We start from the raw sequence: 111,999 nt of genomic DNA on the forward strand, positions 1-111,999 counted from the left end.
CAATCTTCTTCCGCCAGTAGAAGGCAATGCTCTTGAGTGGTCTTCCGTTCACGAGAAAACTTTCTCCATTCTCGACATAGACGGCCATTAAATTGTTCACTCCTAAATCAATTCCAGCAGAGAGGTTGCCCAACGGTTGTCTTGGAACTTCAACCCACTTGTCCTCAATTAGTTTCTCTTCCACGATAAAGCTAACGTGAGCATACCATTTTCTCTTTATTGGGTCGTAGATTATTTCTAACCGTCCTTGTTTTGCCTTTGAGGTGCATTCTGCCCTTGAACGGGACTTCGAGACGTTTGAACTTTCCAAGCCCCTTGAGGAGTACCTTGTTGCCTTCAATCTTGTACTGGTCGTTCCTGAGGATGATTAAGGGTTTTCTCTTCCCGTCTTTTCTGAGATAGTTTGGTGGTTTCGGTTTGAGCCACTCGGGCAGTTCTCCGTTCCGCTTACTCCTTAAGAGTGAGAAGAAGCTCCGCCAGCTTTCGGCGTTCTTCCTACAAATTTGCTGGACTGTGGCAGAACCCATTTCTCCTTTGAATTCCTCGTAAACAATCTTTTCGGTTTTATTGAAGTCAACTGGTTTACCCTCAAAGAATTCCTGCCTGCGGAGGTAGTTTACTCGATTCTAGACTTTAACCCCAATGTCGGCTAACTCGAAGAGGACTTTTTCTTGTTCTTTGCTTGGTTGGAGTTTTACCGTTACTGCTCGCTTCATTCCAAAGTATGGTATTGTTCTTAGGCTTTAAAAGAGTGTTGCTTTCCCGCTTAAGGGTCAGTTGGGTGGTTGATTGTACCCCGCCCTAAAGGGCGAGGCCTTCGGGAAGAAAAAAGTAAGGACGGGGGCAGAAGCCCTCAGAGAAGCATCCTCGCGTCGACGGCTATGGCTGAGTCCTCGTAGGCGAAGATGGGGTTGATGTCGAGTTCTTTGATCTCAGGAAGCTCGAGGGCAAGATCGCCGATCTTAACAATTATGTCGGCAAGGGCCTCGATGTCAACGGGCTTCTCACCGCGCGCTCCAGCCAGGATCGGGTAGGCCTTGATCTCCTTTATCATATCAAGGGCCTCGTCCTTGCTTATCGGGGCGACGCGGAAGCTGACGTCCTTGAGTATCTCGACGAAGATGCCGCCTAGACCAAACATGATGGCTGGGCCGAACTGCGGGTCGCGGATCATGCCGACAATAACCTCCTTGCCTAGCGGGAGCATCTTGTAGATGATAACGCCCCAGAGGTCTGCATCGGGCTTGTAGTTCTTGGCGTTCTCCATGATGGTCCTAAAGGCCTGCTTGGCCTCTTCGTCGCTCTTGATGTTGACCTTGACACCGCCGGCGTCGCTCTTGTGGATGATCTGCGGGGAAACGATCTTCATGACAACAGGGTAGCCGATCTCCCTGGCGAACTGAACGGCCTCCTCCTCGTTGGTGGCGACCTTGAAGTCCGGAACCGGGACGCCGTAGAGCTTGAGTATCTCCTTTGCCTCCGGCTCGACGAGTGGCCTGTTCTCGGCCGTCGCCTTTTCGATGACTGCCTTAGCCTTTTCAATCCTGTCCATACCAATCACCTCATCAGCCTGACACTCTCCACTTCGCCGACACAGTTAAAAGGGTTTCCATTTGCCAACCCCTTCGCTTTGAATCCGGTTGAAGCGATGCCCGGGTTATAAATACTCCCTCGATCAAGTAGTTACGGGTGATATCCATAAAGAAGAAGCTTATTGCCGGGGCCGGTGTGGTTCTGCTGATTATCCTGTCGGTCTTTTTGTTTCAGGGTGAGAAGGCCACCGCGAGCGATACGACAGTTGTCCTCTATAACTCAGCCAAAATCGGCGTGATAGAGGAGACGAGGGAGTTCGAACTTAAGGCTGGCCTGAATGAGGTTCCCCTCAATGAGCTGGCCGGACTGAACATCGCTGAGGTCACGATAAGGCCCCTCAATGGCGGGGTTCAGGTTCTCGGCGTTTTCAGCAGGGGTTCTAACGGCGACGTTTACTCGGCGAACATTGGCAGTGAGGTGGAGATAAAGCTGAGGAGCGGTGACGTCATCAAGGGCAGGTTTCTCGGCTTCAAAAACAGGAAGATAGCGGTCGAGGGCGACGGCTACTACCTGATAAACCCTGCCGAGGTTTCATACTTCAAGGCCAAGAACCTCGACGGAAAGGCAAGGGTTTACGCGGTTCTCCAGGCGGACAAGGCCGGAAAGTACAACGTCAGCGTGACCTACAGGGTGGCGAACATGAGCTGGGAGAGCAGGTACAAGCTCTACATCGGGAAAGATGCCAAGCTCTACGGTTACGTCGTGCTCAACAACCCGACGGCTCAGGAGTTCAAGGACGCAAAGGTTCTCCTCATAGCCGGCGACGTCCACCTCAACCAGGCCCTTCCGCAGCCGCGCGTTCTCTACGCCAAAGCGGCCTCTTCAGGGACCTTCCAGATCGGCGAGCCGCAGAAGGTCGAGGCGTTCTACCTGTACAGGCTCGGAATCGCCGACCTCAATCCCTCGAGCACCATGATGTACCCCTACGTGACCATCGAAGCCCCATACCAGCGCGAGTACCTCTACGAGAGCTGGGCCGGGAACGGCGAGAGGCCGGTCTACGAGTCAATATCATTCAAGACCGACAGGGTTCTCCCCGCGGGAACCGTTGAGATCTACCGCGAAACCGATGATGGAAGCCTCCTGATTGGCGAGAACTCCATAGAGCACACACCCAAGGGCGACACTGTTAGGATAGGCATCGGCAGGGACTACGACCTTAAAGGAACCACCACGATACTCGAGCAGAGGAGTGGAGAGGGCTACTCCTACTACAAGGTGAGGATAACCCTTCAGAACTTCGGCAACGAGACGAAGACTGTCCTTGTCAGACACCACAAATGGGGAAAAGTAATGACCTCAAGCATTCAGCCGACGGACGAGACGGCGAACTACGTGGAGTTTAAGATAACGCTCGAGCCCGGGGAAAAGAAGGAAATAGTCTTCGACTATGGGGTGGGTATTAGCTCTTCCTGAGAGTTATCTCAAACCTCTTTTCTCCTTTTGTTATGTCCAAGACGAGGCTCTTGTCGTAGTCAATGAACTTCGTGCCTATGACTGTGTAGCCCTCTCCATTGAGGAACTCCGCCATTTTAAGACCAAGGTCGCCGAAGAACTCGGCCGCCATTGCTGCCATGCTCGGCTCCTTGATGTCAAGCTCATCGTGGTATCTCCTTGCGAGTTCAAACACGTCCATCGCCACCACCGTAGGTTTTACTCGTCGGTGGATAAAACGCTTTCGCAGAATCGAAAGGCTTAAAGAGGGTCTGAAAAAGCCACATCGATGGCCATGGATGGGAAGACCCTCAGAAAGGGTGAGCGCTACTACAAATCCGGCAGGGTTCTCTGGGTGATCAAGCACGGAGACAGGCTTTTCTCCAAGATTCTCGGCACTTACCCCTACTACGTCGAGCTTGACCTGAAAACCGGCGAGAACCGCTGCACCTGCCCCCTTGGTGGGGACTGCAAGCACGTTGCGGCAGTTATGAAGGCCTATGAGAACGGTTTCTACTTCGAGACCTTTGAGGAGCAAGCTGAACTCTTTCCAGAGGCAACCGCGATGGAGTTCCTGAGTGAGGTTCCAGACTTGGCCCTCGATGTTACGCTGAAGGAGCTCCGCTTCGCCTTAACCACCGACGAGAGCGGGAGCGAGGTCGCGAGGCTCTTCCGGAGGGCTTTGAAGCTCGTGGCGCTGACGGGAAGGAAAGAAGCGCTCCACGTCCTTGAGGAGGTCGCGGGGGAGTACGAACACATCTTTAAGGACTACAAGCTTTCCCTAAAGCTAGAAGATGAACTGAGGGAACTTGAGGCGTCCCTCTAAAAAGTCTTATAAAGTCTCTCCTCGCGAGAATAGGAATTAGAGGGTGAGAAGATGAAGGCGATATACAGGGAGATGTGCCCGAACTGTTCTAGGAGGATCTCCGACGAGAGGCTTGTGAGTAAGAACCCCTGCGATGAGTGCATTGATACTCCCGTTCACGCCGATTCCTATTTTGAACTCGTCACAGCTGTTAAAAACGCCCTGCAGGTTAGGGGCACGCTTAGGGAGTGGGAGAGAGTCTACTCCCTGGAGAAGAACCTCCGCGATGTCGAGGCCTTCTTCGAAAAGGCCACAGGCTTTACCTTCTGGAGCGCCCAGAAGACGTGGGTGAAGAGACTTCTCAAGGGGAGGAGCTTCTCCATCATAGCCCCGACTGGAATGGGCAAGAGCACCTTCGGGGCATTTATGGCCGTCTGGCACGCCACAAAAGGAAAGAAGAGCTACATAGTCGTTCCCACAACCCCCCTCGTTGTTCAAACTGTGAGGAAAATCCAGGCCATATCTGAGAGGGCCGGCGCTGAGATAAACCTCGCCTACTACCATGGCAACCTCCGGAAGAAGGAGAAGGAGGAGATGCTGGCCAAGATAACCGGTGAGGACTACGATATCCTCGTTACCAGCGCCCAGTGGATGGCGAGGAAGTTCGACGAGGTTCTCAAGGGTAGGCATTTCGACTTCATCTTTGTGGATGACGTTGACGCTTTCCTCAAGGCGAGCAAGAATATAGACCGCTCCCTCTACCTGCTCGGCTTCAACGATGAGGTCATCCAAAAGGCTTGGGGGATAATCAAGCTAAAGAGGCAGATGTCAAAGTATCTCAACGGCCGCGCCCAGGACAGGGAAGAGAGGCTGAAGGAGCTTAACGCGGAGATATCAAAGCTCCAGCGCGAGATTGAGGAATTCAAATCGAAGAACAACATAGGCATCATGATAATCGCCTCCGCAACCGGAAGCGCGAGGGGTGACAGGATAAAACTTTACCGCGAGTTGCTCGGTTTTGAGGTCGGTTCTGGAAGGAGCGCGCTCAGGAACGTCGTCGACAGCTACATTAAACCCACTAAGAAGGTAGAGGAGCACGTGGAAGAGCTTCTCACGATGCTCGGCAGGGGCGGGATAATCTTCACACCAACCGACCAAGGTCTCGGCTATGCGGAAGAGCTCGTCAACTACCTCCGCGAGCGCGGCTTTAGGGTCGAACTTGTCAGCTCAAAGAACAGGAAAGCCATCGAGAGGTTTGAGAACGGTGAAGCTGACTACCTCGTGGGTTCCGCCACCTACTACGGCTCCCTTGTTAGAGGTCTCGATTTACCCCACCTCATACGCTACGCGGTCTTCACCGGCGTACCAAAGTTCCGCTTTAGCATAGACCTTGAAAGGCCCACCATATACCGCTCCCTGGGGTTGTTAAGTGAGATAATGGACTTCCTGAGTGATGAGGATAGGAAAACCGCTGAAAAGCTCCACGCCCGCTTGAGGAGACTCATAAGAAACATCCCCCAGTTCGAACTGATGAAAATAGAGGAGGCTTTGGCTGAGGGCCTTCCCATAGAGGACGAGTTCCACAACCACGTCCTTGACATTTTCCGCGAGCTGGTGGGGTTCCTCAGGAAGGCCCTTTGCGATGAGGAAGTTCTGAGGAAGCTCGCTGAAGATCCCTTCGTGAGCCTAACTGAAGATGGTGGCAAGTGGTACATCGAGATTCCAGACGTTAGAACCTACATCCAGGCTACCGGAAGGACCAGCAGGCTTTTCGCGGGTGGAATAACAAAGAGTCTCAGCGTCCTCATAGTTGACAACGAGAAGGTTTTCAACGGCTTAGTGAGGCAGATGCGCTGGCGCTTCACAGAGTTTCAGATGGCCCCCTTTGAGGAGCTGGACCTCGATGATGTTCTTAGACAGATAGATGAGGACAGGGAAAAGGTTCGCCTGGTGATGGAAGGCAAGATAAGCGCCAAGGTGAAAGATCTAGTCAAGTCCGCCCTCATGATAGTCGAGAGTCCCAACAAGGCCAGAACCATAGCCAGCTTCTTCGGTCAGCCGAGCAAGACAAGGATAGGCGATCTGGTCGCCTACGAGGTCAGTATAGGCAATATGATGCTGACGATTTTAGCCAGCGGCGGGCATATGTTCGACCTTGTGACGAACGAGGGTTACCACGGCGTCCTGATCGACGAGAGGGACGGTATTATGAATTTCATCCCGGTCTACGACACCATAAAGCGTTGCCGTGACTGCGGATATCAGTTCATTGACTGGGAGAACAAGGGTGTCTGCCCGCGCTGTGGTTCAACCAATGTGCGCGATGCCCTCGAGAACGTTAAGGCGATGCGCGAGTTAGCGCAAGAGGTGGACGAGATACTCATTGCCACCGATCCTGATACCGAAGGGGAAAAGATAGCCTGGGACATTAGGAATGTCCTCAGTCCTTACACGCCCAACATCAAGCGCATAGAGTTCCACGAGGTAACTAGGCCAGCCATAATGCGCGCCATCCAGGAGGCACGGGACGTCAACGAAGGTAGGGTAAACGCCCAGATTGTGAGGAGGATAGAGGACAGATGGATAGGCTTCGAGCTGAGTCAGGAACTTCAGCGTGTCTTCGAGAACCGCAACCTCTCAGCCGGGAGGGTTCAGACCCCTGTCCTGGGTTGGATAATAGAGCGATACAAGGAGTTCAGCGAGAGCGAAACCTATTTCCTGGGGTTAACGCTGGAGAATGGCCTTCAGTTCGCCGTTGAGATAGGTAAGGATGGGAAGAACGTTGAGCCTCCCAAATACGTAACCGTTGAGGATGTCCATCTCGAAGAGAAGGAGTTCAATCCCTCCCCACCTTACACCACCGACACCATGCTGAAGGACGCCTCGACCTTCCTGAAGCTTTCTGCACCCGAAACCATGAGATTGGCGCAGGACCTATTTGAGGCAGGATTGACGAGCTACCACCGCACGGACTCAACCCACGTCAGCAACACCGGAATAGAGATAGCAAAGGAGTACATAACCCAGGAAGTTGGTGGAGAGTACTTCAAGCCGAGGTCTTGGGGTGAGGAGGGAACACATGAGGCCATAAGACCGACTAGGCCGATAGACACCGGCCGCTTAATGCAGCTCATCCGCGATGGTGTTATCCAGCTCCCCAAGAACCTCACTAGGAACCACTACAGGCTCTATGACATGATATTCAGGAAGTTTATGACGAGCCAGATGAAGGCTGCGAAGCTCCTCATGGAGAGGGCAGTCATAGACGCGGACGTTGGAAAGGCAGAGCTTGAGGGCTACGTCGAGATAATAGATGACGGCTGGACGAAGCTCCGCTCGCCACCCTTCAGGCAACTCCCGAAGCTCGAAAAAGGAGCAAAGCTCAAAGTGGTTGAGACCAAGAAATGGAAGGCTCCCCAGGTTTCTCTCTACAGTCAGGGCGACATAATCTCCCTCATGAAGGAGAGGAAGATAGGCAGACCCTCCACTTATGCAAAGATAGTCGAAACGCTGATGAGGCGCTACTATGTCTTTGAAACGCGCGGAAGAAAGAAACTCGTGCCGACCGATCAGGGTATCAAGGTCTACCACTATCTCATAAGTAAGTACAAAGAGCTTGTCAGTGAGGAGAAGACGAGGGAACTTGAGGAAACGATGGATCTAGTGGAGAAGGGAGGGATGGATCACCAGAGTGTTCTCAGTAATCTGTACAAGGAGATAGTTGAATATCTTAGGAGGGATAGGAGAACCCAACCTGAGGGTTAGTGAGGTTTACCTCCAACTCTTGAATTTAGAATTCTCAACATCTAATTTTGTTTCACATCCTATTGCTCTCACTACGTTACATGACCTCTGACCAAGGTCGGGTACTACTGGGCACTGCGTTCTAATCGAACCTTTGCAGTCATGTTAAACCAAAAATTTTTAAAGCTAATTGGTGGTAATAGGTTTGCATGGCAATGCAATGGCAATAACATCTAGGGGAGTCATTCAGCCAAATCGTGGTGACTAATGACAGGAACTAACCTTCCTAGGAAAAAACTTATATGTGTTTATATCGATTACACAGTATAAGAAACATGGTGGTGGTAAGAATGGTTAAGGACAAGATGGTTGAGCTCCTTCAGGAGCACTTCGAGTTGAACCTCTACGAGGCAAGGGCGTACGTAGCACTGGTCGGCTTCGGCGTTCTGACACCGGCGGAGCTTGCCAGCGTCTCGGAGGTTCCCGCCCCAAGGACCTATGATGTTCTCAGGAGCCTTGAGAAGAAAGGCTTCGCCATAAGCCAGCCAGGCAAGGTCAACAAGTACAGGCCGGTTCACCCAGAGAACATCCTCGAGAAGTTCATCGAGGAGTGGCAGGAGAGGATCGCGGAGGAGCTTGAGGCCAAGAAGAAGGCCAAGGATGAACTCCTCCAGCTTATGAAGCCCCTCATCGAGACCGAGATTCCAAAGTACGGCGTCGAGAAGGTCTGGGTTGTCCGCGGAATCAGGAACGCCACTCTCAAGACCAAGGAGATGTTCGAGGACGTCAAGGAGCAGATACTTCTGGCGGACGACGGCTACATCGCCATCAACCTGGAGAGCGATATCATCAAGGCCATAGACAAGGGCGTCAAGGCCAAGATACTCGTCGCCCCGAACGTCCTCCAGAGGCTCAACACCTCAAAGATAATGGACTATTACAAGAAGGGCAAACTCGAACTTAGGGTCCTCGACAAGTTCGAGCTTCCAATGCTCATCTGCGACGACGAGGTATTCTTTGCCCTTGAGGACATGGCGGCCCGCTACTTCAACTACGAGACCCAGATATGGATCAAGGACTTCCGCGTTAAGGCCCTGTTCGAGGGCAAGTTCAACGAGTACTGGGAGAAGGCCAAGAAGGCCTGATTTTTATCTTTCCATTTTGAAAAACAAGGAAGAACGGTCTAACGCCTTCTAACCTTCTGGGCAACAAGCACAGTTGTTGCCAGCAAGACTAAAAAAGCAGGTCCGCAGATGTCCTTTTTGCTAGAAGTTTGGGGCGATGCTGATGTTTTGTTCGTTCTTTCAACGGTGTTTCTGGGAGAACGCGTGATGCCCCTCTGGGCAGGCATTTGAGTCTTAGTTTTGTTTAAATTTAAAGGGGTATTCTCTCGAGGGGTAGCTGACGTGCAGGCCGTTACATTGACGATTTTAACGCTCTTGGGGAACCAAAAAATGGGAACGGTGGTGTTTGGTGGGAGTCTGTTGAAAAAGTCCTCTAGAGTGGTGTTCATGTTCAGATAGATCACAGTTACATTTCTTGCGTGATTCCCCCGTCTGAGAGTGAAATAAACTGGAAAGACACTTGAATTTGCTAAAATAACAGATGGACAACATTCATGGGCCCAGCACCATGCGTTCTTGCTCATCGTGACACAGATGTCATTCATCGGTGTTTCAATCTGCCAGCCGTTTATCACTGCGGTGGAAGTACCATTTTTTGAAAGTTGGGACCAGTTACGGCTGACTGGTTCAACGCAAAAACTCCTCTGGTTAAACTTATAGACCTTCTCGATACCCTCAGATGAATCCTGAGGGTAAGCCGTTATATTCAAATACCAGCTCCTGTTAACGAAAACTACCCCGTTATAGTCCACGAACGTTGAGTTCGTTGCTTTTGTAAAGTCCAAAGAGTATAGTCGAGAGCCGTTGAAATAGAGTAGAGATCCACCTATGGGCGTCATGTCAAAGTCATAGCAAAAGCCAGCCTTACAGTCGGGCGCATATTGGAAAAGTTGAAGATAAACGAAAGCATCGCTTCCGCTTGATATAATGGAGTATTCAACCCTGTAAACGTAATCCTCTAATGGGCCATGCTTCAAGTCCACGTTGTTGCAGGTTTCGTTTGAGGCTTGAGCTGGAACAACGCTGAGAAGGAAAATTAGGGATATGAAAACAGCCTCAAACGTACGGTTCATTGAGTTCCCTCCTGCATTGCTCTTGGAGGGTGTCTATTACTTTGAAATCTGTGCTGAAGTAGTATGCTAAGTTTGATGGTTTCCATCCGACATCGTTTAGCGCTCTAACGTAATCCAGGGCGTAATCAATCGCCTTCTGTGGCTGGTGTTCTCTGCAGTGCTCATAACACTTTTCAAGGTTGCAGTCGCACTTCATGCCCTCAGGGCAATTATACCCATTGCCACAGTTGCAGGGAATTCCCAGTATGGTCCTGTCGGCTTCCATTTCTATTGAAATTCTTGTGTTTGGGTTTTTAATGTTCCTCGGGAGTTCCTCATAAACCCAGCGGATCTTCTCGACTAACTTCTCGTATGAGTACGGAAACGTTTGTTTATGCCCGTTAATGTACTCGATACAGACGCCGTTCTGATAGTAGTTCGGCTGGACGAAAACGTAGTCAAAATAACCACCAATATTGAGAATTCCATCGAAAGAATCCTTACGCAAGTAGGTTACACCCCTATCCCCAGTCGCCGGAATCCAAATGAATTCCTGGCCATGATTATGAATGTAGTTACTCATGTACTGGATGAACTCCTTCGTAACGTGGGCCTCATCGTAAGAGGTAGTCTGAAGGCAACTCTCATAACTCCAGTAGAATCCAGTAATGTCAGTGTTATCAACGCTCAGAACACCATCAATCCAGCCCTTGTAGTATGAGTTCACGCCAGAGTACTCAAACGGTATCTGCACTTGATCCCGCGGAAATCCCTCGGGGCGGCTAAAGGGTATTGTTATATACACTGGCATCCCATATATGTAGTTGGACACCCATCTTGCAAATTCCCTCCCATCGTTGTATCCCGAATTATAGAATGGTCCACTGTACTTAATCCCCCTCCCTTCTCCGCTGAGAATGACAATCCTGTCAAAACCCCTCTCTTTAAAGTCTTCAACGGTGGCTTTTCTACTCCCCACAGTCATCCTCGACTCGTAGTCAGAACCATTCCACGTAACCCACCATAGTGCGAACTTTGCCACAGGTCATCACCATCGTGAGTACTGTCGAGTGTATAAAAACTATTTGAATTTCTACTTGTTAAAATTGCACGGACCAAAAATTGGAGATAAAAACCAGTTACGCAGTCTCCAAAAGAGTTCAGACGTATTTAAACTCCTCTTCCTCCTCGCTCTTCTCCTTGATCTTCCAGAAGAGCTTGCCGTTCTTCTGGTAGCTCTCGACCTTTCCCTGCTCTGCAAAGCGGAGCAGGTAGCGCCTTATTTCCATTGCTTTTATGCCCGTAGCCTCGGCTATTTCTTCTATGGTCTTCGGGCCTTCGTTGAGAATCTCAAGCACCTTCACGTTCTTCATCATCCTCCCTCCAATTTTTTATAGCGCTCCAACAGTTCCATTATCTTCTCCATTGCCCTTAAGTGTTTCTCCAGTTCGTCAATATCCTCAGGAAGGGAGTTGGCGAGCTCGTTCAGCTTTTCCCTCAATCTTTCTTCAACTCCCTTTATCTCGCCCTTCCTCTGCTTTTCCCTGTACTCGCATACCGGGCAGAAAACCCTACCGTCCTTCTCGAAGAGCGGCGAGCCGCACTTGGGGCAGTGTTTGTCAAGCATCTTCGCGCCGGAAAGCATCAAAGGCATTATGATGTTGCGCATCTCCCACTCCGTTGGCCCTTCCATTGAATCACCCCATCAAGAGCTGGAATACCTCAACGAAGGCCTTCTTTCCGAGGTGAGAGCGCCTTATTCTGTCTGAGACCTCTGCGATATCGAAGGCGGTTATCCTGAAGTTTTCCTTTATGCCCTCTAGGAGTTCGAGGAGTTCCTTAAGGGTAAGCTCCCCGTGCTGGAAGCGGGCTATCCTGTATTCCGGCCTGAGAACGTCGAGGTCGACGGTGAGATAGACTTCATCACCGAGGTACTTCTTCGTTTCGTCGAGTATCTCCAGCAAATCATTTGTTTGGAGGTTTTTGTAAGCCCTCCACTTCCCCCTAACTTTTCTGCTTCTCAATAGCGCCGGGAAGATTTTGACGCGCCTCGTCCAGAGCTGGGTTCTCTCGGTAGTTGGTATCATAAGCACTGGCGCCAGAACGACGGCCCGGTTTATCAAGTGCTCTTCAAGGGCGTAGGCCAGCCACGAGCCGTGGTCGAGGTAGTCGTGCATTAAATCGGTGTGAGCGTCAACGCTGATTAAAGCCGGGGGGCTAAGTTTTTGGACGATGCCGTAGGTGGCGAGGTGTTCGCCGATGATGTAAGCCCTGTCTAAGGGTACCCTCTCGGGGAGCAGTTCAACCCTGCTGGATTCAACTATAATATAGTCATCTATGAGCTTGTTTCTCTTGAGGAAGTTTAGGACGTAGATAACACCGTCCCTATTTGGCTTCTCCCCGAATGGGACGAACGTTACCATACTACTCCACCGTTCCGGTTTCCACGCTTATCTTTTAAACCTTGGTGAATTCTTTGAACATCTCTATGTTAATCCACCAAGCCAAAGTTTAAAAAGTGGCAACGAGAGATTAAACTGAAAACCCTTTGGAGGCGAGGAGATGATACTCCAAGTTGCCCTTGACCTTACTGACGTTGAACAGGCCATTTCTATCGCAGAGAAAGCTGCACATGGCGGCGCTCACTGGCTTGAGGTCGGGACTCCGCTCATCAAAAAGGAAGGTATGCGCGCGGTCGAGCTTCTCAAGAGGCGCTTCCCTGACAGGAAAATCGTTGCGGACCTCAAGACAATGGACACCGGTGCTTTGGAGGTTGAGATGGCGGCAAGACACGGTGCGGATGTTGTTTCTATCCTCGGCGTTGCAGATGATAAGACCATCCTCGATGCAGTTGATGTCGCAAGGAGGTATGGGATTAGGGTGATGGTCGATCTTATAGGCGTCAAGGATAAGGTGAAGCGCGCCAAGGAACTGGAGAGGATGGGTGTTCATTATATACTTGTCCATACTGGTATAGACGAGCAGGTTCAGGGAAAAACTCCATTGGAAGACCTCGAGAAGGTTGTTAAAGCCGTTAAGGTTCCCGTGGCAGTTGCAGGCGGTTTAAACCTTCAGACCATCCCCAAGGTTGTGGAACTCGGTGCGACAATAATAATCGTTGGCGGGGCCATTACAAAGGCAAAAGACCCCGGGGATATCACAAGAAAGATAATCGACATCTTCTGGGGAGAGTATATGATGACCATACGGAAGGCCATGAGGGACATAACGGAACACATAAACAGCGTTGCCGACACCATAAAGCTCGAGCAGGTTCGCGGCTTCGTCGATGCGATGATAGGGGCCAACAAGATATTCATCTACGGCGCTGGAAGGAGTGGCCTCGTTGGTAAGGCATTCGCGATGAGACTCATGCATCTCGACTTCAACGTCTACGTCGTCGGCGAAACGATAACACCAGCCTTCGAACCCGGCGACATCCTTATAGCGATAAGCGGTTCGGGAGAGACCAAGAGTATCGTCGACGCGGCACAGATAGCGAGGGCCGAGGGAGGAAGGGTCGTGTCCATAACCTCCTACGCCAACTCCACCCTAGGAAAGCTCGCCGATGTGGTCGTTGAGATACCCGGCAGAACTAAGGAGGACGTCCCTACGGACTATATAGCCAGGCAGATGCTTACGAAGTACAAATGGATTGCTCCTATGGGAACCCTTTTTGAGGATTCCACCATGATACTTCTCGACGGGGTTATAGCCCTCCTTATGGCCACCTTCCAGAAGACGGAGAAGGACATGCGCAAGAAGCACGCAACACTGGAGTGAACGAACCGAAAAGGATATGAACGCCCATCCTTATTTTCCTTTTAGGGGTGGCGATGGAATCATTTACTCACCTGTTCGTTGGAATAGGGAATGCCGGTGCTCGAATCGTCAACAACATAAGCGCGGACGGTACGGTTAGGGTTACCGTTAACCCCGCCTATCTCCTCATGCCCCGCGCCAAAACTTACGAAAAAAAGCTCCGCGACTTCTTCTCCCGCCTTCCGAAAAACACATTTCTCTGGCTTATCTTCGAGGATAAGGAAGCAAACCACCTCGTCCGCCAGATAATAATAGAGAGCGTTCCCTCCGACACGATAAAACTCGCCTACGTCCTCACACCCCGGAGGGAACTCGTACACGAGGGAAAGCCCCCCTGGGCAGATGATTTTGAGACCGTCTTCTACGACTCCCTATGGGACTTTTTCTCGGGGCCTGACGAACCCCTCGCCACGGCCTTCCATGCCGCCTCACGGCACATAGCGGAGATGTTCTCCCGCTTACACTACTACCTTGAGAGTCAGATGCTCGTAAACATAGATTACGCGGATCTCTTTAACATGATAAAGGGCGGAAACGTCGGAATCCTCCGCCTCCTCCACAGGGTTGACTTCAACTGGCACTGGGGAATCTGGGAGCGTGGCCTTGTAGGTATCCTCGTTGGGAGCGAGTTTCCCCTGATGAACGCACACAGAATACTTAAGAACTTCCAGGAGGTACTCTCCGAAAAGGACATAATCTGGGGGGTCATAATCGACGAGAACCTCGACAGGGAGGTTGAGATACTCTCCCTGCTGGTCAAGAAGTGGTGATAGTATGGAGGCGGTGTTCTTCGACATAGACGGGACCCTGCTAACGGAGATGCCCCTCATAGAGATGTTCCTACCGCAGGTCTACGAGAGGCTCTCGAAGAAGCTTGGGGTGGACAGGGAAAGAGCCAGGGAACGCTTCTTAAATGAGATATTTAACAGGCGGGAAACATACGACTGGCACGACTGGAACTTCTTCTTTAAGCTCTTCGACCTCGATATGGACTATGGGGAACTCATGAAGCGCTATCCTCACAAGCTCCACGTTTACCCGGACACGGTCCCGACCCTCGAGTGGCTTAAGGATGAGGGCTACAGACTCGGTGTCATAACCAGCGGGCCTGAATACCAAAGGCTCAAACTTGAACTGGCAGGCTTAAGTGGCTACTTTAAGGTAGTGGTCACGAGAGAGGATGTTAGGGCCATAAAGCCCGAGCCAGGCGTTTTCCTCTACGCCCTTGAGAGGCTGGGAGTTGATCCTGAAGAGGCCATTATGGTGGGTGATTCCCTCAGCCAGGACGTCTACGGTGCAAAGAACGTTGGGATGGCCACCGCCTGGATAAACAGAGGGAGAGAGCCCGGCTACCACATGGCGGACTATGAAATAAGAACCCTTCACGAGCTTAGAAAAATCCTGGGGGGAAGAGAATGAAAGAAATATTCAACGAGAGTGGGATTTTTGTGGAATACGAGGAGAAAAAGGTTAAGATGGAGAACGGCCACGAGCTGACCCATAGGAGCGAGGAACCGACTGAACTGTGGTGGAAGTTGAAGGAGGCAGTGAAGGGCAGGAAAGTACGAATCGTTGTTTACCTTTTTCTTCCAGAAGGCCTCGCCCTTCAGGGTAGGGATGCAGTAAACCACCCAACTACCCTTAAACCGTCGAAACCCTTTTAAGTTTTTGCAACTTAATAAGGCCTCGGAGAGGCCACTCAAGAACAACCCGATGAGATGAGGGGTTTCACGTTACCACTCTGCTTTAGAGTGGTTTGACGCTGTTAAGCGTCTTCAAAAGACTGCCCGCTGAGGCAGTCTGAAACTAACGAGTGGGCCTTTGGAACGATAACCCCAATCCGCTCTGTGGTAGGGGTAACGGGCCGAAGACCCGGCCTTCGGGCTGAGCTGAAACTGGTGACGGGAGTAGGTGGATGAGTGCCCGTAAACTTCCCCGTCTTTAGCGAGGGGTTAATTTGTCAGAACCCTCGCCATTCACGGCGAGGAGGAGGTCAGGAAGGGGAATGAGCAATGATAGCCCATCTGATAAACACAGACGTCGGGAACCGCGGTGTCCTGGGGGTTTACCTCTACTACCGGAGGAGGAACCCCAATTTTTTACATAATTCTGCAAAAATACTTTTAAATAATTATGAGCACGTTTTAATCGTCACAGGCTTTCCAATACCCCCAACCATGGTTCCGGAGACGGACGGACCACCGGGGGCACTGGCGCTCGCGAAGGCCATCCAGATCCTCGGAGGAAGGGTTGAAGTCCTAACGTACCCCGAGGTGGGAAGGGCCCTGAGACCCTTCAGGGTTGACTTCGTGGAAAACCCCGATGTAAGCAATTACTCCCTTGTTATAGCCATCGAAACACCGGGAAAGGCTGCTGACGGAGGGTATTACTCCATGAGCGGAGCGGAGATAACGCGGGAAACCTTTGACTGGGCGGTTACTGGGGCCAAAGAACTCGGCATCCCTACAATAGGAATCGGTGATGGTGGAAACGAAGTCGGCATGGGAAGGATACGGGACCTAATTGTTAGGCATGTCCCCCATGGGGATATGATAGCGAGCGTCGTTGAGACTGATGAGCTCCTCCTTTCGGCTGTCTCGAACTGGGGCGCCTACGGACTCCTTGCAGAGGTGTCAATCCAACTCGGGAAGAACCTATTGGAGGATTGGGACGAGGAAAAAGCTGTTAGGGCAATGATGGATGCAGGGCTGATAGACGGCGTTTCCAAGGGGCTAACCCCCACTGTGGACGGCATCTCCTTAAGTGTCCACAGGGAAATCGTTGGGCTTTTAAAGTTGCTCGTCGATGAGGTCCTTGGGTGATTCGATTGAAGCTCACTGATTTCATAAGCGATCCGAGGAGTATCAAGCTTATAGGGCGTACGAGGGAGTACGTGAGGCACTTCTTTGAACGTGATGGGACGCACGGTTTCTCCCACGTCGAGCGTGTTTTCAACCTCTGCCTCCACATAGGAAAGGAGGAGGGTGCTGACCTCGAGGTTCTTGCTTTGGCTTCACTCCTCCACGACGTCGCGAGGCCCCTTGAGAGCTCTGGAAAGGTTGAGGACCATGCGGTTGAGGGAGCTAGGATAGCAAGGCACTTCCTGAGGAGCCTTGGCTATCCGGAGGAGAAGGTTGAAGCCGTTGCTCATGCCATCGAGGCCCACCGCTTCTCCCGCGGTCCGGAGCCGGAAACGCTGGAGGCTAAAATCCTGAGCGACGCGGACAAGCTTGATGCAATAGGGGCCATCGGCGTCGCAAGGGTTTTTATGTACTCCGGCGAGCACGGTAGGAGCATTGAGGATTCGCTGAGGCATTTTGAGGAGAAGATACTGAAGCTGAAGGGTTTGATGTACACCAAAACGGCAAGAGGGATTGCCGATGGAAGACATCGCTTCACCGTCGAGTTCATCGAGCGTATAATGCGCGAGATAGAGGGCGAAATCTGAACTTTCCGCCGGTTTTCTCTTATAATAAGATTTTTAAATGCCTCCCGGAATTAAAGGTTAGCCCTTTAAGGTCATTCTTCAATCGAGGAGGTGAGCGGATGAAGGCGCCAATCTGTGAGGTGTGTTTGAAAACCGACGATATTCTATGCCCTGCTGATGAAAAAAAGCTTCAGGAAGGTGTGATTTCAGAGCTTGATGTGAGGGTGGCACGCTTACTCTATAAGCTTCTTGGCGACGTTGATATGGAGTTTAAAAAGGCCGTCGAGGCTGGGGACCTGATAGTTATAATGGTCGGTGAAGGGGACGTTCCCATAACCATAGGAAAGAGTGGAAAGAACATCAAAACCCTAATGAGGGAGCTTGGAAAGCGCATAAGGGTCATCGAGGCAGCTGAGATTAAAGACACCGAAGATCTCAAGAAGCTCGCCACTGACCTGCTCTACCCAGCGGGGGTCTTTGGAGTCAACATCGTCTACAAACCCGGTGGTGGGAACTACTACAAGGTTCTCGTTCTTAACAGGGATAGGAAGAAGCTCCCCGCACGGCCTGACGTACTGGAGGATATAATGTCCCAGATGGCTGGGATAGAGGTGAAGATAAGCTTCATCTGACTTTTCTAATTTAATAAGGGAGGTCGTTGGGATGTACAGGACGCACTACTCAAGCCAGATTACAGAGGAGCTGAACGGTCAGCGCGTTAGGGTGGCCGGATGGGTTTGGGAGGCCAAAGACCTCGGTGGAATCAAGTTCCTCTGGATAAGAGACAGGGAAGGGATAGTCCAGGTCACCGTACCGAAGAAGAAAGTTGACCCTGAGCTGTTCAAGCTCATTCCAAAGCTCAACGCTGAGGACGTCGTCGCAGTAGAGGGCACAGTTAACTTCACACCCAAGGCAAAACTTGGCTTTGAAATCCTTCCCGAGAAGCTCGAAATCCTTAACCGGGCTGAAACGCCCCTCCCGCTCGATCCTACCGGGAAAGTGAAGGCGGAACTCGATACTAGACTGGACAACCGCTTCATGGACCTCAGAAGACCGGAGGTAATGGCGATATTCAAAATACGTTCCAGCGTTTTTAAGGCGGTTAGGGACTTCTTCTATAACGAAGGCTTTATTGAGATACACACGCCGAAGATTATAGCAACGGCAACAGAGGGGGGGACGGAGTTATTCCCGATGAAGTACTTTGAGAGGGACGCTTTTCTGGCCCAAAGTCCTCAGCTCTACAAGCAGATAATGATGGCAAGCGGTCTGGACAGGGTCTACGAGATAGCGCCGATTTTTAGAGCTGAAGAGCACAACACCACAAGGCACCTCAACGAGGCCTGGAGCATCGATGCCGAGATGGCCTTCATCGAGAATGAGGAGGAGGTCATGAACCTCCTTGAGAGGCTGGTTTCTTATGCTATCACCTACGTCCGCGAGCACAACTTTAAGGAACTGGAAATCATCAACTTCGGGCTGGAGGAGCCTAAACTGCCCTTCCCGCGCGTGAGCTACGATAAAGCCCTTGAGATCTTGGCTGACCTTGGCAAGATCATAGAATGGGGCGAGGACATAGACACCGAGGGTGAGAAGCTCCTTGGGAAGTACATGCTCGAAAACGAGAACACCTCCCTCTACTTCCTCTACCAGTACCCGAGCGAGGCCAAGCCGTTCTACATCATGAAGTACGACGATCAGCCCGAGATCTGCCGCGCCTTCGACCTCGAGTACCGCGGTGTAGAGATAACCTCGGGCGGCCAGAGGGAACACCGTCTTGAAGTGCTTGAAGAGCAGATACGGGAGAAGGAACTCAACCCAGCTAACTTCGAATTCTACCTCAGAACCTTCCGCTACGGCATGCCCCCACACGGTGGCTTCGGTCTCGGTGCAGAAAGGCTGATAAAGCAAATGCTCGACCTCAACAACATCCGCGAGGTTATACTCTTCCCAAGGGATAGGAGAAGGCTCACACCATAAGGTCTTTATACTGTCCATCACATTTCCCTTTAGGTAACTTCCCGAACACCACTGGAGGCTGAAGGTATGAAAAAGGCCATTGCTTTAATCCTGCTGGGGATGTTCTTGCTGTCCACCGCTGCCGTTGGCAGGGTAATAGCGGCACAGTCCCCTAGTATTCCCTACGCGGAGATTAACTCCGTTGGACTCGGCCTGGGGGACAAAGTGACCCTTGGTCCATACACGATAACCTTCGTCGACACGAACCCATCTTTCAACAAGGCTGAGATAAGCCTGTTCGATGGAGCGAAGAGCAGTGAGTATATACTCAACGACGGAGAGACCCTCTACTATCCCAACCAAGATAATCCCACCTTAATCTTAACTGTCAACTTGTGGTCCCAGGACAACAAGCCAACCCTTTACCTTAACATCGAATCCCCCCACCAGCTCATAAACGACGTGAATCTTACGGAGGGACAGTACTATTCCCTGCCTTCAATATTTCCAAAGATTAAGATACAGCTCTACAAGTCTACTAACATAGCAGCGGAGTTCAAGGTTTACCTTCCCTACCAGACCAACCCGCTGACCCTTACCATTGACGATGGGAGCGGTCAGGGCATCGGCTACAAGCTCGGAGATGGTTACACCTACAACTACTACATGTACATAAAGGTCAAAGCATCGACCGACAAGAGCGCGGACTTTGAGGTTTATCTGCCCAAGGTCGCGTCCACGAACTTTAAGATAATAAGGAAAAACGGTGGCGGATCCAACCCGCCGCAGTCGGGACAGACCGTCTTAGTTTATACTGGACTTCTCTATGAGGGTGAAAAACTGCCAGTCAAGGTAGGAAACACCACGTACTACGTCAAGCTGGTGTCAGCAATACCAGACGTTGCGAGGGTTGATGTACTTGAGGGGAACCACAACCTTGGAAACCTGCTTCTCACCGTCGGCGATGTGCCCAAGCCGGTCCCCAACACCCCCCTCAAGTTATCAGTCCAGAATGTGGAGCCTAACTATGATAGGGCCACCATACGGGTCTACGCTCCCGAGAACACCACGGTGACTCCCATACTCAGGCCTGCAAACCTCGTCGCCACTATAGATGCCCTCCCGAAGTCGGTAATGCTCGGAGACAACATAGTTGTCATGATAAACGTGAAGAACCTTGGCAGGGGAGACGCCTACGACGTCAACGTAGCAGCCCCGATACCGAACGGGTTTGAACTCGTCAGCATGACCAAGACCTGGAACCTCCAGAACCTCCCGGCCTTTTCGAGCATGCCCGCCCTCATATACGTGCTCAAACCAACAAAGGTTGGGCAGTTTAGCATCGGGCGTGCGGTTGTGACTTTCTACGACGATCAGAGTCTCGAAACTGGAAAGAAGAAGACGATATACTCGGGCGTTCTGAGCGGTATACAGGTCTACGGTCTCCCGGACCTGAGTGCCACAGCTCTCGCGTACAATGGCACCTGGGCCAACTACGTGACCTCAGAGGTCAACAAGACCGTGAAGGTTAAGTTCACATTGAGCGCGGCCAATGGCAACCCCAACTTTGAGTTCATAAAGAACGCCACGCTCTACCTCGACCTTCCAGCGGGCCTCAGCGGCGAGTCTACTGTGAAGGTGGGAACCATAAAGGCCGGGGAGAGCAAATCTATCCAGCTTGACCTGAAGGTAACCAGAGAGGCCCTCTCAAACGTCAGGGCGAGCCTCGTTTACTTCGACCCGCTTGGCGGCAAGCATGTGATGAACCTCGGAAACGTTGTAACCGTCGACAGCGTACCCCCCAGGGTTGTTGTCAAGGCCGTCAAGGTCTGGCCATCGGAGGATGAAATCCCCACCTACCTCAAAGAACTCCTCAGCAACTCAACCAACCCCGAAGGATTCAGCAGAAACGTCCTCGGCGTAATCTCACCTTACGTAACCTTTGATGAGATAACCAAACTCGCCAACCAGAGCATTTCGAAGGACAACTCCACAGAGGACGCAAGGGCACTGTACAAGCTTGCAACGGAATACTACCAGCCGTCCAACGGATGGGAACCCCTTGCAATAATCCTGCTTCTACTGACGATAGTCCTGGCGGGAGTTGCTTACAAGTACTGGAGCGATGCAGAGGCCCTCAGGGAGAAACTTGAACGGAAGAAGCAGCGCAGGCCAGGAGGACTCCCGAAGAAGGAAGGGGAGCCTAAGGAATCTGAAGATGAAGTGGCACAGGATCTCTGAGCTTTTTCCTTTTCTTCCTCTAAGTTTATAAGCTTGCCCTTCCAGAGCCTTAGGGATGGGTCATGTTCAAGTACAAGCAGGTCATAGTCTCGCGGAGGGACTTAAAGCTCAGCAAAGGCAAGTTTGCTGTTCAGGTTGCCCACGGGGCTGTTATGGCGACACTTAAAGCCCAGAAGGAAAAACCGGAGTGGTTCGAGGCATGGTTCCATGAGGGTCAGAAGAAGGTTGTCGTAAAGGCCGAAAACCTCGAGGAGATTTTCAAGCTAAAGGTTGAGGCTGAGAAGCTCAACATTCCAACGGCCCTCATCAGGGACGCCGGCTTAACCGAGATCCCCCCCGGCACGATAACGGTTCTCGCGATTGGGCCGGCTCCGGAGGAGCTGGTAGATAAGGTTACCGGACACTTGAAGCTGGTGTGAGGCATGGACTACCGTGAGTTCTTTTCTCGGTTCCGCTACCTGAGCGAAACCCCAGGGATAGGCGGGAGAATAAAAGTTCAGCCTGAAGATTTTGTGGTTGTGGAAGATCCCCTTCCTTCAATCTTCGAGGGAAGAAAGCACGCGATTTTTCTCCTCAAAAAGCAGAACTGGGATACGATGAGTGTCATAAAGGAGATAGCAAAGCGCGCTGAGATGAGATACAGAGATATCGGCTTCGCGGGGACGAAAGACCGGCATGCCGTGACCTTCCAGTACATAAGCGTGCCTATTAAAACAAAGGAGAGGGTTGAGGGCGTTCAAATACGGGATGTTGAGCTCAGGTTCGTCTCGTATGGGAGGTTCATCAAGCTCGGCCACCTCCTCGGCAACCGCTTCAGGATAATCGTTAGGGACGTTGGTGAGGATGCATTTGAGCGAACCCGGACTATAATAAGGGAGCTCCGCCAGAAGGGTGGCTTTCCAAACTACTTTGGCCACCAGCGCTTTGGAGAAAAGCGCGTTACGAACCACCTCGTTGGAAAGTTACTCCTGTGGGGCGACTTTGAGGGTGCGGCAAGGCTCTTCCTCGGTGCTCATGAAGGTGGACTGGAAGGGGACGAGGCTAGAAGGCACTTCTGGGAGATCGGCGATGTGGACAAAGCTCTGGAGGAGTTTCCAAACTTCCTGAGGTATGAGAGAACCCTACTCCACCGCTACAAGGAAACCGGAAGCTGGAGGAGAGCCTTCCTGTCCCTACCGCTCCCGATAATGCGCATCTTCATCCACGCCTACCAGAGCTACCTCTTCAACCATTACCTCTCGCGGAGAATCGAGGAGGGGTTGTCCCTTAACAGGGCACTAGTTGGTGACATCGTGGTTCAGATGAAGGGGGGCATCCCCTACCGCGACAGAACCTACCGCGTCACTGAGACGAACATCAATTTTGTGAACGGAACGATACAGAAAGGCCAGGCCGTGGTTTCGGGCCCGCTCTTCGGTTTCTCAATGAGAAGGGCAAAAGGGATCCCGGGAAGGCTGGAAGGAGAAATTTTGGAAGAAGAGAACCTGAGCCTTGAAATCTTCAAAAAGCTCCCAAAGCCAATGGCCGAGCCAGGGGGTAGGAGGGAGCTTTTGATAAGACCCCTTGGGCTGACCTACGGCTACGTCCCCGAAATGGGCATGTGCTTCCGCTTCTTCCTTCCTAAGGGGATTTACGCGACAAGTGTTCTGCGTGAGATCATGAAGGACCATTAGTGGGTAGAAAGTCTTATATCCGCTTCTTCCTTCCCGCTTTCGGGTGAGAGAATGATAAAGGCAATATCCCTTGACGTGGACGGAACAATTACCTATAGAGACAGAACGCTCAGTATAGACGCATTAAAGGCCATTAGACTGGCAGAAAAGCTCGGCCTTCCTGTGATGCTCGTCACGGGGAACTCGGTTCCCTTCGCGGAAGCCGCGGCTGTCTTCATCGGCACTAGTGGACCGGTCATAGCGGAGGACGGTGGTGCGCTCTCGCTGAAGGGGGAGGGGACGATGAGGAAGCGCGTTTTTCTGACTGATATGAACGAGGAGTGGATACTCTGGAGCGAGCTCAAGAGGCGCTATCCTGAGGCCGAACTGAGCTACTCGACGATGGAGCGAAAGGCCGGCATAGTAGTGAGGAGAACCGTTCCAGTAGAAGCTGTGAGGGGGATCATAAAGGAGCTTGGACTTAACCTAGTTGCAGTGGATTCCGGCTTTGCAATCCACATAAAGAAGCCATGGATCAACAAGGGAACCGGGATAGAGAAAGCCTGTGAGCTCCTCGGGATAAATCCCAATGAGGTGGCCCACGTCGGTGACGGCGAGAATGACCTCGATGCCTTCCGTGTCGCCGGCTACCGCATTGCAATAGCACAGGCCCCGGAGAGCCTAAAGAAAAAGGCCGACTATGTAACGGAAAAGCCCTACGGGGACGGTGGTGCCGAGGCCGTGATGCACATTCTCAAGAAGTTTGGCTATCTCGGTGGGAAGGATGCTGACGGTCAGGAAGGCAACTCTGGATGATGTTAGGGATATAGTGAGCGTTCACACCGCCGACGAAGACCTCTCCAGCCTTTCCGTTGGGGAGCGCTACCTCCACGGCGGCCCCTGGATGAGCGTTGAGACCTGCTCGGCTCATATAAACGCCCTCCTCATTGAGAAGCAGCTCCCGGTTGTCGCGGAACTCGAGGGCAGAGTAGTAGGGGAGGCGGAGACGTTCTTCTCTACTGAGCCCATAAGTGGGAAAGTGCTGAAGATAGCTCACATCGACGTTATCGAGGTTCACCCGGATTTTAGGAGGGCGGGTATCGGACGGGCACTCGTTGGGTTCATTGAGAACGTCGCAATCGAAAGGGGGTTGAGTTTGTAACCACCCAGCCGGATGAGAGTGCGTTGGGCTTTTACAGAAAGCTGGGTTTTAGGTGGGTTCTCTACGATGGAGTTCTCGTGGAGATTCGAACGGAGGGGTTTGAATCCGTGGAAGTCAAGCCGCTCCCGTTCTTCCCATGGGAAGCCGTCAGATCCCTCGAACTCGTCGCGGGAAGGTTCCAGAGTTCTTATGATATGTGGTTCTCGAGCTTCAGAGATCTTTTTGCCGGCGTTCACGAGCTTAAAGAGGCTGGGAAAGTTGGTGACTCTTACTATGTTTTAAAGTCCCTCCCTGGAAGACCCGGGAAGGCGAGCCTGTTCCTCTGGGGGAGTTTAGAGGCTGTCCCTGCCGCTGTGGCCAGAGCAGGGGATCTTGGATTTGGGAGGGTTCTAACGGTTTTGGAAAGAGAAGTTGTGAAGTATATAGAGGCGGAAGAGAAAGTGGAAGTGCCAATAAAAGGAAAAAGACTCGTCTAGGATCTTGAGAACTCAAATGCCAGTGCAACCTCCATTGCGGTTCCTAGGTGAAGGACGTCCTCATCGATGTCAAAGCGCGGGTGGTGGTGTGGGTAGATTATACCCTTTTCCTCGTTTCTTATCCCTAGTGCGAGGAAGGCCCCTGGAACGCGCTGGAGGTAGTAGGCAAAGTCCTCAGCGCCCATTGACATCGCAACCTTCCCCCACCTCAGACCGTATCTCCTGGCTACTTTCCTCACGAAGTCTGCCATCTCCTTCGAGTTTATCGTCGGGGGGACGAGGTTGTTGATGTCAAACTCCGCCCGGGCGCCGTGGGTTTTGGCGATGCCTCCGATTACCTCTGCCGTTCTCCTCTTTATCATCTCTCCAATCTCCGGCTGGTAGTAGCGGAAGGTCCCCTTCAGGGTTACCTCTTCTGGGATGACGTTGAAGGCCGTGCCCCCGTTTATGGCCGTAACGCTCACAACGCCTGTCTCTATCGGGTTCACGTTCCTACTCACTATCGTCTGAAGGGCCAATACTATCTCGGAGGCTATTGGTATCGGATCTATTGCCTCGTGGGGAAAAGCACCGTGTCCGCCTTTTCCTATTATCCTCGCCCCAAAGAACCCTGCCCCAGCTAAAAACGGACCGTCCCTAATACCTATGACTCCGCTTGGAAGGTCCATCCAGACGTGGAAGCCGAAGATGGCGTTGACACCCTCTAGGGCACCTCCTTCGATCATTCTCACCGCTCCATTGCCGCCTTCTTCAGCCGGCTGAAAGATAAGGCGCACCCTCCCATTAAGCTCCTCTCTATGCTCTGCTATTATCTTTGCCGCTCCCAATAGCATGGCCGTATGGGCGTCGTGACCGCAGGCGTGCATCTTTCCGGGGATTCTAGACTTATATGAAACATCGGTTTCCTCCTGAATCGGCAGGGCATCCATGTCAGCGCGGAGTGCTATTGTTTTATTCCCTTCCCCTATATCCGCTATTATCCCGGTTCCAACGCGTTTAATTGAATATCCCCACTTGCGCAGGTGCTCCTCGGCTATTTTGGAGGTCCTTTCCTCCTCGTACTTGAGCTCGGGATGCATGTGGAAGTCCCTGCGCCAGGCTATAATCTCCTTCTCAATCCCTTTGGCTTCAGAAAGGGGATCTAAGCTCATTGATGTCACCCTTTAATGTTTGTTATGGTGAATATTTTAATGAACTTAAGAGTCTTTGGATTCCGGCATCATCTTCATGGCCAACTACTTTAACAAGAAGCCTCTTATCCTTCCCAGACTTCATCTTGGGGGCATTTTACAGTATTATCCGGGATGGGTTGTAGATAGCTCTTGCCTTTTGGATCTTCCCGGTGAGCGACCCAATAATAGCTAATGTTTCCTCCATCTCCTGGAGCGTCTCTTTAGAACCGTCATTCACCAACTTATCCTCTCTGAGGAGGTTAAGGATCTTAACCTAAGGACTCCGTTTAGAGTCCTTGGAATTTAAGGCGCTTATCAGAATAGAAGCGTCCAACACAACCTTTATTTTAGTAGATATTCAAATCATTCCGAGCTTTTTAAGTTTCCGCTCAATCCCCCGAACTTTTTAGGTTCCATGCGAGCGGTTTCTATCATCTCTGTAGTGCGGCTTTGATAGGTTTTTACCCCCCATAATGACCGCCCAGGCCTTATCATTGCTCACATCCTTTGATATATCAACCGTCTGACCTCCTCCCCGCCCTAAAGGGCGAGGCTTTTCAGAAGAAAAAGTAACTCCGTGAATATCCTACTGTCGGCATTCAAATGAACGCCTAACCGCAAAATTTATAAACCCACCCTGATAGGTGATTACGGCGTCAGCGGGAGTGGGCCGGTAGCTCAGCCTGGTATGAGCGCCGCCTTGGCAAGGCGGAGGCCCCGGGTTCAAATCCCGGCCGGTCCACCATCCCGGGGATGGGCCCGTGGTCTAGACTGGTTATGACGTCACCCTGACACGGTGAAGGTCCGGGGTTCGAATCCCCGCGGGCCCACCATAAGAAACTTTTGCCAAGCAAAAGTTTCATCAAAGTTCGTAGCTCCTTCTTGAAGTGCATTTATGAAGGGTTTTTCTACTTGAACTCAATCATTTTGGACGAGAACTCTCTTAAAGCCGCATTTTAAGGGATTTATGTTAAGCCCACCATTTCATTCGTTGTTCTCGTCGAAGATGGAGGTTCTTGAGAGAAGAAAACCAAACTTTCCCAAATGAATAACTTGGAGAGCTACAAACTTTTGGTGAAACTTTTGGAGAAGGCTTGCTCGTGAAGTTTGATCAAGGTTCGCATGTCTCTTCTAAGAAGTTTTCAGTTTTAAGAGGGTTTTATCTTTCTTGATGACTTGTAATGTTTCGCTACAAGAATAATGCCGGGGGTGTCACTGAAGGGGAACTCTCGTTAAAACGCAAACTAACAAATGGAATTCAAAATTCGCTCCAGCGTTTTCAGTGAGATTTCCAAACTGAAGATTTAAGACGAACCGCGAGCTTTGATAAAACTTCGTGAGAGCAAAGTTTCTCGCCGCCTTCACTCATTAAGCTTCCGTAATGGCTGGGAATTTGGTACCCCCTAGATTTTTTCAAGGTCATTTAAATGAACACTTGCCCAGGGGGCAACTCTTTTTAATCCCCCCTCCCATCCCTCATCGATGCTCGCCGTAAAAGTCCCCAAAGAAGAGGCTGAAATGATCAGAAGGAAGCTCCTCGAACTCGGAGTCCTAGCTAAGGGATACTACATAAAACGAGAGGAGGATTCCGTCCTTTTCCCTGTTACCGAGCCTGTCGATGGATTTGAGATCGTTGAAGAAGAGTTCAAGAGAATTGAGAGGAGACCCAACAGCTACCGTGATATCGTTGAAGTCCCGAAAGAGTTTAAGCCGCTCCTGCCGAGTTCCTTTGACATCATCGGCGACATCGCGATAGTCGAGCTGCCCGAAGAGCTGATGCCGTACGGAGGGGCCATCGGCGAGGCGATCCTAAAAGTCCACCGCCATATAAAGGCCGTCTTTGCCAAGGGGGGCAAGGTTTCAGGGCAATACCGCGTTAGAGAGCTTATCCCTCTGGCCGGTGAAAAGAGAACGGAAACTCTCCACCGCGAGAACGGGATAAGACTGAAACTCGACGTCGCGAGGGTTTACTACACCCCGCGGCTCGCCACGGAGAGGATGAGGGTTTTTGAGAAGACGCGGCCTGGTGAGGTCATCCTCGACATGTTTGCCGGTGCCGGTCCATACTCAATACTCCTCGCAAGGAAGGCAAAGCTTGTCTTCGCCGTTGATTTAAACCCCTGGGCGATTCGTTATCTTGAGGAGAACATATGCCTCAACAAAGCCAGCAACGTCATCCCGATCCTCGGCGATGTGAGAAAGATTGCCGGCCGGATCAGGGTCGACCGTGCCATAATGAATCTCCCCAAGTTCGCCGACCGCTTTTTAAAGAAGGCAATGCTGAGCGTTAAACACGGCGGGATAATCCACTATTACGGCTTTGGCCCCGAGGGGGGCCTCTACTCCGAGCACGAAGTGAAGATAAAAGCTATTGCCCGAGAGCTGGGTCTTGCGGTGGAGTTTTTAGACAGAAGAAAGGTCCGCCCTTACGCACCGAGGCAGTTCAACGTCGCGATAGACTTCAGGGTTTTAGGATGAGTTGAGTTACAAGAAAGGATAAGAAGGCTGGAGAGACAAAGTACAGCGAATGGGTATTAAAGGAACCCTTTAGATGTTTCCTATCCTCTGGAGAACCATTCCCTCTATTCTTATCGGCTCGGTCCTCCTTGCGAAGACTATGGCTTGGTCGAGCCTCGCCTCGTTCTCGGCGTGGATTGTGAAGAGCGGGTCACCTTCTTTGACTTTCTCACCGACCTTGACGTAGAGTTCCAGTCCTGCCCCCTTGTCTTCAGGTGCTCCAGCGGATCTGGCTATTGCAGTTATCGCTCTGTTGTCTATCGCGGTAACGTAACCGCTGGCCTGGGCGATGAATGTGTAGGTCTTGTCGCCCACTGCTATGTCCTCGGGTTTTATGCCTGGGTCGCCACCCTGCTCCTCTATGATCTCCTTCATCTTCTCCCAGGCCTTTCCACTCTCCAGGATTTCCTTCGCCATCTTCTTACCTGCCCCTTCCTGTGCAATACCACCCATCTCCAAGAGAACGCCGGCGAGACCGGTTGCCTTCTCTATGAGGCTTCCGGGGCCGGTTCCCGTCATGAGGGCTGAGAGTGCCTCCCTAGCCTCGAGGGCTGGACCAACGGTGTGGCCTATCGGCTGGCCGCCGTAAGTTATCGCAACCTCAACATACTGCCCAAGTCTCTTCCCAAGCTCTATGAAGTCCCTTGCCAGGGTTCTGGCCTGGTCAACGGTCTCAACTTTAACCCCTTTTCCTGTGGGGATGTCTATAAGGACGTACTGGCTGCCCATTGCGTACTTCTTCGACATTATGCTCGCGAGCATGAGGCCGGTTGGGTCAACACTGAGGGCGCGCTCGGCCTTAATTGTAATGTCATCTGCCGGGGCGAGGTTCAAAGCGCCACCCCAGACGAGGCATGCGCCGACCTTCTCAACTACCCTCTTGATTTCGTCGAGGGAGAAGCTTACATCCGCGAAGACCTCAACTACATCGGCAGTACCCGCGGCGCTGGTTATAGCCCTAGAGCTAGTCTTTGGTATGGTGAGACCGGCCGCTGCAACTATGGGTACGACAAGGATGTTGGTCTTGTTCCCTGGAACACCTCCGATGCTGTGGACATCCATTATCGGCTTCCTGTCGATGTCAAGCATGTCGCCGGTCTCAGCCATGGCTATCGTCAAAGCGGCTATTTCGTCCATGTCTAGGCCGTTTATCTCAAGGGAGGTGACGAACGAGCTTATCTCTATGTCGCGGAGCTTCCTGTCAACGATGTCCCTGATTATGGCTTCTATCTCCACCTTCCGGAGCTTCTCACCATTCATCTTCTTCTTTATGTAGCGGACGCTCTCAGGGGTTCCAGTGGGGAACACCGAAACAACTTCACCCTCAGAGAAGTTGTGGAGCTGGAGTATGTCCCTGCCTATTCCAATGGTGCCACCTTCAACGAGGTTGCTTATGATAACACTCCCATAAACCGTTTTCTTTCCCGCCTCTATTCTAACAAGGTCATCAGGGTGTAACTTCACTGCCTTGGCTTCTTTTTCATTTATGAACACGGAATACCTGCCGCTGTACATGTCCATTATCTTGACCTTGGCCTTCATTCGTATCCCTCCGGTGCTCTTGTGTAGTTTGTATTATAGATTGGAGGGATACTTAAACTTTTTCAACCTATAGTTTTGAAAAAGACGGTTTCAAAAAAAGAACTGTTAATGGGGCGCTGTTAATGGTTATCCACTAATTCCCAATCGGGGCGAAGGCGCCCTCAACTGGTTTCCAATTGAAACCCCCTGTACGAAGAAGGACCTTTGCCACACTCCCTGCGACTTCTTTTATCGCTGGAGGAAGAAGCACATCCCCCATTGTATAGTACCTGATGACTTCCTCGAGGGGCGCGCTGAAGAGCCTTCCATTAAAGACGTAGATGGTGTTCTCGGAGATCTCGACTATCCTGTTTGAATAGCCGAGCCGGAGCACCATCGCGCCCACCCCCTTAGGGGTATGAAAAACGGATTTTTAAGAGTTACTAGCCCGGAGGATTCAGTAACAAAAGGAGTGAAAGGGGGACACACTTCAGAGGTTCTTGACTTCCTCGTCTATGGACTCCTCAAGGGTCTTTTCCCACTCCTCAACGTCGAAGTCAACAAGCTCGCTCTCGAGATCCTCCTTAAGGGTACCGACACGCCTCTTGAGGGCACTCTTGGTTTCCTCGTCGTAGACGACGTAGTACGGGTTGTTCTTCGCGGATATGTAGAGCATCAGGAGAACTATGACGAGGATGAGGAGGATGATGATAACCCCGTACAGGATGACGTCTGTCATCACTTCTTCCCCCCAAAGAGAGCTTTGAAGACCCTTTTGATCGGGCTTTCCGGCTCGGGAGCCTGCCACTTGATGCCAGCAAGCTTTGCTGCGAGCTGTTTTATGGCTATAGCTGCTGGACTAGTGGGGTTCTTAATGACGAGGGGCACACCGTATGCCGAAGCGCGTTTGACCTCCGGATCCTCCGGAATCATGGACAGAACTGGAACCTCGAGGATGGCCTCGATCTCCTCCTGTGTGAGTTCCGTCTTCTCGTTGGTAACCCTGTTGAGGACGGCACCGAGCGGGAGCGTTCCGAGCTTCTCTGCTATGAGCTTGGTCTTGAGGGAATCAGTGATGGCCGATATCTCCGGGTTGGTGACGATGATAAGCTCTTTACCGATGAGAAGCGCCGTAACCGAGGTAAGTTCAAGTCCTGCAGGAGCGTCGATGAGGATGAAGTCAGCCATCTGGCTTATCTCCCTCATAAGCTCCCTGAGCCTCTCAGGTTTTCCCTTCTTTATCTTCTCCAAGCTGAGCCCTCCCGGGATTACCTTGACCCCAGCTGGGCCCTCATATATGGCGTCCTTGAGGTCTGCTTCCCTGGCCAGCACATCGTGCAGGGTTATTGGAATATCCTCCATGCCGAGAACGAGGCTCAGGTTGGCCATCGTTATATCGGCATCCAAGAGGAGGACTTCCTTTTTAAACTGAGCCAGGGCAACACCGAGATTTGCAACCGTCGTTGTTTTACCAGTTCCACCCTTTCCCGATGCAAAAACAATCGAACGGCCCTCCAAAGCTAACACCTCCGGAATGAACAGTACGCCCTCAATTTAACATCCAAGATTTGTCCTTTGCAGTCAATAGCTATGGGTATAATGCTTTTATTCTTTGCGGTTAACAATGTACATTGGGAGATTTTTAAAAAATTGGTCAAAGGGGCCATAGAAAAAGAAAGCGCTCTTTTACTCCTCTTTCGTTTCTTTTTCTTCCTTTTCATCTCCCGTGCTGAGCTTCTTTACGGCTTCGGCCGCCTCGTTCATGCTCTTGAAGAGCTTAAGCATCTCCATCGGGAGGGGTAGGATGATGACGTTGCTCTTATCGCCTGCCACATCGCTTATGGTCTGGAGTGTCCTGAGCTGGAGTGCCATCGGGTGTTGGGACACTATCTCAGCGGCATCGCGGAGCTTTTCAGCGGCCTGCCTCTCGGCTTCGGCCAGGAGAATCCTTGCACGCCTCTCCCTTTCAGCCTCAGCCTGCTTTGCCATTGCCTTCTGCATTCCGCTTGGGAGCTCGACGTCCTTTATTTCTACCGTTGAAACTTTTATTCCCCAAGGATCGGTTGCCTCATCGATTATCTTCTGGAGCTGGAGGTTAAGCTTCTCCCTCTCGCTCAGCAGTTCGTCCAGATGTGCCTGACCTATGACGCTCCTCAGCGTTGTCTGCGCTATCTGGCTCGTGGCCATTATGTAATTGCTGACCTGGGTAACCGCCTTGACAGGGTCTATGACGCGGAAGTAAACGACTGCATTGACCCTAACAGGAACGTTGTCCTTGGTTATCGTCTCCTGAACCGGGACGTCGAGAACCCTAGTACGAAGGTCAACTATCACCGCCTTTTCGAATATTGGGAGTATGAAGAACAGTCCTGGGCCCCTCGCGCCAACGACCCTTCCGAGGCGGAAGATAACCGCCCTCTCATACTCCTTCACTATCTTTATGGCGCTGGCCAGTATTATCAACACAAAAAGCAAAACGATGCCCCACACAATCGTTCCAACACCAGTCACCTCAATCACCTCCACCAACATGTTCAACGGTAAGCATAAGGCCGTTCACCTCAACAACCTTCACCTCCTCCCCGACGCGGATGACGCGCCCGTCCCGGCTCCTTGCCTTCCAAAGCTCGCCGTGGAGTTTTATAATGCCCTCCGGGTCGAGGTCCTCAACCACTCTCCCGACTTCTCCGATTAGCTCCTCCTTTCCAGCTTCAGGCCTCCTGCGGTGAGCTTTGACAACGGCCGCAGCCCCGAAGAGGAAAAACAGCCCAAGGAGAATTGCCATGACGACTATCGCTATCCTGAGGAGGTGGTAGGTATTCTCACTCACGAGGTACACACCCCCACTGTTTCCAAAGAGCATTATACCTCCAAGAAGGAAAGTAATGGTTCCAGCAATGGCGAAGAGACCGAAGGTCGGTGTGAAGGCCTCTGCTATGAAGAATATCATGGCCAAGACTATGAGGAGCAATCCCGCACTGTTGTAGCCGAAGTAGCCGAGGCCTATCAAACCAAGCACAAGAAGTATTGCCCCAATGGTTTCTGGAACGTGCCAGCCGGGAGTTAGGAAACCGAAGATCAGCCCGATAATGCCCACATTGAGGAGAACGTAGGCTATTGAGGGGTTTGTTATGAAGTTCACCAGTTCGTCCGTTATAGAGGGTCCCAAGGTGATGACCTTTGCATTGGTGAAGTTGAAGGTGACATAACCCCTGTCTCCCACGGGAATTTTCGTCCTCATACCGTTGGCCTTCTGAAGGAGGTTTGGAACATCGTTGGCGATGACCTCTATAACGTGGGCCTTGAGCGCCTCCTCGGGGGTCAGGCTGAGGTCTTCCTGTATGAACTCAACGGCCGCAGTCTGGTTTCTGCCGCTCTCCTGTGCAAGGGAGCGCATATAGGCGGTGTAAAAGTTTCTTATCTTCTCTGGAGCCTTTATTATGCTACCGTTGTTGGCGTAGCCCAGTATCGGCTCACATGCTCCGATGCTCGTTCCCGGGGCCATCGCTATGAGATGAGAGCCCATAGCAATATACGTCCCGGCGGAGGCCGCTATTGCACCCCGGGGGGCCACGTAGATTATCACCGGAACCGTGGAGTTCTGTATCTCCGAGACTATCTTCATCATGGCATCCCCGAGACCACCGGGAGTGTTGAACTCAATTATAAGGGCCTCGGCCCGGTTCCTCTCGGCGATGTTTATGTAGCGGGCGAATTGGTCCACCGTGTAGTCGGTTATGGTTCCACTTATCTTGGCAACGTAGACGACGTGACCGTTCTGAGCCGCGGAGAGGAGGGGAGCTAACCCAATCACCAGGAGAAAAATAAAGGCAAAGAAAACAGGTTTCAGTCTCATCCCCACCGCCGTTGATAATACCACTCCATGGTTTAAATCTTTTGCCGTCCCCAAAAGGGATTTATAGGAGCACCTTCAGATATTGGAATATGGAACTCAAAACCCTGACAAAACTCTATCGTGTCTCACACGGGTCAGAAAAAGCGAGGATAGCATGGAAACTCATCAAGGAGGCGGCTAAACATTCAAACCATGAGCCATACTGGGATTTCCTTAAAGAGGCCTTTGGCGTAAAGATGGAGGAGGTTAAGGATGCCCTCCGCTTCCTTGAGGAAATGGGAGAGCTTCAGGTAAAGCGATCCGTCGACGGAAAGAGGCTCTACGTCTCGACCCTAAAGGATATAAGGGAGAACCCCGTTAGGCTCGACCGATGGCTGTCGATATCGAGAAAACCTCAGGAGAGATGATACGCAACGGCACCTGGAGGTTCGAAAACGGCATATTCTACCAGGCCTTTAGGAACGGTGTTGCCGGTTACAACGGAGAGAACTTCTTCTTTCCGAATTCGTGGTCAAGGCAGGAGAAGAAAGAGGCTAGGGAGAATCTTACCTTCATCCTTGGCCTCGACACGGATCTGGATTCGTTCTACGCGGAGATAAGCGACTCACCATTCGCCTTTCTCATTGACGAGTTCTACGGCCTCACAGTGTCAGCCTCGCCAAGTCCCTATCAAGCCCTCATTGAGGTAATAGCCCAGCAGCAGGTTAACTTCGACTTTGCCCAGAGGACGATTGCGAACCTCGTGAGGCTCGCCGGAAAGCAGGTCGGCGACATCTACGCCTTCCCGACCCCTGAAGAAGTGGCTGGACTGGACGATGGAGAGCTGAAGGTGGCAAAACTCGGCTATCGGGCGACTTATGTAAAGAGCCTCACCACGCTTTACCTTGCTGGAAAGCTCGACCTCGACTTGTGGGAATGGGGTGTTAAAGAGTCCGTAAAGTACCTGACCACGTTTCGCGGTATTGGAAAGTGGACGGCGGAGCTGTTTTTGGCCTACGGCCTAAGGAAGAACGTCTATCCCGCCGGAGACCTCGGACTGAGGCGTGGAATAGCGAAGATTTTCGGGAAGAGCGTGAAAGAGGTAAAGGAGAGGGATGTGCGAGAGATAATTGAGCCGTACGGGAAGTGGAAGGGCCTGTTAGCCTTTTATGTGACCTGCTACGATAGGAAGACCGAACTGGAGAGGAGGAAAAGATGAGTGAGACCACTGAGATTAAGCTCCCCAAGGAGCACTTTAAAGCCCTCAAAGGCCAGGACGTAACCGAGCTCCTCAGGAAAAGCCTCCCAAAAGTTGAGGAAACCCTCATTGCCGAGCGGGAGGAGTTCCTTAGAGAGAAAATCAAAAGGCTGGAGGAAAAGCTCCGCGGGATGGAGGAAGAAATCGATGAGCTTAGGGAGTTCTATGAGAAAGCACTAAGGGACAAGGAGTTCATGATGACGGAGCGCGACCGTCTCAAAAAGGAGAACGCAGAGCTGAAGACGGAGTTCGAGGAGAAGAGACGTGAACTGGAGAAAGTTCATGGAGCGTGAACGGGATGAAGCTCATCATCAAGCCAGAAAAGGGCTTTGGGAGGATTGAAGTTGAGCTGGATTCAGAACTCGCTGGGGAGATAAACCGACTGAGCGAGAGATACGGTGTCCCAGTCGAGAGGGTAATTGAGATAACCCTCACAGGGGAGTTTAAAGAACCTCTGAGAGACCTTGATGAGCTGGAAGAAAAAGCCAGAGAGCTTGAAAAACGTGTGTGGGAGCTTGAAGGGGAGTATGCCCCGCTCCGCTTCAAGGCTTACGGGTTGAGCGAGGACAACAAAGTTCTGGCGATAGAGCTGTCCGGGTTAGTGGCGGAGAACAGCCAGCTCCGGCGGTTTTTGAGGCTCAAACTGGAGAGGGACCTTGAGCTGAGAAAGCTTATATCCTATTATCTGCAAGGCTAAACCGCGGATGATGATAGCGAATTGCGCGGATTTATGAAGAGCAACGCTACCTGACGCCACCCTGGACGGGCTATGAGGAATCCAAGACGGGCTGAGCAGGAGCGATGACGTGCCCTATGAGCGCCGAGCCCGTTTGGGGCGCTTTCTCTTGCGCCTCCTTGGAATTAATCTGACGGGACTGCCGCAGTCAGGACAGATTCCCTCCGGTGGCATCTCTTCAAAACGCCTCCCACAGCCGATGCAGACGTAGTTCCAGCGGATAACGTGCTTTATGCCGCGCTTGAGGGTCCTGAACTCCATGCCCAGGGTTTTAGCTATGTTCTGAAGGTTGTAGTCATCGGTGAAGAGAACTCCCCCAAGCTCATAGGCCAGTGCGAGGATTTCTAAGTCGGCCTCGCTGAGTTCGCTTAACTCGCCCGTTCTCTTCGCGGCACCTTTAACGACCTCAATGCTCTCCCGCGATGGGACTAAAACCTTAACCTTCCTCCCGCTGATCAGACCCTCAAGAAAGAGCCTCGACTCAGGGTCCTTGACCTCTTCAACGACCTTCGGTGTGGTAACACCCTCGACGTCCATCCCCTGTATGAATATCGCGGCGTCGATTATCCTGACTTTTTCGTCTTCCTTCATGATCCCAGCTTGGAGAAACCCTTTTTTAGATTTCCGTCGAAATGCTTCCGGTGGTAGCATGAGGGTTGACCTCAACTCTGACCTCGGAGAGAGCTTTGGAAGATATAATCTCGGCCTCGATGGGGAGGTTATGAAGTACATCACGAGCGCCAACGTTGCGACAGGCTGGCACGCCGGCGATCCCATCGTCATGAGGAGAACTGTGAGGCTCGCAAAGGAGAATGGGGTGGCAGTTGGTGCGCATCCCGGTTATCCAGACCTCTTAGGTTTTGGAAGGAGATACATGAGACTCTCACCTGAGGAGGCTAGGAACTACACCCTCTACCAGATAGGCGCTCTCCATGCTTTTTCCAGGGCTGAGGGCCTAGAACTCCAGCACGTTAAGCCCCACGGGGCACTCTACAACGCCCTTGTAAAGGATGAAGCACTCGCGAGGGCGGTCCTTGAAGGGATAGCGGACTTCGATAAGAACCTAATCTTCGTAACGCTTTCCGGCTCAAGGTCTGCTGAGATAGCGGGGGAGATAGGCGTTAGGGTGGCCCACGAGGTATTCGCCGACCGCGCCTACAACCCGGACGGAACGCTCGTTTCCCGCTCGAAACCAGGGGCGGTGATTCACGACAAGGATGAGATAGCGGAGCGCGTGATTTCAATGGTCAAGGATGGCGGAGTCAGGGCGATAAACGGCGAGTGGGTCGAGCTGAAGGTCGACACCATCTGCGTTCACGGGGACAACCCCAAGGCGGTCGAGATAGCGGCCCACGTGAGGAGGGCCCTTGAGGATGAGGGAGTGAAGGTAGTGCCAATGAGGGAGATAGTGTGGTGAACCCCATGAAACCGGAAATAAAGCCCTCCGGCGACTCCGCCATAGCCGTGTCCTTCGGCGAGACAATTGACGAGGAGATAAACGGCAGGGTCCACGCCGTCGCAAGAGCCATAGAGGAGATGAGCTTTGAATGGCTCGTGGAGGTGGTGCCGGCCTACTCCTCACTCTACGTCTTCTACGACCCGCTGAAGGTTTCCTACACCGAAGTTGAGGCCTCGATAAAGCCGCTGCTGAACGCGAAGACCGAGTCCTTTGAGGGCAGGCTCATCGAGGTTCCCGTCGTCTATGGTGGTAAATACGGCCAAGACATTGAGTTTGTGGCGGAACACAACGGCCTCACCGTCGATGACGTCATCGAAATCCACTCCCAGCAAGTTTACCGCGTCTACTTCCTCGGCTTTCTCCCGGGGTTTGCCTACCTTGGAGGAATGGACGAGCGCATAGCAGCGCCCCGTCTGGAGAGGCCCCGCCTCAAAGTGCCCGCAGGCTCTGTGGGAATAGCGGGAAGGCAGACCGGCATTTACCCCCTTGAAAGTCCCGGCGGCTGGCGGCTCATCGGGAGGACACCGTTGAGGCTCTTCAACCCGTCGAAAGAGCCGCCGACGCTCCTCCAGCCGGGGGACAGGGTGAAGTTCGTGCCGATAGACGAGAGCGAGTTCAGGGAGATCTACCTAGAAGAGGGGGGTGTGGAAAGTGATTGAGCTCCTCAAAGTCCCCTCTCTCCTGACGGTTCAGGACTCCGGAAGGCCCAGCTACAGAAAACTCGGCGTCCCGGTTTCTGGCTTTATGGACGATTATTCCGCAAGGGTAGCCAACTACCTCGTAGGAAACCCCGGAAACAGTCCACTCCTTGAGTTCCTTCTTTCCGGGCCGACGGTGAGGTTCAATGCATCTGTCGTCTTTGCCATTGCAGGGGATGCTGACATCACACTCAACGGCATTCCAGTTGAACCCTGGACGAGCTACTGGGCCAAGCGGGGGGATGTTCTAGAGGTTGGAACCCTGGGGAGTGGCCTCTACGGCTACATCGCCTTTGCCGGAGGGATAAAGTGCGAGAAGCTTCTGGGGAGCTGCTCCGCCTATCCGAAAGCCAGCCTTGGAAGGCCGCTGAAGGCCGGCGACAGGCTGAGCCTCGGCTACACGATACTGACGGGAAAAGAAGGAAAAAGCCTTCCGGAGGAGCTGAGACCAAACTACTCCGCGAAAGAAATAACCGTTAAAGTGATCCCCGGCCCCGATTTGAAGCACTTCACGGAGGATGGTCTGAAGACCTTCTTGGGCGAGGCCTACACCGTAATGCCTGAGTCAGACAGGATGGGCTACCGCATGGACGGCCCCGTGATAGAACATTCCTGGAAGGGCGCCGACATCATCACGGAGCCTCTGGCGCCGGGGACTGTGCAGGTTCCTACGAACGGAAAGCCTATAGTGATGATGCGCGATGCCCAGACCACCGGCGGTTACGCGAAGATTGCGACGGTTATAAGCATTGACCTGCCCCATCTGGCACAGAGCAGACCGGGAACTAGAGTGAGGTTCAAGGCGGTGGACGTTGAGAAAGGGCAGGAACTCCTAAGGAGGCGCGAGAAAACGCTGAGGGCAATAGAAGAGTTCCTTGAGGGAAAAATGAAGGCCTACAAAATCAAAGCCGGAAAAGAAGAGAGGATAGCCTTCACAGAAGTGGGGCGTTAGTCCTTCTTTCTCATCACCTTGACGACCTTGTAGGTCTTCCCGTTGCACTCGACCTCCCCGGTCACCTCGATTATCTTCACCTGGTCGCCCTCGAAGAGGCCCTCAGGGCGGAAGAGGTCCTGCTTGTCCCTTTCACCGCACTCCTCGAACTTCAGCCGTATCACCGAGCCTGCTATCGCCATCCTTGGCTCCACAGCGACCTCGATGCTCGGTTCGACCACTTCCACCACGCGCACCTTGCCCTCATGGAGCGGGCAGGAGTGCGACGGCATGCTTCTTACGCGCAGGATTTTGTACCTCCGCCCGGGTTCGAGGTTTCCAACGCAGACACCAGCCAATTTGCACGTCTTGCAAGGCTCCGCTGGACCATAGAAAATGAACTCGACTCCAGGTCTTGCCAGCTTTTCCCCAACTAGCGTGATTATTGCCATTTCAACACCTCCGTCGTGAGTGATGACAGTCAGATGACTCCAGTGATTTTAGCGGCCTTCTCTGCCGCCTCCCTCGTCAGACCGTCCTTCCCGAGGATCGTATAGCGCTCGGGCCTTATCGTGTGGGCTGTTGTTAGAGCCTTGATGAGTACCTCCGGCTCGATCCCCAGCTCGTATGCGTTAGTTGGCGCACCAACCCTCTTTAAGGTTTCCCTAACGCGCTCCCACTTGAGGCCGTGGAGGTAGGCGGTTATTATCGTCCCGACACCGACCTGCTCGCCGTGGAGGGCCGGTTTTTCGAGGAGGGAATCAAGGGCATGGCTGAAGAGGTGCTCGGCACCGCTCGCCGGTCTGGATGAACCCGCTATGCTCATTGCCACGCCGCCACTTATTAGGGCCTTCACAACCTTTCTAACGCTCTCCTCGTTGCCGAGCCTTATTATGTCCGCGTTACGCATTATCATCTTGGCGCTCATCAGACTGAGCGAAGCTGCATACTCACTGTAATACTCCCCTTTTATCCTGTGAGCTAATTGCCAGTCTTTAACTGCCGTCAGGTTGCTTATAACGTCCCCAACACCCGCGGCAAGATAGCGGTAGGGAGCGGTCCTGATGACCTTCACATCCGCGATGACCGCAACTGGAGGGACCGCTTTTAGGGACGTTTTTAGTCCGAGATCCCGTATTGAAGCGTTGGCGCTCGCTATGCCATCGTGGGAGGCTGTTGTAGGAAAACTGATAAATGGAACGCCAGCTTTGAAGGAGGCCAGTTTTGCAACGTCGATTATACTCCCGCCGCCGACCGCTATGAGCCAGTCCGAGTCATGGTCACGAACTATTGAAAGAACCCTCTCAACCTCCTCCATTGTCGCGCCTTTAACGGTCACGCCCTCAACGCTATATTCTCCGCTTAGAACATCCTTCACCGCTTTTCCTGCTATCCCCTTCGTCCTCGGGCCGTAGAGCACGAGGGCTTTCCTCCCTAATCCAAGGCGTTTGGCGACGTTAACGGTCTCTTCAACCAGGTTCTCGCCCAAAAGCACCTCTCGCGGGAGTTGCATCAGGTGCACTTCTCTCACCACCTTCCACATTATGGTGGGAAAAGCTTTAAGGCTATCGGAACAAGGGGCTATGGTGGTCGAATGGGTCCCTATGAGTTCTTTTACAAGTACTTCGTGCTTCCAATTAAGGATAACCAGGGCTACAACCCGGTGAACACAACCACCTACGCGATAATTCTTGGAATCGCGGTCATACTCCTGTACAAAATGCTCAAACGCATGGGGATCCGGGTTGACGGACGGTTCTTCAAAGCTTTGATTCCTTACATAATCCTCGGTCCGCTGATGAGGAGCATGACCGACATTGGAATTCTCCAGAGGACCTATCTGACGGTCAGCCCCGGCGGCTACTTTGTCATAGCGGCCTTTGCAATAGCCTCGCTCTATGCGGTGTGGCGGCACATCGGGCCGGATGAGAAGCTCTACCCCATCTACCGTGATTTCGGCTGGGTTCTCGTCGGGGGGCTGCTCTTTATCCTGATAATCAACTTAGACAAGGTGAGCTTCAATTGGGAAGTTCTAAAGTACTTCATCCCGGCCCTTCTGGTAGCCGAGGCCTTCATCTGGGCTCTAACGAAGAAGTTCAAACTGATAAAGGACAACGAACTGCTGTTTTACACCCACTTCTATGATGCTACCACAACCTTCGTTGGGATCCAATTCTTCGGCTTCTGGGAGCAGCACGTTCTGGCGAGGTGGATGATGGGTTTACTGGGAACTCCGGCAGCGATGTACCTTGAGAAGTTCATCATCCTCCTGCCGGTGGTCTGGATACTCGACAGGGTAATGGGAGAGGAAGACGAGGACTTAATCAACTTTGTCAAGCTAACGATTTTTATTCTTGGCTTCGGTCCTGGAACTAGGAACTTCCTGATAACACTCATGGGGGGTGGATGAGATGGAATTCGAGTGGAACGCGATAGCTAAAGAGATAGCACTGGAAGTTGAGAAGGCGGTTCTCCCACTCTTCGGAACGACAAAGGCCGGTGAGGTTATAGGAATGAACGCCAGTGGTGACACAACCGACTACGTTGACAAGATCTCGGAGGATATAATTCTGTCAAGGCTCAAACCCCTTGGCGTTAATGTGGTCAGCGAGGAAGTCGGGGTAATCGACAACGGGAGCGACTACACCGTCGTGATAGACCCGATAGACGGCTCATACAACTTTACGGTTGGGATACCAATTTTCGCCTTCAGCTTCGCCGTTTTCAAGGATAAAAAACCTGTTTACGGAGCAATCTACGAGTTCTTCCCCAAGAATTTCTACGAGGCCGTTCTAGGCGAGGGGGCATTCCTTAACGGAAGGAGGATTCATGTGAGGAAGCCGGAGCGTGGGAAGGAAGCGCTGAGCTTCTACACGCGCGGGAGATGCACAGGGATAGTAAAGAGGATTAAGCGCGTCCGCGTTCTTGGTGCCATAGCTGTGGAGCTGTCTTACCTTGCTAAGGGTGCCATTGACGGCGTCTTTGACATCAGAAACTACGTCAGGCCGACGGATATAGCGGCGGGAGTGCTCATAGCTAGGGAAGCCGGCGCGATAGTTACAGATGAGAGGGGGAAAGAGCTTAAAGTCAAGCTCAGCGCAACTGAGAAGACGAACCTCATAGCGGTTGATGATGAATACCTCCTGAAAATCATACTGGAGGAGCTAGGTAATGGCTCTTGAGCGCTACTTCTACCGCTACGGTAAGGCCACCTTCAGCCTGTTCCTCATAAACCTTGCCGTTTACACAGTTGAGTCCATCCTGAGCGGAAACCCGATCAGGATAAGCCCCAACGTCCTCCTCCTCTTCGGTCAATGGAACTACGCGGTTCTCCACTACGGCTGGTGGTGGCAGCTCTTCACGGCGATGTTCGTGCACGTCAGCATACTTCACATAGCCTTCAACATGTACTTCCTCATCGTCATGGGAAGTCAGCTTGAACACGTGATAGGTCCAAAGAGGCTGACGATGGTCTACCTTGTTTCGGGCCTCTTCGGGAACATACTAACGCTCCTCTTCCTCCCACCGAACACCGTAAGTGCGGGCGCGAGCGGGGCCCTCTTCGGCATAGCCGGAACGCTGATAGTCATGATGGGCGTCATAGGAGGTAACATGCAGGCCGCTCTTATCAACGCGTTCTTCCTCTTTATCATCAACAGCATCCTGCCAGGAGTTAACGCCTACGCCCACATGGGCGGCCTGCTAGTTGGTATAGCCATCGGCTACTACTACGGGAAGCGTATCAGAAGGCGTATGGCACTTGCCTACGGGTACGGCTATTACTGATCCATCGAAAGATTTAAAAATGCCCCACTGGAGGTATAGGTCGAGCGCTCGGGCAGTGCCGGGGTAGCTTAGCCTGGTCAGAGCGCTCGGCTCATAGGGCCGCTTCCCTTCGGGGGAGCCTGAGAAACCGAGAGGTCCGGGGTTCAAAGCCCCGCCCCGGCACCATTGGAACTTTGCTCGGCAAAGTCTGTAGCTCTTTTTTGGAGCGCGTGTTTATAAGGGGATTTCCTGCTTGGAATTAATTGTTCTGGGGAGAACTTTCTCTAATTTAAGCGCCAGAATACTACCTCAACGCGACCACAATTTTCCCCCGATGAGTTGTTGGGCAAAAGGAAGGAATAGAAAAAATCTAGGGAAACGGACAAGCCGTTTCCAAGCTCAGTAGCGGTAATCTGAATAGCCCTCGGAGTAGTTTCTCCTTCCGCCTTTCTTGCCTCTGCCGTTCCTTCCGCTCCCCCTGCCCTCGCGGTAGTTTCTGGAACTTCCGGAGTTTTTAGAGTAGCCCTTTGAGCCGTAGCTTCTCTGGGTTCTCTCGTATCTCTCACGGTATTCCTTTGGAATCTCCTCGCTCAGCTCCGACTTACTTATTTCCACGCCCGCCTGTTGGGCGATGTAACGGAGGCGCCTGAACTCGCCGGGCATTATGAAGGTTATTGCCCTGCCCCTCTTACCCATCCTACCGGTTCTACCTATCCGGTGGACGTAGTCTTCAGCCGTCATGGGTAGGGAGTAGTTGACGATGTGACTTATGTCCTGCACGTCGAGACCCCTCGCGGCAACGTCAGTCGCAACGAGAACCCTTGTCTTCTTGTTCTTGAAGCGCCAGAGCGTTCTCTCCCTTGCTGACTGGCTCATGTCACCGTTGAGAGATTCTGCCCTGTATCCGCTACTCCTTAGCCTCTCGCTCAGCTCCCGCGTTTCTCTCTTCGTGGCGCAGAATACTATGCCGTAGAAGTTCTCATTGGCATCGAGTATCTTCTTCAGCACTGTGAACTTTCTAGCCGGGACTACCTCAAGGTACTCCTGGTCGACCATCTCCGGCACAAGTTCGTCACTGCTGACGCTCACAACCTCGTAGTCACCCATGTAGCGCCTTGCAAGCCTCTTTATCTCGGGCGGCATCGTGGCCGAGAACATGAGAACGCGCTTTTCCTTTGGTGTTCCCCTGAATATCACCTCAATGTCATCCACGAAACCCATGTCAAGCATCCTATCCGCTTCATCGAGGATGAAGAACCTAACGCCGCTTAAATCAATGGTGCCGCGCCTTATGTGGTCGAGAACCCTTCCGGGAGTTCCGACTACGATGTGTGTGCCCCTCTCCAGCGCCCTTATCTGCGGGCCTATCGGCTGGCCGCCGTAAACTGCGTAGACATAGATCCTCTTCCTCCCACGGAGGCTCTTGATTTCATCCGCCACCTGGAGGGCTAATTCCCTCGTAGGTGTGAGGATTATCGCCTGGACGCCCCTCTCCTTAGGATCAATCGCCTCGATTATTGGAAGCGCAAAAGCGGCCGTCTTCCCCGTCCCGGTCTGGGACTGGCCGATTATGTCGGTCTCCCCCCTTAAAAGTCTGGGGATGACCTCCCTCTGGATATCGGTTGGCTGTAAAAAGCCTTTCTGCCTTACTGCTACTAACGTGGCCTCGGATAAGCCTAAGCTTTCAAAACTCATCTTTCTAACTCCTTCTACGTTACTCAGACGCACTCCTTCTCAAACGGAACGCGCCGAGAAGAAACGCGATCTGGCGGGCCGAGGGGGATTCGAACCCCCGACCACGGGATTAAGAGTCCCGCGCTCTAACCATGCTGAGCTACCGGCCCTCAACCCGAAACCATAGACGGGAGGTTGTTTTATAAATTTTTCGGTCTATTTGGGTCCGAAGACGATAGAAAAATTTATAAATCCTCCCAAAGCCTTATAGTTTGGCGAAGCGGGGGTTGCCAAGCCTGGTCAAAGGCGCGGGATTGAGGGTCCCGTCCCGTAGGGGTTCCGGGGTTCAAATCCCCGCCCCCGCACCATTACAGCCCTTCCTAATGAAAGCGCTGGCAGAAATGGCTGCTTGTTCTATGAACTTACCCTTTGGACAGTGCATGACTAGCTTTTTGTCCCTTGAAAAAGAAACTTTTCGCCAGCCTTTCACAGAAACTGCTGCAGAGTTCCTCCGCAGGATTTTTATAATCCCCCCCCTAACAGCTCAAGGTGTCACCATGGTCACGCTAATCATCGCGGAGAAGCCTAACGTCGCGAGGAAGATTGCGTATGCCCTGGCTGAGGGTAAACCCGTGCGGAAGGCCATTGGGAAGGTTCCCCACTATGAGTTCATGCGCGATGGGAAGAGGATAATTGTCGCCCCTGCCGTCGGCCATCTCTTTTCTCTCGCCCCAAGGATGAAAACCTACGGTTATCCCATCTTCGACATTGAATGGGTTCCCATCTACGTTGCTGAAAAGGGAAAGGGTTACGCGAAGGACTACATCAAGGCCATTGCTACGCTTGCGAAGGGGGCGAACGAGTTTATCATTGCGTGCGACTACGATACGGAGGGAGAAGTGATAGGTTACACTGTCCTCAAATACGCCTGCGACGTCGATCCTTCGAAGGCCAAACGCATGAAGTTCTCGGCATTAACGAAAAAGGACCTTCTCCGGGCTTGGTACAACATTGAGCCGACCATAAACTTCGGGATGGCAGATGCTGGAATAGCGCGCCACGTCCTCGACTGGTACTGGGGCGTGAATCTTTCAAGGGCACTCACCTCGTCAATAAAGCGTGCGAGCGGGAAGTGGATGGTCCTTTCAACTGGCAGAGTCCAGGGGCCAACGTTGAAGTTCCTCGTTGACAGGGAGAAGGAGATACAGGACTTCAAGCCGACCCCTTATTGGGTCATAAAGATGCTCCTTGAGAAGAACGGCGAGCAGTACACCGCAACCTACGAGAAGGAGCGCATCCTCGATGAAGAAGAAGCCAAAAGAGTGGTGGAAGAGGCGAAGAGGGGGCCTGCCTTTGTTGAAAAGGTGGAGGTCAGACAGCAGAAGAGGCATCCACCCGTCCCCTTTGACCTCGGAACCCTCCAGAGGGAGGCTTACTCCGCCTTTGGATACAGCCCGAAGAAGACTTTGGAGATAGCACAGCGCTTGTATGAAAAGGGACTTCAGTCGTATCCGCGCACCAGTTCCCAGAAGCTGCCAAAGAACCTCAACTTCAGGACGATACTCCAGAACCTTGCCAAGCTATCAGAGTACAAGCCCTTCGCCCATGCCCTCCTTGGGGAGGAGAGGCTCAAGCCCGTTGAGGGCAAGAAGGACGATCCGGCGCACCCGGCCATCTACCCAACTGGCGAACTGTCGAAGCCCGGCGACCTCACCAAAGATGAGAGGAACATCTACGACCTTATTGTCAGGCGCTTTTTGGCCCTCTTCATGGAGCCTGCCGTGAGGGAGACGATGAAGGTGGTGGTAAACTCCAACTCCCACCGCTTCATCCTGAGCGGGGCTAGGACTGTAAAGGAGGGCTGGCTGAAGGTCTATGGAAAATACGTTAAGTTCGATGAGGTAATTCTACCGGTCTTCAAGGAGGGCGAGCCTGTAAAGGTCCTCCAGATAAAGCGCGAGAAGAAGAAGACTAAACCACCAGCACGCTACTCCCCGGCGGCGGTCATCAAGAGGATGGAGGATCTCGGCATAGGAACCAAAGCCACGCGCGCCCAGATACTCGAGACACTCTACAACAGGGGATACATTGAGGGCAAAAGGAAGATAAAGGTGACACCGCTCGGGATGCGCGTCGTTGAGGCCCTGGAGAAGAACGTGCCGGATATAGTCAGTGTTGAGCTCACAAAAGCCTTCGAAGAGAATATGGAGAAGATAATGGCCGGCAAGGCCAACAGGGAGCAAGTTATTGAGGAGAGCAAGAATCAGCTGGTCAAAATCCTCCAGGTCTTCAGGGAGAAGGAACTTGACATCGGAAAGATGCTCCTCGAGAGCACTGGGACGGGGGTTACCCTGTCAAAAGCCACTGCAAAGAAGAGGGGAGCAGTTAAAGAGCTCAGCGAGGAGGAAGAGCGCGAGGTTCAGCGGACGGTTGACGGAGGAACTGACTCTAAAAAAGCGAAGGCCCGGAAGCCAGAGAAAAGGCCCCTCGTCATCGGGAAGTGCCCCAAGTGCGGTGGCGATTTGGTTGTCCGCTACAACAGGAAGACTGGCAAGCGCTTCGTGGGTTGCTCGAACTGGCCGAAGTGCGACGTTACCTACCCACTCCTCCAGCGTGGCGAGATAATCCCGACGGATGAGACATGTTGTGGCGGCGCACCAGTCGTTAAAATCCGCGAAAGGGGGAGAGAATATGAGGTTTGCGTCGATATGAACTGCAGGGACTGGAGGAAGAAGTGATGGATGCCTCCCGAGAGGAATACCTTCGCATCGCGGGGCTTCTCCTTGAGAACGCGGAAGAGACCCTTAAACGGTTTGGGGAGAGCCTTAATGGTGGGATAACCCTTGAAGGCCTCCTTGAGGTTCAGTCCGCGGTTTTCCTAGGACTAGCCGATGCAGCCCTCTACTCCTTCGCGGCTAGGGATGAGGGGAGCGTCAGGAAGGCGTACTCAATCTTTCTCCGGGCTTTGGACATCGTCAGGCTCGGAAACGCGTATGAGAACGTGCCGGAGATTGACCTCCAGCTCAACTATCTCAGAGATTTGGACCCGGAGAGGGGGTTTTCCCTCGACAGACGCCTCTCGACCCTCGGAGAGCCAAAGCCGATACAGATATGGGCGAACAGGGTTATAAAGCTCAGGAATGCAGTGGAAGGCCGTCCTCCAAGGGATCCACTCCACGAGATCGGGTACGGGATAGTTGAGACGGACAGGAGGTTCCCAGCGCTCCTCTCCGCGGTCAGGAGGGTTTATAGGATTAACCGCCCCCAGTAGAGAGGCTCGTTGAACTTCTCACCCTCGAGATGAAGAGCGGTCTTAACCACAATCCCCTGCCCTGCGCCGATGGGGAGTGTGAGGAGATAACGGAATTGCCCGACGTTTCAGGCTTTATCCCAGTCCACAGCAGGGGACTTGACGTCTACTACTACATCCCTTCAAGGAAAAGCCTCCATCTTCCGTGGGGCACCATAGAAACTGGGAAGATTAGTGAGGCTGTTATCTGGTCCAGTGAAAAGAAAAGGGGATTTCGATGCATTAGAGGAGCTCTTTAAGAAGGCTCAGCCTGCGCTTGCTCATAAGTACCTTTGGGTGCTTTAGGAGGGCTTTTATTACCTCCCCATAGTCTCCGCCTGCTATCTTCTCTGCATCTGCGCCGCTGAGTATCTGGATGAACAGGTCGAGGTCCTCATCCGTGAGCTTCTCGGTAACGTGCCTTACCTTCAGAACCTTCTCAAGCCTTTTTCCATCGGTCTCCCACCACTCTTTCGTGTAATTCTGAAGGAATGATAGGTTCTCCTCTTCAAGGGCCTTGACTATCCACTTGCTCGCTATTGTTCCTGCTCCCATTGCCTCTGCCATTCCGCCCCCGTGCATCGGGTTAACCTGCCTCGCTGCATCGCCGACAACGAGAACGTTGTCCTTCGCCAGCTCCTTCACGAAACCGCCGACCGGGACGACACCGACGTTAACCTCCAATATCCTCTTGGTCTGAATCTTGTTCTCCTCGAGCCACTTGTCGAGGTAGTGCTTTGCAGTCTCAGGGTGATCTGAGGCGATACCTATTCCGACGTTAGCTCTGTCTTCATCCTTTGGGAAAACCCAGACATAACCGCGCGGAGCCACCTCGTTGCCGAACCAGAGATGTATCAAATCCGGATCGTAACCTTCGATGAGCATCTCGTACTCGTAGGAGGAGTCAAACTCGTGTGGAGGGGCATATGTGTTTAGTCCAGCTTTTCTGGCTATGGTACTCTCAACGCCGTCGGCCGCCACTATGATGTTCGTGTATATCTCAACCGGCTCGTTCTCATGTTTGGCCGTTATTCCAACTACCTTACCCTCCTTCCTGATAACATCCTGTGCCTCGGTTCTAGCCAAAACATCGGCACCTGCCTTTGCCGCGTAATATGCCAGCATCTTGTCGAAGACCTTCCTCTCTAGGATTACACCGCTCGCTTCCTTGTAGCGAAGCTCAAGCTCGTAGCCACTCGGGGAGTAGAGTTTTGCACCGTAGATCTCGCGGTTGATGAACCTTTTGTCGTAGGGGATGTCATACTCATCGAAGACCTTCATGTTTATGCCCTCAGCGCACTGCTTTGGACTTCCAATGGCGGGCTTCTTATCAATGAGGAGAACCGAGTAACCTGCTTTGGCAACGTTTCTAGCAACTATCGGGCCAGCAATTCCGGCACCAACGACGACCACGTCGTATTTCATCTCCTTCATCCTTCCACCTCCAGGGGTTCAGCGCTTAAAGCTCCGACCGGGCAGGTGTTTATGCATATCCTACAGCTTATGCACTTGTCCTGGAAGAATTCCCAGCCGTTTGAGTGGACCTCTATGGCGAGCGTTGGGCAAACTCCCGCACAGCCTCCGCAGAGGTAGCAACGGTCCTCATTGACGACTATTCTAATCTTCTCCGGCATCTCCTTCACCGCCAACTCCTTTTAACCTATCCGCGTCAATCTTGATGATCCCGTCTTTTATTATTAACGGTACGAATCTGTCCAGTTCCCGAGCTTTGGCGAGCACTTCTCTCTCCTTGAGATTGAGCCTGTCGCTCAGCTCGTCGACGGTTGACCCCCCAGTTAAAAGGATGTAGTGGAGTATCGCCAGCTGTGTCATGTCTCCAATCTCACTGAGATAATGCTCCTTTATCTCCTTCATTAGCCTGTTGCGCCTGCTTTCGATGGTCTGAAGCGCCCGAAGGGCCTTCTCAAGTTCGAAACTGATGCCCATGAATGCGGCCACCATGTCTAAGAGGCTCCTCGCTTCTTTTATGGAGGGTAGGTTTATCTCAACCTTCCCCTCGAAAGGCTCCCCAAGCTCGATACCGCGATACCAGAAGAGGTTGGGAGTGACCGTCACCACGTACGTCCGAGAGATGGCTATGTCGTAGTACTTCCTCGCGGGCCCGATGAAAGGCCCTTCCCGCTCGTAGGACTTAAGAATCCCCTCACGTTCCATTATCTTGAGGTGCTTCGCAACCGCCGTAGAAGAAACGCTGACCTTGTTGCTGAGGAAGCTGAAGTAGCACTCCGTACAGGTGAGGTGACTGAGCAAATCCCTCCTTACCCTGTTTCCTAAGATGTAGAAAATATCCGGTTCAGCCATGACCAACACCCACCCAAATCTGTTACGTAAAGCTTAAATATGGTACATCTGACCCTAAGCTTGAACCAACATCTGGTTAGAAAGTGGTTCACGGTGATTATAAACCTTTAGATGAGGAGGTGTCCGGAAATGGGACTGATTAGCGATTCCGACAAGAAAGTGATAAAGGAAGAGTTCTTCTCCAAGATGACAAACCCGGTCAAAATAATCGGCTTCACCGGCAAGGAGCACTGCCAGTACTGCGACCAGCTCAAGCAACTCGTTCAGGAACTCAGCGAGCTCAGCGACAAGATTACCTACGAGTTCCATGACTTCGACACACCAGAGGGCAAGGAGATTGCTGAGAAGTACAGGGTAGACCGCGCTCCCGCAATAACCATCACTCAGGAGGGAAAGGACATGGGTGCCAGGTTCTTTGGCCTTCCCGCCGGCCACGAGTTCGGTGCCTTCCTCGAGGACATCGTCGACGTTAGCAATGCTCAGACGGACCTAATGCCAGAGAGCAAAGAAGATCTTGCCAATATCGAAAGGGACATCAGGATACTCGTCTTTGTAACGCCAACCTGCCCCTACTGTCCGCTCGCCGTTAGGATGGCCCACAAGTTCGCCATTGAGAACACCAACGCCGGCAAGGGCAAGATTCTCGGTGACATGGTCGAGGCCATTGAGTACCCAGAGTGGGCTGACAAGTACAGCGTCATGGCCGTTCCCAAGGTCGTTATCCAGGTGGACGGCGAGGACAAGGTTCAGTTTGAGGGCGCCTACCCTGAGAAGATGTTCATGGAGAAGCTCCTCGCCGCCCTTGAGTGACTCGTTTACCATTTTGTGTCAGTATCTCCTTTCAGCTTTTCCAACTTTCCACGGAAGAGTTATAAATCTCAGCCACCAGCTCAGAGTGGGGGAGTCCATGAGCATAGATATCGGCGGCGTCAACGTTAGTTTCACCGGAAAACTCGACGATGGTTTTGAAGACGGTTTTGGGGGCCTTTTCGCAAGGCGTTACCTTCCCGATGTGTCCAGGGGTGTGAACGACGAGGGGGACGTTCTGATAGAACGCTTCAAAGGGGAAACATTCCGAGTCTTCAGCGCTGTATATGACCATCTTGGACGGGATGAATACAAGATAGAGTCAGCGGTTCCATCCGCGTACGGTAACGAGGCACCGGTCTTCTTCATCCTTCAGGCGGCCGCAAGGGCTGGGGCAAAGGGAGGAAGGACCTTCGTGACGGACTCGGTTGGGGTCGTTGCAAAAAACGGAAAGGCAGTTCTCTTTGTCGGTTATCCCCACACAGGAAAGAGCACGATGTCTGTCCTGGCACTCTCACGGGGGCTCCCAGTTCTCAGCACTGAGAACACGATAGTGGAGGTTAGGGATGGGGAGCTCTACATAGTTGGCGGAACGGACGTCTTAGTCTACGACCCGCGTGTTGAGGGTATCTATGATATTAAGGCTCCCTACGACGAGCAGACCCGGAGTGGATACCGTATAAAAGACCTTGGCAGAGATACACGGCGGAAAAGGCTTCTCAAAGGGGGAGTCGAAATAGACATGATCGTTCTCCTTCACTCAGCTTTCAACTGCATGGAGGCAAGCTTCTCGCGGATTACGGGCAGGAAGGTCAGGAAGACCCTCTGGTACTTCTCGACGGCCCTCATGAAGGGTCTCGACTACTACGAGCCGATGCCCCTTCACGTGCCGATGAGCGAGGAGATAGGTAGAAATCTGCGCCTCTTCCTTGAAACTGCCTCCGAGAACTACTCTGGCAGGATGTTCGAAGCCTTCGGCAACCATAAGGCTGTTTTTGACAGGGTCTTTGAGATGGAGCTTGTGGAGTAACATACCTGCCCCGGCGATGGGTCTCTCCTGGCTTTCAACACACATCGAAACGCCAAGCTTTTATACGAAAAGAGCTGAATTAGTTCGGTGATCCTAAATGGTGAAAGGTCTGACCGAGAAAGACCTCGGAAAGTTTAAGCTGGTTGGGAACGTAGACGCGTTCAAGAAAAAGCTCGTCTTCCAGGTAACGGAGATAAACCTTGAAAAGGATGACTACTTCTCGAGGCTCTACCTCTACGACGGCAGGAAAATTAAGCCGTTCACCGCTGGAAAAAAGGACGGAAACCCAAAGTTCTCACCTGACGGGAAACTGGTGGCTTTTACCTCCAAGCGCGATAAGGAGAGTAAGGAGGCCGAGCTCTACATAATCCCGACCGATGGGGGAGAGGCGAGGCTCCTAGCGAAGTTCAAATACGGGGTATGGAACCTGCGCTTCACCGAAGACGGGAAGGGTATAGCGGTCGTCACCCCGATCGACATCGAGAAGAAGCCCAAGGACGACGTTCACGTTATCAAGGAGATCCCCTTCTGGCTCAACGGTGTCGGCTGGATCTATGAGAAGAGGAGCACTGTTTACCTTGTCGATGTCAAAACCGGAAAGAAGAAGCGCCTGACGCCGAAGAACCTTGACGTAAGCCAGATTCGCTTCCACAACGGCAGGCTCTACTTCATTGCCCAGGAAGACCGCGAGAAGAAGCCCATGGTGAGCGACCTCTACGTCCTCGAGGGTAGGAAGGCGAGGAGGATAACCCCGGGCAAATGGGACATCTCCGACTTCATCCCGCTCGACGATGGAACCTTCATCCTCAAGGCCAGCACATTGGAAAGGGGAATCCCGACCAACACCCACATCTACCACTACAACCCCGAGACGGGCGAGATGAGGAAGCTAACGAAAGGCCTCGACCGCTCCGCTTACAACTCGCTCAACTGCGACGTTCGCGGCTCTCAAAGGGCAGAGCTTGTCTTCAGGGATGGCTGGGTCTACTATGTAGCAACCGACGGGCCGAGGGCGAACCTCTTCAGGGTAAACCTCAACGGGAAGATCGAGCGCGTGATCGATGGAGACAGGAGCGTCGAGAGCTTCGCGGTTGGCGACTACATAGCCTTCACCGCCCAAGATGCTGTAACCCCAACGGAACTCTACACCCTCCGGGATGGAACGGAGAAAAAGCTTACTGACTTCAATGGATGGATTAAAGAATATGCCCTCTCAAAGCCCGAATACTTCACCGTTAATGCCTCTGATGGCGTTGAGATAGACGCGTGGGTTATGAAGCCCGTTGGTTTCGAACCGGGGAAGAAGTATCCCGCGGTCCTGGAGGTCCACGGCGGGCCCAAGACGGCCTACGGCTACTCATTCATGCATGAGTTTCATGTTTTAGCAGCTAAAGGCTTCGTCGTAATCTTCTCCAATCCAAGGGGAAGCGACGGCTACGGCGAGGAGTTCGCCGACATTAGAGAGCACTACGGGGAAAGGGATTATCAGGACCTGATGGAGGTCGTCGATGAAGCCCTAAAGAGATTCGACTTCATAGATGGAGAGAGGATAGGCGTCACCGGCGGCTCCTATGGCGGCTTCATGACGAACTGGATAGTCGGGCACACGAAACGCTTTAAGGCCGCGGTAACCCAGCGTTCCATCTCCAACTGGACTAGCTTCTTTGGAACCACCGACATCGGCTACTTCTTCGCCCCTGACCAGGTGGGCGGCGACCCCTGGAGCAATACAGACGGCTACTGGGAGAAGAGCCCGCTGAAGTACGCGCCGAACGTTGAAACACCGCTCCTCATAATTCACTCAATGGAGGACTACCGTTGCTGGCTCGCAGAAGGCCTTCAGTTCTACACGGCTTTGAAGTACCTTGGAAAAACCGTCGAGCTTGCGCTCTTCCCGGGAGAGAACCACGACCTCAGCAGGGGCGGGAAGCCGAAGCACAGGGTTAAGAGGCTTGAGCTGATAGCGGGATGGATGGAGCGGTGGGTTAAGAGCTGAGTTTTCTTTTTCTACTTTAGATCGGTCCAACTGATTTTGGTGAAATGAAAGAAGGGTTAAAAAACTGAAGCTCTCAGGCTGATTTTCTCCTTATCAGAAGCCAGATTGTCAGGAAAACGAGAAATAACAACACTGCAAGGGTTCTAGGGTTGATGTTTCGTGTGTTCTTCCCAATCTCGAAAGCACTCAGGTTTCCGTCGTAGAGGTGAAGCGTCCCATTTGACGCGATTAGGCATTCCCGTCCGTTGCAACTGATTGCGTCGCAGGAATCTGTTATCTCCTTCGTGCCGTTCTCGGAGTGCTCGATGAGACCGTTGGAACACAGAAGGATTTTGCCGTTAAGGACATCAAAATCTTCCGCGCAGTTGTCAAGTTGTAGAGTCCTCTTAAAAGCCCCGTTGGAGTAAACGTAGACTCCGGTGCAGTTCATAAAGTAGGGCTTTCCGTTCCTGACCTTTACTTTCACTCCGTTGATGAACCCGCATGGTATGGCTTTCTCGACGCTTCCGTTCGGAGAAACAAAGAGAAGAGAGCAGTCCCCCATCATCGCTGATTCTGAGGTGGGAATATAGTAAGTTCCGTTCAGGTAGGCGAAGCCCCTGCAGTCGTAGCTATGAATCTTGAAGAGAAGGGAGCCGTTGATGGTCTGGAAGATCACATTATCTGGGGTGAACGTTTCAACGATCCACCCGCTTCCGTTCCACGCTAAACCGCAGGGGGTCCCGTTGAGGTGGAGTGGAACCTTTGAGAGATGCCCGTCGGGCACCACCGTCGTCAGGTAATAGCTTCCGTTTTCTTCGCTCAGGAAGGCCCAGGTTGTTCCGTTCCAAGATACACTTATTGCATTTCCTAAGCCCAATGTAGATAATTCAAAAGTAAACAGGAGGAGAATGACACTTCTAAATACATTGATTCTTTTCATTACCTCACCACTTTTAGATAGTTGTTGAGGTCTGTGCTAAAATAGTAAACTACATATGGGAACTTCCCGAACCTTTTCTCAATGTCACTAAGTGACACTAAATAATCTCTTGCTCGCTCCGTACACTTTGTGGCGTTACATCCGTACCCACAGTGCTCGCAATACCCTCTAACTGCTGAGTCCCATTCCATCTCGACACCGAACCCATTTTCATGGCAGAACCACATGAACTCGTTTAGATCTTGATAATTCATACCATTTGGTCTGTAGTAATCACCTTTAGTGTCGGTGACCATATAGTAATGGGGTTGCGGAGCTACATGGGTAAATCCCACTTTTTGTACACATTTTCTTGTTAAATACAATGGATCACGGTCCTCCCATCTTTCTATGGGTATCCACAATACAGGTTTTTTGTAAGTGTCTCTAATGTAACTCACAATGTTTTTTATTTTAGTAGAATCACTAGACACGGCCCCTGCTCCCTCCAGACTGAAGTAGTATCCTGTTACCCTCCTAGCCACAGTAGAGGATTCGACTTTAATTATCCAATCCTTCATATCCTCGAGAGTCCTGGGTGTTTTAGTAGTATCATAATACGGGATTTCCACCCATATTTCAAATCCCAAACCGGATTCTGCTACGAACTTTTTCATGTCACTCAAGAGCGTAGAGAAATCCGAATATTTTCCTTCGTTGGTAGACAATAGCACAACTCCATCGAAATATTTTATAAACTCTGCAATTTGTTCTTTAGGTGTAATTTTCTTTCCCGCATAATAAAACAGTGCTAGTCGAGTCATTGTATTACTACAATAACTACTTATTCGAAATATATAAACTTTTCGTCATGGACGACGTTTAAAGAACAATATCAGAAAACAGAAAAATCAAAGCGTATAATCCAGCACCTTCCTCGATGTGCTCTGGGTAGACGTTCTTGATCTCCGGATGGAGGGCCTTAATAACCCTGCCGACGAGCACGAAGAGGGTTCCAGTTATGACCGGAAGCTCGTTTACGACCTCCTCTTCAAGCGGGATGTCACCGGATATCTTCCTGAGGACATACTTCCTGATTGGCTCCATCCCAACCTTCTCGTCCTCAATGACCGCCCTAAAAGCTCCATCGACGACCTAAAGCCCTTTGCTATTGGTATGTGCCTTAGCTTTATGGTTTTGGAGCGCTCGGCTTTGGCATTTCGTAGGCCATCTCAAAGAGATCGGAGAGCTTCTTCTCAACTATTTCCATCATTTCCTCGGCGCGTGGCTTTATTACGGCCAGCTCGCATGTTTTCTCGAGTATCTCTTGGAGTCTTGGGTACGGGATCACCATCTCTGCCATTGGCATCATCTCCGCGTTTTTGTCAAGGAATTTTAGTAACTTTTAGTATATAAAAGTTTCGCTCAGAGGAGCAGAGTGAGGACTAAAAGAAGGGCCAAAATCAGCAGACCGAGGAGGAAAATGGCTATGGCACTCTCGTCCGTCGGCTTTTTAGGGCCGTACTTCTGAACGAGCCATAGACCGGCGAAGAAGCTTACGGAGATTCCAAGGAACCAGCCAAGGAGGCTCCCCTGAAAGCGGTAGCGGTTAAAGATGGTCATAACCACAAAAAGGATAAGAATGCCAAGCAGGCTCTGGCAACGCTCCTCTGCCTCAGGATAAGGGAGTAAAAAAAAGTGCCCATCCAAGGATAAAGGTGAAATCCAGAGCGAATTCCGCAAACATGGTACCATTAGACATGTCTCGAAGGGGGGATAAAAGGCTAACCCAGGAAGCCCCTTATGCCCGCAGCCTCAACTATGAGTGCCTCGTCAAGATCTCCTCCTAGTATCCTCGAGGTTATCTCCCCATGGGCTTCATCCCGCTCGTAATCTCTCGCCATCTCCGCAATGGATTTGAGGAACGGGAAGCGCTCAACTGCCATTGGATTAAAGTAGCGGAAGGCGAACTCAACGTCGTTGTAGAGGCTGTGATAGTGCTCCGAGAGGAACTCAAGCTCTTTCTCGCTGAGTGCATCTAGGCCAAGCAGCTCCGGTGGGATTCCTAGGGAGTAGAGCGAGGCCGTGAATTTTATCGCCCTCGGCAGAGCTGAGCCGTTCACCTCCCTCGAATAACCAAAGATCCCAATATGAAGCTTCCGTCGTCTCCTGGAGGGAACGTACTTCGCAGTTTCTCGGATGTATGGGACGAGTGCCTTTAACTCCCTCGAATACCTCTCTTCGTACTTTTTCAGAGTGGAGAGAACCTCCCCAGGCACAGGATTCGCACGGCTCCTCTCTCTTGATTTAACCCTCTCAACGGCTTTCATGACTTCCTTCATGGGATTGTCGTACTTAAACGAGCTCTGAACCGTATAGGTCTGAGCGCTCGGGTACTCCTCCAGCACCGCGTCTACGTTCCTAGGCGTAAAGTGCCCTCTGAATGGAGCACCGCCGACTCCTATGATGGGGTACATCTCAACCCCAGTTCTCTCTTCCAACTCCTGAAGGTCAAAGAGGGCCTTTTTGTCGTAGAGCACAGCACTTATCAGGCCATAGTTCATTGCAGGGTCGCTCCTGGCCAAGAAGACCCTCTGGTGCTCGAACTCTTTCCCCCTCAGGTACTCGGCCACGACCCCTGCCGCACCCAGGATGGCCTCCTTCGTCTCGAAGAGAGGGATGACGCTTATCTCCTCGGGGTAGAACTCCCCTATCCACTCGTGGAGCTTTATGTCATAGACCCTCTTGTACTGCTTTCCGGCTATGTAGTGCCTGTAGAGTTCGTAGACCCTGTTCAGCTCGTGAGGAGAGGTTGCCATCGGCAGGATGACCTCGAATATCGGGGCCGTCTCCTCGCCGTAGAATATCCGAGCGTAGTCCGCGGAGCGGGGGATCGCTTCAAGGGTTTCAAGGAGAAGCTTTGCTTCCGCCTTTTCCACACTCGGGTTGGGAACCCTCGGGGTCAGTCTGAACTCCCCGCCCAGCCTGCGGTGCCTGAAGAAGTGCCCGTACCGCTCAAAAAGCTTTTTGACGACGAACTCATCCACCTCCTTGCCCTCAAAGTCCCACATCTGCTCCTCTATCCCGAGAACGTTGAAGGCGTAGAAGGCCTCCGTCACCTCATCCTCTCCCCCCATCGCGGGAGAACTGGCGAAGAAGGGCATGTAAACGTTGTCAGGATGCTGAGTGCTCATCAATCTTGGTATCATTTAGACCACCATTTGTGGAAATACAAGACATAATTTAAATTTTTTGAGGGAAATTTTGGATATATGACAGTCACTTTAAAAAAGGTTTTTAAGGACGAATGGCGACCCGTCTCCATGCGGGCAGTAGTCATAGCATTTCCAGAGAAAAAGTGGGAGAACTACACGGTTCCAGTAAACGGCAAGCCCATGGTAAAGCTCACAGAGGAGAGGCTGTTGATGAGCAAGAGGGTAGGGGAGATTTTCACCGTTGTTAGGAATAACAAGCTGAAGGCCTACTCGCTCCACGTTATGAATCCCCTCCCTGTAAACGCGAGAAGCAAGATGGAGGCCCTCTTCAAGGCGGTGCCGGATGGGCCCTTCTTCCTCGCCGAGGGCAACATGCCGCTCGTGATGCCATTCCTAGTGAACTACCTGGTGGGCCTCTTCTACGAGAACGAGCCGGAGGCGCTGATACCAGTTTGGAAGGATGGGACGGCGGAGATTGCGCATGCAATATACGATCCAGATGCGCTGGCGGACGCGATAGACGCGGCTTTAGCGGAAGGTTACAGAAGCCTAAGCAGTATAGCCGAGTTCCTCGAATACGAACCGGTATCGATCGAGGAGCTGACAAAGAGAAACCCTAAAGTTACGCTGAGCTTCTTCAAGGTTAGGAACTCCTTTGACGTGAGCTTCGCGGAGAGGGCGTTGAACGAACCCTAAGCTCCCAAAGCACTTAATTGAAAATCTTGCAAATTTTTGCAGAAGTCTTAAGTAGTATGAAGGCGTATACTAACACAGTGGGCGAGAGACGACCTCTTTCTGTCCGTGTTTAAAGGGAGATGAGAAGGAATGAGAAAAATTTTGGGTGTCGCACTTTCTTTCTTGATGATCTTCAGTTTGATGGCCACGTTGGGGCAGCAACCCGTTTCTGCCAATCCAACCGTGGATCACAACGTGCTGATCTTAAAAAACGTTGACGCCTGGGGTTCCCCGACCATTGAAACCACCCTCAAGGCCATGAACATCACGTATAAGGTCATGACGAGCGCAGAGCTTCAGAACACGACCACCGGTGAGCTTGTGAAGGATTATGATATGATAATCATCGCAAGCGACCAGAACCAGGCGTTCTACGATGAGATAGGCCCCCAGATGGGCAAGCTGGAAGACTACGTGAGGGCGGGCAGGACGCTAGAGATACACGCCGCTAACTGGGGGTGGGGCGGAGGCCTGTGGACGACGAGCCTGCCAAGGAACGTCACGATAGTTCAGAGCTACTCGAACTCGGACTATGTGATCGCAAACAACACTACTCTAACCAGCAGCTACTCGAGCCACGGCTACCTTGCCAATCTACCGGCAGACGCCGAAATAATAACCGTCCAGTCACCCTCGGGGACACCGGACTACAGCAGGCCGAGTACAGCGATTTACCCACTGGGAAAAGGATGGGTCTCAGTCACTGGGCTGACCATAGAGTACAGTGTCGCTAGGGGAGGGAGCAAATGGATGGAGTTCTACAGATCCCTGGTGCTAACCGACCTAAGCCGCGCCGCACCACCCGCTGTCCCAGTCATCAAAAGCAGCGTGAGCTTCCTGATGTTGAACTTCTACTACTACCGGCATTACATCACCAACCTTGAAAAGTATAACACCCTCTACGTGGAAGCCCGTGATGGTGGAGTTGACAACGGGACTCTGGCACTAGCTCAGGGGTTCAACGCCACCGCTGCGGCACACTATGGGGACGCGATAAGGTATGGCCCGATTTTGAGCAACCTCCGCAGAATTCAGATTCTATCGGATATAAGGACTGCATCCCTTGACCAGAAGAAAGCCGTGAAAACGCTCGAAGACGCCATGGCAGGCCGCTGAGCCTCTATGTCATCCCCACCATTTTTCTCACCGTTTTCGCAGTTGCCACCGCCAAGGCCGCTTTGATGAGATCAAGGGGCAGAAATGGCAGAACCCCGAGTTCGAGGGCTTTTACGAAGTTCCCGCCGAGGTAGAACCCAATCCTAAGCCACCCGAGGAGGTAAATGACCGCAAGTCCTAACAGGACGCTGATGGCCATTCCCATGGCACTTTCATTGCTCCTCTCCGTGATATACCCGGCGAGCAGGGCCGCTATGGGGAACGCAACCAGGTAGCCGCCGGTTGGACCGTAGAGATGGGCAAAACCGCCGGAGAACTCCGCAAAGACCGGAAAGCCTACGGCCCCAATTATGATATAGGCGAGCTGGCTTAGGAATCCCAACCTCGCCCCCATAAGGATTCCGCTCAGGAGGACAAAGAAAACCTGGAAAGTGAAGGGAACAGGACCGATTGGAACGCTTATCTGTGCTCCAACAGCTGTTAACGCCGCGAAGAGTCCCGCGAAGGCAACATCCTTTGAGTTCATCCTACCACCCTGCAAACCTTTTAAAGTGCTGGCTTGAATTCCCCACGATGATCCAGGTTAAAAACCTTCATCACACCTACGAGAACGGCCGTGAGGTGCTCATGGGAATAGACTTCGAGATGGGAAACGAGGTAGTCGCCCTCGTCGGCCAGAACGGGAGTGGAAAAACCACCTTCGCGAAGCACCTGAACGGCCTGCTCAAGCCGACGGAAGGAGCTGTTAAGGTCGATGGACTAGACACACGGGAGCACAGCGTTGCCGAGCTGAGCGGGATTGTTGGCTACGTTTTCCAGAATCCAGAGCACATGTTTTTCGAAGAGAACGTTTTTAGGGAAGTTGCCCTCGGGCCTAAGAACCTTGGTCTGGATGAGAAGGAAATTGAGGAGCGCGTGAAGTGGGCGCTGAAAGCCGTTAACCTGGAGGGCTACGAGGAGAGGACGCCCTACTCCCTGAGTGGGGGTGAGAAACAGAGATTAGCTATAGCCTGCATCCTGGCAATGAAGCCCCGCTACATCATCCTCGACGAGCCAACGACTGGTCTCGACGCTAGAAGCTTTGAGAGTGTGGCTGAGGCGATAGGGAGGCTCCACTCGGACGGGCATGGGATTCTCCTAATCACCCACGACATGGAACTCGTCCTCAGGCTGGCTGAGAGGGTTGTCCTCCTTGAGAACGGAAGGAAGACCTTCGATGGTCCCGTTGAAGAGTTTTTCTCATTTGATCTCCGTTCTTATGGACTTGACAGACCTGAACTCCTGGAGATAGGCAGGAAGCTCGGCACGGGCTTTGTGAGGAGCGTCCCTGAGCTAATAGAAAAACTGAGTGGTGAGGGCGTTGATGGCGCAATTTTACCGTGAGAGGGATTCGTTCCTCCACCACCTTGACCCGAGGGTGAAGATAGTAGGCACCATCCTCGGGATAGCCGCGATAATGCTTTACAATGATCCGACGATTCTGATCCCTCTGTTCTTTATCTTCCTTCTCATAGGTGTAGTCCTGGGAAAGATATCGGTTTGGGAACAGGTCACACTTCTAAAGCCCCTCCTCCCGATAGTTGTGATAACCATTATTATCTGGCCGTTGATATACAAACCAAGGTTCATGGGTGTTCTATTCGGGGTATCCTTCTCCATGAGGCTCCTGACGTTCGCCCTGCTTACCTTTCTTCTCCTAGCAACGACGAGTCAAGGGGATTTGATCCTCGGCTTCGTGAAGCTCGGTATGCCCCACGAGTACGGGTTAACCATTTCCATCTCCCTCCGCTACATCCCGACCCTTTACAGGCTCGCAGGGACCATAATGGACGCGCAGAAGAGTCGCGGCTGGGAGGTTGAGAAGGGCAACTTCATAACCCGGGCGAGGAAGATGACTGCCGTCCTGATTCCCCTCCTCGTTTCGTCCCTCAAGACCGCCCACGACCTCAGCATCGCCCTTGAGAGCAGGGGCTTTGGAGCCTCTCCGAAGAGGACCTTCATCCGTGAGATAAGGATGGGCAGGAGGGATTACATGGTTCTCGTTCTGATGGTGGTTTTCTTTGTGCTGGCTCTCTACGCTCGCTATGGCCTCGATCTGGGCCACATCAGCATCTACCCGCGGTAAAGGAAGGGCTTGACAAGGGAATCAATCGGAATCGAATGGTCACCAATGCTGGCCACGTATTCGGCTGGGGTGCGTAGAACCGTGACGTTCATACGGTAATGGCCGCGGTATGAGTTCGTCCTGAGAACGGCGAGGAGGTCAAAGATCTCTGGCAGAAGGAATAACCTCTTGAACTCTCCTGGGAGATCAAGTTCGTTGAGTTCAAGGGCCGGATGGCAGAGGACCAATGTAAGACCCTTTTCATCCGCGGTGCGCTTTGTCTCGATTACTGTCCCCGCGGAGAGGTTCGAGATGAGTGGAAACCTGCGAACAACGACGAGGGAATCTTCCTCAACCAGTCTAAGCGCGCTCATCAGTTCCTCGGCGGTATAGGTGTTTCCCGCGTAGAGGTTCGATGCTGACTCGGTCAGTTTTTCAAGAACCCGGATGGAGAGACTTCCCGGCCCGATGTGGTATACTGAACTGTTACTCAGGGTTGATGCGATGATGTGGTGTATGAAGATCTCCTCCGAGAGCTGGTCCGCAAAGACTATGCCCGAGACACCCCCGGCCGGTAGGCCGACTGGAAAAGCGTCAAAGGGTTTCACCTCACGCGGCTGAAGCTCGGCTGGCTTGAAGAACATACCCATCAACGTGACTCCTGCGTTGGGATATTTATAATTTTCCATTGCTGTTTCCAGACAGATAAATAGGGATATGGAGAAACTCAGAGCGTCGAGAGGGCGCCAAGCGTGAAGAGACCGAGGAACGCCAAAATGCCCATTACTATACCTGCTATGATGGCCGCGAGCAACCAGGCTAGAAACGCCTTGATCCAGCCAGTGTCAAAGACGACCTTCACCGCCCAGAGGTTGGCTAAGAAACCCAAGAAAGGAGCTAGGGGTGCCAAGACGAGGGCCGTTAATGCCATGACTATCGCCGCGAGAATTCCACCGCCAAGTATAGCCACCATCGAGCGACCTATCGATGCCTTCTCAATACCTATGAGTTTTCCCGCCAGCCACAGGAAAATTGCCGCTATGAAGAGCGCCACTAGAAAGGCCACTATTCCAACCGCACTCACTTGAAGCATGGGGTCGTGCATATAGCCGTACATGATATCACCGTTTCGATTACGATTCCAGAGTATTTAAAATTTCTAGGGTTGTTCCAAAAGGGTTTTAAGCCGCCCCTTCAATCCCCTGCGGAGGGAGGAAACGATGGAACTGCTGTGGCACGACCTCTGGGATTTCTTCTATTCATACTTCTGGCACCCGATGTTCACGCGGAGCGGCTACAATGCAGTTAACACTGTCGTTTATGCGCTCACTTTGGGAGTTGCCGCATTATATGCGTATCGTTACATAATCAAACCCCTCGGAATCAAAATCGACGAGCGCTTTCTTCTAGCGGTCACACCGATGATAGCCTTCGGGGCCACCCTACGCGCCCTCGTTGACGGCAAAGTCTTTCCAGAGAACCCTTGGATACTCACGCCCGGTATATTCATAACCGCGGCACTACTATTCGGCCCCGTTCTTGTTCTCGACGCCAAGCTGAAGAGATATCCAATCATAACCACCGCATGGGGAACCGCCCTGGCCATCTGGGCCAACTACCTCTTCGTGGTACACGCGGTGAACTGGCAGCCCTACGAACTCACGATACTCTATACCCTTGTAAGCTGGGCTGTCGTTCTAGCATTCTACAAGTGGAAGCCCTTCGATAGGTTCTACCTCTACGCCGTTTTAGCCCATATGTACGATATGGGTTCAACAGTGGTGGGAATTCATTACTACCACTACCATGAGGTTCACTGGCTTGAGCACTACCTGGTGCAGTGGTTCGGCCCCTTCGTTTACTATCCATGGATAACGTTCATCCTCGTAGTGACTTACTATATCATCAACGGCTACGTCAAGGACGAGAACGAGAGGCGCTTCTGGTATTTCATTGTCTACCTCCTTGGCCTAGGTCCAGCGATACGCGACCCGGCGCAGCTGGTGCTCCAGGTGTGAGGGTCCTTCCCTCCTCTATTTCTCTCTTTAGGGTCTTTGCCTCTTCCTCCGCTTTCCGAACGCGGAAGACCCCCGCTATCCTCTCCACCGCCTCAAGCTTTCTCACGATGCCGTCAAGCCACGTGAAAACATCACCGGGATAAACGATGAGGCCGTAGACCTTCCTGAATTGCTCTGCTATCCCTGTCGGATGCCTTCCGCTCCTCCTTAGCTCGATTATCATGTTGCTCACGCGCTCCATAGCATAGTCCGTGCAGTCCTCTTCACCGCACATGAAGAAGTCCTGGTAAAGGGTAAAGAGCCTCTCAGCCGCGTTGGGACTGACCTCGGGGATGACCTTGTCGAGTTCCTCCAAAATCGATGAGAAGCTCGGGGAGAAGACGTTTGCACTCAGCCTTCCCCTCACGGCTCTCTCAAGTTCCCTCTGAAGGGTTGCACTCATGTATAAGTTCTCAAAGGGAAGAAGCTTGACCGCTATCCACCTGGGCGGCTTTTTGCCGATGTTCTTCCTTATGAACTCTGCCTCTTTGGGGAGCAGAAAGCTCATGCTGACAGCCCTTCCATATGGGGTGACATCAACCAGGGGTTTCCTGAGTCTTACAAGCTCAAACTCCCCCAGCTTCTCCAAAACTCTCTCCGCGCTCTGGTTCGCCCCGAGACACCTAGACTGAACCTCTTCTATAGCATTTAGCCTGTTGAAGACGCAGGAGTGGGCCAGGACGTTGTCCTGTTCAAGTTCGTCGCTCCACTCAACGGCTACGGGTTCTACCGGTGCAGTTAGGAGTTTAAATGCCACCTCATCTTCTGAGCCATCCACCTGGGCAGAGTACTTCCTACCCGGCTCGACGATAAGGTAGACCCTCCCCTTTTCGTGGTAGAGGGGCCTCCCAGCCCTCCCAAGCATCTGGTGGAACTCCCTGACGGAGAGCCACTTGTTCCCCATCGCGAGACTTTCAAAGATTACCTGCGAGGCAGGGAAGTCAACTCCCGCCCCGAGGGCCGCGGTTGTGACAACAACGTCGAGCCTCTGAGCGAGAAACTCCATCTCTGTGAGCTTCCTCTGCTTGTAGGGCAAACCCGAATGATAGGGCTTTGCACGGAGGCCTTTGCTCGTGAGATAGGCGGCCAATTCGTGCGTCCTCTTCCTTGAGAAGGTGAAGACTATCGTCTGTCCTTTGTAACCCTGCTTGGACTTCCTCATTGTTTCGACCTTACAAAGAGCCGCTATGTGCCTCCGCTTCTCGCTCTCACTTCTGGCTATGATGATGTGTCTCTCCAGGTCAACGGGTCTTTCGTCGTAGGGGACGAGCTTTAGTCCAAGTTCTTTTGCCAGCTCCTCCGCGTTTCCGACGGTCGCGCTCAAACCTATAAACTGGGCAGTGGGGTAGAGTTTTCTCAAGCGAGCTATGAGGCCATCCAAGCGGGGACCGCGCTCCTCATCGTCGAGGGTGTGAATTTCGTCGATGACGATCGTCCCGACGTTTCCTATCCTCCTCCCAGCTCTAAGCAGGTAGTCTATCCCCTCGTAGGTTCCGACGATTATGTCGGCGTCTATGCCAGTATCAACGACCACCAGCTCGTCCCTCGTCTTTATCCTACTCATACCAACGCGGATGGCAACGCGAAGGCCGAGTTTGGAGTAACGCCTCTTGAAGTCCCCGTATTTCTGGTTGGCCAAAGCCACGAGCGGCACCAAAAAGAGCATCTTCTGGCCTTTCATGGCCTTTGGAACGCCGGCAAGCTCGCCTATAAGCGTTTTACCGCTCGCCGTGGCGGAAACGATGAGGAGGTTCTTCCCCTCAAGGAGGCCGTTTTTGACCGCCAGGCTTTGAACCGGAAGGAGTTCCTTAACCCCCTCTGCCCTCAGGACCCCCTTAAACTTCTCTGGAATCGGAAGCTCATCAATATTAAGCTTCTCAACTTTCACGTGCTTTGCCTTCAGTTCATCCCACTTCGTTACCTCTGGGTGTTTCGTCGGGTCGAAGCGCGGGTCGAAGGCGTAGAGGACTTTATCCATATCGCGAAAGCGCTCAAGGAGCTTCCTTGCCTGGTCAAACATGGCGGTGCTCTTGAAGCGGAAGCGGAGCTCCCTCTTAAGCTCATCCTCGGCACAGCGCTCACAGATATACTCGTCATGGTATCTGATGCGGTTTCCTTCAGTAAGGACCGTTATCTTCCCCTCGAGGAGGCAGAGCCGACAAAGCTCAGCCCCCTCAACCCTTTTGTTCTGGAGCCTCCTCCTGAAGTAGTCCCCCCATTCTTCGGCGTTTACGAGGACTATCCTGGCTTGGCGAAGGAGCTTCTCCATCTCCTTTGGGTTCCTGTACTGGCTCCCCTCAAGGACTTTGAAGAGCCTCCCTTCGTGCATTATGAAGCGGTAAATCGCGTCGGCCTTGAGGTTCCTCATCTGGGTCAACTTCTCAGGTTCGTTCTCTATGAAGAACGCCTCAAGCTCGTTTTTCTTTCTCCCGGGTCTGATTACAAAGAGCATCGCCCAACCCTCACTTCTCCTGAATCCAACACTCCTTGAATGTGTCGATTATCAGCGTGGCCTCAACCCGCTCAAGGTTCCTACCAAGGATCCGCTTCAGCTTTCCGGCGAAGGCCTTGACCTCGTCCGTATCGTGGAAGTGGGCCTTCACCAGTATCTGCCTCTCCCCGCTCCTCCTGTAGAGGGACTCAACTTCTCCCATCTCTGCCACTTTTCGGAGGATTGGGTCAACGGTGTGATCGTCTATCGCGAGGGTGAGTTCGAAGAAGACCGAGACGTACTCATCTAGGAAAGCAGGGTCAACAACGGCTGAATACCCCCTAATTGCACCGAGTCTCTCAAGTTTGTCAAGTCTGTTCCTCACGCTCGCTGGTGAGAGACCTATCCTCCTTCCCAGTTCAGTTAGGGTTATCCTGCCCTCCTCACGCAGAATCCTCAGCATCTCCCTATCCCTTTCGTCAATTCCGGGCATTTTCTCACCGAGGTGTGTTCATAAAGGTATCTATGAATAAAACAAAAATCCGAAAGTCAGCGGGTTATCTTCACCTGGTTCATGAGCTCGAGCGGCTCTGGGTGTTTCTCGAAGTAGTCCCTGACCGGCTTGAGGAGGTCAACAAGATAGTCGGCAACGGCGTTCTTGAGGTCGAGCGGGTGAAGCTTGCCCTCGGCGAAGTCCCCCTTCAACTCCTCAAAGGTGGTGTATGTGACGTCTCCGCCGAACTTTGCCGGCCTGTGGATGGTGAACTCGGTCGGCTCCTCGCGGAAGATTATGTGCTCGGCCCAATCGAGGACCGGGTTGTACTTGACCTCCCGGGCAGGGCAGAATGCTTTCCTTAGCTTCCCCTTTATCTCCTCGGGGGTGTCATGGATGAAGACCGCTGAGTAGGGCTTGCTCTTGCTCATCTTCATCTGGGTTTTGAGCTCCTTGAACTGCTCCTCGCTCTCTATCGGCCAGACGGGCGGCTCCTGGAGGCCGAGGAGGAGGTGGTGGTGCAGGGCGACCGGCTTGAGCTTCTCACCCTTCCATTCGAGGGCGTGGTACTTTAGCTTCTGGGCCACTTCTATCGCTATAACGTGGGCCTTCCTCTGATCCATTCCTGCATGGGCTATTGTGACATCCTGATAGTAGATGTCCGCCACCTGCATGGCGGGGTAGATAAGCTTGGCGAAGTCTATGGCCTCACCCATCTGGCGTCCCATTATGGTTATCGAGCGCATCATCCTGGCCAAGGTCACGTTCTTGGATATGTCTATGACGGTCTGCCAGTAGTCGCCCTTCTCCAGTATCTCGCTCGCGAGGACGAACTCCACCTCCTCAGGGTCGCCGCCCATAACCTTTATGCTCTGCTTCATGCCCTCCTTGAAGTAGCCCAGGGCGACCTTCTGTATAACATCCAAGTCACCACCGAGCTTGTCGTTGATCCAGCTGTGCCAGTCCGCCAGGAAAATCCTCGTCTTGACCCCCGCCTTTTGGAGGTCGGCTATTTTAGCGCCGGCCATCAGGCCTGTTCCGAGGTGAATGTAACCGCTTATCTCGAACCCGATGTAGTGTTTCATCGGGACTCCAATCTCTAAGAGATGCCTGAGGTTCTCCTCGGTTAGAAGTTCCTCAGTAGGTTTTCGCTTTATGAGTTCTATCCTGCTATCTATGTCCATGCTCACCACCTGAGTGGAAAACGGTGCAGACCTTTAAGGGTTTTACCCCAAAGTTTCCAGTCATATCTTGGCCCGGAAAGTTTAACAGGGCCGAAAAACTTCCTGATTCATAAGATTTATAACTTCCTCTTCGTTACATAACCGGGTGATACCATGAAGAAGGTTGTCATAGTAATAGCAGCTGTCGTGCTGCTGTCTCTTTTTGGTGTTTTTGCCACACCCATGGCCAGCGCTGCAAGCACCGGAAAGCCAGTTATAGCAGTGGATCTCGCCCACGGCGAGAACCCGAAGGGACTGACACCGGTTACCTACAAGAACAAGACCCTTACGGATGGAATGCTTGACGTTCTGACTCAGTACAAGTTCGTTTACTTCGGCGACACGAAGTACGAGGACGAACTGGGCATTAAGGACATAGGTTCCAAGATAACCTACGACGCCCTCCACAACAACAACGTTACCATGCTTATACTGGGCCAGCCCACAAGCCCGTTCCTTCCGGATGAAATCCAGGCAATAAGGAAGTGGCTCCTTGAGGGTGGGCATGTTCTCTGGGTTGCCGGCGACAGCGACTACGGAAGCGGCGTCAAGACTCAGCAGTTCGTTGACAGCCTCCTCGACCAACTCAACATAACCAACCTGCGCGTTGACCTCTGCTCCGTCGAAGACGCCGTTAGCAACGCAGGCGGAAAGGCCTACCGTGTCATTGCCTATGACGACCCCTGGAAGGACACCCCAATGAGGAACATCCTAGTCCAGAACCTCAAGCACGATGGAAAGATACTTGCCCACGGTCCGGGTGTCATTGCATGGGTTGACAACCCCGACGGAAGCGGAAGCTGGCACCAGCTCAAGCCGAACCTCAAACCACAGGACGCCTACGTCATTGTCCACAGTAGCAACAGCTCAGATATCACGGAGAACAACCCCCCCGCGGGGAAGGCCTACAGTGCCGGCAGCACAGGGCAGTTCCCGATTATAGCGGTTCAGATAGTAACCCCCAAGGGCAAGAAACCCGACGTTATAATCGTCAGCGGCGAGACCCCGATTGGAGGCTACGAGCCGATGTGGACCAGCGAGTACTACAAGGTTCCGCTTGACGGTCCACAGGTTATAAGCAACATCTTCGCGTGGAGCCTTGAAATGACCAAGAAACCAGAGACCAGCTCCAGTTCAAGCGGTAGCGGAAGCAGCATCTGTGGTCCAGCTTTGATAGTCGGCCTCGCAGCGCTTCCACTCCTACTCAGGAAGAAGAGGGAGTGAGCTCTTCCTTACTTTTATGTTTGAACCATAGTATTTTTAACAAACCTTCCTAATTTGGCAGGAGGGATTTGAATGAAAAAGGTTGCGGCTGCACTTTTCATTCTGGTGCTGGCCTTAAGTGTTGTGGCCAGCGGATGTATGGGTAGCAATGGGAGCAGCGGTTCAACAACAGCCACCTCTGGAAGTAGCGGAAAGGGTATAACCCTAGTTATTGTGACCAGACACGACGCGACCATCCAGTACAAGACAAAGCAACTCTTCCTCAAGAGCGCGATAGCGAAGGAGTATCACATAACCAACCTCAAGTTCATAGGCGTTCCCGAGGCCCTCTGGCCACAGTACATCAAGCAGGGCGCTGACGTTGGATGGGGAGGAGGTCCGACTCTCTTCGACGACATGTACAAGATGGGTTACCTCACCCCGATAACTGACCAGAAGATACTCGACCTCCTCGGCACCAAGATACCAACCGAGCTTGCCGGAATGCCGATGGTCAGGAGGGACCAGAACGGTAAGGTTTACTGGATAGCGGCGGCGCTTTCGTCCTTCGGTTTCACGGTCAACAAGCAGGTTCTCAAGAAGCAGAACCTTCCGTTCCCGGAGAAATGGGAAGATGTTGCCTCACCCGCATGGGCACGCGACCCGCCGCAGTACGGCATAGCAGACCCGACCAGGAGCACCTCGAATACCATGATCTATCAGATCATCCTCCAAGCCTTTGGATGGGACAAGGGATGGAGGGTAATGACACTCATAGCTGCAAACTCCAAGATCTATGAGGCCAGCGACGCCGTCAGGGATGCGGTCATAAACGGTGCGATTGCCGCAGGGAACACCATCGACTTCTACGGTTACACCGCAATGAAGCAGAACCCGAACTGTGTCTACGTCATCCCGAAGGGAGAGAGTGTTATCAACGGTGATCCAATCGCACTTCTCAAGTACAGCAAGCACCCCCAGGCTGCGCAGGCCTTCATCTACTGGGTTCTCACCCAGGGTCAGGCCCTCTGGATGAGTCCTGATATCAACAGGCTCCCAATATGGGGAGGTATATTCAACCAGACCATCACCCAGCAGTACGCCAGCGTTCTCTTCAACGGAAAGTTCGTGGGCAAGACCTACGGCCAGGCTAGGCCCGCACTCCTCGAGGCTTACAATCTCGCTATACACAGCAAGGGGATAAAGTTCAACAGCAAAGAAGCCCTCGCCATCGTCAACACCCTGCAGTACTACTTCAAGGCCACCCTCATTGACACCAACGGCCCACTCCACCAGGCCTGGATTTCAATGGTGAAGGCTCTCAAGGCGGGCAAGATAACCCAGGCCCAGTTCAACAAGCTCGAGCAGGAACTTACCGCACCGATTCAATTCAAGGATCCGCTTACGGGACAGATCACGACACTAACCGAGAACTACGCCGCGAAGATAAACAACAAGATAGCAACCGATGCGGCCTTCCAGAGTCAGATGATGCAGGAGTGGAGAACGGCCGCCCAGGCGAAGTACAACAAGGTTCTCCAGGATCTTCAGTCCATGGAGGGCTGAGGTGCTTTTCCACCTTCTTCTCAATTTTGACCGATTTGCCCCATTCTTTTAACATGCCCGTGTGCAGAGTTGTAACGTTAATCCGGGTTAGGGGATTCAAAATTTTCCAGAGCAAGCCTTTCAGAAACCTTTAAAACCTTCCCCATCAAAACCGGGTAGAAACTGAGGGACAGTGTGAGTTAAAAAGCAACGGGAGGTTAACATAATGGCGGTTAACAAATGGGTGGAGAGATTTTTCGGCACCCCTCTGCCGGACGGCGTGGTCATGACATCATTCCTGTTTCCCCTCTTGTATCTGCTGGTGTTTCTCGTAATCCCCGTGCTCGTGATGCTCCTGACGGCCTTCGTCTACAACGGTCACGTCTCCTTATACTGGTTTAAGAGCATCTTCGGGTCACCGTACTACTTTAATCCGCTTCATCCATCGGGGTTCCTTGTCCAGTTGATTCCATACGGCAACCAGCAGATCTACCTCTTCAGCGGATGGGATTTCGGAGTCGTCATTAACTCCATCCTGGTGTCCATCAGCGTCATGATACTCACGACGATTCTGGGGGTTTCGTTCGCCTTTGTTATGGCACGCTATGATTTCCCAGGAAAGAACATCGTCAGGATCCTACTCTTCGTCCCGCTTCTCGTCACGCCCTTTGTCAACGTCGTTGTGGTCCAGAAGATGTTCCTGCCGAACGGATTGATAAACTGGATATTCTACCAGCACCTCCATCTGCTCCCCCATCCAATCTGGATTGAGGGCCTCGTTGGTGTTATCGTAGCACAGTCCATGACGTACTATCCAATAGTTTACCTCAACGCCTACGCCAGCTTCATAAACATTGACCCAAGTTTAGAGGAGCAGGCTGAAAACCTCGGAAGTAGGGGGTTCCATCTCTTCAGGACGGTAACCTTTCCGCTGGCCCTTCCGGGAATAGCGGCTGGAGCCGCCCTCGTTGGGATATTCAGCCTTGAGGATCTGGCTGCACCGATAGTTTTCCAGGGAAGCGCGATAGCAAAGAAGCTCATGTCCTTCCAGATTTACAGCTCCTTCGTGTCAGGATTCGCAATTGGAAATCCGCAGATGGCAGCGTTAGCCCTCGTGATGCTGACTATAGCCTTGATAATCTTCCTCACCATCCGCTGGTACGTTGGAATGAAGCAGTATGCCATGCTAAGCAAGGGTGGCAGGTGGAAGCCGAGGGTCGCAAAGCCCAGGCCCCTCCAGGCGGCCATAATATACCTTCTAGTTATCCCCACCCTCCTGATAACCATATTCCCGCAGATCGGGGTTATTCTGTTGGCGTTCTCAAAACGCTGGTATGGAACCTGGCCCGAGGGATTCACACTCTCCCACATGGGATCCCTACTCACCCAGCCGGACATACTCAGGGTCATTGAGAACAGCCTTCTCTACTCCACGGTGGCGATATTCATCATCCTCCTGCTCTCACTGACCGCTTCCTACGCCGCGGGTAGGTTCAAGAAGGCCAGACTCGCCCCTATACTTGACAGCCTTGCAACCATACCCATAGCGGTTCCTGGAATCGTCATAGCGATGAGCTATTTCTTCTTCTTCTCGACGGTTCCCCCCTTCAAGGGGACTGCCCTAGACCCCACCAACCTGCTGGCGTTCTTCCCGGGAGCGGCCCTCATACTCGCGTACTCCATCAGGCGTCTGCCCTTCGCGGCGCGCTCTATTTCCGCTGGAATCCAACAGGTTCACGTCTCCCTTGAGGAGGCCGCGATAAACCTGGGTGCGGGGAGGTGGAAGGCACTGACAAGCATCCTCATTCCAATGATACTCTTGAATCTACTCGGTGGTGCAATGCTGAGCTTCGTCTACTGCATGAGTGAGACCAGCGTCGGCATCACCCTGGGTTCCATAAACTCAACGTGGTATCCAATAACGGCAAAGATGAAGGAGCTCATCACCAGTGCGGTCGGGAGCGCCAACCTGGCCGCTGCACTCGGTGTCTTTCTGATGTTGGTGCAGATACTGGCCATAGTCCTCGCGAACGTGATAACCAAGCAGAGGTACTCCTTCATTGGTCTTACATGAGGTGATCGAGATGGTTGAGGTCAAGCTTCAGGACATCGTCAAGAGGTTTGGAGAGACCGTAGCCCTCAAGGGGATAAGCCTTGACATAAAACACGGGGAACTCTTCACCATGCTCGGGCCGAGTGGTTGTGGAAAATCAACGACGCTGAGGATAATAGCCGGCCTTGAGTACCCAGACGGGGGAAAGCTCTACTTCGGTGACCAGGACGTTACATACCTCCCGTCACATCAGAAGGGTGCCGTCCTCGTCTTCCAGAACTACGCACTCTGGCCCCATATGAGCGTCTTTGACAACGTCGCCTATGGACTCAGGCTGAAAAAGATGTCAAAGGATGAGATAAGAAAGAAAGTTGAGTGGGCGCTGGAACTCATCAAACTTAAGGGCTTCGAGGACCGCTACCCCACACAGCTCTCCGGCGGCCAGCAGCAGCGCGTTGCAATAGCGAGGGCTCTGGTTGTTGAGCCTAAGGTTCTCCTCTTGGACGAGCCGCTCAGCAACCTCGACGCCAAGCTTCGCCTTGAGATGCGCTCCGAGATAAGGAGAATTCAGAGGGAACTCGGGATAACCGTCATCTACGTCACCCACGACCAGGAGGAGGCAATGGCAATAAGCGACAGGATAGCGGTCATGAACGTCGGAACGGTAGAACAGGTTGGAACGCCCAAAGAAATATATGAAAGCCCAAGGACGGAGTTTGTGGCAAGCTTTATGGGCAAGACCAACGTCATTCCAGCCAAGGTCGTTGAGAGGGATGGCGACCATGTCACTGTGGAGTTTGAGAGCTTCCGTCTCGATGGGCTTCACTACACTGGAAAGAGTGACAACGTCGTGGTCGTCGTAAGGCCCGAGAGGATACGCCTTAAGCCGACTGAGAACGCGGTTTCGCTCACCGGAACGGTGGACCTGATAGAATACTACGGTTTCTTTGTAGAGGTTATCGGCCTTTTCGGTGAGGTGCGCATGATAGCGAGGACCATAAGCGACAGGGAAGTTGGAAGCCTGAAGCCAATGCAACCGGTAACTTTCTACATAAACAGGGGCGATATAATCGTCCTCCCGAAGGAACAGCTTTGATTTTTCTCCTCTTTTTGGGTGATACCATGCTGGACGACCTCCAAGAGGGCAAAGTCTATGAGGTTCTCCTCGTCACTGCATCAAATGTGACCCCAGTCGGTGTTGTGAGGAGGGGAGATGCCCTCGAATTCAAGCTCTTTCCCGGAAGGAGCTTTGAAGACCTCCTAAAGTGGCCTTTTGCGTCGATTCAGATGACCAACGACGTAGAGCTTTTGGTGAGGTTCGCCCTCAACATGTCGGCTAACGTGAACATCGCAAAGGATGGAAACCACCGCTGGATTGAAGGTATCCCCGGTTGGCACGGGTCCGTTGAGTATAAACTAGAAAAATGGAGAGACAAGCTTGGGGAGAGCGAAGTTCTCCTTGGGAGGTTTATCCCGAGGGGCACGATTCCAGGATCACTCAAACCAGTGCCCGTTAGTAGGGCAGACTGTTATCTCCTTGAGATGGCGGTCCACTTCACAAGGCTCCTCGTGTCAGGAGACCATTCACTAGCCAGCAGGATCCTTGAACTTTATAGGGAGTACCGGCGCTTTGGGGGGGACTCAGAGGTTGTGGATTACATCATAGAACAGGTTAAGAAAGCCGTTTGAAGGTGAGTAGGAAAACTTTTAACTGTTTCCAGTCGCATATTATTTGTGATACCATGGCTAAGTGGATACTCGCGGGTATAGCCCTTTTGATTGGTGCTATCGCCCTCCTCGAAGCGGTTCCAGTGAGTGCAACTTCAAGCCAGTACAGCACGACCTACAGCAAGTTCCTCACCCAGCCCGCGCCGGCCGTCCCGGCCTTTGCGATTCCTGGTGGAAACTTCACCCTCTACCTGAAGGACGGTGTAACCGTGAGCGATATCCAAGCGGTCTCAGTTCTTCATGGTCCCTATGACCTTCAAGTACTTGGAACAAACGGGAACACCGTGACCGTCAAGGTTCCAGGTAACATAGCCCCGGATGACTACTTCCTGTTGATAAAGACCAACAAGGGGACCCTCGTCCTTCCTAACGGACTCAGGGTCTTCAAAGAATGGCCAAAAACCCTAACCATAGGTTGGGTGAGCGACACCCACGTAACCAGCAGCGCCAAGATAGGCTACGTCTGCGGTCCCTACTTCCAGCACAGCATATATCAGCTCGAGAAGATGTGCTCGAACCCGATACCGCTTCACAGCGTCGTTGCAACCGATAGCGCTTACACTTATTGGGCTATGATGAGACCTACCCTCATAATCAACACCGGTGACGACGTTGACAGCAGCAACGACCTTCTGGGTTACGAGATAATGTACAACATAATGGATCACGCTGCGTCCGCCGGCCAAGCTCACCTCAGCATAAAAGGAAACCACGACAACCCGCCTGTCATCTACACCCAGCTCATAGCTCCCCCGGTCTTCTACGTCACGATTGGAAAGTTCGTCATAATAGGTCTCGACACAGGCGGTGATCGCGGCTGGCCGACGATGAACGAGATTAAATTCATGGAGAAGGTTCTCGACGAACATCCCGCTACACCCCGATAATCCTCTACCACCACCCGTTCTTCTTTGCCCCGCGTTGGAACTACCTCGGCGGGAAGATAAGCGGTCTCGACCCGGGCAACGACGCCGACTGGGCCAAACTCAAGAACTACGTGGGCAGCTACTGGAAGGGCAACCTCACCGTTGCGAGGCGCTTCCTTGAGGACGTCGTCAAGTACAACATTCCGCTCACCATGAGCGGTCACATCCACCACGACATGTACTGGGTCTACACCGACAAAGAGGGCCACGTACACTACTTCCTCACGCTCACAGCCACGGGCGCCCCCGACAAGGAGAGCAACCCGCCGAGCAACCCCAAGCACAGCCCGACCTGGTACGGAACCAACCTCGTGGTCATCGGCCAGAACGGAAGCGTTGAAATGCCCCTCACGCCGGTCAAGTTCAACGGAAACAAGGTGACGAGCAACTTCATCAGCATCCCGGTTCCTCAGGAGTTTGTAGTGTTCAGGCACAACACCAACTTCGGAACGGCGGCAAAGTTCATCAACGAGTTAAACCACAGCGTTACCGGCCCGATAACCTTTGAGATACCCGCTGGGGCCAAGGTCGACCCGGGGCACACCAACATCACCTACAAGGTTCTCGGCGAGAGGACCATAGGTGGCACGACTTATCTGATGATAAACGCCACGGTGCCGACTGGGATTTCACAGATAGTCATCACCACGAAACCAGACACCGAGAAGCCCGTCGTCCAGATAGCCTACCTCCAGCCAAGCTACCCAACTCCGGGTGAGGAGTTCACCCTCTACTTCACGGCCCAGGACAACCTCGGCATAAGGGACCTCTACGCACAGGTTTACAACTCAAACGGAAAGCTCGTGACATATGGCAAGGTTAACAAGTTCCCCGCCGAGCCAGGAAGTGGAAAGCCGACCAACACATTCTACACGGTGGAACTCCCACCGCTCAAAGCCGGAAAGTACAAGGTTGAGGTAGTTGCGGTGGACTTCTACGACAACAAGGCAATAGCCTCAGAGAACCTCAACATAGCCAGCCCGACGTCACACCCGACATCACCGAGCACCACAACCACCCCAAGTAACGGAAGCAGCATCTGTGGTCCGGCCTTGATAGTTGGCCTCGCAGCGCTTCCACTCCTCCTTAGGAAGAGGGGGAAGTGAGCCTTTTCTTTCATTTCCCCTTTCGATACCCATTTAAGTCGAACCCTCATATTTACTGTGGTGGTTGAAATGACCAGGAAGCTCTACTATGATGACGCCTATTTGAAAGAGACCAAAGCAAAAGTCGTTGATATAAAGGACAACGCCCTCCTGCTCGACCAAACGGTTTTCTACCCGACAGGCGGCGGCCAGCCCCACGACAGGGGGACGATAAACGGGGTTGAAGTCCTTGACGTCTACAAGGACGATGCCGGAAACGTCTGGCACGTCGTTGCCGAGCCGGAGAAGTTCAAGCCCGGCGACGAAGTCGAGCTCAAAATAGACTGGGACTATCGCTATAAACTCATGAGAATCCACAGCGCGATGCACCTTATGGAGCACGTTCTAAACCTCGTTCTACCCGATGAGTGGCAGCTCTATGGTAGTGGGATGAGCGTAGAGAAGGGAAGATACGACATAGTTTACCCGGAGAACGTCAACCAGTACAAGGAAAAGCTTATCGAAACGTTCAATAAGCTTGTTGACGATGGCGGCGAGATGAAGATATGGTGGGAAGGGGAAAGGCGCTATACTCAGATAAGGGACTTTGAGGTCATTCCCTGCGGCGGGACTCACGTGAGGGACATAAAGGAGATAGGGCACCTGAAGAAGCTCAAGCGCTCCAGCCTCGGAAAGGGGAAGCAGAGGATAGAGATCTGGCTCGAGGGTTAAAGTCCTTTGATATTTTTTGAATTTTGTGCCCTACTAAAACATCACCGTCCCCGGTTTCTCTTCCCTAAGACCAATGGTAGGGTCGTATTCCAGATCAACCCCAAGAACCCCGAATCTCGTGTACAGGTCTTCGTTGTTCACCTTGTTTTCCTCCAGAATCCAGATGGGGACGTTGAGAGTGTGCTCCACGATGTAAACCGTCGCCTTCAAGCGCTCCCTCTCCGTTAGCTTCTCCCACTCTGCCGCCAGTTCCACCGCCCTCTCAAGATAGGGCCGGGGAATCGCGGGGAGACTGATGAAGGTGTCCCTCGTTGAGAGCCACCCTTCACTTCCCCTCCACCTGTTCACCGTTTTCAGTGTTCTGAACAGGGGGCGCTCTGCAAATTTCCTCTCGTACCTTCCCCAGACTTTGCTGTAGAACCTGTCGTTTATATTGAGGAGGTCGAGTTCACTCCCCATGGCCTCCAGCTCACCCAGAAGGTTGAGGCTCGCGTTAAACACCTCTTTGTCGTAGGGTAGGTGCTTCCTTTTGCCCTCAGGCTCGAATAGGTACACCCTCCCCTTCTTCGCTCCCCTGCGGTTGACCCGCCCAAAGCGCTGGATCAGGGCGTCTATGGGGGCTGCCTCAGTGTACATTGCGTCGTAGTCTATGTCCAGCGAAACTTCAACGACCTGGGTGGCGACGAGAACTCCCTCCTCTATCGTCCCCACAAGCTCCATCTTCTTTCTTTTGTCCGCATTGATGAAGCGAGAGTGGAAAAGGTGCACCTTCCCCTTCCCAACTCTGTTTTTCAGGTCCTCGTAAATCCTCCTTGCCCTCGTCACAGTGTTGGCAACGACGAGTGTTTTTCCCATCTCCTCTACGATTTCGTCCACCGCGTTTTCAAGCGGTTCATCCCTCACCACTACATCGACCCTCTTTCTGGAGCGGTATCTCTTCGAGATGCTATCAAACGGGAGCAGGGGTTTGAGCCCCCTTTTCTCTAGTTCTTCCACCATTGGTGAGGGAAGTGTCGCGGACATCACCGTGACGTGCGTTCTAAGGTACTTGATGGCGTACTCTATGGCGTCCATTATCAGCGAAAGCGTGAACGGGGTGTAGGCGTGCACCTCGTCAATTATCCAATGGGCTCCACGGAGGGCGAACTCCCTAACCGGGAAGCGCGGGTAGTTTAGAAACGCTAAGAGAACCTGATCCACAGTCGAAACAAAAATAGGTTTCATGGCGTAGCGATGGATGAGTTTCTCGTCAAGGGAACCCCGGTAGTAGAGGCTAAGGAAAAGCATGCTGTGGGCGAAGGACACGAGTTCCCTCCCGAACGTCTCTTCGAAGCGCTTTCTCATCGCTTCGGTTGTTGTTATAGTGGGGAGGGAGTATACGACCTTTGTGGCACTGTTGGGGGTTGCCAGGAGGCTTGTCTCGGTCTTGCCGTCCCCCGTTGGTAATCTGAAGTAGCCACCACCTTTTCCAAGGACGGCCGTCTGGTAAGCCCTGGGGGAGAACCCCTTTCCCTCCAGGTACTCGATGATCCTTTCCCTTACCTCCCTTCCGCTATCGAGATGGTACGATTTCACGGAAAGGCCCGCACTATCAAGCCAGTCCGAAACACGGAGGAGACCATTGAAGAGAGTGTAAATGGCCCGGGCCTCAAGGGGGTTCATGCCGTAGTCGTCCTCCAAATCGCCACCCATAACGGCTACCCTCAGGTCTCTGGCGAGAGTGGATGGCTCCGAGAGAACCTCGCCGTCCACAATCAACTTTTCCCCCCTCGCAATCTCATTCCTGTAGAGGCTTTCATGAAGGTCGGAATGGTGGGTCAGTATGGAGATTAGGGCCACTGTCCTGTAGGGCTCCTCACACCCTAAGAACCTGCTTGCCACTTCTACACCGAGGTAGGCATGGGGTGGTGCCCTTTTGAGCTTCCCCTCCAGTTTTGCCTGGAACCTGTCGTCGAGCTTCCCAGCATCGTGAAGAAAAACGTGCTTCGTTAGGCACTCGTCCAGGCTGGGGTCGTGAGGGATTCGCTTAAGGAGTTCCCGGGCGATAGCCTGTGCCCCGGCGGAGTGTTGATGAAGGCTCCTATCGGACTTGGCTCTCTTTCTTTTCATCAGCTCAATTAGTTCGTTCCACTCCATACCTCACACCCAGCAGAAGTCTCTGTAGGCGCACCTCTTGCAGTAGGGCTTTTTCTCTGCCTCGGGTGGTCGCTCAAGTGATATAACCCTTTCGATGTCCGCCAGGGCGTTCTCAAGGGTTTCAATGTCCTCATCAACGAGCTCGACTTCCTCCCGCCGTCCCTCTTTGGGATACGAGATTACACCCTTGGCGTTGACACCAACGTTTTTCAGGAGGTATAGGTAGTACTTCAGCTGCCATTTGGCAGGTTCCTCAAGCTTTGAGCTTTTCTTGACCTCCATGACTTCAACACCATGTCCCTTAATGACGACATCGAGCTTTGCGTCCCCGAGCATGACCTCCTTCCATTCCCTCTCATATGAGTCTTTATGGATGAGCCTGCCTATCAGCATGTCCTCGTTCTCAAAGTCAAATCGTAGCCCTCTGGAGAAGAACCACAGCTCCCGCTTACAGGTGAAGTAGTAATGAACCATAACGCCCGTAACCCTCAAATTATCTCCCCCACAGGGTTTTTATCCACGCCTATGATGTGGAGGTTGAAGTTATCGCCGGGCAGCTCATATATTAGCACGGAGTCACCTTCCTCCACCATTCCTTCCAGGGTCCTCTTTATCTCATAGAGCTGTGCTCTGCTCACCTCACCTTCGAAGACACTGTTCTGCCGCCAGTGGAGGTGGGTTCTCAGGAAGCGGTGGATTTTCGCCACGCGCTTGACGTCGACATCATAGACCACTATGATGTACATCACCACCACGCCCGCAGGGACTTGTATTTTCTATCACCGAGAAAGTGCCTGACGAGGGAGTACCCATCAAGGCGGATCATGTAGCGGATGGACACGTTTCTCTTGAACCTGGGGTGGAGAACCTTTCTTCCGAGCTCTCCGTTCAGCTCGCTGATGAAAACTTTAAGTCCCTCGCGGTTGAGCATCACGCCTACATCCCTGTCGAAGTGCTCTCTTCTTATCTGCATCCTGTTCACGAGCCTGAGGATAACCCTGAAGACGGTTATGGGTTTGAATATGTCCGCCATGTCGAGGGCAAGTGAATATCGCCTTTCCAGGGGCTCATGGAGGAAGCTAATGGCAGGATGAAGGTAGGTCTTCCTTATCTCTGAGAGGGCAATCGTGTAGAGCACGGAGTTGCCGAGGCTTATTAGGGCGTTCACCTCGTCCTTCGGCGGCCTCCTGTTCCTCTCACTGAAGTCGAAGTGCTTCAGAAGCGTAGCGTAAACGTCGTAGAACTCCCTCCAGAGCTGGCTCTCAACCCCCATGAGCTCCACAGGGTTGCCCCCTTCAACCCCTATCCCCTCGATGCCTTCCCTTTCGGCCCTCTGGGACTTGAGGAAAGATATCATCGAGGCCTTTATTCCCTCCACGAACTGTCTTGCGATGTAGAGCCTCTTCTCCAGGTTAAGGTAGTGTTCGGCCTGTTTTATAACAACCGTGCCGCTCACCTGCCCCTCAGCCGGCATGTATGAACCCCGGTAGTAACCGTACTTGTTGTAGAAGTGTACTGGGACGTTTTTCTCGGAGAGAAGCTTTACAGCACCGCTTGTTAAACTTACGGGCTTGAAACAGTGGACCTCGCTCGTGGAGTTAACGGGTATAGCCTTCCTGCCGTTTTCATTCTCAAGGAAGAGCGTGTTGCCCCTCCTTTCGAGCACCCCCATCTGGGTTATGTACACGGGCCTCTTCATGAGAACCACCACAGGATGTTGTATACAATTCTGTCCTACGGAAACATTGGTTGTGGCGGACGCACCAGGACTTGCTTCTTCCTTTCCACACAATTCTGTCCTACGGAAACAATAACTCGACTATTATAATGTGGATTGAGGTGGAAGACTTTCCACACAATTCTGTCCTACGGAAACCAATAATCTCTATTGAGTCCAAAGCCTCGAGAAAGTCATCTTTCCACACAATTCTGTCCTACGGAAACGACCTCAACGATGCACTCTTAGATGAGGAAATCCTCCCTTTCCACACAATTCTGTCCTACGGAAACCCTTTCCTTCAGCAGTTCATCCGCACTGGATATAACCCCTTTCCACACAATTCTGTCCTACGGAAACGGTGGTAGCGGTGAACCCGCAACTGCTCAATGAGGTCTTTCCACACAATTCTGTCCTACGGAAACTCTTTATAGTCTCCTCAACCTCGCCTTGCCTTAATACTTTCCACACAATTCTGTCCTACGGAAACTGTGTTTGCGACGAGCGCTGAGAAGTCGATGTCGGTCTTTCCACACAATTCTGTCCTACGGAAACGAGTGTGGTGGCGGTGGACAAGGCTGAGAAGTTTGATGGCTTTCCACACAATTCTGTCCTACGGAAACGAGTGTGGTGGCGGTGGACAAGGCTGAGAAGTTTGATGGCTTTCCACACAATTCTGTCCTACGGAAACATGGTGTAAAGTGCCTCATAGCGGTCGGTGGGCTCGTTGCTTTCCACACAATTCTGTCCTACGGAAACTCTCCCGTATCCTGCTTTTTAACGCGATACGCCGGAGCCGCTTTCCACACAATTCTGTCCTACGGAAACTCACTTTCTTTTCAAGCTCCCCCGATTGTAAGAAACCGCTTTCCACACAATTCTGTCCTACGGAAACGCTCGGGAGCACCAAGTCAAGCTCAATGTCCAGCTTCATCTTTCCACACAATTCTGTCCTACGGAAACAAGTCCTCGATTGGCTCTTGTTGTGTGCCCCCTCCAACTTTCCACACAATTCTGTCCTACGGAAACGGTTAAATGGCCTGGCTGGAAGTCCTTCAAGCTTGAACTTTCCACACAATTCTGTCCTACGGAAACTAGGTTTACCACCAGTTCTAAAACCACCCACTCATCTTTCCACACAATTCTGTCCTACGGAAACCTGCCCAGCCTTGCGCGGGTCGGACTGGAACTCTTTCACTTTCCACACAATTCTGTCCTACGGAAACGATGGCTTGTAGGTATGAGCGCGGGACTGGGCATAGAACTCTTTCCACACAATTCTGTCCTACGGAAACCAACAACCTGCCCATACTTATACAGCTTCCCGCTCTTCTTTCCACACAATTCTGTCCTACGGAAACCTGAGCCTCACGCTCAACACCCCAGGCGGGCAGACTGCTTTCCACACAATTCTGTCCTACGGAAACACCCGAACACAGGGTCACAGGTCGGGCTTGAGTACTGGGCTTTCCACACAATTCTGTCCTACGGAAACGCGGGCCACTGAATGTACTCGTGTATTTTAGAGCACCATCTTTCCACACAATTCTGTCCTACGGAAACCCTTCTCCATTTCTTTGCCGGCCTTCTCCCAGCTGTCTTTCCACACAATTCTGTCCTACGGAAACCCTCTGGAAATTTACTCTGTTTTTCAAGATATCCACTCACAAACTTCCTATTTAAGGTTTATCTTAGAAACCTGCGGTAATGCAATCGATTTATAAATCTGACACAAAAATATAAAACACATTAGAACTTCCTGATTGCCGTTTAATCAGGTCTACTAACTTTTTATGGACAACAGAGAAATCGAAAATCCATTTATCAAAAATACTCGCTGATCGCCATTTAAAATTCGCTTTAGCGTTCTCCCTGTCCACCTTAACCACCCAAAATCCTCTTTCAGGCGTATCCTACTCATTTGTGGCCCCATCCCCCCAGGAACAGCAGTTTTATTTCAAATCTATAAAACCTTTCGATGAATTCCTCAAACAGACCTTGAATCACAGCCTGTGGGACTTTTTGCTAATTCTAAGGCTATTTGTAACCATATTCTAAAATTTAGATGTTGTCTTTCTGTTTTTCGAGAAAAAAAGCCTTAAAAAAGGAAAACTGGAAGGAAGGTGTTACTCAGAACACAGCGACCGGCTCCCCGTCGAAGAGCATAACATTCACGGAGTTGGCCAGCTCAACGTAGCCCCCCGCGAAGGCCACCACCTTTCGGTAAACTGCCCGTCTCCCTTTCCCGCGGTAGGTGAAGTCCACGGGCATCCTGTACTCCCTTGGGGTGAGGTTGTTCCTCTTGAGGAGGATGAACCTCGCGCCCCTCGCGTATTCCTCGCATGGTATAACGCTCCGGAGCGTGGACTCCTGGCCTTCCTCTACTCCGACGATATGGAGGTAGGCCCTCTTTGCCGGATAGATTACGCTCTCACTGTCCCCGAGGTATGGGACGAAGAACGGGTCAAGGAGCGCGTCATGGGCCTTCTCTATTGTGTCATCGTCCCCTGCAAAGAACATCCTGTAAGTGGGGGTGTGAAAGAGATTTTTGGTTATGGGGTACAGGGGTGAGTTGGGGCTCTTGAATATAGCTGCTTTTTCCTCAACCCTGGAGCCGGGGTCTGCTATAATGACACCATACCTGAGTTCCTTCAGTAGCTTCCTAAACCCTTCCTCAGGGAGGCCCATGGCCCCGGCGAGCATCCCTATGGCTGTGGTTCTCGGTGGGAAGGGGTAACTGTCCAAGAGCAGCGAGTTGTATGGTATCCTGAAGTGGGCCTGCAGGGGCCTTACCTCAACTACCAGGCCGAGCACTTCACTCACCGAGCTCCAGCTTGTTTATCCTTTCCCTGAGTTCCTTCATACCCACTATCTCAACGTTCTCCATGTCCTCGAAGGCTTCCCTCAGCTCGTCCACGTTGGCAAAGCGGCTCTCGAAGAGGCCGATATAGAGCTTTTCGATGTTGTCCTGGAACGTCTCAACGGTCTCCTTAAGCCGCTCCACGTCGAGGACGAGCTTTCCGTCAACGTAGCCCTCTTTAACCCGGAGTGCATCGCCGATGACGGGTATCTTGCGCCTCAGGAGCACGACCACCATAGCCTCAGGGTAGGCCTTCGTGAAGAAGTTGCTCAGCTTCGCGCCGCCGTGGTACTGGAGTACGGCGTTTAGGAGGGCCTTAAGCCTCTTCTCCCTCTCTGGCTCCGGAAGGATGTAGAGGGTGACCTCCCTACCAGTGGCATCCTTAACTTTCCTAACCTCAAGCCCCTCAAGCTTTGGAACTTCGAGGCCCTCCTTGAAGACACCCAGCCTGTCAAGCTCGATGAGGAAGTTGCCCCTCATCACGTTGGTAGCTATCTCGGTCTCGTATATGTTGTGGTTGTCTCCGCTCGGGTCGTATCTAACCCCAAAGTCCCTGTCCTCCTGGTAGGGGAAGATCGAGACCATGCCGTTGGTTCTGACCACCGCGGTTCTCCTGAGGGTGGCGTTTTTCCCCTCGACCTTCTTCGCTATCATATAACCAAAGAGGTCGTCGTCTATGTAATTCTGCGGTTCCCCGAGGGAGACTATGACCTTTTGTCCGCCTTCACTCTTGGGAATCACCTGGCTCAGTTCCCAGTCGAGCTCCTTAAGGAGTTGCCTTAGGTGATACTTAACGCTCTGACCGCTTATGCGGATGTATTCTCTTCCGTCAACTGGGTCGCGGACCTTTTTGAGGACGGCTATGACTCCCTCAGTCCCGTTGGAGTTCAGGTTAGCTCCCTCAACCTTCGTCAGGGTAACAACTTCTATCGCCTTCATTTTCCTCCCTCCTTGGAGTGGAGAGCGTTTAGCATGCCGTTCAGGAGTATTGCCTTCAAGACCTTCCACTCCTTTTCGTTCTCGTAGATTGGCCTCAGGTCAAGGCTTTCCTCCAGCTTAGCCTGGAGTTCCACCAGCTTGTTCAGGAACTCCTCAAAGCCCCTGGCCCTGAAGAGCTCCCACTGGTAGCGCTCAAGGTTCGTCCCCTTCATCTTCATCCCAAGGCTGTAGCCGAGTCCGTTCACATGTTCAAATGTTTTAACGTCCACAACACCACCTCCAAAAACCTCCAGGTAGGAGTGTGCCCATGTGTAGTAATAAGGAGGGAGGGGTAGCTTGCGCTTGAGCCTCTCCATGAAGATCCCGTTTAAAAGAATGAAATCGAACTTCCCGTCCAGGAGCTTCCTCACGAACTCCTCGCGCTCCAAGAAATTTTTGGAGCGGTCTTTTCCACGTGGTATCTCCAGGCTTTCATAGAACATAACCACCGCGGAGTCCCAGACACTCAGATGTCTCCTTCCCCACTGGGTTTCCTTACCCGAATTCTGGACTCTGTCCAGAAAGCCTATCAGCCTCTCAAGGGTGGTTCCCTCTATCACGTGCTCCCTGTAGAACTGGCCCGAGCCGTACACTAAGTACGTTTTTACTGTCCTCCCCGTTTCTATGGCCTCATCCAGAGCTCCCGTGTCTTTCAGGGACTTGACGAACTCGTGGAGAACGGCAAAGAACGCTTCGTTAGGGTGGTACCTGCTGAGCAGGAGGGAGGGTCTAATCGAGTACCGCTTCTTCCCTTTTTTCTCCTGAACGTCCACCCTGAAGTGCTCCCTCCAAAAGCCGTCCTTAAACATTCTCTTGAACCTTTTGAGCTCCCTTTCGGGGGCATCGAAGAAAAACTTCAGGCTCCCCGCTCCCGTTGGGACAGTGTAGAGGTACGCCATCGCAGCGTAGAGTTTGAACGCATGCTCCTGGCAGAGGGCCAGCCTGTTGCTCTCGTCCACGATGGAGTCAACCTTCCTCTCGAAGGGGAATATAAACGCCCTGTTGGGGACAACGGCCCCTTCCTGCCCGCAGATGGAACATGTGCCCCTTTTGCCCTCTATCAGTCCGGGGAGGATGTTTTTCGTTTTCCCGGAGAGTTCAAACCCGAAACTTCTCAGGACTGCTATGGCCTCACTCTCCGAATCCACCGAGACGTATTCATTGGTCATCTCATTGATGGGCTGGAGGTACGTCGCTGATATCACTTCGGGAGTAACCTCCCGTATCCCCGCTTCCTTCAGGAAGAGTTCGCCATTCTTTAAGTAAGCGTCGAGCATTCAGACACCTCCCAAGGCCTTTGCCGTTATTCCCTCAACGCGCCTCTTTGCATCTTGAGAATACCTGAGGAAGGTGTGCTTCCTCGCCTCCCTCTTGGCGTCCCCGACATCCCAGCTTTCCATCTTAACCTCGGTTGCGTTTGCCTCAAGGCCCGCATGTGCTAGGAAGTTGCGGGGCACTATCGCCGTGTTGGCGTTCGCGAAACCCGAAAAATCCCTTAGGGGCATCCAGTCTGGGAAACAGCTGACTGAAGCGTAGGATATTGCCTTGTCCTCCATTTTACCGAGTTCAACGTTCGCCCTCTCCCTGTTGGCGCCCCTAAAGACTCTCTCCGAGACATTGTACAGTTCATCGAGGCTTGCCGGTAGGCTCGGTCTCAGTTTTTCTAAAGCCCTCGCCTGGAAGAGGAGCTTCACCAGAACGCCGAGGCCCTCTCCAAGGGCCAGTTTCCTCCTCACGGATCTGTTAAAGACCTCGATATTGCTTTCCCACGTCTTTATGAGCTCGTCCACCGCTTCCTCTATGGGCCCAGTCTCAGGAAAGTTCTCGGCGAAGAGAAGAGGTAAGCCGAAGACGACCGACCCTACCCACGCCTCCAGCTTTCTCTTCTCCGACTTTATAAGCTTGAAGGCCTTCAGCTCTCTTTTGAGTCCTCCAAGAGCCTTTTTCTCGATGAGGTAAGGAGTGATGTACCCTTCAAGGCCGGGAAGCCTCTCGGTTAAGGGGTGGGGCTCAATTTTGACGTCCTCGATAACGTTTATGCCCAGCTCCGCCTTGAGTTTGGGTACGAAGGGATCGGAGTTGTAGGCCTTGAAGTATGTCTCGCTGACCAGCGCCCTTATTCCCAGCAGTTCCCTGAGGGCCCGGTGGACGAGGAAGGTTATGTAGTTGAGCCCGTGGGTTATGTCGAAGTGCACCTCAAGCTCTCCCTCGACCGGGATCACCTGGGAGAGGCCGTGGATGGCATGATAATAGACGTCCATGGCGTTTCCCTCAAAGGTCCCGTGCTCGAACTTTCCTATGCCGGGAACCAGGAGAAGGTCAACTTCCCTGCCGGCCTCTATCCTTTCGAGGAACATCTGAACCCTACCGGTTATGTCCTCCCTCAGGGCTTCCAGCGAGGAAAAGTCTCTTCCCAGAGTATCCGGGAGGACTATTACCGTCCAGTCGGGTTTTATGACCTTCTGAAGAATGGGAAGGGTTGAAGGGCCGGCGCTGACTTCGTTGCCGAAGCGGTATTTGACCTCCGTCCACTTCTCGAAGTTCCCCCACGAGGCTATGAGGAGCTTCATTTCAACACCACCCAGCCCATTGGCTTGCTGTCTGCCAGACGCCTTGTCTTCGGGAACTCCCTCGAAACACCCCTCCCCGATGGGTTTCTGCCCAATCCGAGTTTTCTCCTGACCTGCTCCCACTTCCAGCCCTTATCAACCAGAAGGAGACCAATTGTGGTGCTTATCCAGCCACTTCCCCAGCCGAGCCTCATGATCCTCTCTTTCCCCCTCAGCCCTTCGTAGAACGAGCGAACTGAGCTTCCATGCCTCCCAAATTTTGAAAGGCTCTTGAGCTCGTTGTCTATTATGATATTATAGAACTCCTCCACCGCCTCCCAGACAAAGTCCTCGAAGGCCTCCCACGGCTTTCCCCTATCCTTGAGGCACTCCCAGAGAAGGCCGTTGAAATAGTCAGAATTAACCCTGAGGAGTTCGATGTCAAATTTGAGCTCTACCTCTGTCTCCGCTTCCGGTCGAAACGCCTCCACCCATATCGGTATCGGCGAGGGGTTTCCTACGGCCTCAACGCGGTAAACCGCTAGGTGCTTCCTGTCTATGCTCCGACTGTCCCTGATGATCAACCCCCTCATCGGGTCGTGCTTGGGCTCGTACCGTACTCCTGGGTATCTACCTCCCTCCATCCCGAAGACGATGGCCTCAAGCAGGTCATCCGTCCTCTTCCTGCCGAACCTGCGGTTCCTGGCTATTTCCCTGTCGAGATAACCGATGTAGTAGTCAATCAAACTTTCACTGTAGCCTATCCCCCTCGCGAGGTTTCCTGAAAGGGTCGAGACGAGGTTCATCGCCGTTCCTGAATCTCCGCACTCCTTCAGAACCTTATAAAACACTGCAGTTCTTATCGCTCCCTTCACAGAGGAACCGGGTATATAAGGCATTCTGTTGGACTTTATGAACTCGCTTATCTGCATGCTCGTCTCACCAGCACCACCAAAGATCGGAAGAGAGTAGAGGGTGTAATCTGCCGGATTCAGATGGTACTCTTCGATGTAGCCTTTCCACACGTAGTGCTCCCCAGGAGGGTTTTTGAGAAGCGCAAGGATTTCCTCAATGTCAACGCCGAGCCTCTGGAGGTCGTTAATGAGCCTCTCGATGTCGAGGACGTAGACACTGTCCTTGATAGGATAGATGTCAACTGGAGTGAGCTTGTTGCCGTTGCCGATGTGGAGTGGAGAGAGAACCCTCAGTCTCATGGGCAATCCACCCCTCTCGAAGCCTCGTCCGGGACCTCAGCCGGTATGGGGAACGTGAGCCCGTAGACGTTGACCTCATGAGAAAGCCCGATATCAATGGAGACTATCCTTCCAGGGTCGTCCGCCACGATGGAGCCCTCAGCGATAAAGTTCAGCTTCGGCTTTCTCCTGCCAGAGCTCCAGCCGCCTTTCCTTACCAAGCTCCAGAGCACCGGAGTTTTTGTGGGAAGGGTGTTGGAGAGCGTTGCACTGCAGGGACTGTCTGGCACGTTCATCTCAACCGTATCCACCTTGAAGTCGAAGAGACCGAAGCCCCAGGTTGTCTTTCCTCCGATTCCCGTGTCACCTAAATAGCGGAGCGCTGGAAGGATGTAGTCGTTGAAGATACCCTCATCACCGGAGTAAAGGAAGTAGAAGCCCGAACTTTCTCTGAACCTCATCTCATCCCAGAAGTATAGGTTGGAGTCGTTGGTAACCCTGTCGAGAGCTACCCTTGGAACGTCCACCCTCCTGAAGGGCAAACCTTTGGGAACGTCGAAGGGCTCAAGCTTAAGGGCCCTCTCGAAGTTTTCAAGGTCGAGGTACCTCGATTTCTTTATCTCCTTCTCCCTTGTATGGCGCTCTTCCTTGGGAAGGTCCTTCAAAAGCTCGTCAAAGTTGAGGACGCCAACGCTTAAGGGCTTAGGAAAGTAATAGGTGCTCCCTTCAAAGGGAAAGGCGGAGCTGATTCGGGCACTTTCTTTAAATCCCTGCACCAGCCCATCCACCGCGTTGCCCCCGAAGAGCGTCGCCACTGCAGTACCTATCGCACCAAATATCGTGTCGGCCCTGGGGAGCTCTCTTATGGGCCCCCTGGGAAAGAGCTTAATTGCCTTGAACTTGAGTCCAAGCATCACCCTGCCCCCAGTTTTCCTTTCACCTCCGAGAACAGGTTCTCAAAGTCCTTTAGAATGTCAACAGCTGGCTTGCGTTTGGCATTAATCCCTATTCTGTACCCCTCCTTACCAGTGCGGTAGTAGTCGGCGCTCCTGAATTCGAAGGCCTCGAAGAGGAACCTCACCTTTCCGTAGCCCCTTGAACCAGAACCGCCGAGGTAGCTGTCCTCTAGGAGGGCCATCGCAGTTAGGAGGTTCTTTATGTCGTCCTCCCACTGGTTTAGATCCTCGACGTTGTAGATCATCTCGAATTCGAATTCCGCCCCGGCCACGACGCGCTCGTTGGTCCTCGGGTTGGCCTGGGAGGTTACCCTGTCAATGCCAACCTCGATTTTTGCCTCGGTTACGTCCTCTCCGGCCCTCCATCTGTCCTCCCAGTCCTTCGTGAGGAACGCGTCCCTGACTATCAGCCTTGAGGGAAAGTTGCTCTCCTTCCCACTCGCACCAAAGAGACGGCAGACAGGACAATTAATTGCGGAGGAATAATCGGGACAGACATGTATCCAACCATTGTTGATCTTCTTGTTGAAGAATTTCCCGCAGTTTTCCCTGCCTTCCTCCCTACAGCTACCAGAGGAATAGTCTTTCAAGGCTTCATATTTTTCCTTCCACTCATCGAGCTTGGAGTTCGTGAACACCTCAAATAGACTTCTCAGCTTCCCTTTGAGTGAAGATCCTGGGATATAAGGCAGACCAGTTATGGGATCCTTTATAACAGGGTTGTCGATGCCCCCTATCTCCGAAATGTCCCTCTGAGAACCTATGTGGAGGCCGGTGAGGGCCTTAATCCTGCCCCAGATAACGACTTTTCCATAAAAGTGCCTGTCCATCATTCACCACCTCCAAAGAACCTGTGGTAGGCAACAACCGCTTGTAAGAAGTCATAAACCTCCTCAAATCGGCCAACGTCGGGTTTCTTCATTAGAAGGGCCAGCATTGGGTCGAGGACTCGGTGAAATGCATCAAGGGCATATCTCGCCCCTCCCGTAGCCCTGCCAACGGCATACGCCAGCAGGTAGCGGGTCTTCACGACGTCGTCCTTTATGGCTGTATCCCCCTTCTTCAGTTTCAGATCGATGGTTCGCGTCATCTCAAGGACTTTCCTTACCTGATTCGTCTTGAGGTTCTGAGCCCTTAGATAAGCTGCCACCACAACGGCATTCGCAAGTCTCTTCTCTGGGCTCCAGCTGGGAAAATCTCCTTTTTTCTTGCTCTCTTCCAGCTCTTGGGCTATCTCTCTGAAGTAAGGCTCAATATCCTTCCACGATATTCTGTTCTTCTCGAAGGCTTCCCGTATCCCTATTACGTCCGGGTTTTCTCCAAAGAGTTCGCCAACGTTGCCCTCACGGGCCTCCCTCTGATACCTGCCCATACCATGACCCGGGTGGCCTTTTCCGTAGACCATCAAATCACCCCCTAACGGCCATCAAAACAACCTTTAGAATGCCATCAACCCAGTAAATCGGCTGTGGCCTGCCCCTTAGGACGGCCTCCGCATCTATCCCGACGAGCTCTGGAAACAGGCCTGAGAGCTTGTGCCTGCCGAGGAGGTAAGCTATCAAGTAAGCCCACTTTACGCTCTTTGGATCCCTGACGTAGAGCTCCCTGAGCTCAAGAATCCTCCACAGGAGGCCTTTCTTTGACGCAAGTTCCTTCACCAGCCCGCCGTTTCCGGCGTAAATCCTTGGCTTGTAAGTCTTCCAGAGCTCCTCGTACTGTTCCCAGCGGTAAGCAATGGGGAATCCCTCTGGGGCGGTTCTCTCTATCACAAAGACCCTGTCCTTATCGCTTCCCTCGTTTTTCGCCCTCTCAAGTCTCTCCGAGACGACATCAGCCATCCTGTATATCGGCGTCTTGGGATGGAAGTAACCCAGACCAGCTGATAAACTCCTCCCGTTTCCTGTGTAGGCCCTGAAGGCCTCCCTTATTCGGAAAGCCAGCTCGAAGACCTGATCCCATGCCCCAACAATGAAGAAATCGTCCCCTCCGGCGTAAACCACGACGATATCGGGCTCTTCCGGCCAGTCTCTGAGTGAGGGGATTTCTCCCATGGTGTATCTGAACTTGCCCCTTATAATTTCGTTGAGGTACGCCTTGAAAAAGTAATCCATGAAGCGGGAAGCGGTGGCGAGCTTTGAGGGGCTGTCTAGGTTCATGAAGAACAACCCGAGGTTGTCCACGTCGCCCTTGAGGACGCCGAGTCTTTTTGTTCCTGTAGAGTTTTCCGCCAGTTCAGTGAACTCTGCAACCGTGTGTTCGTTCTCTGCATTTGGCTTAAAGTAGTCGGCCACAAGATACGGGATGAACTCAATGCCCTCTGGAAGGTTCTCGGGAACATCAAGGGTGTTCTTGAGGAGGAGAACTTCTCCCTCCGGTATTGGATCCTCAGTGTACGGTATGAAGTATCTAAATGGACCTTTTGTTATCCCCTCGCCCTCGTGGGCCTTCCTGTCGAGTACAACTCCTTTAACCTTGGGCAGTTTTTGACCAAGCTCTGCGAGCTCGTTGCATGTTTTACAGGCTCTCACATTTGAATCGTCACTCAGCCGGAAGGCTTCAAGCTCGCTCTCGGGCACCTCTTTTCCACAGATAGCGCACTCCTCAAGCCTTCCACCAGCTTCTGGATCTTTGAACAGATTTTCAACTTCCTCGAAGCGCCTGAGCTTCTTCAGGCTTAGTTTCCTCTTGAGTCTCTTCCTCGCCTCTGCAAAGAGTTTCTTCCCATTCTTTCTCCCGAGCTCCTCGCCGGTTAGCGCCTCCCACTCAAGGGCGAGGTAAAGCTTCCCGTCGAACTCCCTGTAGAGCCACTCCACAACGTGCTTCCTGATGCTTTCGAGCTCCCTCCTGGCGTCTTCCGTGTTCTGGCCGAGTATGAGGAAGTGGCCACCTGCGTTGAAGACCACATTGATCCTCGTTAGGCTTAGCCTCCTTAGGATTTCAATGACAATGTCCCAGGCGATGAGTTCTAAATAAGCGCTCCTCGCGCGGAGGTACTTCAGAGTTCCTTTCCCACTTATTCCATAGATAAAGTCCTGTATGCCTGAGAAGTCGCCCTCGATCAGGAGAAACTTCTTTTCGTCTTTGCATCTGCCCGTTTTTATGCCCTCAACGGTGCACCCGGCTTTGAACATCGCTAGGGCTATCGCAGACGTCATCCTCAAGTGGTCGTAGAGCGAGATGACGTTGCCTTTAGAAGTCACTGAACTGACGAATGTCAGGTGCTTTTCAAGAACCGGCAGGAGCCACACCACCCTGAGACCAGCTTTGGGAATCTCCCTTTGCAGACCCTCGACGACTTTCCTGTAGTCCTCCCCCATCAGACGCTCAACTTCACCGGGAAGTGGGAGTTCCTGGGCGAAGTCAAGGGAGATCGGCCGGTAGGCCTTCTCCTGGTTGAAGATAGAGTAGAGCGGCCTTATCTGCTCTGGCTTTCCCTCCTCCCTCTCCGTTGAGGAAAGATTGTCTGCCTCGTAGACAATCCAAAGCGCCCTGAGAATGTCATTTTCGCTGAGCCCAAAGCGCTCAGGGCGGACTTCGCTGATCTTTTTTATCATTTCGGTCTCTTTCATATGATTTCGGTGGTGAAACTTCGAAAACAGAGCCAGAAGTTTGTACTCCTCCCTGCCGGTGCTCTTCGCCAGCTCCCTGAGGAACTTCGCCCCCTGTTTGGAGTGGTCGCCTGAATACAAGCCTGCCCTCTGGACGGGCTTTCCAATGTCGTGGAGGAGTCCGCCGAGGCTAACTAGCTCTTTCAACTCCAATTTTTCACCTCCTGACGGGGTTCAAAAACCCAAAACCGAGGCTGTTCTTTTCCCCAAGGCCCACATCCATTATAAAGCGGTAGAAACGCTTCTCCTCTGGTCTTATCCGCTCCTTCTCAAGAAGTTCCCAGTTGGAGCCTATTACCGGGAAGGGGACGCCGTTCTTGACTACCTTGACGTATACGTCAAGTTTCCCGTTGTTCCTGAGCTTTGGGATTAACCTGTCAAAAATCGGTCTATCGAGGATGAAATCGTCATCATAAAACGCACTGTACTTCTTTTCCGCATTTTCACGAAGTCTTTCGAGGAAGAACCTTAGGTCAAGATGGGCATGGAGTTTAAAGTACTCGTTTTCCTCGGAGTTCCTGTAAACCACTATAGGGGAACCTGTCTGAAATCTGTTCCTGAGGGGCACACCGAACTTCCGGACTTCAGTGATTTTCAGCTGATGAGTTCCAATGTGTACGTGGTCTTTCTCTTTGATGCTGTGATATAGTGCGTATATGAACCCCCTCTCCGGTGAGGACACTATAAACGTAAGCCTTCCCTTTCTGTCTATAAAGAAATCGGAGAACGTGAAGAACTTGAAGCGCGGTTCGTTATGCCTTCCCCCATACTCCGTGTCCTTCAGCATGCTGTAAATGAACCCCTGGACGGCGTGTTTATTGGGCTGTTTTGGTACTTCATTGTTAGTTTTAAACGTTATTTTTAACCGCATGTTTAAACACCCTAGGCATGCCTGCCATTTAACGTTACAACGCAGAACCTTATAAGGATTGTGAATCTCAAGGTGTTGCGGGTTAAACTATCGCGATGCATAATAAACCACACGTTGCTGTGCATTTCTAATTGTTACAGACTGTTCTCCGGAAACCCGGGAGTGTTCCCGGCCACTGGAGATAAGAAAACCGTTCTTTCCACACAACACTGTTCTACGGAAACATCGTCTATGATTACTTCTGTTCTACCGTCTATGACCGTGCTTCCCACACAACACTGTTCTACGGAAACATCGTCTATGATTACTTCTGTTCTACCGTCTATGACCGTGCTTCCCACACAACACTGTTCTACGGAAACTTGTGGTTAGGAAAAATGCAAGGTTGCCCATAAAGACCCTCCCACACAACACTGTTCTACGGAAACTGCCGCTGATGGGGGGAGGAACAGGCGAAAACAACTCAAAAAGAAGACCTTAGCGACGGTTCCATACCCCCCATGCTACTGCAAGGTTGAGGGCATCACACCCTCTCAAACACGTAGAACCACCTGTCGAGGCTCTTATGAACCCTTTGATAGTATTTGTTAACGAGTCTGAAGCCCACCGCCTCGCCTTCGGCTTCCCCGTCGAAGTCCGCGGGGAAGGCTATTGCCAGTCTCCCGCCGTGCTTGAGAACGCGGTGCATGCTCTCCAGGGCCTTTCTGTAAAGTTCGTCCCGTCTCCTTCCGGCGAGGGTAGCAGAGGTGCCGTAGGGTGGATCGGTGGCTATCGCTTCAAACTTCTTTCTCGGAAACAGCTCTTCTAGCCTCGTGGCGTCACCGAGTTTCAAGACGTAATCCCTAATCCCGTAGTGCCGGAGGTTCATCTCAGCCCCTTCAACCATCTCCGGTTTGATGTCCACACCATAGACCTTGAGACCAAGGAGGCCGGCCTCCATCAGAATCCCACCGGCGCCCATGAAGGGATCGAGAATCTCTTTCCTTGCCTTCGTTAGGTTTACCAGAGCACGGGAGAAACGCGGATGGAGGGAGATGGGTCTGAAGAAGGGTCTATGGTGGGCTTTCCTGCCCTCAAAGTCCTTGGGGTCGAAGAAGTGGAGCCTTACTCCAGCGTAGAGTCTCTCGCCGCAGTATGCCCTAACCAGCGTGTCCGGCTTTGAGAGGTCCACTTTAAACCCCTGGGCGTGTATCACCGACCCGAGCTTCCGCGGCAGGTCGAGAATTTCATGCTTACAGTTGGTCATGGTTTCGGTGTCGACCTTGAAGGTGCCTTCAATGGGCCAGTCAATTTTTCCAGTCCTTTTGAGAAGTTCTCCAACGGAATCCGCCTCAACCACGAGCAATCCATACTCGTGGGCCAGCCCGAGCCTGTCAAGGTGGGGAAAGACTTTTTCTCCCCCTTCAACCTTGAGAAGGAGGTAATCCTGACCCGTGATTCTCCCTTCGCCGAGTTCGAGCATGGCTTTAACTTCGTCTCTTGCCATTTCAGGAATGTTTCCCAGTATCTCGACGTAGAGCATGGTGGGCGGTACTCGGCGGGCTTTTTAAGCTTTTGTTGAGCCGGCCAAACGTTTTTATTGCCCGCTCCCAACCCATTGTGGTGGAAGGATGATAGAGTTCGTCATACTGCTGGGCGTCATCGGTGGCTGGATAGTGGTGGCCTCGACGCTCTTCCTCATGCTCGCCCTTGGCCCACTCTGGGGTTTAGCTGGAGTGTTCCTGGCCGTGGGCTTCATACTGGTCAACCAGTCCCTCAAGGGAAAGTACATGGTTACGATAGTCGATGCAACCCCAAAGGCGAGGGCGATAGCGGCGCACATCTTCGAGATGAACGAACTCATACTGCTCTCCTCATACATAGCTTCCCTCCTGCTCTACGCAGGGATACAGAAGTACGTGGACATAATAATAAAGTTCCCACACGCGCTGGGGTGATGGCATGTTCAACGTTGTTATCGTGAGGTACGGTGAGATAGGAACGAAGGCGAGGCAAACGCGGAGATGGTTCGAGAGCATACTGATGAACAACATCCGCGAGGCCCTGGTGAGCGAGGGGATTGACTTCAAAAAGGTTGAGGCGAAGCACGGTAGGGTTCTGGTGAGGACGAACAGGGCGAAGGAAGCCGTCGAAGTTCTCACCCGCGTGTTTGGCATAGTCTCGCTCTCGCCGGCGATGGAAGTCGATGCGGAGATAGACAAGATAAACAGAACCGCGCTCAAGCTCTTCCGAAAGAAAAAGCGTGAACTCAACCTCGAAAGGCCCCGCTTCCGCGTCACCGCGAGGAGGATAACCAAGGAGTTTCCGCTCAAGAGTCCCGAGGTTCAGGCGAAGGTCGGGGAGTACATCTTCGAGAACGAGGAGAGTGAGGTTGACCTTCACGAATATGGCATAGAAGTCGGCGTCGAGCTGATGGAGGGTAAAGCGTACGTCTTCGTGGACAAGGTAAGGGGATGGGGCGGCCTGCCAATCGGGACACAGGGAAAAGTGGTTGCCTTACTCAGCGGTGGTATTGACTCCCCAGTGGCGGCTTTCCTTATGATGAAGCGTGGCGTGGAGGTCATCCCAGTTCACATCTACATGGGCGAGAAGACCCTTGAGAAGGTCAGGAAAATCTGGAATCAGCTCAAGAAGTACGGCTACGGTGGGAAGGGCAAGCTGGTAGTGGTCAGACCGAAGGAGCGCGATAGGATAATCAAGAAGCTCAAAGAGATGAAGAAGGATAAATACACCTGCGTCCTCTGCAAGTTCAACATGGTGAGAAGCGCGGATAAAATTGCCAAGGACTTCGGTGCGAAGGGTATAGTCATGGGCGATTCACTCGGACAGGTCGCTTCACAAACGCTTGAGAACATGTATATCGTCAGTCAGGCCACCGATTTACCAATCTACCGTCCACTCATCGGCATGGACAAGGAGGAGATAGTTGGGATAGCGAAGAAGATCGGCACCTTCGAGCTTTCTACCCTCCCCGAGGATGAGGTCTCATTCATTCCCAGGCACCCGATAATACGTGGCTCCTGGGAGGAGTTCAAAAAACTCTATCGGGCCGTCCTCGGGAGGAACTAGGAAGAAGTCGTTGAGGTGGAGGTGATATAATGGAGTTCGAGAGACTCTCAGCATACATTGCGGTATTCCTCCCTATCATATTCCTCGCAGGCCTCGTTATAGCACTGTCTAGGAACCCCTGGTTCTCCTTCACGAACAACGCCCTCAGTGACATGGGTTCGCTCAAAAATCCGGAGAGGTGGTACTTCAACGGCTTTCTAATGGCGTTCACCGTGGTGGGCTTCATCGCGGCTTTTGGGGCGCTCAAAAACGGTCTCAGCTACCTCATGCCCCTCGCGATGGTATTCCTCTTTCTCGTTGGAGTTTTCCCGGAGGAGTTGCCTTACCACACACCATCGGCCGTTTTATTCTACGTTCTGGCACTGGCGGACATTGCGATAGTAGGAATAAAACTGGGCCGCTCCGGGGCTTTCGTTGGATACCTCTGGTCCCTCACAGCGGTTCTGACGTTCTTCCTCATGCTCTACCTCCTAAAGGAGAGGGTCTTCAAGGGTCTTGCCATCCCAGAGATGGTTGGGGCGATAACGATCCTCGCGTGGTTCGTTTATGTGGGTCTGTTGCAACTGGGGAGCATCTTTTTTAATTAAATTTTTGTCGAGCGCAACCCCTTTAAACCCCCTCGAGAACCTGTCCCGATACCCATGAAACGCCTTCAGCTCGCCACGTATTTACTCGCAATCGATGGTGTTCTGCTCCTCTACTACTCCTACTCTTGGTCTTCGATGGTTTACCTTGCCTTCGCACTCTTCACCCTCGTCCTGGCCTATGGGGTTGGCAGGGAGAACAGGACGGCCATAAAGGTAGCCCTAGTCTACACTGGATTGGAGTTCTTCTTCGGCCTGCTGTTCCTCATAGCGGGGAACATCTATTCGGCGGTTGACGCGGCAATAAGCTTCTTCATAATGCACGACATACTAGGCTACATCCAGGACGTCTATCGTGAGGAAAAAGAGCGCGAAGAAGCGGAGGGAAATATAAAGAAGGAGTGATCAGGCGCATCTCTCCCTGTACTCGGAGCTAATCTCCGGCTTCTCCTCCTTTGGCTCCTTGAGGATTATCCTAGCGTCAACGACCACTGCCCCCTCCCCTTCGTTGTAGACGAAGACGGGGTTGAGGTCCATCTCTTTAACGTAGGCGTCGAGATCGTTAACGAGTTCACTGACCTTGAGCAAGAGCTGGGCTATGGCCCCCACGTCAGCGGGTTCTTCACCACGCGCTCCCGCTAAAATCGGGTAGCTCTTTATCTCGGTTATCATTTTCTTGGCGTCGCGCTCGGTTATTGGGATTATGCGGAAGGTGACGTCCTTGAGAACCTCAACGAAGATTCCGCCTAGACCGAACATGAGCGCGTGGCCGAACTGCGGGTCCTCCGTGACGCCGATGATTATCTCCCTGCCAACCTTGAGCATTGGGGCAATTAGGACACCGAGAATTTCGGCATCTGGCTTGTATTTGCGCGCGTTCTCGTGGATTACCTCCCATTTCTCCTTCAGCTCTTCCGGCGTCTTTATGTTTAGGAGAACCACTTTGGCGTCGCTCTTGTGGAGAATCTGCGGTGACATGAGCTTCATTGCCACGGGGTAGCCTATTTCCTCGGCGTACTTGAGTGCCTCATCGAGGGTCTTTGCTAGCTTCTCCTCCGGAACGGGAAGGCCGTAGGCCTTGAGCACCTGCTTGGCCTCGTACTCTACGAGGGCTGTCCGCCCCTCCCTCAGGACGGACTCAATAACTTCGAGGGCTTCCTCCTTCATGTTACCACCACCATCACTCTTCAAGCCTCTTCAGGTATTCAGCGTACTTAACGAGACCTGCCATGGCCCTGACTCCCCTCTCAGGGGTCGGATAAACGGGAACTCCCCTCTCTTCCAGCATGCGGGCGTAGTAGTCGGTTTTCTTTCCACCCATTGCGATGGCAACTATCGGCTTGTCGCTCTTCTTCTGGTACTCCGCGACGATGTCGATTACCTTCTCCTCCTCAAGGAGAGGCACCTGAAAGAGAACTATAATAACTATGGCATCTACGTTTGGATCCTTTGTGAAGGCCTCAAGGGCTATCCTGTACCTTTCTGCGTCGGTGTCACCGACGACGTCGGTTGGGTTCTTAGGAACCGCATGCGGCGGGAAGTTTTCCCTGAGGAACTTCACCGTCTCCTCGCTGAGGTCTGCCATCTTGAGACCGAACTTTGCCACGGCATCGCTGGCCATGACCCCAGCGCCGCCACCGTCGGTGATTATCCCTACCCTGTCGCCCTTCGGGAGCTTGTGAACTAATACAGCGAAGGCCTTTGCAAGGTCAAACATGTGCTCGAAGTCTTCCGCGCGGATTATGCCGGTCTGCTTGAAAACCGCATCGTAAATGGTGTCGGCTCCCGCTAGAGAACCCGTGTGGGACGAAGCCGCTTTAGCGCCGTACTCGGTCCTTCCGCTCTTTAGGGCTATCACTGGCTTGACCTTGGTTATCCTCTTGGCGCTCTCGATGAACTTCCTGCCGTCCTTAACTCCCTCGATGTAAAAGGTGACGACGTTTATCTCATCATCGTGAATGAAGTAGTCCATCAAATCCGCATCGTCGACGTCTATTTTGTTACCGTAGCTGACCATCTTTCCTATTCCGACCTCGGCCATTGTGGCCCAGTCGAGCATTGCGGCGGCGAAGGCACCGCTCTGGCTGACGAAGGCTATCGGTCCGCTCTTCGGCCTGTCCATTTTGTTCTCGGGCAGGAAGACCGTGTCAACACCCTTATCCGGAACGTAAACTCCAACACAGTTGGGACCAATAACGCGTATCCCGTGGGTCTTGGCTACCTCGTAGATCTCGCGCTCGAGCCTCTTGCCATCCTCACCGAGCTCACCGAAGCCGCCGGTGATGATTATAGCGGCTTTAATACCCTTCTCCGCGATGTCCCTCATTGTTGCGGGCACGAACTTTGCGGGTATTGAGATGACAGCGAGATCAGTGTCATCGGGAAGCTCCTTAACGGTCTTGTAGACTTTATAACCCTCAATCTCGTCGAGCTTGGGGTTCACCGGATAGATGTTGCCCTTGAAGATTCCGCGCTCCTTGTTCATCTTGAAATTCTCAAAAATGACGTTTCCAACCTTTCCCCTCTTGTCGGTTGCACCTATGATAGCGACCGCTTTCGGGTCAAAGAAGGGCTTCATTTCCTCAACTATCTTTTCCACCATTGGTATCCCTCCGCCAGAAACTGCTTCTCAGAGAAAATTCATCCCGGATGTATAAAAGAGTTGCGTTTTGTAAAATTCGCACTTCAATGGACTGAGAAGTTCATTGGTGCAGACCATTTAAAAATTCGAGGCTTCTCCTGGCGGATTCAAGGTTGTTCACTTCGAGGGCCATCGTCACTTCGGGCAGCTTTGGAAACACCCTCCTCCACGGGAGGGTTCCCTCTCCGGGTGGGAGATGCTCATCTGCTTTGCTGGAGTTGTCGTGGAGGTGAACGTGCACTATTCTATCCCCAAGGAGCTCGAGGAAACGGTCGAAGTCCATTGAGGTAGTATTTAAGTGCCCAACATCGAAGGTGACTCCTATGTCAATCCCTTCTATCAGCTCAGCCAGCCTCTCGGGGGTCTGCGCATCCAGAATCGGAAAACGAGGCATGTTCTCCACACCCACCTTTATGCCGTACTCCCCAGCCCAGCTGGATATCTTCCTCAGAGATTCCCTATGGATTTCAAGATATTTCCGCCGGTTTTTCACGCTCACCGGAGAGCAGTGACCGGGGTGAATCGTCACTGCAAGTGCATCGATCTCCGCCGAAAGTTTCAGCGTCTCGCGGATTATTCCCAGCGAGACGTTTCTTATGTGCCCGTTGAAAGATGCTATGTTGATGTCGCTGAAGGGCGCGTGTACTGTGGCCTTCATACCGTAGGAGTTGAGGACTTCACAGAAAAAGTTGAGGTTGTTCTCAGAGAGGTAGTGCGGCCACTCGCTTAGGAGTTCAATGAAGTCAAAGCCAAGCCCTTCGGCTGCCCTGACCCATTTCTCAAACCCCCTGAGGGTTTTTTCATCATAAGCTGTCATTGACAGTCCTATCATGCTCCCACCATCATCTTTGCGAGCAGGACGATGAAGATGGTTCCCATAACGTCCGATATGGTTGTAGCGGTTGGGATGGCAACGTTGTCCGGGTCTATGTTAAAACGGTGTGAGATGTAGGCGATGAAAACCCCGATGGCCATGTTAATCACGACGAGAAGCGGGTAGCCGAGAATGAAAGGCCATATAAGCGCCGCCTGGTAACCTATCAGGTTCGTGACACGGACCGCTATATAGTTGGTCAGGAAACCGATTATCGGCGTCAGCAGGAGCAGAGCAGAGACATCAAAGTAAAATTCCCTGTTCTTAAGGGCGCTCTTTCCTGAGAGGTTAAGGCGTGTTGAGGTTGTCGCAGCCGCTATCGAGGCAAAGTTGCCGACGCTGTCTAGTAGTGAGGGATACATGACGCTCAGGATTATGGCCTTAGAGATGATGTCGCTGTACGATTCAAGGGTCGAACCCGAGAATATCTCGATGAGTGCCAGAACCGTCAAAACCCCCGAGACCTCCTTAAAGGCCCTGACGTGCTCTCTCTTGTAGTCCGAGAGGGCTATCAAAGAAACAAAGAAAACCACCATGAGCGCCGTGAATGCGTAGAAGGCCACACTATGGCCCTCGTAGAAGAATATGAGATAAACAAGCGTTGGGATGGTTATGACATCTGCCACTAAGGCTATCAATGGGGCCGCTATCATATCTGGATCGGCGCCCCAGCGGTAGGGAAATATCGTTATGAAGGCCGTGGAGTAGCCTAGTAGCAAACCTATGACTATCGCAGAAGCAATCATGACAAGGAGGACGATGAAGGCCGAGTGGGAAAAGCCAAGCTTTATTGCACCAGTTGCCCAGAGGATTATAAGGGGTATCTTGGAACTCCCTATGGCCATTGACATGTTTGTTGTTACCTCTTTATCGAGGATTCCCCTGATTTTACCTAGGTGGAGGGCCGTCGTCATCCTCGAGGCCATCGCACCAAAGACGTTGCCCCTTAAATCGCTGAGACCCGGGAGAATTATCAGAAGAAGCGGGTACGAGGTGGCTATCATCTTGAAGTTCTTACCTAAAACAACTCCACTGATGAAATCAAAGGCCAAGCAGAGTAGTAAAACCGGAAAACGTTACCAGAAATGTCTGCTTCAACCTCTCCCGCCACCCACGGGTTCCAACGGTTACTTCCACCGGGAGCATCGTCTTCCACCCCCATTCTCCCCACCTCCGGGCCATTTAAGGAAGCGGTTTTATAAAAGTTGTCATTGCACAAATCAAGCGGCGAAAAGTAAATAAGCCGGCCTGGAGATTCAAAACTTGGGAGGGACTTCGATGGAAGAATGGGACGAGGTTGAAGTTCCCGACAACGTGAAGGAGATATTCGTCGAGATGAAGAACACCGCCGAACTTATGGTCGACCTTGCCTACTCGGCGGTTCTTTTCCGCGAGAAGGAGATGGCAGAGGAGGTTCTGGAGCTTGAGGAGTACCTCGACCTGCTCAACTACAACTTAACCGTCAGGGCGGTGCTCTCGGCGAGAAACATCAGGGACGCGGAGAGGATAACATCAATCCTTCAGATGGGGCGCTCGATAGACGAGATATCAGACGCGGCGGCGGACCTTGCGAAGATGGTCATCGAGGAGAAGCTCCACCCACTCATCAACGAGGTCATCCTTGAGAGTGAGGAAACCATTGGAAAGGCTGTAGTCTCGCCGGAATCTATCCTCGTGGGCAAAACGCTCGAAGAACTTGACCTTCCGGCCAACACGGGGGTCTGGGTGATAGCGATAAGGCGTGGCAAGCGCTGGCTCTTCGATCCTGACGAGGACACGAGGCTAATGTCCGGCGACATACTCATTGGTAGGGGCACCAGAACGGCCCTGGAATACCTTAAGGAGCTTGCAAGAGGTGTCATAAAGGTGATGCCGAATGGATGAGTTCGATGAGATCAGGGGTTGCCTCGTCGAGATGAAGGACCTCTCCGCCCTTATGATAGACCTTGCCTTCTCCTCCGTCATGTACAACAGCGACGAGATAGCGGAGGAGGTATACCTCTTGGAGGAGCGCATGGATGATCTGACTTTGGAGGTCAAAAAGCTTGCCCTTCGAGCAGCGAAGAAGGAGGAGGATCCTGAGAGACTCCTCAGCATAATGGATACGGCCGATATAAACGAGCGCATAAGCGATGCCGCATACGGCATAGCGGATATAATCCTACGTGACATCGAACCCCACCCGATAATCAGGGAGATAATGGAGGACACTGAGGAGGAGCTTGGGAGGGTTACCGTCCACAAAGGTTCAGTCCTACATGGAAAAACCTTAAAGCAACTCAAGCTCCCGAGCAAAATCGGAACGAGAATCCTAGCAATAAAGAGGGGGAACAGGTACATCTACAACCCGGGCAAGGACGACGAGATACGTGAGGGGGACGTCCTCATGGCGGTTGGCTCCGACCTCGACAAGCTCAGGAAGCTTGCAGGAGAAGAGGTGGAGGGGGAAGACTGACCTCCTGAGGAATCTTCTACACCTAAACCAAGGTTCATGTGTAGAACCGGCCGGCAGCTACCGTATATCCTCTTTCTTAACCAGCCCCTTCGCATAGGGACAAAGCTCCCTCAGCGGGCACTCCTCACAGAGGGGTTTTACCGGCCTGCAGATGCTCTTCCCATGGTCAACCATCGCGTGGTTGACGTAGATCCACCTGTCCTCCGGAATCAGCTCCTTCAGGTACTCCTCAACCTTTTCCGGAGCTACTTTCGGCGGGGCCAGACCGAGGCGTTTGCTTATCCTGTTGACATGGGTATCGACGGGAATTGCCTGCTTCCCAAAGCCGTAAGCCAAAACTATGTTGGCGCACTTCCTCCCGATGCCGGGGAGCTTCATCAGCTCGTGTATGTTATCGGGAACCCTTCCGCCGTATTCCTTGAGGATAATCTGAGATGCTTTGACTATCCACTCACCCTTCGTCCTCCAGAGGCCGACGCCCTGCCTCCTCAGGAACTCCTGCATCTCCCCAACGGGCGTTGCCGCTATTGTCTCGATGTCCTTATAGCGGTTGAAAAGCTCATCCCAGACGCGGTAGGTCACTTCATCGCGCATCCGCTGAGAGATTATGCAGTGAACGAGCGTCCTGTAAGGGTCACCTATGAGGATCTTCTCTCTAGGGTGAGTCTCCATAAGAATTTCAACGATTTTCTCGGCGCGTTTTCTTTTCTCCCCCCAGGTTTCATCGAAGGTGAAGCCGCTAAGGTCTAACGATTTTAATTCCCGAGCCATATATTACCACCACCGAATCTTCGGTTGTCCTAATTCCTTTAAGCTCCTTGAACTCCTCGCTATAAAGCTTTTGTCCCTCTTTAGAAAGGATTGCTATCTCGTTCCCAAGGACCACAAGAAAGCCCTTCTTGAGGGGTATCACATCGTCGACGGGCTTGTTGAACTCCAAGTTGACCACATCAATGTTGCCCGAGGAGAACTCTATCCCGGTTGAGTTGTCTACCTTTAGCGGAGAAGGCTCCGCGAGAAGGACTTTGAAGTGCAGGGGTTCACCTATCAGGTCAACGACAACCTTTTCGCCGGTCTTTATTTCCCTCCCTTGAAGCTTTGCCCTGACGACATCCCCAAAGTCCGCCGGAAGCTCGGCATCGAAGAGGGGCTTGAGAACCAATCTCATATCACCACCCATTAAAGAGTGGGGGGATGGGTAATAAGTTTATCGCGCCAAGAACCCATCAGGAAATGGAGTAAAGACATCAGGCCGGAACTGTTTAAATTCTTTCTATGGAGGAGACCACTGTGATCCGGAAAAACGTGGCTGTCAGCCTTTCTTTCACTAATCCACGCCTTAAGGGGCAAGGCTTTTAAAAGAAACTTTAGAAAAATGTAAAAATTTGCATTCACATTGCCTTTACGATTTTTGTATTCCATCAACAGCGATGAATAGGGGACAAGTTTTATAAAATAACCTATCGTTCGACATATCGGTGGGAAAATGGAGCGCCCGAACTTCAAGGGACACCTCAAACTCCTCATACTAAAGATGCTCTCAGAGAGACCGATGCACGGCTACGGCATAATGGTCGAACTTGAAAACACCTATGGAATTCCTCACCCAAGCCCTGGAACGGTCTACCCAATACTCGGTTCACTACGGCGATCCGGCCTTATTGAGAGGGTCGGCGAGGGCAAGAGGGACAAGAGGCTCTACAGGGCAACGAAGAAGGGCGTAGAGTATCTCAGGGAGCACGATGAAGAGCTGAAAGAGGTAGAAGAACTTACTCAAAGGTTTAAGGAGTTTGCGAGGCTCGGGGGGAGGGATCTTGGCATCACCCTCAAGGAGGTCTTTAACTCCCTCGACGGCCTCAGCGAGGAACAGAAGAAAGCCATCGCGAGGGAGTTCCTAGACTTCACGAAGAGGATAAGACTCATCCTCCTTGGAGAGCTTGGAGATGACAAATGAGGTTGTCGTTTGTCTCTTTTCTGATAGGTTTAAATTCCCGAGCGTCAACCATCGTCAGTGGTACCATGACAGAGGGAAATCCCCCTGAGAATGAAGATGCAACCCAAGAGGCCTCCTCAAAGGAGATGGAGGAACTGGAGGAAGCTCTGTGCATAATCGATCACCTTCACAACATCTTCGTGCTCGCGCTTGTAATCTCAACCATCGTCTCTGGTATCGTCTGGATTTACGAGAGGGTTCTGTATGGGGCGCGGGTTGGGGTGCCCCTTGAGATACAGGCGATTCTGGTGTTCTTCGTGGCCTTCACCTCGACGTTCTACATCACAAACGCCAAGAAGCTGAGGCTCATCCTAACGGCTCTGGGAGCGCTCCTGCTCGCTGGAGTCGCAGGCGCGATGTATCTCCTTTTGACTAGGGTGGATTCCCTTGAGGAAGCCTTCCTAGTGCTGGCGTCCTTCATTCTGGGAGTCTTTGGGCACGCCCTTTATTTCAACAGAAAGCTAATGGAAAGGGTGGAGTGGCTCCTGCTCATGACCTTGATATGCGTTTTAGTGGCAGTGGTGCTAGTCTTCTTGCTCACCCTTTAGCTTTGAACCGCTCGTAGCTCACCCTGAAGGCCTCCAGAACGGGCAACTTTTCTCCCGCGAAGAAGCTCAGCATCGCCCCCCCACCCGTTGAAACGTGGCTTATGCCTGTTATGTTGTGCTGGTAGATGCTCGCTATGGAATGCCCCCCACCGACGACGCTGAAGGCTGGACTCTCGCCTATCGCCCTGAAGACCCCGACCGTTCCAAGGGCAAACTCCTCCCTCTCGAAGACGCCCATCGGGCCGTTGGCAACGATTATCCTCGCATTCTCCAGGATTTCGCGATATTTCTCGACGGTTCTTGAGCCGATATCCAGTATGGGATGCTCATCAAAGAGCATCTTCTCGTCGCTTAGGAGGTCAACCTCAACACGCTCCCCGGCATCAACGGCAAAATCGACCGGGGTTCTCACATAGGGATAGAACTCGTCGAGTATTTTTTCAGCCCAGCCGACCAGCTTAAGGAGGCTCTTTTTGGCCATGAACTCGAGGTTGGCATCACCGAGGTGGAAACCCTTGGCGAGGGTGAAGACGTGGCCGACGAGGCCGCCGGTGAGGATGAGGTCTGCCTTTTCCTTTCTCAAAACGTTCTCCGCAACGTGGAGTGAGTCATCAACCTTAGCTCCGCCGAGAACGTAAACACGGGGTTTATCCTCAGTGACGTAGGCTTTTGTGAGGGCTTCAACTTCCCTCTCCATCAGGAAACCCATTATCATCGGTTTTAAGCGGGCGAAGCCAACGAGTGAGGGCTGGCTCCTGTGTGCGGCGGCAAAGGCGTCGTTCACCACGTAGTCTATGAGGGGGGCGAGTTTTCTCACAAAGAAGGTATTCTCACACTCTTCAATCGGCTTGTACTTAACCTCCTCCGCGGCAAAGCGGAGGTTCTCTAGCATTAGGGCTTCACCTGGCTTCAGATTCTTAATTTTCTCTCGTGCGTACCTACCGAAGATGCCCTCAACGTATTCAACCTCCTGGCCGAGAAGCTCGCTTAGAATCCTCGCGTGCTCCTCCGTGGTGGTATAATCCCCCTTGTAAGGCTTGCTCTGGTGGGTTCCGATTACGAGCTTCGCGCCGTCTTCTACGAGATGCTTAACCGTCGGGAGAACCGCCCTAAAGCGGGCGTCGCTGATTATCCGTCCATCTTTAACCGGAGAGTTGAGATCTGCCCTCAGAAAAACGGTTTTGTTGTGAAAGTTGAAGTCGGTGAGTCTGAACATCACATCACCATGCCTGTGTTAAACAGGTCGTATTAAAAGCTTATTTTGAACACCTCAGGTGATAACACTGTCAAGCCGGGGAGAGGCTGGCCCCCGAGGAGGCCACCCTGAAGGAATACTCATCGAGAGGATGGATTGCAGAGTTCGCAGGCAAGGGGAGAACAGAACAGCCGCCTTGAAGCGCAATACCGTTGAATTGTTCAGGGGGAACGTTCAGTTCACGGAGATGGCGATAAAGGAAGCCTGCCTAAACCACATCAGGAAAGCCCACGGTGAAGGGCCCCACCGCGAAGCTGAAGCAGTTCCAGCTTGAGAACAAATACAGATGAGGAAAATCAGGCCATGAGCATGCTCTCTATCATTCTTATAGCTTCCACTATCTTTTTCTCCGGTTTTTCGTCGTTCTTGGGTATCTCCAGATTTATCACGAGTCGCTCTTCTTTCCCCTCGTCGAAGTCGTATATTTCAAGCTCCTCCACCTCAACGTCCTCAAAGATGCTCTCAAGCTCTGGACTTATGACCTTCTTGTCGTTACCGTAGACCTCGACGCGAACCAGGTCATCTGTGGTCGATGCCACCACCACTATGTTGTACTGGCCGACCTTCTTTATGAAGCGTAGGGCGTTGCCGTAGCCTTCAACCTCCTCGTGGAAGCCCAGCTGTTGCATTGTCCCACGTATCGCCTCTGTTTTGCTCTTAATCCTGTGGAGAATCCTCTCGCGGAGCCTGTAGCTCTCGAAGAGTGCCCTCTTTATTCCCTCTCCAGCCTCCTCCACCGGGCCCTCCCAGACACCTATAAGCCTTATTCCCGAGGATGTGGGTCTGAGTTCAATCTTTAGTGAATCAACGTCAAAGTCACGAAGGTCGTCTATCTTAAGCTCACTAAGGGTGAGGATATCGAACTCAATTCTCACGCTGTTACCAAAGGCCTTGCCCTTAAACTTCACCCTCATCACCTGTTGGGCCTTATGGTGACCCTTTAAAAACCTTCCCGGCAATAGAGAAAAAGGCTGGAGGCTCAGCGCCTCCTCCTGAGGAGAAGGGGAACCACCACGAGGCTGACTATCAAAGCCGGACCGCAGATACTGCCACCGCTCTTTTTACTGACGGTATACTGGAACTCCACTTTCGTGGGCACTTTGGCCATCATCGAGGAGTAATCTTTGGTTTCCATCCCATAGCGGATGAAGACCTGGCTCCTTATGACTATCTCGCGGTCGCTGAGCTTCTCAACGGTCATGATCACTTTACTGCCGTTGGCCTCGATGTCTATGTTTGAGGGTATCTTCGTGAATTTCGCCCCATCAGGGAGCTTTATCCTCGTTGTGACGGTCTGGTTTATCTCTGCCTCAATGCGGTTGAGGCTCTGTATCCCGCCGAGGCCGAGGGTCGGGTCGTAGGTGTAGGTGTAGACCCCGTTTGAGTACTTGGTGTAGTTGGTCAGCACCCAGTTGAGTTTCACGATGAGCGGTCCGGGGGATTTGACGTTCAGGAGCTTGATGTTCCAACTCTTTATCCCAATGCCCTGCTCCTGGAAGCTCTTGGCATAGCTTTGATATATCGACTGTATGACTTTCTCCTCGCCCTGGTAGGCGACCTGCATTTTAAGGTAGTTTATGTACTCCTGTGGCTGTATGTACTCCTGGCTCGTGTTCATAATGGTGACGGCGTTGCCCACGGTGATGTTGTTCTCCACGTTGAGGATCCACTTCGTATAGTTCCCCTCACTTCCCTTCCTGCCAGTGTACTGGATTATAAAAGCCCTCGGCTGGCCGTAAATGGCCTGAATATCGGCCATCGTAACACCCTTGGCGAAGTGGATGCGTGAGTGTATCTTCACCGTATCTCCCTCAACGGAGGTCTGGATGAGGACGTAGCTTCCATTGGACTGCTTTTTGTAGGAGGGTGGAACCTCTTTTATTTTGGCTCCCTGTGGGAGCTGAATCACATAGTAGTTGTCGAAATCAAAGCTCTGGTTGAATTTTGTAGGGTTTATGCCCGCGAGGTCAGCAGTTCTCAAAAGATCGAGGTTTATCTCCCAGACGTTGCCGTAGGTGTAGTAGCGCGCGACGTTGAGTGCCCTTCCGCTCACTATGCTGACGAGCGGGCCTGTGGTGTTGTAGCCTTCGATTCTACCCGTGGCGTTCTCAAGTGTTATCCCTTTCTTAGAAAGGGCCTGGACCTCCTGCTGGATGAACATCCTGGTGGCGTTCTCGATTCCCATCTGGACTATGCTTTCCTTCGTCTTGTTCAAAAGCTCCGGCGGCCCGTAGAACGTCGTGATGAACGTGATGTTGGCGGAGCCATCCCACGAAACCACGTAGTGTTCCTCAAGCTTCTCCGAATAGCCATTATAGCCGCTCTCACCAGCGACGAAGCCGGGGAGAATGGCTAAGAGAAGGATAGCCAGTAGAGCAAACGCAAATTTTTTCATCAAACCAACCTCCGATAGCACTGCTCCTAGATGGAGGGAGGGTATTTAACTTTATCCCCGGAAGAGGAAAGGACGCGAAATATGAAAAGGCAGAAAAGCTCACCCTCTCCACGTGGACTCATCGAGTTCTCCTTCTGTCTTTGCGACTATTGTCGTTCCAGTAAGGTCGCCGGTGACGTTAACCATAGTCCTGCCCATGTCGAGTATTGCATCGATTCCGAGTATCATGGCGTACGCCAAAGCCACAGGGCTTCTAGGAGTGAGGTCGAGGCCGACGCTCTGGAGAACCATCGCGAGCATTATCGCTCCGGCTCCCGGAACTCCGGCGGTCCCAATGGAGGCCAGAACGGCGGTTAGAACGACGATGAGTTGCTGGCTCGGTGTGAGTGAGTGACCAATTGCATTGGCGACAAAGAGCACCGTGACACCCTGGTAGAGGGCCGTTCCATCCATATTTATCGTCGCACCGAGCGGGAGCGTGAAAGAGAATATTCCCCTGTCGATGCCCATCTCCTCCTCAGCGATGCGCATTGTAACAGGTAGGGTTCCGCTTGAACTCCTCGTGACAAAGGCTGTGAGCATCGCGTCCTTGGCCTTCCTGAGGAACTTGAGGGGTTCAATGCCAAAGCCCTTGAGTAGGACGAAGTAGACGAGGAGTATCTGCAGTGTTAGCCCCACGTAGACCGCCAGGACAACCTTGGCGAGAGGCCCGATGACCTTTACACCCTGCTCTGCCATGACATAGGAGAGGAGGGCAAAGACACCGATGGAAGCGTACTGCATCACTCCTGCAACTATGAGATACATTGCCTCTGCGAGGCCGTCGAAGGCCCTGAGGAGCGTTGTTCCAGCGGCTTTAAGCCTTTCATCTTTCCTGTTTATTAGATAGGTCAGCGCTATACCCAGGATTATGGCGAAGAATATCACTGGCAGAACCTCACCTTTGGCGAGGGAGGTGAAGGGGTTTGTCGGCACTATGTTGAGGAGCGTTTGGACCAGCGAGGGCTGTGTTGTCTGTATTGCTTTACCCTCACCGTTTCCGAGGCTCACCCCAGTCCCGACGCGAAAGAGGTTACCCATGAAGAGGCCGAAGAAAACCGCAAAGGCTGACGTGAGCAGGTAGTAAACCACTATCTTGACGCCTACCCTGCCGAGCCTCGCCGGGCTTATACTGGCCGCTCCGACGACGAGTGAGGCTAGGACTACCGGCATCACTAACATCTTCAGTAGTCTGACAAAGAGGTCACCGAGGGGTTTGACATAGGTCTTCACAAAGCCGGCGTAGCCGAGGTAACCCATAACAAGGCCAAAGACGGCACCCAGGATAAGTCCCCAGAGTACCTTCCACAGAACAGGGTAGTCCAAGTATCTTCTGAGAAGCCCCATTGATAACACCTCCGTGTTTGAATGACAGTAAAGAAGGCTTGATATGGTTGTTATATTAACTTTCTGCAAAAAATCTTGATGAAATGACAAAAATCCGCGATTAAATATGCTCGACAAACCTCAGCGACACATCCCCATAGACCACTCGTCTCAGCCCAGAGGAGGTTTCAAGGAGGAGCGAGCCGTCGTCGAGGATATCAATGGCTCTTCCGATCAGCTCTCCTTCATCCTGGATCACCCTAACGGTTCCCCCGAGGATGAATGTTTTCTCACGGACCTTTCCCATCAGCAGGTCTGGCCTCTCAAGGAAGACCCTGTACCAGCCGCTGATGTGGGGGAGGAGCCTCTCAAGAACCCTTTCAGGGGGGATTTTCGTTCCAAGAAGTTCAAACATTGAAACGGCGCTCTCCCGGAGTTCTTCGGGTACCAGGTTGTTCACGTTGATACCTATCCCGAGGACGACGTATTCACTGCCCTTCCCCTCCGTCAGGATTCCCGCTATCTTCTTTCCAGCAGCCCAGACATCGTTTGGCCATTTGATCCCGGAGGAGATTCCAAAGTCGGCGAGCATATCAACAACGGCCAGAGCACCGACGAAGACCAGCCTGGGATCCACCCTGCCGGGTTTCAGGATGACGCTGAGCCAGAGGCCACCCTTAGGTGAGGCCCAGGAACGGCCCTTCCTGCCCTTCCCTGCGATCTGACGCCTTGCAACTACAACGGTTCCCTCGGGGGAGGTCTCAGCAATGCGCTTGGCGTACTCGTTTGTGGAGTCGACCTCTTCGAGACGGATGATTTGCCACTCGATTTTCCTAAAATTGTCTCCCATGCATCCCACCGGGAAAATTTGGGTGAACCCCTTAAAGCCCCTCCGTCCAAAAAC

General features: G+C 52.4%; 114 protein-coding genes, 5 tRNA genes, 2 pseudogenes and 1 CRISPR repeat array. Of the genes and pseudogenes, 60 read left to right on the forward strand and 61 right to left on the reverse strand.

What is annotated here, in order from left to right; translation table 11 throughout:
- Both MV421_RS07395 and MV421_RS07400 read right to left on the reverse strand, forming a co-directional pair.
- Positions 1-716, reverse strand: a pseudogene (locus MV421_RS07395) (RNA-guided endonuclease InsQ/TnpB family protein); the annotation flags it as partial.
- Between the two features lie 137 nt (positions 717-853).
- Positions 854-1,552, reverse strand: coding sequence for an acetate--CoA ligase family protein (locus MV421_RS07400; RefSeq protein ID WP_297518094.1), 699 nt, complete (start codon positions 1,550-1,552; stop codon positions 854-856).
- Positions 1,553-1,698: 146 nt separating this feature from the next.
- On the opposite strand from MV421_RS07400, the gene MV421_RS07405 reads away from it, so the two are divergent.
- Complete coding sequence (locus MV421_RS07405) at positions 1,699-3,009, forward strand: DUF4139 domain-containing protein (RefSeq protein ID WP_297418324.1); 1,311 nt, start codon at positions 1,699-1,701, stop codon at positions 3,007-3,009.
- Here MV421_RS07405 and MV421_RS07410 read toward each other — a convergent pair.
- Positions 2,996-3,229, reverse strand: a complete 234-nt coding sequence (locus MV421_RS07410; RefSeq protein WP_297418327.1) for a hypothetical protein — start codon at positions 3,227-3,229, stop codon at positions 2,996-2,998. The genes MV421_RS07405 and MV421_RS07410 overlap by 14 nt on opposite strands.
- A 93-nt stretch (positions 3,230-3,322) precedes the next feature.
- Here MV421_RS07410 and MV421_RS07415 point away from each other — a divergent pair, with 93 nt between their 5' ends.
- The 3 genes from MV421_RS07415 (at position 3,323) to trmBL2 (ending at position 8,721) form a co-directional block, all read left to right on the forward strand.
- A complete protein-coding gene (locus tag MV421_RS07415; RefSeq protein ID WP_297418330.1) occupies positions 3,323-3,853 on the forward strand; it encodes an SWIM zinc finger family protein in 531 nt (176 codons plus the stop codon).
- A gap of 51 nt (positions 3,854-3,904) precedes the next feature.
- Complete coding sequence (gene rgy, locus MV421_RS07420; RefSeq protein ID WP_297418268.1) at positions 3,905-7,597, forward strand: reverse gyrase; 3,693 nt, start codon at positions 3,905-3,907, stop codon at positions 7,595-7,597.
- 329 nt (positions 7,598-7,926) lie between these two features.
- A complete protein-coding gene (gene trmBL2 / locus MV421_RS07425) occupies positions 7,927-8,721 on the forward strand; it encodes an HTH-type transcriptional regulator TrmBL2 (protein WP_297418333.1) in 795 nt (264 codons plus the stop codon).
- A 38-nt stretch (positions 8,722-8,759) separates the two neighbouring features.
- On the opposite strand, the gene MV421_RS07430 is transcribed toward trmBL2, so the two are convergent.
- The 5 genes from MV421_RS07430 to MV421_RS07450 all read right to left on the reverse strand — a co-directional run bounded on the left by MV421_RS07430 (position 8,760) and on the right by MV421_RS07450 (position 12,175).
- A complete protein-coding gene (locus tag MV421_RS07430; protein ID WP_297418271.1) occupies positions 8,760-9,773 on the reverse strand; it encodes a hypothetical protein in 1,014 nt (337 codons plus the stop codon).
- Entirely contained in the window at positions 9,757-10,794 is a 1,038-nt protein-coding gene (locus MV421_RS07435; RefSeq protein WP_297418273.1) for a DUF4855 domain-containing protein, read from the reverse strand. The genes MV421_RS07430 and MV421_RS07435 overlap by 17 nt, the downstream gene beginning before the upstream one ends.
- A 118-nt stretch (positions 10,795-10,912) precedes the next feature.
- A complete protein-coding gene (locus MV421_RS07440) occupies positions 10,913-11,125 on the reverse strand; it encodes a FaeA/PapI family transcriptional regulator (RefSeq protein WP_297418276.1) in 213 nt (70 codons plus the stop codon).
- Positions 11,125-11,445 (reverse strand): Sjogren's syndrome/scleroderma autoantigen 1 family protein, encoded by a 321-nt coding sequence (locus tag MV421_RS07445; RefSeq protein WP_297418279.1) that lies wholly within the window; start codon positions 11,443-11,445, stop codon positions 11,125-11,127. The genes MV421_RS07440 and MV421_RS07445 overlap by 1 nt, the downstream gene beginning before the upstream one ends.
- Positions 11,446-11,449: 4 nt before the next feature.
- A complete protein-coding gene (locus MV421_RS07450; RefSeq protein ID WP_297418283.1) occupies positions 11,450-12,175 on the reverse strand; it encodes an arginase family protein in 726 nt (241 codons plus the stop codon).
- A gap of 139 nt (positions 12,176-12,314) precedes the next feature.
- Between MV421_RS07450 and hxlAB the strand changes: the two genes are divergently transcribed.
- From hxlAB to MV421_RS07520, 14 genes are all read left to right on the forward strand, one after another.
- On the forward strand, positions 12,315-13,535 hold the full coding sequence (gene hxlAB, locus MV421_RS07455; RefSeq protein ID WP_297418287.1) for a bifunctional 3-hexulose-6-phosphate synthase/6-phospho-3-hexuloisomerase: 1,221 nt from the start codon (positions 12,315-12,317) through the stop codon (positions 13,533-13,535).
- 53 nt (positions 13,536-13,588) lie between these two features.
- Positions 13,589-14,344 (forward strand): hypothetical protein, encoded by a 756-nt coding sequence (locus MV421_RS07460; protein WP_297418290.1) that lies wholly within the window; start codon positions 13,589-13,591, stop codon positions 14,342-14,344.
- 4 nt (positions 14,345-14,348) lie between these two features.
- Positions 14,349-14,993, forward strand: a complete 645-nt coding sequence (locus tag MV421_RS07465; RefSeq protein ID WP_297418292.1) for an HAD family hydrolase — start codon at positions 14,349-14,351, stop codon at positions 14,991-14,993.
- The gene (locus MV421_RS07470) at positions 14,990-15,238 is read left to right on the forward strand and encodes a hypothetical protein (protein ID WP_297418335.1); all 249 of its coding nucleotides are present in this window, start codon (positions 14,990-14,992) and stop codon (positions 15,236-15,238) included. Before MV421_RS07465 ends, MV421_RS07470 begins: the two co-directional genes overlap by 4 nt.
- Positions 15,239-15,586: 348 nt before the next feature.
- Entirely contained in the window at positions 15,587-16,396 is an 810-nt protein-coding gene (locus MV421_RS07475; protein WP_297418295.1) for a DUF4392 domain-containing protein, read from the forward strand.
- A gap of 5 nt (positions 16,397-16,401) precedes the next feature.
- Complete coding sequence (locus tag MV421_RS07480; RefSeq protein ID WP_297418298.1) at positions 16,402-17,022, forward strand: HD domain-containing protein; 621 nt, start codon at positions 16,402-16,404, stop codon at positions 17,020-17,022.
- Positions 17,023-17,120: 98 nt separating this feature from the next.
- Positions 17,121-17,633 (forward strand): KH domain-containing protein, encoded by a 513-nt coding sequence (locus MV421_RS07485; protein ID WP_297418300.1) that lies wholly within the window; start codon positions 17,121-17,123, stop codon positions 17,631-17,633.
- A gap of 31 nt (positions 17,634-17,664) precedes the next feature.
- A complete protein-coding gene (gene aspS, locus MV421_RS07490; protein ID WP_297418303.1) occupies positions 17,665-18,981 on the forward strand; it encodes an aspartate--tRNA(Asn) ligase in 1,317 nt (438 codons plus the stop codon).
- Positions 18,982-19,047: 66 nt separating this feature from the next.
- Complete coding sequence (locus tag MV421_RS07495; protein WP_297418306.1) at positions 19,048-21,201, forward strand: hypothetical protein; 2,154 nt, start codon at positions 19,048-19,050, stop codon at positions 21,199-21,201.
- Positions 21,202-21,263: 62 nt separating this feature from the next.
- Complete coding sequence (gene pth2, locus MV421_RS07500) at positions 21,264-21,620, forward strand: peptidyl-tRNA hydrolase Pth2 (protein WP_297418309.1); 357 nt, start codon at positions 21,264-21,266, stop codon at positions 21,618-21,620.
- A gap of 3 nt (positions 21,621-21,623) precedes the next feature.
- A complete protein-coding gene (truD, locus tag MV421_RS07505) occupies positions 21,624-22,874 on the forward strand; it encodes a tRNA pseudouridine(13) synthase TruD (protein WP_297418312.1) in 1,251 nt (416 codons plus the stop codon).
- Positions 22,875-22,925: 51 nt separating this feature from the next.
- On the forward strand, positions 22,926-23,669 hold the full coding sequence (locus MV421_RS07510) for a phosphoglycolate phosphatase (protein ID WP_297418315.1): 744 nt from the start codon (positions 22,926-22,928) through the stop codon (positions 23,667-23,669).
- Positions 23,638-24,015 (forward strand): GNAT family N-acetyltransferase, encoded by a 378-nt coding sequence (locus MV421_RS07515; protein WP_297518097.1) that lies wholly within the window; start codon positions 23,638-23,640, stop codon positions 24,013-24,015. Before MV421_RS07510 ends, MV421_RS07515 begins: the two co-directional genes overlap by 32 nt.
- Positions 24,016-24,038: 23 nt before the next feature.
- Positions 24,039-24,491, forward strand: a complete 453-nt coding sequence (locus MV421_RS07520; protein WP_297518101.1) for a hypothetical protein — start codon at positions 24,039-24,041, stop codon at positions 24,489-24,491.
- On the opposite strand, the gene MV421_RS07525 is transcribed toward MV421_RS07520, so the two are convergent.
- Complete coding sequence (locus MV421_RS07525) at positions 24,488-25,642, reverse strand: M20 family metallopeptidase (protein ID WP_297418321.1); 1,155 nt, start codon at positions 25,640-25,642, stop codon at positions 24,488-24,490. The genes MV421_RS07520 and MV421_RS07525 overlap by 4 nt on opposite strands.
- A gap of 688 nt (positions 25,643-26,330) precedes the next feature.
- On the opposite strand from MV421_RS07525, the gene MV421_RS07530 reads away from it, so the two are divergent.
- The 3 genes from MV421_RS07530 (at position 26,331) to MV421_RS07540 (ending at position 28,141) form a co-directional block, all read left to right on the forward strand.
- A tRNA-Ala gene (locus MV421_RS07530) sits at positions 26,331-26,408 on the forward strand.
- A 10-nt stretch (positions 26,409-26,418) separates the two neighbouring features.
- Positions 26,419-26,496, forward strand: a tRNA-Val gene (locus MV421_RS07535).
- A gap of 649 nt (positions 26,497-27,145) precedes the next feature.
- The gene (locus MV421_RS07540; RefSeq protein ID WP_297421680.1) at positions 27,146-28,141 is read left to right on the forward strand and encodes a class I SAM-dependent methyltransferase family protein; all 996 of its coding nucleotides are present in this window, start codon (positions 27,146-27,148) and stop codon (positions 28,139-28,141) included.
- Positions 28,142-28,210: 69 nt separating this feature from the next.
- Here the strand turns inward: MV421_RS07540 and MV421_RS07545 are convergent, their stop codons facing one another.
- From MV421_RS07545 to MV421_RS07570, 6 genes are all read right to left on the reverse strand, one after another.
- Entirely contained in the window at positions 28,211-29,722 is a 1,512-nt protein-coding gene (locus tag MV421_RS07545) for an AMP phosphorylase (protein ID WP_297421682.1), read from the reverse strand.
- 133 nt (positions 29,723-29,855) lie between these two features.
- Complete coding sequence (locus MV421_RS07550) at positions 29,856-30,098, reverse strand: hypothetical protein (protein ID WP_297421683.1); 243 nt, start codon at positions 30,096-30,098, stop codon at positions 29,856-29,858.
- Positions 30,099-30,191: 93 nt separating this feature from the next.
- Positions 30,192-30,440, reverse strand: a complete 249-nt coding sequence (locus tag MV421_RS07555) for a hypothetical protein (RefSeq protein WP_297421700.1) — start codon at positions 30,438-30,440, stop codon at positions 30,192-30,194.
- Positions 30,440-31,219, reverse strand: coding sequence for a cell division ATPase MinD (minD, locus tag MV421_RS07560; RefSeq protein WP_297421685.1), 780 nt, complete (start codon positions 31,217-31,219; stop codon positions 30,440-30,442). Before minD ends, MV421_RS07555 begins: the two co-directional genes overlap by 1 nt.
- A 168-nt stretch (positions 31,220-31,387) precedes the next feature.
- Positions 31,388-32,212, reverse strand: coding sequence for a slipin family protein (locus MV421_RS07565; protein WP_297421687.1), 825 nt, complete (start codon positions 32,210-32,212; stop codon positions 31,388-31,390).
- Position 32,213: 1 nt separating this feature from the next.
- Positions 32,214-33,557, reverse strand: a complete 1,344-nt coding sequence (locus tag MV421_RS07570; RefSeq protein ID WP_297421702.1) for a nodulation protein NfeD — start codon at positions 33,555-33,557, stop codon at positions 32,214-32,216.
- An 89-nt stretch (positions 33,558-33,646) separates the two neighbouring features.
- Between MV421_RS07570 and MV421_RS07575 the strand changes: the two genes are divergently transcribed.
- The 4 genes from MV421_RS07575 to MV421_RS07590 are packed head-to-tail and all read left to right on the forward strand — an operon-like array spanning position 33,647 to position 35,491.
- Positions 33,647-33,964: a hypothetical protein gene (locus MV421_RS07575; protein ID WP_297503262.1), complete on the forward strand. Its 318-nt coding sequence runs from the start codon at positions 33,647-33,649 to the stop codon at positions 33,962-33,964.
- Positions 33,928-34,755: a DNA-3-methyladenine glycosylase gene (locus tag MV421_RS07580; RefSeq protein WP_297421691.1), complete on the forward strand. Its 828-nt coding sequence runs from the start codon at positions 33,928-33,930 to the stop codon at positions 34,753-34,755. The genes MV421_RS07575 and MV421_RS07580 overlap by 37 nt, the downstream gene beginning before the upstream one ends.
- A complete protein-coding gene (locus MV421_RS07585) occupies positions 34,752-35,087 on the forward strand; it encodes a hypothetical protein (protein ID WP_297503264.1) in 336 nt (111 codons plus the stop codon). Before MV421_RS07580 ends, MV421_RS07585 begins: the two co-directional genes overlap by 4 nt.
- A 5-nt stretch (positions 35,088-35,092) precedes the next feature.
- On the forward strand, positions 35,093-35,491 hold the full coding sequence (locus tag MV421_RS07590; protein WP_297421704.1) for a hypothetical protein: 399 nt from the start codon (positions 35,093-35,095) through the stop codon (positions 35,489-35,491).
- 114 nt (positions 35,492-35,605) lie between these two features.
- Here MV421_RS07590 and MV421_RS07595 read toward each other — a convergent pair whose 3' ends face one another.
- Positions 35,606-36,121, reverse strand: a complete 516-nt coding sequence (locus tag MV421_RS07595) for a type II toxin-antitoxin system VapC family toxin (RefSeq protein ID WP_297421696.1) — start codon at positions 36,119-36,121, stop codon at positions 35,606-35,608.
- Between the two features lie 58 nt (positions 36,122-36,179).
- On the opposite strand from MV421_RS07595, the gene MV421_RS07600 reads away from it, so the two are divergent.
- The 3 genes from MV421_RS07600 to MV421_RS07610 are packed head-to-tail and all read left to right on the forward strand — an operon-like array spanning position 36,180 to position 38,639.
- Positions 36,180-36,947, forward strand: a complete 768-nt coding sequence (locus MV421_RS07600; protein WP_297421698.1) for a LamB/YcsF family protein — start codon at positions 36,180-36,182, stop codon at positions 36,945-36,947.
- Between the two features lie 5 nt (positions 36,948-36,952).
- Complete coding sequence (gene pxpB, locus MV421_RS07605) at positions 36,953-37,648, forward strand: 5-oxoprolinase subunit PxpB (protein ID WP_297420053.1); 696 nt, start codon at positions 36,953-36,955, stop codon at positions 37,646-37,648.
- A complete protein-coding gene (locus MV421_RS07610; protein ID WP_297420057.1) occupies positions 37,641-38,639 on the forward strand; it encodes a biotin-dependent carboxyltransferase family protein in 999 nt (332 codons plus the stop codon). The genes pxpB and MV421_RS07610 overlap by 8 nt, the downstream gene beginning before the upstream one ends.
- Here MV421_RS07610 and MV421_RS07615 read toward each other — a convergent pair.
- Positions 38,636-39,070 carry a UPF0179 family protein gene (locus tag MV421_RS07615; protein ID WP_297420060.1) on the reverse strand — a complete coding sequence of 145 codons (435 nt, stop codon included), beginning with the start codon at positions 39,068-39,070 and terminating at the stop codon, positions 38,636-38,638. The two genes, MV421_RS07610 and MV421_RS07615, sit on opposite strands and share 4 nt — an antisense overlap.
- Positions 39,071-39,099: 29 nt before the next feature.
- A complete protein-coding gene (locus MV421_RS07620; RefSeq protein ID WP_297518104.1) occupies positions 39,100-40,161 on the reverse strand; it encodes an NAD(P)-dependent glycerol-1-phosphate dehydrogenase in 1,062 nt (353 codons plus the stop codon).
- A gap of 51 nt (positions 40,162-40,212) precedes the next feature.
- Here MV421_RS07620 and MV421_RS07625 point away from each other — a divergent pair, with 51 nt between their 5' ends.
- The 4 genes from MV421_RS07625 to MV421_RS07640 all read left to right on the forward strand — a co-directional run bounded on the left by MV421_RS07625 (position 40,213) and on the right by MV421_RS07640 (position 42,569).
- A complete protein-coding gene (locus MV421_RS07625; protein ID WP_297420063.1) occupies positions 40,213-41,028 on the forward strand; it encodes a DUF63 family protein in 816 nt (271 codons plus the stop codon).
- 1 nt (position 41,029) lies between these two features.
- Entirely contained in the window at positions 41,030-41,800 is a 771-nt protein-coding gene (locus MV421_RS07630; RefSeq protein ID WP_297518107.1) for a bifunctional fructose-bisphosphatase/inositol-phosphate phosphatase, read from the forward strand.
- A complete protein-coding gene (locus tag MV421_RS07635) occupies positions 41,790-42,404 on the forward strand; it encodes a rhomboid family intramembrane serine protease (RefSeq protein ID WP_297518110.1) in 615 nt (204 codons plus the stop codon). Before MV421_RS07630 ends, MV421_RS07635 begins: the two co-directional genes overlap by 11 nt.
- 57 nt (positions 42,405-42,461) lie before the next feature.
- A tRNA-Met gene (locus MV421_RS07640) sits at positions 42,462-42,569 on the forward strand.
- Between the two features lie 213 nt (positions 42,570-42,782).
- Here the strand turns inward: MV421_RS07640 and MV421_RS07645 are convergent.
- Together MV421_RS07645 and MV421_RS07650 are read right to left on the reverse strand one after the other, a co-directional pair.
- Entirely contained in the window at positions 42,783-44,078 is a 1,296-nt protein-coding gene (locus MV421_RS07645) for a DEAD/DEAH box helicase (RefSeq protein WP_297420073.1), read from the reverse strand.
- 71 nt (positions 44,079-44,149) lie between these two features.
- Positions 44,150-44,227, reverse strand: a tRNA-Lys gene (locus MV421_RS07650).
- A 110-nt stretch (positions 44,228-44,337) separates the two neighbouring features.
- On the opposite strand from MV421_RS07650, the gene MV421_RS07655 reads away from it, so the two are divergent.
- The 3 genes from MV421_RS07655 (at position 44,338) to MV421_RS07665 (ending at position 47,328) form a co-directional block, all read left to right on the forward strand.
- A tRNA-Leu gene (locus MV421_RS07655) sits at positions 44,338-44,425 on the forward strand.
- Between the two features lie 189 nt (positions 44,426-44,614).
- Positions 44,615-46,795: a DNA topoisomerase I gene (gene topA, locus MV421_RS07660; RefSeq protein WP_297518113.1), complete on the forward strand. Its 2,181-nt coding sequence runs from the start codon at positions 44,615-44,617 to the stop codon at positions 46,793-46,795.
- Entirely contained in the window at positions 46,795-47,328 is a 534-nt protein-coding gene (locus MV421_RS07665; protein ID WP_297504139.1) for a hypothetical protein, read from the forward strand. The genes topA and MV421_RS07665 overlap by 1 nt, the downstream gene beginning before the upstream one ends.
- A 261-nt stretch (positions 47,329-47,589) precedes the next feature.
- On the opposite strand, the gene MV421_RS07670 is transcribed toward MV421_RS07665, so the two are convergent.
- The 3 genes from MV421_RS07670 to MV421_RS07680 are packed head-to-tail and all read right to left on the reverse strand — an operon-like array spanning position 47,590 to position 49,668.
- Entirely contained in the window at positions 47,590-48,780 is a 1,191-nt protein-coding gene (locus MV421_RS07670; protein ID WP_297420082.1) for an NAD(P)/FAD-dependent oxidoreductase, read from the reverse strand.
- A complete protein-coding gene (locus MV421_RS07675) occupies positions 48,777-48,980 on the reverse strand; it encodes a DUF362 domain-containing protein (protein WP_297420085.1) in 204 nt (67 codons plus the stop codon). The genes MV421_RS07670 and MV421_RS07675 overlap by 4 nt, the downstream gene beginning before the upstream one ends.
- A complete protein-coding gene (locus MV421_RS07680; RefSeq protein WP_297420088.1) occupies positions 48,964-49,668 on the reverse strand; it encodes a transcriptional regulator in 705 nt (234 codons plus the stop codon). The genes MV421_RS07675 and MV421_RS07680 overlap by 17 nt, the downstream gene beginning before the upstream one ends.
- A gap of 129 nt (positions 49,669-49,797) precedes the next feature.
- Between MV421_RS07680 and MV421_RS07685 the strand changes: the two genes are divergently transcribed.
- From MV421_RS07685 to MV421_RS07695, 3 genes are all read left to right on the forward strand, one after another.
- Positions 49,798-50,478, forward strand: coding sequence for a thioredoxin family protein (locus MV421_RS07685; protein WP_297420093.1), 681 nt, complete (start codon positions 49,798-49,800; stop codon positions 50,476-50,478).
- 97 nt (positions 50,479-50,575) lie between these two features.
- On the forward strand, positions 50,576-51,505 hold the full coding sequence (locus MV421_RS07690) for a hypothetical protein (protein WP_297420113.1): 930 nt from the start codon (positions 50,576-50,578) through the stop codon (positions 51,503-51,505).
- Between the two features lie 97 nt (positions 51,506-51,602).
- On the forward strand, positions 51,603-53,501 hold the full coding sequence (locus tag MV421_RS07695; protein WP_297420096.1) for a S9 family peptidase: 1,899 nt from the start codon (positions 51,603-51,605) through the stop codon (positions 53,499-53,501).
- Positions 53,502-53,574: 73 nt separating this feature from the next.
- On the opposite strand, the gene MV421_RS07700 is transcribed toward MV421_RS07695, so the two are convergent.
- The 5 genes and pseudogenes from MV421_RS07700 to ppcA all read right to left on the reverse strand — a co-directional run bounded on the left by MV421_RS07700 (position 53,575) and on the right by ppcA (position 57,611).
- Positions 53,575-54,423 (reverse strand): hypothetical protein, encoded by an 849-nt coding sequence (locus tag MV421_RS07700; protein ID WP_297504137.1) that lies wholly within the window; start codon positions 54,421-54,423, stop codon positions 53,575-53,577.
- Positions 54,423-55,130: a hypothetical protein gene (locus MV421_RS07705; RefSeq protein ID WP_297420102.1), complete on the reverse strand. Its 708-nt coding sequence runs from the start codon at positions 55,128-55,130 to the stop codon at positions 54,423-54,425. Before MV421_RS07705 ends, MV421_RS07700 begins: the two co-directional genes overlap by 1 nt.
- A gap of 183 nt (positions 55,131-55,313) precedes the next feature.
- Positions 55,314-55,765, reverse strand: a pseudogene (locus tag MV421_RS11065) (DUF1931 family protein).
- A 62-nt stretch (positions 55,766-55,827) separates the two neighbouring features.
- Entirely contained in the window at positions 55,828-56,025 is a 198-nt protein-coding gene (locus MV421_RS07725; protein WP_297420698.1) for a hypothetical protein, read from the reverse strand.
- A gap of 161 nt (positions 56,026-56,186) precedes the next feature.
- Positions 56,187-57,611, reverse strand: a complete 1,425-nt coding sequence (gene ppcA, locus MV421_RS07730; RefSeq protein WP_297420700.1) for a phosphoenolpyruvate carboxylase — start codon at positions 57,609-57,611, stop codon at positions 56,187-56,189.
- 114 nt (positions 57,612-57,725) lie between these two features.
- On the opposite strand from ppcA, the gene MV421_RS07735 reads away from it, so the two are divergent.
- Both MV421_RS07735 and MV421_RS07740 read left to right on the forward strand, forming a co-directional pair.
- Entirely contained in the window at positions 57,726-58,313 is a 588-nt protein-coding gene (locus MV421_RS07735; RefSeq protein WP_297420703.1) for a molybdenum cofactor guanylyltransferase, read from the forward strand.
- A 234-nt stretch (positions 58,314-58,547) separates the two neighbouring features.
- Entirely contained in the window at positions 58,548-59,468 is a 921-nt protein-coding gene (locus MV421_RS07740; protein WP_297504134.1) for a pyrolysin, read from the forward strand.
- Positions 59,469-59,472: 4 nt separating this feature from the next.
- On the opposite strand, the gene MV421_RS07745 is transcribed toward MV421_RS07740, so the two are convergent.
- Positions 59,473-59,994 (reverse strand): biotin transporter BioY, encoded by a 522-nt coding sequence (locus MV421_RS07745; RefSeq protein WP_297417332.1) that lies wholly within the window; start codon positions 59,992-59,994, stop codon positions 59,473-59,475.
- A gap of 47 nt (positions 59,995-60,041) precedes the next feature.
- Between MV421_RS07745 and MV421_RS07750 the strand changes: the two genes are divergently transcribed.
- The gene (locus MV421_RS07750; RefSeq protein ID WP_297417330.1) at positions 60,042-60,851 is read left to right on the forward strand and encodes an energy-coupling factor ABC transporter ATP-binding protein; all 810 of its coding nucleotides are present in this window, start codon (positions 60,042-60,044) and stop codon (positions 60,849-60,851) included.
- Positions 60,829-61,593 carry an energy-coupling factor transporter transmembrane protein EcfT gene (locus MV421_RS07755; RefSeq protein WP_297417328.1) on the forward strand — a complete coding sequence of 255 codons (765 nt, stop codon included), beginning with the start codon at positions 60,829-60,831 and terminating at the stop codon, positions 61,591-61,593. The genes MV421_RS07750 and MV421_RS07755 overlap by 23 nt, the downstream gene beginning before the upstream one ends.
- Here the strand turns inward: MV421_RS07755 and MV421_RS07760 are convergent.
- Positions 61,581-62,222: a hypothetical protein gene (locus tag MV421_RS07760; RefSeq protein ID WP_297420943.1), complete on the reverse strand. Its 642-nt coding sequence runs from the start codon at positions 62,220-62,222 to the stop codon at positions 61,581-61,583. The genes MV421_RS07755 and MV421_RS07760 overlap by 13 nt on opposite strands.
- Before the next feature lie 77 nt (positions 62,223-62,299).
- A complete protein-coding gene (locus MV421_RS07765) occupies positions 62,300-62,689 on the reverse strand; it encodes a hypothetical protein (protein WP_297420941.1) in 390 nt (129 codons plus the stop codon).
- A 103-nt stretch (positions 62,690-62,792) separates the two neighbouring features.
- Between MV421_RS07765 and MV421_RS07770 the strand changes: the two genes are divergently transcribed.
- Positions 62,793-63,590 (forward strand): DUF63 family protein, encoded by a 798-nt coding sequence (locus MV421_RS07770; protein WP_297420939.1) that lies wholly within the window; start codon positions 62,793-62,795, stop codon positions 63,588-63,590.
- Here the strand turns inward: MV421_RS07770 and MV421_RS07775 are convergent.
- Genes MV421_RS07775 through MV421_RS07785 form a run of 3 tightly spaced genes read right to left on the reverse strand, consistent with a single transcriptional unit; the run spans position 63,523 to position 67,737 of the window.
- Positions 63,523-66,081, reverse strand: coding sequence for a DEAD/DEAH box helicase (locus tag MV421_RS07775; protein ID WP_297504131.1), 2,559 nt, complete (start codon positions 66,079-66,081; stop codon positions 63,523-63,525). The two genes, MV421_RS07770 and MV421_RS07775, sit on opposite strands and share 68 nt — an antisense overlap.
- Before the next feature lie 10 nt (positions 66,082-66,091).
- Positions 66,092-66,553, reverse strand: coding sequence for an Lrp/AsnC family transcriptional regulator (locus MV421_RS07780; RefSeq protein WP_297420139.1), 462 nt, complete (start codon positions 66,551-66,553; stop codon positions 66,092-66,094).
- Positions 66,554-66,609: 56 nt separating this feature from the next.
- On the reverse strand, positions 66,610-67,737 hold the full coding sequence (locus tag MV421_RS07785) for a tyrosine--tRNA ligase (protein ID WP_297420172.1): 1,128 nt from the start codon (positions 67,735-67,737) through the stop codon (positions 66,610-66,612).
- A 153-nt stretch (positions 67,738-67,890) separates the two neighbouring features.
- Between MV421_RS07785 and MV421_RS07790 the strand changes: the two genes are divergently transcribed.
- From MV421_RS07790 to MV421_RS07825, 8 genes are all read left to right on the forward strand, one after another.
- Positions 67,891-69,000: a CGP-CTERM sorting domain-containing protein gene (locus MV421_RS07790; protein WP_297518122.1), complete on the forward strand. Its 1,110-nt coding sequence runs from the start codon at positions 67,891-67,893 to the stop codon at positions 68,998-69,000.
- A gap of 72 nt (positions 69,001-69,072) precedes the next feature.
- A complete protein-coding gene (locus MV421_RS07795; RefSeq protein ID WP_297420144.1) occupies positions 69,073-70,545 on the forward strand; it encodes an extracellular solute-binding protein in 1,473 nt (490 codons plus the stop codon).
- A 205-nt stretch (positions 70,546-70,750) separates the two neighbouring features.
- Complete coding sequence (locus tag MV421_RS07800) at positions 70,751-72,598, forward strand: iron ABC transporter permease (protein WP_297503458.1); 1,848 nt, start codon at positions 70,751-70,753, stop codon at positions 72,596-72,598.
- A gap of 10 nt (positions 72,599-72,608) precedes the next feature.
- Positions 72,609-73,673, forward strand: a complete 1,065-nt coding sequence (locus MV421_RS07805) for an ABC transporter ATP-binding protein (RefSeq protein ID WP_297420150.1) — start codon at positions 72,609-72,611, stop codon at positions 73,671-73,673.
- Between the two features lie 26 nt (positions 73,674-73,699).
- Positions 73,700-74,266 (forward strand): DUF447 domain-containing protein, encoded by a 567-nt coding sequence (locus MV421_RS07810; protein WP_297420153.1) that lies wholly within the window; start codon positions 73,700-73,702, stop codon positions 74,264-74,266.
- Positions 74,267-74,319: 53 nt separating this feature from the next.
- Positions 74,320-75,192 carry a hypothetical protein gene (locus MV421_RS07815; RefSeq protein ID WP_297518125.1) on the forward strand — a complete coding sequence of 291 codons (873 nt, stop codon included), beginning with the start codon at positions 74,320-74,322 and terminating at the stop codon, positions 75,190-75,192.
- Between the two features lie 110 nt (positions 75,193-75,302).
- Complete coding sequence (locus MV421_RS07820) at positions 75,303-76,337, forward strand: CGP-CTERM sorting domain-containing protein (protein WP_297518128.1); 1,035 nt, start codon at positions 75,303-75,305, stop codon at positions 76,335-76,337.
- A 69-nt stretch (positions 76,338-76,406) separates the two neighbouring features.
- Positions 76,407-77,048 carry an alanyl-tRNA editing protein gene (locus MV421_RS07825; protein ID WP_297420175.1) on the forward strand — a complete coding sequence of 214 codons (642 nt, stop codon included), beginning with the start codon at positions 76,407-76,409 and terminating at the stop codon, positions 77,046-77,048.
- Positions 77,049-77,081: 33 nt separating this feature from the next.
- Here MV421_RS07825 and cas3 read toward each other — a convergent pair whose 3' ends face one another.
- The 15 genes from cas3 to MV421_RS07900 form a co-directional block, all read right to left on the reverse strand.
- Positions 77,082-79,184 carry a CRISPR-associated helicase Cas3' gene (cas3, locus tag MV421_RS07830; protein ID WP_297518131.1) on the reverse strand — a complete coding sequence of 701 codons (2,103 nt, stop codon included), beginning with the start codon at positions 79,182-79,184 and terminating at the stop codon, positions 77,082-77,084.
- A 3-nt stretch (positions 79,185-79,187) separates the two neighbouring features.
- Positions 79,188-79,676, reverse strand: a complete 489-nt coding sequence (gene cas4, locus MV421_RS07835; RefSeq protein WP_297420164.1) for a CRISPR-associated protein Cas4 — start codon at positions 79,674-79,676, stop codon at positions 79,188-79,190.
- Entirely contained in the window at positions 79,673-79,930 is a 258-nt protein-coding gene (cas2, locus tag MV421_RS07840) for a CRISPR-associated endonuclease Cas2 (protein WP_297420167.1), read from the reverse strand. Before cas2 ends, cas4 begins: the two co-directional genes overlap by 4 nt.
- Positions 79,930-80,883, reverse strand: coding sequence for a type I-B CRISPR-associated endonuclease Cas1b (gene cas1b / locus MV421_RS07845; protein WP_297420170.1), 954 nt, complete (start codon positions 80,881-80,883; stop codon positions 79,930-79,932). Before cas1b ends, cas2 begins: the two co-directional genes overlap by 1 nt.
- A 16-nt stretch (positions 80,884-80,899) precedes the next feature.
- Positions 80,900-82,529: a CRISPR direct-repeat array (repeat unit 29 nt; unit sequence CTTTCCACACAATTCTGTCCTACGGAAAC).
- 502 nt (positions 82,530-83,031) lie between these two features.
- A complete protein-coding gene (gene cas5, locus MV421_RS07850) occupies positions 83,032-83,715 on the reverse strand; it encodes a CRISPR-associated protein Cas5 (protein WP_297420256.1) in 684 nt (227 codons plus the stop codon).
- 1 nt (position 83,716) lies between these two features.
- Positions 83,717-84,700, reverse strand: coding sequence for a type I-B CRISPR-associated protein Cas7/Cst2/DevR (gene cas7i, locus MV421_RS07855; RefSeq protein ID WP_297420259.1), 984 nt, complete (start codon positions 84,698-84,700; stop codon positions 83,717-83,719).
- Positions 84,697-86,016, reverse strand: a complete 1,320-nt coding sequence (locus MV421_RS07860) for a hypothetical protein (protein WP_297420261.1) — start codon at positions 86,014-86,016, stop codon at positions 84,697-84,699. The genes cas7i and MV421_RS07860 overlap by 4 nt, the downstream gene beginning before the upstream one ends.
- Entirely contained in the window at positions 86,017-87,309 is a 1,293-nt protein-coding gene (gene csx1, locus MV421_RS07865) for a CRISPR-associated CARF protein Csx1 (protein ID WP_297420263.1), read from the reverse strand.
- Entirely contained in the window at positions 87,306-88,502 is a 1,197-nt protein-coding gene (csm5, locus tag MV421_RS07870) for a type III-A CRISPR-associated RAMP protein Csm5 (RefSeq protein ID WP_297420266.1), read from the reverse strand. Before csm5 ends, csx1 begins: the two co-directional genes overlap by 4 nt.
- Positions 88,499-89,395, reverse strand: coding sequence for a type III-A CRISPR-associated RAMP protein Csm4 (csm4, locus tag MV421_RS07875; protein WP_297420268.1), 897 nt, complete (start codon positions 89,393-89,395; stop codon positions 88,499-88,501). Before csm4 ends, csm5 begins: the two co-directional genes overlap by 4 nt.
- Entirely contained in the window at positions 89,395-90,267 is an 873-nt protein-coding gene (gene csm3 / locus MV421_RS07880; RefSeq protein ID WP_297420272.1) for a type III-A CRISPR-associated RAMP protein Csm3, read from the reverse strand. The genes csm4 and csm3 overlap by 1 nt, the downstream gene beginning before the upstream one ends.
- On the reverse strand, positions 90,267-90,842 hold the full coding sequence (gene csm2 / locus MV421_RS07885) for a type III-A CRISPR-associated protein Csm2 (RefSeq protein WP_297420275.1): 576 nt from the start codon (positions 90,840-90,842) through the stop codon (positions 90,267-90,269). Before csm2 ends, csm3 begins: the two co-directional genes overlap by 1 nt.
- 4 nt (positions 90,843-90,846) lie before the next feature.
- Complete coding sequence (gene cas10 / locus MV421_RS07890; RefSeq protein WP_297420278.1) at positions 90,847-93,198, reverse strand: type III-A CRISPR-associated protein Cas10/Csm1; 2,352 nt, start codon at positions 93,196-93,198, stop codon at positions 90,847-90,849.
- Positions 93,199-93,202: 4 nt separating this feature from the next.
- Positions 93,203-93,916: a CRISPR-associated endoribonuclease Cas6 gene (gene cas6 / locus MV421_RS07895; RefSeq protein WP_297420281.1), complete on the reverse strand. Its 714-nt coding sequence runs from the start codon at positions 93,914-93,916 to the stop codon at positions 93,203-93,205.
- A gap of 523 nt (positions 93,917-94,439) precedes the next feature.
- Entirely contained in the window at positions 94,440-95,438 is a 999-nt protein-coding gene (locus MV421_RS07900) for a TIGR01177 family methyltransferase (RefSeq protein WP_297420284.1), read from the reverse strand.
- Between the two features lie 88 nt (positions 95,439-95,526).
- Between MV421_RS07900 and MV421_RS07905 the strand changes: the two genes are divergently transcribed.
- Genes MV421_RS07905 through MV421_RS07920 form a run of 4 tightly spaced genes read left to right on the forward strand, consistent with a single transcriptional unit; the run spans position 95,527 to position 97,974 of the window.
- Positions 95,527-95,853, forward strand: a complete 327-nt coding sequence (locus tag MV421_RS07905) for a hypothetical protein (protein WP_297420287.1) — start codon at positions 95,527-95,529, stop codon at positions 95,851-95,853.
- 4 nt (positions 95,854-95,857) lie between these two features.
- Positions 95,858-96,985 carry a tRNA uracil 4-sulfurtransferase ThiI gene (gene thiI / locus MV421_RS07910; RefSeq protein WP_297420290.1) on the forward strand — a complete coding sequence of 376 codons (1,128 nt, stop codon included), beginning with the start codon at positions 95,858-95,860 and terminating at the stop codon, positions 96,983-96,985.
- 29 nt (positions 96,986-97,014) lie between these two features.
- Complete coding sequence (locus tag MV421_RS07915) at positions 97,015-97,572, forward strand: DUF998 domain-containing protein (protein ID WP_297420293.1); 558 nt, start codon at positions 97,015-97,017, stop codon at positions 97,570-97,572.
- A gap of 54 nt (positions 97,573-97,626) precedes the next feature.
- Positions 97,627-97,974 (forward strand): hypothetical protein, encoded by a 348-nt coding sequence (locus tag MV421_RS07920; protein ID WP_297420296.1) that lies wholly within the window; start codon positions 97,627-97,629, stop codon positions 97,972-97,974.
- On the opposite strand, the gene MV421_RS07925 is transcribed toward MV421_RS07920, so the two are convergent.
- From MV421_RS07925 to MV421_RS07945, 5 genes are all read right to left on the reverse strand, one after another.
- The gene (locus MV421_RS07925; RefSeq protein ID WP_297420299.1) at positions 97,975-98,736 is read right to left on the reverse strand and encodes an acetate--CoA ligase family protein; all 762 of its coding nucleotides are present in this window, start codon (positions 98,734-98,736) and stop codon (positions 97,975-97,977) included. It abuts the gene before it with no gap.
- A gap of 13 nt (positions 98,737-98,749) precedes the next feature.
- Entirely contained in the window at positions 98,750-100,171 is a 1,422-nt protein-coding gene (locus MV421_RS07930; protein WP_297503855.1) for a CoA-binding protein, read from the reverse strand.
- Positions 100,172-100,271: 100 nt separating this feature from the next.
- Positions 100,272-101,042 (reverse strand): sugar phosphate isomerase/epimerase, encoded by a 771-nt coding sequence (locus tag MV421_RS07935; protein ID WP_297421819.1) that lies wholly within the window; start codon positions 101,040-101,042, stop codon positions 100,272-100,274.
- Complete coding sequence (locus MV421_RS07940; protein WP_297421817.1) at positions 101,039-102,088, reverse strand: magnesium transporter; 1,050 nt, start codon at positions 102,086-102,088, stop codon at positions 101,039-101,041. Before MV421_RS07940 ends, MV421_RS07935 begins: the two co-directional genes overlap by 4 nt.
- Positions 102,089-102,125: 37 nt before the next feature.
- On the reverse strand, positions 102,126-102,266 hold the full coding sequence (locus tag MV421_RS07945; RefSeq protein ID WP_297503852.1) for a hypothetical protein: 141 nt from the start codon (positions 102,264-102,266) through the stop codon (positions 102,126-102,128).
- Positions 102,267-102,362: 96 nt separating this feature from the next.
- Here MV421_RS07945 and MV421_RS07950 point away from each other — a divergent pair, with 96 nt between their 5' ends.
- Positions 102,363-102,968 carry a potassium channel family protein gene (locus tag MV421_RS07950; protein ID WP_297421815.1) on the forward strand — a complete coding sequence of 202 codons (606 nt, stop codon included), beginning with the start codon at positions 102,363-102,365 and terminating at the stop codon, positions 102,966-102,968.
- Positions 102,961-103,539, forward strand: coding sequence for a potassium channel family protein (locus MV421_RS07955; RefSeq protein ID WP_297421813.1), 579 nt, complete (start codon positions 102,961-102,963; stop codon positions 103,537-103,539). Before MV421_RS07950 ends, MV421_RS07955 begins: the two co-directional genes overlap by 8 nt.
- A gap of 57 nt (positions 103,540-103,596) precedes the next feature.
- Here the strand turns inward: MV421_RS07955 and nth are convergent, their stop codons facing one another.
- Complete coding sequence (gene nth, locus MV421_RS07960) at positions 103,597-104,310, reverse strand: endonuclease III (protein ID WP_297421811.1); 714 nt, start codon at positions 104,308-104,310, stop codon at positions 103,597-103,599.
- The gene (locus MV421_RS07965; protein WP_297421809.1) at positions 104,279-104,707 is read right to left on the reverse strand and encodes an ATPase; all 429 of its coding nucleotides are present in this window, start codon (positions 104,705-104,707) and stop codon (positions 104,279-104,281) included. The genes nth and MV421_RS07965 overlap by 32 nt, the downstream gene beginning before the upstream one ends.
- A 318-nt stretch (positions 104,708-105,025) precedes the next feature.
- On the opposite strand from MV421_RS07965, the gene MV421_RS07970 reads away from it, so the two are divergent.
- Both MV421_RS07970 and MV421_RS07975 read left to right on the forward strand, forming a co-directional pair.
- On the forward strand, positions 105,026-105,493 hold the full coding sequence (locus MV421_RS07970) for a PadR family transcriptional regulator (protein WP_297421807.1): 468 nt from the start codon (positions 105,026-105,028) through the stop codon (positions 105,491-105,493).
- 65 nt (positions 105,494-105,558) lie between these two features.
- Positions 105,559-106,080 carry a hypothetical protein gene (locus MV421_RS07975; protein WP_297421805.1) on the forward strand — a complete coding sequence of 174 codons (522 nt, stop codon included), beginning with the start codon at positions 105,559-105,561 and terminating at the stop codon, positions 106,078-106,080.
- Here MV421_RS07975 and MV421_RS07980 read toward each other — a convergent pair.
- Entirely contained in the window at positions 106,070-107,296 is a 1,227-nt protein-coding gene (locus MV421_RS07980) for a phosphoglycerate kinase (RefSeq protein WP_297421803.1), read from the reverse strand. The genes MV421_RS07975 and MV421_RS07980 overlap by 11 nt on opposite strands.
- A 58-nt stretch (positions 107,297-107,354) precedes the next feature.
- Between MV421_RS07980 and MV421_RS07985 the strand changes: the two genes are divergently transcribed.
- Entirely contained in the window at positions 107,355-107,609 is a 255-nt protein-coding gene (locus tag MV421_RS07985) for a hypothetical protein (RefSeq protein ID WP_297421801.1), read from the forward strand.
- Positions 107,610-107,631: 22 nt separating this feature from the next.
- On the opposite strand, the gene MV421_RS07990 is transcribed toward MV421_RS07985, so the two are convergent.
- The 4 genes from MV421_RS07990 to MV421_RS08005 form a co-directional block, all read right to left on the reverse strand.
- Entirely contained in the window at positions 107,632-108,243 is a 612-nt protein-coding gene (locus tag MV421_RS07990; RefSeq protein ID WP_297421839.1) for a hypothetical protein, read from the reverse strand.
- Positions 108,244-108,314: 71 nt separating this feature from the next.
- A complete protein-coding gene (locus MV421_RS07995) occupies positions 108,315-109,730 on the reverse strand; it encodes a CGP-CTERM sorting domain-containing protein (RefSeq protein ID WP_297421799.1) in 1,416 nt (471 codons plus the stop codon).
- A 99-nt stretch (positions 109,731-109,829) separates the two neighbouring features.
- Positions 109,830-111,116 (reverse strand): dicarboxylate/amino acid:cation symporter, encoded by a 1,287-nt coding sequence (locus tag MV421_RS08000; RefSeq protein ID WP_297421797.1) that lies wholly within the window; start codon positions 111,114-111,116, stop codon positions 109,830-109,832.
- Between the two features lie 100 nt (positions 111,117-111,216).
- Positions 111,217-111,945 carry a biotin--[acetyl-CoA-carboxylase] ligase gene (locus tag MV421_RS08005; RefSeq protein ID WP_297421837.1) on the reverse strand — a complete coding sequence of 243 codons (729 nt, stop codon included), beginning with the start codon at positions 111,943-111,945 and terminating at the stop codon, positions 111,217-111,219.
- Positions 111,946-111,999 lie beyond the last annotated feature (54 nt).

This window comes from Thermococcus sp. (genome assembly GCF_027023865.1).
Classification (GTDB): domain Archaea; phylum Methanobacteriota_B; class Thermococci; order Thermococcales; family Thermococcaceae; genus Thermococcus.

Excerpts from the sequence above, each read along its gene's own strand:
- MV421_RS07400 (WP_297518094.1), bottom strand. The coding sequence starts at position 1,552 with ATGGACAGGATTGAAAAGGCTAAGGCAGTCATCGAAAAGGCGACGGCC.
- MV421_RS07410 (WP_297418327.1), bottom strand. The coding sequence starts at position 3,229 with ATGGACGTGTTTGAACTCGCAAGGAGATACCACGATGAGCTTGACATC.
- MV421_RS07415 (WP_297418330.1), top strand. The coding sequence starts at position 3,323 with ATGGATGGGAAGACCCTCAGAAAGGGTGAGCGCTACTACAAATCCGGC.
- rgy (WP_297418268.1), top strand. The coding sequence starts at position 3,905 with ATGAAGGCGATATACAGGGAGATGTGCCCGAACTGTTCTAGGAGGATC.
- trmBL2 (WP_297418333.1), top strand. The coding sequence starts at position 7,927 with ATGGTTAAGGACAAGATGGTTGAGCTCCTTCAGGAGCACTTCGAGTTG.
- MV421_RS07430 (WP_297418271.1), bottom strand. The coding sequence starts at position 9,773 with ATGAACCGTACGTTTGAGGCTGTTTTCATATCCCTAATTTTCCTTCTC.
- MV421_RS07440 (WP_297418276.1), bottom strand. The coding sequence starts at position 11,125 with ATGAAGAACGTGAAGGTGCTTGAGATTCTCAACGAAGGCCCGAAGACC.
- MV421_RS07445 (WP_297418279.1), bottom strand. The coding sequence starts at position 11,445 with ATGGAAGGGCCAACGGAGTGGGAGATGCGCAACATCATAATGCCTTTG.
- MV421_RS07450 (WP_297418283.1), bottom strand. The coding sequence starts at position 12,175 with ATGGTAACGTTCGTCCCATTCGGGGAGAAGCCAAATAGGGACGGTGTT.
- hxlAB (WP_297418287.1), top strand. The coding sequence starts at position 12,315 with ATGATACTCCAAGTTGCCCTTGACCTTACTGACGTTGAACAGGCCATT.
- MV421_RS07460 (WP_297418290.1), top strand. The coding sequence starts at position 13,589 with ATGGAATCATTTACTCACCTGTTCGTTGGAATAGGGAATGCCGGTGCT.
- MV421_RS07465 (WP_297418292.1), top strand. The coding sequence starts at position 14,349 with ATGGAGGCGGTGTTCTTCGACATAGACGGGACCCTGCTAACGGAGATG.
- MV421_RS07470 (WP_297418335.1), top strand. The coding sequence starts at position 14,990 with ATGAAAGAAATATTCAACGAGAGTGGGATTTTTGTGGAATACGAGGAG.
- MV421_RS07475 (WP_297418295.1), top strand. The coding sequence starts at position 15,587 with ATGATAGCCCATCTGATAAACACAGACGTCGGGAACCGCGGTGTCCTG.
- MV421_RS07485 (WP_297418300.1), top strand. The coding sequence starts at position 17,121 with ATGAAGGCGCCAATCTGTGAGGTGTGTTTGAAAACCGACGATATTCTA.
- aspS (WP_297418303.1), top strand. The coding sequence starts at position 17,665 with ATGTACAGGACGCACTACTCAAGCCAGATTACAGAGGAGCTGAACGGT.
- MV421_RS07495 (WP_297418306.1), top strand. The coding sequence starts at position 19,048 with ATGAAAAAGGCCATTGCTTTAATCCTGCTGGGGATGTTCTTGCTGTCC.
- pth2 (WP_297418309.1), top strand. The coding sequence starts at position 21,264 with ATGTTCAAGTACAAGCAGGTCATAGTCTCGCGGAGGGACTTAAAGCTC.
- truD (WP_297418312.1), top strand. The coding sequence starts at position 21,624 with ATGGACTACCGTGAGTTCTTTTCTCGGTTCCGCTACCTGAGCGAAACC.
- MV421_RS07510 (WP_297418315.1), top strand. The coding sequence starts at position 22,926 with ATGATAAAGGCAATATCCCTTGACGTGGACGGAACAATTACCTATAGA.
- MV421_RS07515 (WP_297518097.1), top strand. The coding sequence starts at position 23,638 with ATGCTGACGGTCAGGAAGGCAACTCTGGATGATGTTAGGGATATAGTG.
- MV421_RS07525 (WP_297418321.1), bottom strand. The coding sequence starts at position 25,642 with ATGAGCTTAGATCCCCTTTCTGAAGCCAAAGGGATTGAGAAGGAGATT.
- MV421_RS07540 (WP_297421680.1), top strand. The coding sequence starts at position 27,146 with ATGCTCGCCGTAAAAGTCCCCAAAGAAGAGGCTGAAATGATCAGAAGG.
- MV421_RS07545 (WP_297421682.1), bottom strand. The coding sequence starts at position 29,722 with ATGAAGGCCAAGGTCAAGATAATGGACATGTACAGCGGCAGGTATTCC.
- MV421_RS07550 (WP_297421683.1), bottom strand. The coding sequence starts at position 30,098 with ATGGTGCTCCGGCTCGGCTATTCAAACAGGATAGTCGAGATCTCCGAG.
- MV421_RS07555 (WP_297421700.1), bottom strand. The coding sequence starts at position 30,440 with ATGACAGACGTCATCCTGTACGGGGTTATCATCATCCTCCTCATCCTC.
- MV421_RS07570 (WP_297421702.1), bottom strand. The coding sequence starts at position 33,557 with ATGAGACTGAAACCTGTTTTCTTTGCCTTTATTTTTCTCCTGGTGATT.
- MV421_RS07575 (WP_297503262.1), top strand. The coding sequence starts at position 33,647 with ATGGAACTCAAAACCCTGACAAAACTCTATCGTGTCTCACACGGGTCA.
- MV421_RS07580 (WP_297421691.1), top strand. The coding sequence starts at position 33,928 with ATGGCTGTCGATATCGAGAAAACCTCAGGAGAGATGATACGCAACGGC.
- MV421_RS07585 (WP_297503264.1), top strand. The coding sequence starts at position 34,752 with ATGAGTGAGACCACTGAGATTAAGCTCCCCAAGGAGCACTTTAAAGCC.
- MV421_RS07590 (WP_297421704.1), top strand. The coding sequence starts at position 35,093 with ATGAAGCTCATCATCAAGCCAGAAAAGGGCTTTGGGAGGATTGAAGTT.
- MV421_RS07595 (WP_297421696.1), bottom strand. The coding sequence starts at position 36,121 with ATGAAGGAAGACGAAAAAGTCAGGATAATCGACGCCGCGATATTCATA.
- MV421_RS07600 (WP_297421698.1), top strand. The coding sequence starts at position 36,180 with ATGAGGGTTGACCTCAACTCTGACCTCGGAGAGAGCTTTGGAAGATAT.
- pxpB (WP_297420053.1), top strand. The coding sequence starts at position 36,953 with ATGAAACCGGAAATAAAGCCCTCCGGCGACTCCGCCATAGCCGTGTCC.
- MV421_RS07615 (WP_297420060.1), bottom strand. The coding sequence starts at position 39,070 with ATGGCAATAATCACGCTAGTTGGGGAAAAGCTGGCAAGACCTGGAGTC.
- MV421_RS07620 (WP_297518104.1), bottom strand. The coding sequence starts at position 40,161 with ATGTGGAAGGTGGTGAGAGAAGTGCACCTGATGCAACTCCCGCGAGAG.
- MV421_RS07625 (WP_297420063.1), top strand. The coding sequence starts at position 40,213 with ATGGGTCCCTATGAGTTCTTTTACAAGTACTTCGTGCTTCCAATTAAG.
- MV421_RS07630 (WP_297518107.1), top strand. The coding sequence starts at position 41,030 with ATGGAATTCGAGTGGAACGCGATAGCTAAAGAGATAGCACTGGAAGTT.
- MV421_RS07635 (WP_297518110.1), top strand. The coding sequence starts at position 41,790 with ATGGCTCTTGAGCGCTACTTCTACCGCTACGGTAAGGCCACCTTCAGC.
- MV421_RS07645 (WP_297420073.1), bottom strand. The coding sequence starts at position 44,078 with ATGAGTTTTGAAAGCTTAGGCTTATCCGAGGCCACGTTAGTAGCAGTA.
- topA (WP_297518113.1), top strand. The coding sequence starts at position 44,615 with ATGGTCACGCTAATCATCGCGGAGAAGCCTAACGTCGCGAGGAAGATT.
- MV421_RS07665 (WP_297504139.1), top strand. The coding sequence starts at position 46,795 with ATGGATGCCTCCCGAGAGGAATACCTTCGCATCGCGGGGCTTCTCCTT.
- MV421_RS07670 (WP_297420082.1), bottom strand. The coding sequence starts at position 48,780 with ATGAAGGAGATGAAATACGACGTGGTCGTCGTTGGTGCCGGAATTGCT.
- MV421_RS07675 (WP_297420085.1), bottom strand. The coding sequence starts at position 48,980 with ATGCCGGAGAAGATTAGAATAGTCGTCAATGAGGACCGTTGCTACCTC.
- MV421_RS07680 (WP_297420088.1), bottom strand. The coding sequence starts at position 49,668 with ATGGCTGAACCGGATATTTTCTACATCTTAGGAAACAGGGTAAGGAGG.
- MV421_RS07685 (WP_297420093.1), top strand. The coding sequence starts at position 49,798 with ATGGGACTGATTAGCGATTCCGACAAGAAAGTGATAAAGGAAGAGTTC.
- MV421_RS07690 (WP_297420113.1), top strand. The coding sequence starts at position 50,576 with ATGAGCATAGATATCGGCGGCGTCAACGTTAGTTTCACCGGAAAACTC.
- MV421_RS07695 (WP_297420096.1), top strand. The coding sequence starts at position 51,603 with ATGGTGAAAGGTCTGACCGAGAAAGACCTCGGAAAGTTTAAGCTGGTT.
- MV421_RS07700 (WP_297504137.1), bottom strand. The coding sequence starts at position 54,423 with ATGAAAAGAATCAATGTATTTAGAAGTGTCATTCTCCTCCTGTTTACT.
- MV421_RS07725 (WP_297420698.1), bottom strand. The coding sequence starts at position 56,025 with ATGACCATCTTTAACCGCTACCGCTTTCAGGGGAGCCTCCTTGGCTGG.
- ppcA (WP_297420700.1), bottom strand. The coding sequence starts at position 57,611 with ATGATACCAAGATTGATGAGCACTCAGCATCCTGACAACGTTTACATG.
- MV421_RS07735 (WP_297420703.1), top strand. The coding sequence starts at position 57,726 with ATGCGGGCAGTAGTCATAGCATTTCCAGAGAAAAAGTGGGAGAACTAC.
- MV421_RS07745 (WP_297417332.1), bottom strand. The coding sequence starts at position 59,994 with ATGAACTCAAAGGATGTTGCCTTCGCGGGACTCTTCGCGGCGTTAACA.
- MV421_RS07750 (WP_297417330.1), top strand. The coding sequence starts at position 60,042 with ATGATCCAGGTTAAAAACCTTCATCACACCTACGAGAACGGCCGTGAG.
- MV421_RS07760 (WP_297420943.1), bottom strand. The coding sequence starts at position 62,222 with ATGGGTATGTTCTTCAAGCCAGCCGAGCTTCAGCCGCGTGAGGTGAAA.
- MV421_RS07765 (WP_297420941.1), bottom strand. The coding sequence starts at position 62,689 with ATGTACGGCTATATGCACGACCCCATGCTTCAAGTGAGTGCGGTTGGA.
- MV421_RS07770 (WP_297420939.1), top strand. The coding sequence starts at position 62,793 with ATGGAACTGCTGTGGCACGACCTCTGGGATTTCTTCTATTCATACTTC.
- MV421_RS07775 (WP_297504131.1), bottom strand. The coding sequence starts at position 66,081 with ATGCTCTTTGTAATCAGACCCGGGAGAAAGAAAAACGAGCTTGAGGCG.
- MV421_RS07780 (WP_297420139.1), bottom strand. The coding sequence starts at position 66,553 with ATGCCCGGAATTGACGAAAGGGATAGGGAGATGCTGAGGATTCTGCGT.
- MV421_RS07785 (WP_297420172.1), bottom strand. The coding sequence starts at position 67,737 with ATGGACATAGATAGCAGGATAGAACTCATAAAGCGAAAACCTACTGAG.
- MV421_RS07790 (WP_297518122.1), top strand. The coding sequence starts at position 67,891 with ATGAAGAAGGTTGTCATAGTAATAGCAGCTGTCGTGCTGCTGTCTCTT.
- MV421_RS07795 (WP_297420144.1), top strand. The coding sequence starts at position 69,073 with ATGAAAAAGGTTGCGGCTGCACTTTTCATTCTGGTGCTGGCCTTAAGT.
- MV421_RS07800 (WP_297503458.1), top strand. The coding sequence starts at position 70,751 with ATGGCGGTTAACAAATGGGTGGAGAGATTTTTCGGCACCCCTCTGCCG.
- MV421_RS07805 (WP_297420150.1), top strand. The coding sequence starts at position 72,609 with ATGGTTGAGGTCAAGCTTCAGGACATCGTCAAGAGGTTTGGAGAGACC.
- MV421_RS07810 (WP_297420153.1), top strand. The coding sequence starts at position 73,700 with ATGCTGGACGACCTCCAAGAGGGCAAAGTCTATGAGGTTCTCCTCGTC.
- MV421_RS07815 (WP_297518125.1), top strand. The coding sequence starts at position 74,320 with ATGGCTAAGTGGATACTCGCGGGTATAGCCCTTTTGATTGGTGCTATC.
- MV421_RS07825 (WP_297420175.1), top strand. The coding sequence starts at position 76,407 with ATGACCAGGAAGCTCTACTATGATGACGCCTATTTGAAAGAGACCAAA.
- cas3 (WP_297518131.1), bottom strand. The coding sequence starts at position 79,184 with ATGGAGTGGAACGAACTAATTGAGCTGATGAAAAGAAAGAGAGCCAAG.
- cas2 (WP_297420167.1), bottom strand. The coding sequence starts at position 79,930 with ATGTACATCATAGTGGTCTATGATGTCGACGTCAAGCGCGTGGCGAAA.
- cas1b (WP_297420170.1), bottom strand. The coding sequence starts at position 80,883 with ATGAAGAGGCCCGTGTACATAACCCAGATGGGGGTGCTCGAAAGGAGG.
- cas7i (WP_297420259.1), bottom strand. The coding sequence starts at position 84,700 with ATGAAGGCGATAGAAGTTGTTACCCTGACGAAGGTTGAGGGAGCTAAC.
- MV421_RS07860 (WP_297420261.1), bottom strand. The coding sequence starts at position 86,016 with ATGCTCGACGCTTACTTAAAGAATGGCGAACTCTTCCTGAAGGAAGCG.
- csx1 (WP_297420263.1), bottom strand. The coding sequence starts at position 87,309 with ATGAAGCTCCTCATAGCCTCGTGGGGGAACTTCGAGAAGTGGACGGAG.
- csm5 (WP_297420266.1), bottom strand. The coding sequence starts at position 88,502 with ATGAGACTGAGGGTTCTCTCTCCACTCCACATCGGCAACGGCAACAAG.
- csm4 (WP_297420268.1), bottom strand. The coding sequence starts at position 89,395 with ATGCTTGGACTCAAGTTCAAGGCAATTAAGCTCTTTCCCAGGGGGCCC.
- csm3 (WP_297420272.1), bottom strand. The coding sequence starts at position 90,267 with ATGGACAGGCACTTTTATGGAAAAGTCGTTATCTGGGGCAGGATTAAG.
- csm2 (WP_297420275.1), bottom strand. The coding sequence starts at position 90,842 with ATGGTCTACGGAAAAGGCCACCCGGGTCATGGTATGGGCAGGTATCAG.
- cas6 (WP_297420281.1), bottom strand. The coding sequence starts at position 93,916 with ATGCGGTTAAAAATAACGTTTAAAACTAACAATGAAGTACCAAAACAG.
- MV421_RS07900 (WP_297420284.1), bottom strand. The coding sequence starts at position 95,438 with ATGCTCTACGTCGAGATACTGGGAAACATTCCTGAAATGGCAAGAGAC.
- MV421_RS07905 (WP_297420287.1), top strand. The coding sequence starts at position 95,527 with ATGATAGAGTTCGTCATACTGCTGGGCGTCATCGGTGGCTGGATAGTG.
- thiI (WP_297420290.1), top strand. The coding sequence starts at position 95,858 with ATGTTCAACGTTGTTATCGTGAGGTACGGTGAGATAGGAACGAAGGCG.
- MV421_RS07915 (WP_297420293.1), top strand. The coding sequence starts at position 97,015 with ATGGAGTTCGAGAGACTCTCAGCATACATTGCGGTATTCCTCCCTATC.
- MV421_RS07920 (WP_297420296.1), top strand. The coding sequence starts at position 97,627 with ATGAAACGCCTTCAGCTCGCCACGTATTTACTCGCAATCGATGGTGTT.
- MV421_RS07925 (WP_297420299.1), bottom strand. The coding sequence starts at position 98,736 with ATGAAGGAGGAAGCCCTCGAAGTTATTGAGTCCGTCCTGAGGGAGGGG.
- MV421_RS07930 (WP_297503855.1), bottom strand. The coding sequence starts at position 100,171 with ATGGTGGAAAAGATAGTTGAGGAAATGAAGCCCTTCTTTGACCCGAAA.
- MV421_RS07935 (WP_297421819.1), bottom strand. The coding sequence starts at position 101,042 with ATGATAGGACTGTCAATGACAGCTTATGATGAAAAAACCCTCAGGGGG.
- MV421_RS07940 (WP_297421817.1), bottom strand. The coding sequence starts at position 102,088 with ATGATAGCCACCTCGTACCCGCTTCTTCTGATAATTCTCCCGGGTCTC.
- MV421_RS07945 (WP_297503852.1), bottom strand. The coding sequence starts at position 102,266 with ATGGCCCGGAGGTGGGGAGAATGGGGGTGGAAGACGATGCTCCCGGTG.
- MV421_RS07950 (WP_297421815.1), top strand. The coding sequence starts at position 102,363 with ATGGAAGAATGGGACGAGGTTGAAGTTCCCGACAACGTGAAGGAGATA.
- MV421_RS07955 (WP_297421813.1), top strand. The coding sequence starts at position 102,961 with ATGGATGAGTTCGATGAGATCAGGGGTTGCCTCGTCGAGATGAAGGAC.
- nth (WP_297421811.1), bottom strand. The coding sequence starts at position 104,310 with ATGGCTCGGGAATTAAAATCGTTAGACCTTAGCGGCTTCACCTTCGAT.
- MV421_RS07965 (WP_297421809.1), bottom strand. The coding sequence starts at position 104,707 with ATGAGATTGGTTCTCAAGCCCCTCTTCGATGCCGAGCTTCCGGCGGAC.
- MV421_RS07970 (WP_297421807.1), top strand. The coding sequence starts at position 105,026 with ATGGAGCGCCCGAACTTCAAGGGACACCTCAAACTCCTCATACTAAAG.
- MV421_RS07975 (WP_297421805.1), top strand. The coding sequence starts at position 105,559 with ATGACAGAGGGAAATCCCCCTGAGAATGAAGATGCAACCCAAGAGGCC.
- MV421_RS07980 (WP_297421803.1), bottom strand. The coding sequence starts at position 107,296 with ATGTTCAGACTCACCGACTTCAACTTTCACAACAAAACCGTTTTTCTG.
- MV421_RS07995 (WP_297421799.1), bottom strand. The coding sequence starts at position 109,730 with ATGAAAAAATTTGCGTTTGCTCTACTGGCTATCCTTCTCTTAGCCATT.
- MV421_RS08000 (WP_297421797.1), bottom strand. The coding sequence starts at position 111,116 with ATGGGGCTTCTCAGAAGATACTTGGACTACCCTGTTCTGTGGAAGGTA.
- MV421_RS08005 (WP_297421837.1), bottom strand. The coding sequence starts at position 111,945 with ATGGGAGACAATTTTAGGAAAATCGAGTGGCAAATCATCCGTCTCGAA.